General features: G+C 61.6%; 105 protein-coding genes and 1 pseudogene (2 of these 106 running past the window's edge). 57 read left to right on the top strand and 49 right to left on the bottom strand.

Annotated features, from left to right (window positions below):
• Positions 1 to 176, top strand: partial view of a nucleoside-diphosphate kinase gene (gene ndk / locus HNQ36_RS06395; protein ID WP_184083179.1) — the 3' portion only. 247 nt of this gene lie to the left of the window's left edge; the window shows 176 of its 423 coding nt (coding positions 248–423); its start codon lies beyond the left edge, outside the window; it ends in the stop codon at positions 174 to 176.
• A gap of 37 nt (positions 177 to 213) precedes the next feature.
• Complete coding sequence (locus HNQ36_RS06390) at positions 214 to 1,053, top strand: YjbE family putative metal transport protein (protein WP_184083177.1); 840 nt, start codon at positions 214 to 216, stop codon at positions 1,051 to 1,053.
• 175 nt (positions 1,054 to 1,228) lie between these two features.
• Here the strand turns inward: HNQ36_RS06390 and HNQ36_RS06385 are convergent, their stop codons facing one another.
• Complete coding sequence (locus HNQ36_RS06385; protein WP_184083175.1) at positions 1,229 to 2,314, bottom strand: autotransporter outer membrane beta-barrel domain-containing protein; 1,086 nt, start codon at positions 2,312 to 2,314, stop codon at positions 1,229 to 1,231.
• A gap of 319 nt (positions 2,315 to 2,633) precedes the next feature.
• Here HNQ36_RS06385 and HNQ36_RS06380 point away from each other — a divergent pair, with 319 nt between their 5' ends.
• Together HNQ36_RS06380 and HNQ36_RS06375 are read left to right on the top strand one after the other, a co-directional pair.
• On the top strand, positions 2,634 to 2,837 hold the full coding sequence (locus HNQ36_RS06380) for a cold-shock protein (protein WP_046826516.1): 204 nt from the start codon (positions 2,634 to 2,636) through the stop codon (positions 2,835 to 2,837).
• A gap of 162 nt (positions 2,838 to 2,999) precedes the next feature.
• On the top strand, positions 3,000 to 4,334 hold the full coding sequence (locus HNQ36_RS06375) for a PQQ-dependent sugar dehydrogenase (RefSeq protein WP_184083173.1): 1,335 nt from the start codon (positions 3,000 to 3,002) through the stop codon (positions 4,332 to 4,334).
• Here the strand turns inward: HNQ36_RS06375 and purN are convergent.
• Entirely contained in the window at positions 4,327 to 4,980 is a 654-nt protein-coding gene (gene purN / locus HNQ36_RS06370; RefSeq protein WP_184083171.1) for a phosphoribosylglycinamide formyltransferase, read from the bottom strand. The two genes, HNQ36_RS06375 and purN, sit on opposite strands and share 8 nt — an antisense overlap.
• Before the next feature lies 1 nt (position 4,981).
• The gene (gene purM, locus HNQ36_RS06365; protein ID WP_184083169.1) at positions 4,982 to 6,055 is read right to left on the bottom strand and encodes a phosphoribosylformylglycinamidine cyclo-ligase; all 1,074 of its coding nucleotides are present in this window, start codon (positions 6,053 to 6,055) and stop codon (positions 4,982 to 4,984) included.
• Positions 6,056 to 6,403: 348 nt separating this feature from the next.
• Between purM and HNQ36_RS06360 the strand changes: the two genes are divergently transcribed.
• From HNQ36_RS06360 to HNQ36_RS06330, 7 genes are all read left to right on the top strand, one after another.
• Positions 6,404 to 6,949 (top strand): CDP-alcohol phosphatidyltransferase family protein, encoded by a 546-nt coding sequence (locus HNQ36_RS06360; RefSeq protein WP_184083167.1) that lies wholly within the window; start codon positions 6,404 to 6,406, stop codon positions 6,947 to 6,949.
• Between the two features lie 39 nt (positions 6,950 to 6,988).
• On the top strand, positions 6,989 to 7,672 hold the full coding sequence (locus HNQ36_RS06355; RefSeq protein WP_184083165.1) for a P-loop NTPase family protein: 684 nt from the start codon (positions 6,989 to 6,991) through the stop codon (positions 7,670 to 7,672).
• A 545-nt stretch (positions 7,673 to 8,217) separates the two neighbouring features.
• Positions 8,218 to 10,404, top strand: a complete 2,187-nt coding sequence (locus HNQ36_RS06350) for an RNA degradosome polyphosphate kinase (RefSeq protein WP_184083163.1) — start codon at positions 8,218 to 8,220, stop codon at positions 10,402 to 10,404.
• A 19-nt stretch (positions 10,405 to 10,423) separates the two neighbouring features.
• Positions 10,424 to 11,953 (top strand): exopolyphosphatase, encoded by a 1,530-nt coding sequence (ppx, locus tag HNQ36_RS06345; RefSeq protein WP_184083161.1) that lies wholly within the window; start codon positions 10,424 to 10,426, stop codon positions 11,951 to 11,953.
• A 2-nt stretch (positions 11,954 to 11,955) separates the two neighbouring features.
• The gene (locus HNQ36_RS06340; RefSeq protein ID WP_246395296.1) at positions 11,956 to 13,551 is read left to right on the top strand and encodes a hypothetical protein; all 1,596 of its coding nucleotides are present in this window, start codon (positions 11,956 to 11,958) and stop codon (positions 13,549 to 13,551) included.
• Between the two features lie 77 nt (positions 13,552 to 13,628).
• Positions 13,629 to 14,369 carry a 2OG-Fe(II) oxygenase gene (locus HNQ36_RS06335; protein ID WP_184083159.1) on the top strand — a complete coding sequence of 247 codons (741 nt, stop codon included), beginning with the start codon at positions 13,629 to 13,631 and terminating at the stop codon, positions 14,367 to 14,369.
• Between the two features lie 126 nt (positions 14,370 to 14,495).
• Entirely contained in the window at positions 14,496 to 15,431 is a 936-nt protein-coding gene (locus HNQ36_RS06330; RefSeq protein ID WP_184083157.1) for a glutaminase, read from the top strand.
• A 125-nt stretch (positions 15,432 to 15,556) separates the two neighbouring features.
• Here the strand turns inward: HNQ36_RS06330 and HNQ36_RS06325 are convergent, their stop codons facing one another.
• Positions 15,557 to 15,733, bottom strand: coding sequence for a DUF2735 domain-containing protein (locus HNQ36_RS06325; RefSeq protein WP_081758758.1), 177 nt, complete (start codon positions 15,731 to 15,733; stop codon positions 15,557 to 15,559).
• 448 nt (positions 15,734 to 16,181) lie between these two features.
• Here HNQ36_RS06325 and HNQ36_RS06320 point away from each other — a divergent pair, with 448 nt between their 5' ends.
• Together HNQ36_RS06320 and alkB are read left to right on the top strand one after the other, a co-directional pair.
• Positions 16,182 to 17,219 carry a glutamine synthetase beta-grasp domain-containing protein gene (locus tag HNQ36_RS06320; RefSeq protein WP_184083155.1) on the top strand — a complete coding sequence of 346 codons (1,038 nt, stop codon included), beginning with the start codon at positions 16,182 to 16,184 and terminating at the stop codon, positions 17,217 to 17,219.
• Positions 17,220 to 17,426: 207 nt separating this feature from the next.
• Positions 17,427 to 18,077, top strand: coding sequence for a DNA oxidative demethylase AlkB (gene alkB, locus HNQ36_RS06315; protein ID WP_430641350.1), 651 nt, complete (start codon positions 17,427 to 17,429; stop codon positions 18,075 to 18,077).
• 135 nt (positions 18,078 to 18,212) lie between these two features.
• On the opposite strand, the gene rnd is transcribed toward alkB, so the two are convergent.
• Entirely contained in the window at positions 18,213 to 19,361 is a 1,149-nt protein-coding gene (rnd, locus tag HNQ36_RS06310; protein ID WP_184084087.1) for a ribonuclease D, read from the bottom strand.
• Between the two features lie 168 nt (positions 19,362 to 19,529).
• Between rnd and HNQ36_RS06305 the strand changes: the two genes are divergently transcribed.
• The 7 genes from HNQ36_RS06305 (at position 19,530) to HNQ36_RS06275 (ending at position 26,791) form a co-directional block, all read left to right on the top strand.
• On the top strand, positions 19,530 to 19,793 hold the full coding sequence (locus tag HNQ36_RS06305) for a hypothetical protein (protein ID WP_184083151.1): 264 nt from the start codon (positions 19,530 to 19,532) through the stop codon (positions 19,791 to 19,793).
• Between the two features lie 105 nt (positions 19,794 to 19,898).
• Positions 19,899 to 20,747: a VOC family protein gene (locus HNQ36_RS06300; RefSeq protein ID WP_184083149.1), complete on the top strand. Its 849-nt coding sequence runs from the start codon at positions 19,899 to 19,901 to the stop codon at positions 20,745 to 20,747.
• 191 nt (positions 20,748 to 20,938) lie between these two features.
• Positions 20,939 to 22,711, top strand: coding sequence for an aspartate--tRNA ligase (aspS, locus tag HNQ36_RS06295; RefSeq protein ID WP_184083147.1), 1,773 nt, complete (start codon positions 20,939 to 20,941; stop codon positions 22,709 to 22,711).
• Positions 22,712 to 22,785: 74 nt separating this feature from the next.
• Complete coding sequence (locus tag HNQ36_RS06290; RefSeq protein ID WP_184083145.1) at positions 22,786 to 23,007, top strand: hypothetical protein; 222 nt, start codon at positions 22,786 to 22,788, stop codon at positions 23,005 to 23,007.
• Positions 23,008 to 23,011: 4 nt separating this feature from the next.
• Positions 23,012 to 23,944 (top strand): Fic family protein, encoded by a 933-nt coding sequence (locus HNQ36_RS06285; protein ID WP_210311943.1) that lies wholly within the window; start codon positions 23,012 to 23,014, stop codon positions 23,942 to 23,944.
• Positions 23,945 to 23,976: 32 nt separating this feature from the next.
• Positions 23,977 to 26,286 (top strand): NADP-dependent malic enzyme, encoded by a 2,310-nt coding sequence (locus HNQ36_RS06280; protein ID WP_184083143.1) that lies wholly within the window; start codon positions 23,977 to 23,979, stop codon positions 26,284 to 26,286.
• Between the two features lie 49 nt (positions 26,287 to 26,335).
• Positions 26,336 to 26,791 carry a DoxX family protein gene (locus HNQ36_RS06275; protein WP_184083141.1) on the top strand — a complete coding sequence of 152 codons (456 nt, stop codon included), beginning with the start codon at positions 26,336 to 26,338 and terminating at the stop codon, positions 26,789 to 26,791.
• Here the strand turns inward: HNQ36_RS06275 and HNQ36_RS06270 are convergent.
• The 5 genes from HNQ36_RS06270 to HNQ36_RS06250 all read right to left on the bottom strand — a co-directional run bounded on the left by HNQ36_RS06270 (position 26,788) and on the right by HNQ36_RS06250 (position 32,299).
• Positions 26,788 to 27,333 carry a dihydrofolate reductase family protein gene (locus HNQ36_RS06270; protein ID WP_184084082.1) on the bottom strand — a complete coding sequence of 182 codons (546 nt, stop codon included), beginning with the start codon at positions 27,331 to 27,333 and terminating at the stop codon, positions 26,788 to 26,790. The genes HNQ36_RS06275 and HNQ36_RS06270 overlap by 4 nt on opposite strands.
• Positions 27,334 to 27,382: 49 nt before the next feature.
• Positions 27,383 to 28,360 carry a polysaccharide deacetylase family protein gene (locus HNQ36_RS06265; protein ID WP_184083139.1) on the bottom strand — a complete coding sequence of 326 codons (978 nt, stop codon included), beginning with the start codon at positions 28,358 to 28,360 and terminating at the stop codon, positions 27,383 to 27,385.
• Between the two features lie 150 nt (positions 28,361 to 28,510).
• Positions 28,511 to 29,083: a glutathione peroxidase gene (locus tag HNQ36_RS06260; protein ID WP_184083137.1), complete on the bottom strand. Its 573-nt coding sequence runs from the start codon at positions 29,081 to 29,083 to the stop codon at positions 28,511 to 28,513.
• Between the two features lie 76 nt (positions 29,084 to 29,159).
• A complete protein-coding gene (locus tag HNQ36_RS06255) occupies positions 29,160 to 30,812 on the bottom strand; it encodes a hypothetical protein (RefSeq protein WP_184083135.1) in 1,653 nt (550 codons plus the stop codon).
• Between the two features lie 92 nt (positions 30,813 to 30,904).
• Positions 30,905 to 32,299 (bottom strand): L,D-transpeptidase, encoded by a 1,395-nt coding sequence (locus tag HNQ36_RS06250; RefSeq protein ID WP_246395295.1) that lies wholly within the window; start codon positions 32,297 to 32,299, stop codon positions 30,905 to 30,907.
• Between the two features lie 431 nt (positions 32,300 to 32,730).
• On the opposite strand from HNQ36_RS06250, the gene HNQ36_RS06245 reads away from it, so the two are divergent.
• Positions 32,731 to 33,264, top strand: a complete 534-nt coding sequence (locus HNQ36_RS06245; RefSeq protein WP_184083131.1) for a CreA family protein — start codon at positions 32,731 to 32,733, stop codon at positions 33,262 to 33,264.
• Between the two features lie 33 nt (positions 33,265 to 33,297).
• On the opposite strand, the gene HNQ36_RS06240 is transcribed toward HNQ36_RS06245, so the two are convergent.
• Entirely contained in the window at positions 33,298 to 33,591 is a 294-nt protein-coding gene (locus HNQ36_RS06240) for a hypothetical protein (protein ID WP_184083129.1), read from the bottom strand.
• Between the two features lie 254 nt (positions 33,592 to 33,845).
• Between HNQ36_RS06240 and HNQ36_RS06235 the strand changes: the two genes are divergently transcribed.
• A complete protein-coding gene (locus HNQ36_RS06235) occupies positions 33,846 to 34,592 on the top strand; it encodes an SDR family oxidoreductase (protein WP_046826491.1) in 747 nt (248 codons plus the stop codon).
• On the opposite strand, the gene HNQ36_RS06230 is transcribed toward HNQ36_RS06235, so the two are convergent.
• From HNQ36_RS06230 to HNQ36_RS06215, 4 genes are all read right to left on the bottom strand, one after another.
• Complete coding sequence (locus HNQ36_RS06230; protein WP_184083127.1) at positions 34,589 to 34,837, bottom strand: DUF6719 family protein; 249 nt, start codon at positions 34,835 to 34,837, stop codon at positions 34,589 to 34,591. The two genes, HNQ36_RS06235 and HNQ36_RS06230, sit on opposite strands and share 4 nt — an antisense overlap.
• A 7-nt stretch (positions 34,838 to 34,844) precedes the next feature.
• The gene (locus tag HNQ36_RS06225) at positions 34,845 to 34,994 is read right to left on the bottom strand and encodes a hypothetical protein (protein WP_184083125.1); all 150 of its coding nucleotides are present in this window, start codon (positions 34,992 to 34,994) and stop codon (positions 34,845 to 34,847) included.
• An 18-nt stretch (positions 34,995 to 35,012) separates the two neighbouring features.
• Positions 35,013 to 35,342 (bottom strand): DMT family transporter, encoded by a 330-nt coding sequence (locus HNQ36_RS06220; protein WP_184083122.1) that lies wholly within the window; start codon positions 35,340 to 35,342, stop codon positions 35,013 to 35,015.
• Between the two features lie 474 nt (positions 35,343 to 35,816).
• A complete protein-coding gene (locus HNQ36_RS06215) occupies positions 35,817 to 36,146 on the bottom strand; it encodes a winged helix-turn-helix transcriptional regulator (RefSeq protein ID WP_246395328.1) in 330 nt (109 codons plus the stop codon).
• A 206-nt stretch (positions 36,147 to 36,352) separates the two neighbouring features.
• Here HNQ36_RS06215 and HNQ36_RS06210 point away from each other — a divergent pair, with 206 nt between their 5' ends.
• From HNQ36_RS06210 to HNQ36_RS06175, 8 genes are all read left to right on the top strand, one after another.
• Positions 36,353 to 36,961, top strand: a complete 609-nt coding sequence (locus HNQ36_RS06210; protein ID WP_210311941.1) for an NAD(P)-dependent oxidoreductase — start codon at positions 36,353 to 36,355, stop codon at positions 36,959 to 36,961.
• Between the two features lie 216 nt (positions 36,962 to 37,177).
• Positions 37,178 to 38,470, top strand: coding sequence for an ArgE/DapE family deacylase (locus HNQ36_RS06205; protein WP_184083118.1), 1,293 nt, complete (start codon positions 37,178 to 37,180; stop codon positions 38,468 to 38,470).
• 82 nt (positions 38,471 to 38,552) lie between these two features.
• Complete coding sequence (locus HNQ36_RS06200; protein ID WP_184083116.1) at positions 38,553 to 39,692, top strand: alpha/beta hydrolase family protein; 1,140 nt, start codon at positions 38,553 to 38,555, stop codon at positions 39,690 to 39,692.
• 96 nt (positions 39,693 to 39,788) lie between these two features.
• Positions 39,789 to 40,187 carry a hotdog fold thioesterase gene (locus HNQ36_RS06195; RefSeq protein WP_184083114.1) on the top strand — a complete coding sequence of 133 codons (399 nt, stop codon included), beginning with the start codon at positions 39,789 to 39,791 and terminating at the stop codon, positions 40,185 to 40,187.
• Positions 40,188 to 40,400: 213 nt separating this feature from the next.
• A complete protein-coding gene (locus HNQ36_RS06190; RefSeq protein ID WP_184083113.1) occupies positions 40,401 to 41,885 on the top strand; it encodes an outer membrane protein in 1,485 nt (494 codons plus the stop codon).
• Positions 41,886 to 42,202: 317 nt separating this feature from the next.
• Positions 42,203 to 45,394 carry an efflux RND transporter permease subunit gene (locus HNQ36_RS06185; protein WP_184083112.1) on the top strand — a complete coding sequence of 1,064 codons (3,192 nt, stop codon included), beginning with the start codon at positions 42,203 to 42,205 and terminating at the stop codon, positions 45,392 to 45,394.
• A complete protein-coding gene (locus HNQ36_RS06180) occupies positions 45,384 to 46,592 on the top strand; it encodes an efflux RND transporter periplasmic adaptor subunit (RefSeq protein WP_184083111.1) in 1,209 nt (402 codons plus the stop codon). The genes HNQ36_RS06185 and HNQ36_RS06180 overlap by 11 nt, the downstream gene beginning before the upstream one ends.
• Positions 46,593 to 46,640: 48 nt before the next feature.
• Positions 46,641 to 47,096 carry an MgtC/SapB family protein gene (locus HNQ36_RS06175; protein WP_184083110.1) on the top strand — a complete coding sequence of 152 codons (456 nt, stop codon included), beginning with the start codon at positions 46,641 to 46,643 and terminating at the stop codon, positions 47,094 to 47,096.
• Positions 47,097 to 47,177: 81 nt separating this feature from the next.
• Here the strand turns inward: HNQ36_RS06175 and HNQ36_RS06170 are convergent, their stop codons facing one another.
• Positions 47,178 to 47,489, bottom strand: a complete 312-nt coding sequence (locus HNQ36_RS06170; RefSeq protein ID WP_184083109.1) for a hypothetical protein — start codon at positions 47,487 to 47,489, stop codon at positions 47,178 to 47,180.
• A 189-nt stretch (positions 47,490 to 47,678) separates the two neighbouring features.
• Between HNQ36_RS06170 and HNQ36_RS06165 the strand changes: the two genes are divergently transcribed.
• Positions 47,679 to 47,930, top strand: a complete 252-nt coding sequence (locus HNQ36_RS06165; RefSeq protein ID WP_184083108.1) for a hypothetical protein — start codon at positions 47,679 to 47,681, stop codon at positions 47,928 to 47,930.
• 7 nt (positions 47,931 to 47,937) lie between these two features.
• Here HNQ36_RS06165 and HNQ36_RS06160 read toward each other — a convergent pair whose 3' ends face one another.
• From HNQ36_RS06160 to HNQ36_RS06150, 3 genes are all read right to left on the bottom strand, one after another.
• Positions 47,938 to 48,495 (bottom strand): cupin domain-containing protein, encoded by a 558-nt coding sequence (locus HNQ36_RS06160; protein WP_184083106.1) that lies wholly within the window; start codon positions 48,493 to 48,495, stop codon positions 47,938 to 47,940.
• Between the two features lie 199 nt (positions 48,496 to 48,694).
• On the bottom strand, positions 48,695 to 49,888 hold the full coding sequence (locus HNQ36_RS06155) for an ABC transporter substrate-binding protein (RefSeq protein ID WP_184083104.1): 1,194 nt from the start codon (positions 49,886 to 49,888) through the stop codon (positions 48,695 to 48,697).
• Between the two features lie 233 nt (positions 49,889 to 50,121).
• Positions 50,122 to 50,328, bottom strand: coding sequence for a KTSC domain-containing protein (locus tag HNQ36_RS06150; RefSeq protein ID WP_184083102.1), 207 nt, complete (start codon positions 50,326 to 50,328; stop codon positions 50,122 to 50,124).
• A 98-nt stretch (positions 50,329 to 50,426) separates the two neighbouring features.
• On the opposite strand from HNQ36_RS06150, the gene clpS reads away from it, so the two are divergent.
• The 3 genes from clpS to HNQ36_RS06135 all read left to right on the top strand — a co-directional run bounded on the left by clpS (position 50,427) and on the right by HNQ36_RS06135 (position 52,789).
• Positions 50,427 to 50,744, top strand: a complete 318-nt coding sequence (clpS, locus tag HNQ36_RS06145) for an ATP-dependent Clp protease adapter ClpS (RefSeq protein ID WP_184083099.1) — start codon at positions 50,427 to 50,429, stop codon at positions 50,742 to 50,744.
• 82 nt (positions 50,745 to 50,826) lie between these two features.
• The gene (locus HNQ36_RS06140; protein ID WP_184084078.1) at positions 50,827 to 51,891 is read left to right on the top strand and encodes a carboxylesterase family protein; all 1,065 of its coding nucleotides are present in this window, start codon (positions 50,827 to 50,829) and stop codon (positions 51,889 to 51,891) included.
• Between the two features lie 52 nt (positions 51,892 to 51,943).
• A complete protein-coding gene (locus tag HNQ36_RS06135; protein ID WP_184083098.1) occupies positions 51,944 to 52,789 on the top strand; it encodes a tetratricopeptide repeat protein in 846 nt (281 codons plus the stop codon).
• A 21-nt stretch (positions 52,790 to 52,810) separates the two neighbouring features.
• On the opposite strand, the gene HNQ36_RS06130 is transcribed toward HNQ36_RS06135, so the two are convergent.
• Positions 52,811 to 53,128: a hypothetical protein gene (locus HNQ36_RS06130; protein WP_184083096.1), complete on the bottom strand. Its 318-nt coding sequence runs from the start codon at positions 53,126 to 53,128 to the stop codon at positions 52,811 to 52,813.
• A gap of 246 nt (positions 53,129 to 53,374) precedes the next feature.
• Here HNQ36_RS06130 and HNQ36_RS06125 point away from each other — a divergent pair, with 246 nt between their 5' ends.
• Positions 53,375 to 53,671, top strand: a complete 297-nt coding sequence (locus tag HNQ36_RS06125) for a hypothetical protein (RefSeq protein ID WP_184083094.1) — start codon at positions 53,375 to 53,377, stop codon at positions 53,669 to 53,671.
• 17 nt (positions 53,672 to 53,688) lie between these two features.
• Here the strand turns inward: HNQ36_RS06125 and HNQ36_RS06120 are convergent, their stop codons facing one another.
• Both HNQ36_RS06120 and HNQ36_RS06115 read right to left on the bottom strand, forming a co-directional pair.
• Entirely contained in the window at positions 53,689 to 53,928 is a 240-nt protein-coding gene (locus HNQ36_RS06120; RefSeq protein ID WP_184083092.1) for a hypothetical protein, read from the bottom strand.
• A gap of 178 nt (positions 53,929 to 54,106) precedes the next feature.
• The gene (locus HNQ36_RS06115) at positions 54,107 to 54,343 is read right to left on the bottom strand and encodes a hypothetical protein (protein WP_184083090.1); all 237 of its coding nucleotides are present in this window, start codon (positions 54,341 to 54,343) and stop codon (positions 54,107 to 54,109) included.
• A 156-nt stretch (positions 54,344 to 54,499) separates the two neighbouring features.
• Between HNQ36_RS06115 and HNQ36_RS06110 the strand changes: the two genes are divergently transcribed.
• The 3 genes from HNQ36_RS06110 to HNQ36_RS06100 all read left to right on the top strand — a co-directional run bounded on the left by HNQ36_RS06110 (position 54,500) and on the right by HNQ36_RS06100 (position 56,973).
• A complete protein-coding gene (locus HNQ36_RS06110; RefSeq protein WP_184083088.1) occupies positions 54,500 to 55,090 on the top strand; it encodes an NADPH-dependent FMN reductase in 591 nt (196 codons plus the stop codon).
• 209 nt (positions 55,091 to 55,299) lie between these two features.
• A complete protein-coding gene (locus HNQ36_RS06105; protein ID WP_184083086.1) occupies positions 55,300 to 55,956 on the top strand; it encodes a VOC family protein in 657 nt (218 codons plus the stop codon).
• Positions 55,957 to 56,115: 159 nt separating this feature from the next.
• Positions 56,116 to 56,973 (top strand): 3-hydroxybutyryl-CoA dehydrogenase, encoded by an 858-nt coding sequence (locus tag HNQ36_RS06100; protein ID WP_184083084.1) that lies wholly within the window; start codon positions 56,116 to 56,118, stop codon positions 56,971 to 56,973.
• Positions 56,974 to 57,083: 110 nt separating this feature from the next.
• Here HNQ36_RS06100 and HNQ36_RS06095 read toward each other — a convergent pair whose 3' ends face one another.
• The 4 genes from HNQ36_RS06095 to HNQ36_RS06080 all read right to left on the bottom strand — a co-directional run bounded on the left by HNQ36_RS06095 (position 57,084) and on the right by HNQ36_RS06080 (position 58,984).
• Entirely contained in the window at positions 57,084 to 57,299 is a 216-nt protein-coding gene (locus tag HNQ36_RS06095) for a hypothetical protein (RefSeq protein ID WP_184083083.1), read from the bottom strand.
• A gap of 89 nt (positions 57,300 to 57,388) precedes the next feature.
• Positions 57,389 to 57,613, bottom strand: a complete 225-nt coding sequence (locus tag HNQ36_RS06090) for a hypothetical protein (RefSeq protein ID WP_184083081.1) — start codon at positions 57,611 to 57,613, stop codon at positions 57,389 to 57,391.
• Positions 57,614 to 57,673: 60 nt separating this feature from the next.
• Entirely contained in the window at positions 57,674 to 57,877 is a 204-nt protein-coding gene (locus HNQ36_RS06085; protein WP_184083079.1) for a hypothetical protein, read from the bottom strand.
• A gap of 123 nt (positions 57,878 to 58,000) precedes the next feature.
• Positions 58,001 to 58,984, bottom strand: a complete 984-nt coding sequence (locus HNQ36_RS06080; protein ID WP_184083077.1) for a DUF4344 domain-containing metallopeptidase — start codon at positions 58,982 to 58,984, stop codon at positions 58,001 to 58,003.
• A gap of 132 nt (positions 58,985 to 59,116) precedes the next feature.
• Here HNQ36_RS06080 and HNQ36_RS06075 point away from each other — a divergent pair, with 132 nt between their 5' ends.
• Positions 59,117 to 59,539 (top strand): group III truncated hemoglobin, encoded by a 423-nt coding sequence (locus HNQ36_RS06075; RefSeq protein WP_184083075.1) that lies wholly within the window; start codon positions 59,117 to 59,119, stop codon positions 59,537 to 59,539.
• Between the two features lie 61 nt (positions 59,540 to 59,600).
• On the opposite strand, the gene HNQ36_RS06070 is transcribed toward HNQ36_RS06075, so the two are convergent.
• On the bottom strand, positions 59,601 to 60,557 hold the full coding sequence (locus HNQ36_RS06070; protein ID WP_246395294.1) for a Bug family tripartite tricarboxylate transporter substrate binding protein: 957 nt from the start codon (positions 60,555 to 60,557) through the stop codon (positions 59,601 to 59,603).
• A gap of 110 nt (positions 60,558 to 60,667) precedes the next feature.
• On the opposite strand from HNQ36_RS06070, the gene HNQ36_RS06065 reads away from it, so the two are divergent.
• Positions 60,668 to 61,582 (top strand): LysR substrate-binding domain-containing protein, encoded by a 915-nt coding sequence (locus HNQ36_RS06065; protein ID WP_184083073.1) that lies wholly within the window; start codon positions 60,668 to 60,670, stop codon positions 61,580 to 61,582.
• Between the two features lie 62 nt (positions 61,583 to 61,644).
• Here HNQ36_RS06065 and HNQ36_RS06060 read toward each other — a convergent pair whose 3' ends face one another.
• Complete coding sequence (locus HNQ36_RS06060; protein ID WP_184083071.1) at positions 61,645 to 62,625, bottom strand: Bug family tripartite tricarboxylate transporter substrate binding protein; 981 nt, start codon at positions 62,623 to 62,625, stop codon at positions 61,645 to 61,647.
• 210 nt (positions 62,626 to 62,835) lie between these two features.
• Here HNQ36_RS06060 and HNQ36_RS06055 point away from each other — a divergent pair, with 210 nt between their 5' ends.
• Complete coding sequence (locus HNQ36_RS06055) at positions 62,836 to 63,534, top strand: hypothetical protein (RefSeq protein WP_184083069.1); 699 nt, start codon at positions 62,836 to 62,838, stop codon at positions 63,532 to 63,534.
• 60 nt (positions 63,535 to 63,594) lie between these two features.
• Here the strand turns inward: HNQ36_RS06055 and HNQ36_RS06050 are convergent, their stop codons facing one another.
• The 4 genes from HNQ36_RS06050 to HNQ36_RS06035 form a co-directional block, all read right to left on the bottom strand.
• On the bottom strand, positions 63,595 to 63,879 hold the full coding sequence (locus HNQ36_RS06050) for a DUF1488 family protein (RefSeq protein ID WP_184083067.1): 285 nt from the start codon (positions 63,877 to 63,879) through the stop codon (positions 63,595 to 63,597).
• A 174-nt stretch (positions 63,880 to 64,053) separates the two neighbouring features.
• A complete protein-coding gene (locus HNQ36_RS06045) occupies positions 64,054 to 65,076 on the bottom strand; it encodes an LLM class flavin-dependent oxidoreductase (protein ID WP_184083065.1) in 1,023 nt (340 codons plus the stop codon).
• A 112-nt stretch (positions 65,077 to 65,188) separates the two neighbouring features.
• Positions 65,189 to 66,433: a hypothetical protein gene (locus HNQ36_RS06040; protein WP_184083063.1), complete on the bottom strand. Its 1,245-nt coding sequence runs from the start codon at positions 66,431 to 66,433 to the stop codon at positions 65,189 to 65,191.
• 85 nt (positions 66,434 to 66,518) lie between these two features.
• A complete protein-coding gene (locus tag HNQ36_RS06035) occupies positions 66,519 to 70,268 on the bottom strand; it encodes a vitamin B12-dependent ribonucleotide reductase (protein ID WP_184083061.1) in 3,750 nt (1,249 codons plus the stop codon).
• A gap of 907 nt (positions 70,269 to 71,175) precedes the next feature.
• On the opposite strand from HNQ36_RS06035, the gene HNQ36_RS06030 reads away from it, so the two are divergent.
• The 3 genes from HNQ36_RS06030 to HNQ36_RS06020 all read left to right on the top strand — a co-directional run bounded on the left by HNQ36_RS06030 (position 71,176) and on the right by HNQ36_RS06020 (position 75,612).
• Positions 71,176 to 72,075: a DMT family transporter gene (locus HNQ36_RS06030; RefSeq protein WP_184083059.1), complete on the top strand. Its 900-nt coding sequence runs from the start codon at positions 71,176 to 71,178 to the stop codon at positions 72,073 to 72,075.
• A gap of 11 nt (positions 72,076 to 72,086) precedes the next feature.
• Complete coding sequence (locus tag HNQ36_RS06025) at positions 72,087 to 72,971, top strand: DMT family transporter (protein ID WP_184084074.1); 885 nt, start codon at positions 72,087 to 72,089, stop codon at positions 72,969 to 72,971.
• Positions 72,972 to 73,191: 220 nt separating this feature from the next.
• Positions 73,192 to 75,612, top strand: a complete 2,421-nt coding sequence (locus HNQ36_RS06020; RefSeq protein WP_184083058.1) for an autotransporter outer membrane beta-barrel domain-containing protein — start codon at positions 73,192 to 73,194, stop codon at positions 75,610 to 75,612.
• Between the two features lie 94 nt (positions 75,613 to 75,706).
• Here the strand turns inward: HNQ36_RS06020 and HNQ36_RS06015 are convergent, their stop codons facing one another.
• From HNQ36_RS06015 to HNQ36_RS06005, 3 genes and pseudogenes are all read right to left on the bottom strand, one after another.
• Positions 75,707 to 76,165: a BA14K family protein gene (locus HNQ36_RS06015; RefSeq protein ID WP_184083056.1), complete on the bottom strand. Its 459-nt coding sequence runs from the start codon at positions 76,163 to 76,165 to the stop codon at positions 75,707 to 75,709.
• A 152-nt stretch (positions 76,166 to 76,317) separates the two neighbouring features.
• Positions 76,318 to 77,001, bottom strand: a complete 684-nt coding sequence (locus tag HNQ36_RS06010) for a BA14K family protein (protein WP_184083054.1) — start codon at positions 76,999 to 77,001, stop codon at positions 76,318 to 76,320.
• A gap of 142 nt (positions 77,002 to 77,143) precedes the next feature.
• Positions 77,144 to 77,681, bottom strand: a pseudogene (locus tag HNQ36_RS06005) (mechanosensitive ion channel family protein); the annotation flags it as partial.
• 158 nt (positions 77,682 to 77,839) lie between these two features.
• Between HNQ36_RS06005 and HNQ36_RS06000 the strand changes: the two are divergent.
• Both HNQ36_RS06000 and HNQ36_RS05995 read left to right on the top strand, forming a co-directional pair.
• Positions 77,840 to 78,250, top strand: a complete 411-nt coding sequence (locus tag HNQ36_RS06000; protein WP_046826457.1) for an NADH:ubiquinone oxidoreductase subunit NDUFA12 — start codon at positions 77,840 to 77,842, stop codon at positions 78,248 to 78,250.
• A gap of 256 nt (positions 78,251 to 78,506) precedes the next feature.
• Positions 78,507 to 79,418, top strand: a complete 912-nt coding sequence (locus tag HNQ36_RS05995; RefSeq protein WP_184083052.1) for a DUF2155 domain-containing protein — start codon at positions 78,507 to 78,509, stop codon at positions 79,416 to 79,418.
• Between the two features lie 15 nt (positions 79,419 to 79,433).
• Here HNQ36_RS05995 and aat read toward each other — a convergent pair whose 3' ends face one another.
• The 9 genes from aat to HNQ36_RS05950 all read right to left on the bottom strand — a co-directional run bounded on the left by aat (position 79,434) and on the right by HNQ36_RS05950 (position 88,210).
• Positions 79,434 to 80,108 carry a leucyl/phenylalanyl-tRNA--protein transferase gene (aat, locus tag HNQ36_RS05990; protein WP_184083050.1) on the bottom strand — a complete coding sequence of 225 codons (675 nt, stop codon included), beginning with the start codon at positions 80,106 to 80,108 and terminating at the stop codon, positions 79,434 to 79,436.
• 37 nt (positions 80,109 to 80,145) lie between these two features.
• On the bottom strand, positions 80,146 to 81,237 hold the full coding sequence (locus HNQ36_RS05985; protein ID WP_184083048.1) for a sensor histidine kinase: 1,092 nt from the start codon (positions 81,235 to 81,237) through the stop codon (positions 80,146 to 80,148).
• Positions 81,234 to 81,674 (bottom strand): response regulator, encoded by a 441-nt coding sequence (locus tag HNQ36_RS05980; RefSeq protein ID WP_184083046.1) that lies wholly within the window; start codon positions 81,672 to 81,674, stop codon positions 81,234 to 81,236. The genes HNQ36_RS05985 and HNQ36_RS05980 overlap by 4 nt, the downstream gene beginning before the upstream one ends.
• Positions 81,671 to 83,209, bottom strand: a complete 1,539-nt coding sequence (locus HNQ36_RS05975) for a CHASE3 domain-containing protein (RefSeq protein WP_184083044.1) — start codon at positions 83,207 to 83,209, stop codon at positions 81,671 to 81,673. Before HNQ36_RS05975 ends, HNQ36_RS05980 begins: the two co-directional genes overlap by 4 nt.
• A 151-nt stretch (positions 83,210 to 83,360) precedes the next feature.
• Positions 83,361 to 84,716: an acetyl-CoA carboxylase biotin carboxylase subunit gene (gene accC / locus HNQ36_RS05970; protein ID WP_184083042.1), complete on the bottom strand. Its 1,356-nt coding sequence runs from the start codon at positions 84,714 to 84,716 to the stop codon at positions 83,361 to 83,363.
• 24 nt (positions 84,717 to 84,740) lie between these two features.
• On the bottom strand, positions 84,741 to 85,235 hold the full coding sequence (gene accB, locus HNQ36_RS05965) for an acetyl-CoA carboxylase biotin carboxyl carrier protein (protein ID WP_184083040.1): 495 nt from the start codon (positions 85,233 to 85,235) through the stop codon (positions 84,741 to 84,743).
• Positions 85,236 to 85,270: 35 nt separating this feature from the next.
• Positions 85,271 to 85,726, bottom strand: coding sequence for a type II 3-dehydroquinate dehydratase (gene aroQ / locus HNQ36_RS05960; RefSeq protein ID WP_184083038.1), 456 nt, complete (start codon positions 85,724 to 85,726; stop codon positions 85,271 to 85,273).
• Between the two features lie 236 nt (positions 85,727 to 85,962).
• Positions 85,963 to 86,727, bottom strand: a complete 765-nt coding sequence (locus HNQ36_RS05955) for a DsbA family protein (RefSeq protein ID WP_046826449.1) — start codon at positions 86,725 to 86,727, stop codon at positions 85,963 to 85,965.
• 40 nt (positions 86,728 to 86,767) lie between these two features.
• The gene (locus HNQ36_RS05950; RefSeq protein ID WP_184083036.1) at positions 86,768 to 88,210 is read right to left on the bottom strand and encodes a M48 family metalloprotease; all 1,443 of its coding nucleotides are present in this window, start codon (positions 88,208 to 88,210) and stop codon (positions 86,768 to 86,770) included.
• Between the two features lie 307 nt (positions 88,211 to 88,517).
• Here HNQ36_RS05950 and HNQ36_RS05945 point away from each other — a divergent pair, with 307 nt between their 5' ends.
• On the top strand, positions 88,518 to 89,708 hold the full coding sequence (locus HNQ36_RS05945; protein WP_184083034.1) for a pyridoxal phosphate-dependent aminotransferase: 1,191 nt from the start codon (positions 88,518 to 88,520) through the stop codon (positions 89,706 to 89,708).
• Positions 89,709 to 89,787: 79 nt separating this feature from the next.
• On the opposite strand, the gene HNQ36_RS05940 is transcribed toward HNQ36_RS05945, so the two are convergent.
• Complete coding sequence (locus HNQ36_RS05940) at positions 89,788 to 92,748, bottom strand: Rne/Rng family ribonuclease (protein ID WP_184083032.1); 2,961 nt, start codon at positions 92,746 to 92,748, stop codon at positions 89,788 to 89,790.
• A 673-nt stretch (positions 92,749 to 93,421) separates the two neighbouring features.
• Between HNQ36_RS05940 and HNQ36_RS05935 the strand changes: the two genes are divergently transcribed.
• The 4 genes from HNQ36_RS05935 (at position 93,422) to HNQ36_RS05920 (ending at position 99,730) form a co-directional block, all read left to right on the top strand.
• Positions 93,422 to 94,708, top strand: coding sequence for an N-acetylmuramoyl-L-alanine amidase (locus HNQ36_RS05935; RefSeq protein ID WP_184083030.1), 1,287 nt, complete (start codon positions 93,422 to 93,424; stop codon positions 94,706 to 94,708).
• A gap of 194 nt (positions 94,709 to 94,902) precedes the next feature.
• On the top strand, positions 94,903 to 97,395 hold the full coding sequence (locus HNQ36_RS05930; RefSeq protein WP_184083028.1) for a penicillin-binding protein 1A: 2,493 nt from the start codon (positions 94,903 to 94,905) through the stop codon (positions 97,393 to 97,395).
• 137 nt (positions 97,396 to 97,532) lie between these two features.
• A protein-coding gene (gene prfB, locus HNQ36_RS05925) for a peptide chain release factor 2 (RefSeq protein ID WP_184083026.1) occupies positions 97,533 to 98,664 on the top strand; the annotation gives its coding sequence in 2 pieces (ribosomal slippage) (positions 97,533 to 97,601 and positions 97,603 to 98,664; 1,131 coding nt in all).
• Between the two features lie 127 nt (positions 98,665 to 98,791).
• Positions 98,792 to 99,730, top strand: a complete 939-nt coding sequence (locus HNQ36_RS05920; RefSeq protein ID WP_184083024.1) for a DMT family transporter — start codon at positions 98,792 to 98,794, stop codon at positions 99,728 to 99,730.
• A 7-nt stretch (positions 99,731 to 99,737) separates the two neighbouring features.
• On the opposite strand, the gene HNQ36_RS05915 is transcribed toward HNQ36_RS05920, so the two are convergent.
• Entirely contained in the window at positions 99,738 to 101,084 is a 1,347-nt protein-coding gene (locus HNQ36_RS05915; RefSeq protein WP_184083022.1) for a peptidoglycan DD-metalloendopeptidase family protein, read from the bottom strand.
• Between the two features lie 160 nt (positions 101,085 to 101,244).
• Positions 101,245 to 101,994 carry a peroxiredoxin gene (locus HNQ36_RS05910; protein ID WP_184083020.1) on the bottom strand — a complete coding sequence of 250 codons (750 nt, stop codon included), beginning with the start codon at positions 101,992 to 101,994 and terminating at the stop codon, positions 101,245 to 101,247.
• Between the two features lie 286 nt (positions 101,995 to 102,280).
• Between HNQ36_RS05910 and HNQ36_RS05905 the strand changes: the two genes are divergently transcribed.
• Complete coding sequence (locus tag HNQ36_RS05905; RefSeq protein ID WP_184083018.1) at positions 102,281 to 105,901, top strand: YhdP family protein; 3,621 nt, start codon at positions 102,281 to 102,283, stop codon at positions 105,899 to 105,901.
• Positions 105,898 to 106,341, top strand: coding sequence for a PaaI family thioesterase (locus HNQ36_RS05900; protein WP_184083016.1), 444 nt, complete (start codon positions 105,898 to 105,900; stop codon positions 106,339 to 106,341). Before HNQ36_RS05905 ends, HNQ36_RS05900 begins: the two co-directional genes overlap by 4 nt.
• A 21-nt stretch (positions 106,342 to 106,362) precedes the next feature.
• Here the strand turns inward: HNQ36_RS05900 and tyrS are convergent, their stop codons facing one another.
• A complete protein-coding gene (gene tyrS, locus HNQ36_RS05895; protein WP_184083014.1) occupies positions 106,363 to 107,616 on the bottom strand; it encodes a tyrosine--tRNA ligase in 1,254 nt (417 codons plus the stop codon).
• A gap of 155 nt (positions 107,617 to 107,771) precedes the next feature.
• Between tyrS and HNQ36_RS05890 the strand changes: the two genes are divergently transcribed.
• Both HNQ36_RS05890 and HNQ36_RS05885 read left to right on the top strand, forming a co-directional pair.
• On the top strand, positions 107,772 to 108,869 hold the full coding sequence (locus HNQ36_RS05890) for an anhydro-N-acetylmuramic acid kinase (RefSeq protein ID WP_184083012.1): 1,098 nt from the start codon (positions 107,772 to 107,774) through the stop codon (positions 108,867 to 108,869).
• Between the two features lie 209 nt (positions 108,870 to 109,078).
• Positions 109,079 to 109,753, top strand: coding sequence for a glutathione S-transferase family protein (locus HNQ36_RS05885; RefSeq protein ID WP_184083009.1), 675 nt, complete (start codon positions 109,079 to 109,081; stop codon positions 109,751 to 109,753).
• A 78-nt stretch (positions 109,754 to 109,831) separates the two neighbouring features.
• Here HNQ36_RS05885 and HNQ36_RS05880 read toward each other — a convergent pair whose 3' ends face one another.
• On the bottom strand, positions 109,832 to 110,479 hold the full coding sequence (locus HNQ36_RS05880; protein WP_006020406.1) for an alpha/beta hydrolase: 648 nt from the start codon (positions 110,477 to 110,479) through the stop codon (positions 109,832 to 109,834).
• Between the two features lie 241 nt (positions 110,480 to 110,720).
• Here HNQ36_RS05880 and HNQ36_RS05875 point away from each other — a divergent pair, with 241 nt between their 5' ends.
• Positions 110,721 to 111,884 carry a cysteine desulfurase family protein gene (locus HNQ36_RS05875; RefSeq protein WP_184083007.1) on the top strand — a complete coding sequence of 388 codons (1,164 nt, stop codon included), beginning with the start codon at positions 110,721 to 110,723 and terminating at the stop codon, positions 111,882 to 111,884.
• 82 nt (positions 111,885 to 111,966) lie between these two features.
• Positions 111,967 to 113,105: the 5' portion of a Fe-S cluster assembly protein SufB gene (sufB, locus tag HNQ36_RS05870; RefSeq protein WP_184083005.1), read on the top strand. 340 nt of this gene lie beyond the right edge of the window; the window shows 1,139 of its 1,479 coding nt (coding positions 1–1,139); its start codon is at positions 111,967 to 111,969; the stop codon falls past the right edge of the window.

Raw genomic sequence — 113,105 nt, 5'->3', positions numbered from 1 at the left:
TCCTGAAGTATCGCGACGTGATGGGCGCGACCGATCCGTCGAAGGCCGCTGACGGCACCATCCGCAAGGCGCACGCCAAGTCGATCGGCGAGAACTCGGTGCATGGTTCGGACGCCACTGAGACCGCGGCGATCGAGATCGCGCAGTTCTTTGCAGGAAATGAAATCGTCGGCTGAGGAACAGCCGCACTAAATTGGCCGGGGGGCCGTTGACGTGAACTGGATTGCGCAGATCTTCGATCCCGCCTCCATCGGCGGCCTCATCACTCAGTTCGAGAGTGAGATTCAGCACCCCCAGTTCTGGGTCGCCCTGACCAAGATCATCTGGATCAACGTACTGTTGTCCGGCGACAACGCGCTGGTGATTGCGCTGGCGTGCCGCGGACTGCAACCCAGTCAGCGCGTATGGGGCATGGTGCTGGGTGCGGGTGTCGCGGTTTTCCTGCGCATCATCTTCACCTTCATCGTCGTGACGCTGATGACGATTCCGTTCCTCAAGCTGATCGGCGGACTGGCGCTGATCGTCATCGCGGCGAAACTCCTCGTGCCTGAAAAGGAAGACGAGGATGGCGTGCAGGCCGCGGCCCACCTGTGGGCGGCGGTGCGCATCGTCGCCATCGCCGACATCATCATGAGCCTCGACAATGTCATCGCGGTCGCCGCCGCCGCCAACGGCAGCATTGTGCTGATGGTGCTCGGCCTTGCGATCAGCATTCCGATGATCGTGGCCGGCGCCGCGCTGATCATGGCGCTGCTCGACCGCATGCCGGCCCTGATCTGGCTGGGCGCAGCGCTGCTGGGCTGGATCGCGGGCGAGGTGATCGCCACCGATCCCGCCGTTGTGCCCTTGCTGCACAGTGCGCTTAACGGCCACGTCGTGCTCGATCTCGATACCACCTCGACGATGTTCGGCTTCGCCAGGCATCTCAAGTTCGATGGCGAGATCGGCGAGATCGCGCTCGCACTGCTCGGTGTGATCGTGGTGCTGGCGGTGGGGTCGATCTGGCGCCGCCGCGCGTTGCGCGAACACGAAGCGGCTGCCGCGGCTGCATAGCGATTGTAACAAATTCTTGAGGTCGTCCCGGCGAAGGCCGGGACCCATCAGCCCTGTCGACGTTATCTTACGAAGATATGTTCAACACCCACGCTCAAATGAGGGGCCGGTGGTTATGGGTCCCGGCCTTCGCCGGGACGACGCTGTGGGATCGCGCCTCGCCACGCTCAGCCGCTTACCACTTCAACTCGACGCCCAGCGTCCCCTGGTGCGACTGGTATCCGTCGCGGAACCGGCCATCGTAGTTGGCATAAAGCCGCCCCGTGTTGCTGAAGATCCAGGACGCCGCAGCACCCGCGTCGGCACCGTTCCGGCTTTCGCGAATGCCTTGCACACTGATCGCGTTGTTGCCGAGGCTGACCTGAACCGCGCCGATGTTCTGCGTGAAGTTATCGACGAACTTGCCATAGACCGACACGTCGATCGCCTGCTGGCCGACGATCCAGTAATGGCCGACTTCCGCGCCAGCCAGCACACGGGCGCGCTCTCCGTGTCCGGCGGCGACCGTCACCGGATTAAAGCCGCCGACCTCCGAGAAACTATCTGTGCGCGCCGAGACGTATTCGAGCGCGACCTTGGGCACGATCCGACTCTGGCCGAAGGAGTAGGTATAGTTGAGTTCGCCGAGCACTCCGTCGATGCTGCCGCGATAGTTCGCGAGCGCGCCGCCGAGCAGCGTGGTGCGGGTCGAACTGATCCGCGCGAAACCATGGACCGCCGCCATCGCCACCGTCCACGGGCCGGTAACGTATGATGCGTTGACGCCAAGCTGCGTCATGCCGAGCGTTGCGGATTGCAGCGCGAGCGGCACATCGATCCAGGTGTGGCTCTGATCGACCGAGAAGCCGACGTTCAGGCCGGGCGCAATGGTGGTGCCGATGCCGCCGACGATCCCAAGCGTCCCGCGCTTGTCGCCGACGAAGGTGCCCTGTGCGGCCGTGCGCGCGCGGATGCCGTAGGTTTCCGCCCATGTCCGGTACAGCGGCTCGACGGTGCTTTGCGACGCGCCACCGCCGCCGGAATTATCCCGCGCTGCGTATCCGTAGGTCGCCTCACGTGCGAGACGTTGCAGAAAGCTGCTGCCGATGTCGAACTGCGCGGCGTTGACCGAGAATTGGGAGTTGTTGTCAGTGACGCCCGGGACGGTCGGTACGAATTGTGCGCTGGCGTTTGAGGCCGCGCACATCGCGGTCAGGCCGGCCACAGTTGCGTGCAGCACCTTCATGCGCCTCAAGCCCGGTCGCGATGCTGTCATTCTCATAAAAAGGGAACTCAAAATGGATTTGCTGCAACCGCGTCCCGCGATTAGCCCCGAATCCAAAGCTTGCGTCAACGTGCCGCCGCGCAGACCGGGGCCATTCGCACCCTCTGTGGTGCTCGCGCCACAGGCATTTTGTGGCTTCGTACCGTCTTGCTAAGACGAAATTTTCGTGTTGGGATTGTTGCTGCAATCGGATTTGGGTCGTTCGGCTGTGCACTTGGAAGACGCGATATCCTGCAAAACATTTGAAGCCCGCTAGCGGCGTGGCACGCGATGAGCGTGACCGCGTCTTTTTTATATCTGGACGAGGAGACGGACGTTGGCAAAAGGTACGGTGAAGTGGTTCAACCCGACCAAAGGCTATGGGTTCATCAAACCGGTGGTCGGTGACAAGGACGTGTTCGTTCACATCTCGGCGGTGGAACGCGCAGGGCTTTCCACCCTCAACGAAAACCAGACTGTCGAATACGATCTCGTGGATAATCGCGGCAAGTCATCCGCGGAAAACCTGAAAGTGTCCTGATCGCGACATAACGGGAATGCGATGCTCCCCCGGCCACCAGCCGGGGGTTTTTGTTTGTGCCTTCGAGTTCGGCGGCGCAGAGCGTGAATTCTGCGTGATCGCTGTTTCGTACCTTGAACGGTTGGCTGGCCTGTGCGTTGCCAGAGGACACTGAGGATCAATATGTACAGCAATAGCCGGACCATCCTTCTCGTCGGGGCGCTGGCCCTGACCTTGGCCGCCTGCAATGAGCAGGCGAACGTCCCCATTGAGCAGGGTTACGGCCCCAAGCCGACGTTGCCGGAGCCGAAGAGTTCGTGGATACCGACGGTCAAGATCGCCACCGCCACGGGTTGGCCATCCGGTGAAAAGCCGACGGCAGCGGACGGTTTTTCAGTGACGGCGCTCGCGTCCGGCCTCAATCATCCACGTACCTTGTTCGTGCTGCCGAACGGCGACGTTCTGGTCGCTGAAACCAATGCCCCGCCGAAGCCCGATGACGGCGGCGGGATCAAAGGGTGGGTAACCAAGAAGGTGATGGGACGTGCAGGCGCAGGTGTGCCGAGCGCGAACCGCATCACGTTGCTGCGTGACGCGGACGGCGATGGCAAGGCCGAGACGAAATCCGTGTTTATAGAGAATCTAAATTCGCCGTTCGGCATGGCGCTGGTGGGTAACGATTTCTACGTCGCCAACACCGATGCGATCATGAAGTTTACGTACCGCGACGGCGACACTAGGATCACGACGGCCGGCACCAAGGTGGCGGATTTGCCAGGCGGCCGGCGCAATCATCACTGGACCAAGGATCTGATCGCCGGTCCCGATGGGACGAAGCTCTATGCAACGGTCGGCTCCAACAGCAATGTCGGCGAAAACGGCATGGAGGCAGAGAAGGATCGCGCGGCGGTTCTCGAAATCGACATCGCGACAGGTTCGTCGCGCGTGTTCGCGTCGGGATTACGTAATCCGAACGGTCCCGCGTGGCAGCCGCAGAGCGGCGCGCTTTGGGTTGTGGTCAATGAGCGCGACGAAATCGGCAGCGATCTCGTTCCGGATTACATGACGTCGGTGAAGGACGGCGGGTTCTACGGCTGGCCTTACAGCTACTTTGGCCAGCATGTGGATGTGCGCGTCAGCCCGCCGCGTCCGGACCTCGTCGCCAAGGCGATCGTGCCGGACTATGCGCTCGGGCCGCACACCGCGTCGCTCGGACTGACGTTCTATCAGGGCGATCTGTTTCCAGAGTCGTTCAAGAATGGCGCGTTCGTCGGCCAGCACGGATCGTGGAACAGGAATCCGCGCAGCGGCTACAAGGTGATCTTCGTGCCGTTCAAGGACGGTATGCCGTCCGGCAAGCCGCAGGATATCCTCACCGGATTTCTCAACGACCAGGGCGAAGCGCGCGGCAGGCCGGTGGGCGTGGCGATCGACAAGCGGGGCGCGCTGCTGGTGGCCGACGACGTCGGCAATGTCGTGTGGCGCGTGACGCCCGCCGCGAAGTCCGCGTCTAGGTAATCGCCGGCACGATCAGCGCAGTGTCAGAACCTGCATTGCCGGTCTTGCAGGAGCCGTTCTCGAGCCGCGTGCCGCCGCTGGCGACGAGGCGCAGCGCATCCGGATAAATCCGATGCTCGACGCCGAGGACACGCAGCGCGAGCGTGTCCGGCGTATCGTCGTCATGCACCGCGACCGCGCCCTGCATGACGATCGGACCGGAGTCCATTTCCGGCACCACGAAATGAACCGTCGCGCCGTGAATTTTGACGCCGTCGGCCAGCGCCCGCTCGTGGGTATGCAGGCCGCGATAGGAGGGCAGCAGGGCCGGGTGGATGTTGAGCATCCGGCCCTCCCACTGCTTGACGAACCACGGCGTCAGCAGACGCAAAAATCCTGCAAGGCAAACCAGTTCGATGTTGTGGGCCACGAGCACGTCATGAAGCTTGCGCTCGAATGCTTCGCGGTCCTTGCCGAACGGCTTGCTTTCGACGGTCGCGATCTCGATCCCGGCGTCGCTCGCCTTCGCCAGTCCGCCGGCGCCCGCGATGTTGGAGATCACCAGAACGATCTCTGCGGGATAGTCCTTGGCCTTCGCGGCTTCGATCAGCGCGGTCATGTTCGAGCCGCGGCCCGAAATCAGAATGGCGACGCGGCGTCGTGCCATCTCAATCCGCCAGGTTGAGGTGGCCGTCGTAAATCACGCGCTCGTCGCCTGATGCTTCGACCACTTCGCCGAGATTCACGACGTTCTCGCCATTCTGCGCGAACACGTCCATCACCTCAACGAGTTGTTCGCGCTTGACGATCGCGATCATGCCGATGCCGCAGTTGAAGGTGCGCAGCAATTCGAGCTCGGCGATATTGCCTTCGCGCGCCAGCCACTTGAACACCGGCAACACCGGCACGGCGGTCAGATCGATGCGGACGCCGAGATGTTTCGGCAGCACGCGCGGAATGTTGTCGGTGAAGCCGCCGCCGGTGATGTGGGCCAGACCTTTCACAGCGCCGGTCTGCCGGATCGCCTGCAGGCAGGACTTCACATAGAGCTTGGTCGGCGTGAGCAGTGCACCGCCGAGCGTCATCACGGGCGCGAAGGGGGCCGGCGCGTCGAACGTCACGCCGGACTTCTCGACGACCTTGCGCACCAGCGAGAAGCCGTTGGAATGAACGCCGGAGGAGGCGAGGCCGATCACCGCGTCGCCGGGACCGATGTTCTTGTGCGGCAGCAGCGTGCCGCGTTCGGCCGCGCCGACCGCGAAGCCTGCGAGGTCATAGTCGCCGTCCTTGTAGAGGCCGGGCATTTCGGCGGTCTCGCCGCCGATCAGCGCACAGCCGGATTCACGGCAGCCCTCGGCGACGCCCGCCACAATCGAGGCGGTGGCCTCGGGGTCGAGTTTGCCGCAGGCGAAGTAGTCCAGAAAGAACAGCGGTTCCGCACCCTGAACCACGAGATCGTTGACCGACATCGCCACAAGGTCGATGCCGATGCCGCCGTGGATCCCGGTCTCGATGGCGATCTTGACCTTGGTGCCGACCCCATCGGTCGCCGCGACCAGCACGGGGTCCTTGAAACCCGCAGCCTTGAGGTCGAACAGCCCGCCGAATCCACCGATTTCGGCGTCGGCGCCCGGCCGTGCGGTGGCGCGCACCATGGGCTTGATGAGGTCCACCAGCCGGTTTCCGGCGTCGATATCGACGCCGGCGGAGGAGTAGGTCAGGCCGGATTTTTGATCGGTCATACTAACCACCACACCAGGTTTCCGTGAGTTAGCCGGTGGTTACGTCGGATTTTGCGCTGGCGCAATGGCTGGCGGACGGGCTGTGCATAGCTAGGAGAACGGGACTTCCGGCGGTGGGCCTTCTGGAGTGGATTTGATATTCGCACTTCGCTTCGCTGCAAGCGCGCATTGCGAATGTCAGACCCAAAACTCCTCTGAAAGCTTATATTTGCCAATGGTCCTTCGATTCTAACATTCGCAAAGGCGTCCACTGAAACGCGACGCCAAATGCCGGAATCCGACCGCTCGCCACATCCTATGCAAGGCTGTGGGGGGCCGCTAAAAGATGAAGAGCCGGGAAAAAGTCGCGTGAATCTGCCGAACATCATCACTCTTGGCCGCATCTTGCTGGTGCCGGTCATCGTCTGGGCGATAGCCTCGAACCAGATGACCATCGCCTTTGTGATCTTCGTCGTGGCGGGGGTCAGCGATGCCGTCGACGGGTTCCTCGCCAAGCGCTTCAACATGCGGACCGAAATCGGGGCTCTGCTCGATCCGGTCGCCGACAAGGCGCTGCTGGTGTCGATCTATGTCGCACTCGGAATCTCGGGGGACATTCCGCGCTGGCTGGTGATCCTGGTGGTGTCGCGCGATTTCATGATTGTGGGTGCGGTGATCATCTCGTGGATTCTCGACAATCCCGTTCCGATGAAGCCGCTGATGGTCTCCAAGCTCAACACCGTGGCGCAGGTGTCGTTCGCAGCGCTGGTTCTGGCCTCGCTTGGTTTCGGTTTCAGTACATGGCCTTACGAGATCGCGTTGATGTTGTGTGTCACGGTCTTGACGCTGCTTTCGGTGTCCTTCTATCTCGTCGAGTGGGCACGACACATGAATGCGGGCGCTCCCACGTCCTGAATGCGGTATGGCCGCGTATTGCGTACCTGGAGTGACTGCGTGGTAGTCCGCGTCCGCCCTCGTCAGTTGGCCCTTGCGTTGCCGCACGCGGAGAGCCTGACGCGCGACAATTTTCTGGAAGGTTCCGCGAACGCGCAGGCACTTGCCTTGATCAATGCGTGGCCGGATTGGCCCAACCGCGTGATGATGCTGGTGGGACCCGAGGGCAGCGGCAAAAGCCACCTCGCGTCGATCTGGGCGGATGAGGCGGGCGCGCGGTCCGTCGCAGCCCATACGCTGACGCCGGACAACGTGCCGGGCGAACTCGCGACCGGCGCGCTGGTTGTGGACGATCTTGACCCCGCGTCATTCGACGATCGCGCGCTGTTTCACCTGCTCAACCTCGCACGCGAAGACGAGGCCTACATCCTGATGACGGGGCGGGCGCAGCCGTCCTCGTTCGCGGTGACGTTGCACGATTTGCGGTCGCGGCTGCGGGCGGTGCCGGTGGTGACGCTGACGCCACCGGACGATCAGCTGTTTCGCGCGCTGATCGTCAAGTTCTGCGCCGACCGGCAGATGAGTGTGGACGAGAGCATTGTCAGCTATCTCGCGACCCGCATCGAACGCTCGTTCGCGGCGGCGCGGCGAGCGGTCGAACAGCTCGACGAAGAGGCGCTTCGGCAGCGCCGCCCGGTGACCCGCGCGCTGGCGGCGGAAGTGCTGAAAGACACTGCGGCCTGACACCCCCCTTTGTTAGGCAAGCCGGAGGCTTAGGGGGGCTCGGTGACGCGCAGATCAAGGTTGAAAGTCAAACATAAGATTGAAACAATACGCTTTCCGGCCCCGGAAGGATGCACGACTAGTACACGCATCGACAAGTCGGACACGTGCGTCGAAGCATGACGAGGTGGAAATGAGCGGGGCGATGTCGCGGCTGGGGGGACGTGCTTTACTGGGCAGGGAACATCGTCTCGTTGATACTTTTTGCCGGAGCAACATGGGTGTTAATCGACACCGGTGATCGCCGATTAGGATTTTTTATCTTTGTCTTTGCGCCTGCGATTCTGGTGTGGGTCGTCGGGCGAGCCTGTCGATACGTCCTCTCTGACCGATAACTTCGACCACTAGTCGTTCGGCGCTGCGGGTACTGCGGCCTGACCGCGCAGGGACTTGGTCATTAACCGGTCCTGGCTCATCATGTCATCGAACTGTCATGACACTGGCACATTGTCTCTGTGGAACGGGCCTAAGGTCCGGTCTGATGACACGATATGAGGTCTCGCTTTATGGACGCCGCGCAAGCTGTTGTAAAAAAAGACGAAAATGAAGAAATCGTAAGCGTGTCGTCGATTGGGTCGAGCCCCGAGCGCTTCATCAATCGCGAATTGTCGTGGCTCCATTTCAATCGCCGCGTGCTGGAAGAGTCGGTCAATCTCAATCATCCGGCGCTGGAGCGGGTCCGGTTCCTGTCGATTTCCGCCAATAACCTTGATGAGTTCTTCATGGTCCGCGTCGCGGGCCTCAAGGCGCAGGTCCGCGAAGGCATCGCCGAGCGCAGCCCCGACGGCTCGACGCCCACCGAACAGCTCGCCAAGATCAACGAGACCGTCTCGAAGCTCGCCAGCGACCAGCAGGAGATCTGGCGCGATCTACGCCATGTGCTGTCCGATGTCGGGATCGTTCTGGTCGACGGCAAGGACGTCACCAAGGCCGAAGGCAGCTGGATCGAGGATCACTTCCTTCACAACATTTTTCCGCTGCTGACGCCGCTGGCGATCGACCCGGCCCATCCGTTCCCGTTCATTCCGAGTCTCGGCTTCACCATCGCGCTGCATCTGGCGCGCGTGTCCGACGGCAAGGCGATGAATGCGCTGATCCGCATGCCGGGCAAGATCGACCGCTTCATCAAGTTGCCGGCCGGCAAGGACGGCTCGGTGCGTCTCATCACCCTTGAGCAGGCCACCGGTCTGTTCATTGGCCGCCTGTTCCCGGGTTACACCGTCAAGGGGCAGGGTGCATTCCGCATCATCCGCGACTCCGAACTGGAAATCGAGGAAGAAGCCGAGGATCTCGTTCGCTTGTTCGAGTCGGCGCTGAAGCGCCGCCGCCGCGGGTCGGTGATCCGCCTCGAAATCGAAGCGCATATGCCCGACGAACTGCGCGCCTTCGTGCAGCGCGCGCTGTCGGTGCCGGACGACGACGTATTGCTGGTCGACGGCGTGCTCGCCATGAACGAGCTGTCGCAACTGACTCGGCTGGATCGTCCCGATCTCGAATTCACGCCTTACGTGCCGCGTCACCCCGAGCGTGTCCGCGATCACGGCGGCGACATCTTTGCAGCGATCCGGCAGAAGGATCTCGTCGTCCACCATCCGTATGAATCGTTCGACGTCGTCGTGCAGTTCCTGCAGCAGGCGGCGCGCGATCCTGACGTCGTCGCCATCAAGCAGACGCTCTATCGCACCTCGCGCGATTCACCGATCGTGCGAACGCTTGTCGAAGCTGCCGAAGCCGGCAAGTCGGTGACGGCGCTGATCGAACTCAAGGCGCGGTTCGACGAAGAAGCCAACATTCGCTGGGCGCGCGATCTCGAGCGCGCGGGCGTGCAGGTGGTCTACGGGTTCCTGGAGCTCAAGACCCACGCCAAGCTGTCGCTGGTGGTACGCCGGGAAGGAGCAGGCCTCACGACTTACGTTCACGCCGGCACCGGCAACTACCATCCTGTCACGGCGCGCATCTACACGGACCTGTCGTATTTCACCTCGGACCCGGTGATCGCGCGCGATGCCGCGCGCGTGTTCAACTACATCACCGGCTACGCCGAGCCGCGCGACATCGAGAAGATGGGCGTGTCGCCGCTGACGCTGCGCAAGCGGATGATCGAGCACATTCACGCCGAGAGCAATCACGCGCGTCACGGCAAGCCGGCGGCGATCTGGCTGAAAATGAATTCGCTGGTCGATCCCGAGATCATCGACGCGCTCTATGAGGCCTCACAGGCCGGTGTGTCGATCGATCTGGTGATCCGCGGAATCTGCTGTCTGCGTCCCGGTGTTCCCGGATTGTCGGAGAACATTCGCGTCAAATCGATCATCGGCCGGTTCCTGGAACACGGACGGGTCTACTGCTTTGGTATGGGGCACGGCCTGCCGAGTGCGAAGGCGGCTGTGTATATCTCGTCAGCCGACATGATGCCGCGTAACCTCGACCGCCGCGTCGAGGTCCTGTGCCCGCTGCAAAATCCTACGGTTCATCAGCAGGTTCTCGAGCAAATCATGGTCGCGAACCTGAAAGACAACGAACAAAGCTGGCAGTTGTTGCCGGATGGGTCGTCAACGCGTATGAAGGCCGCGAAGGGCGAGGAACCTTTCAACGTGCACAATTATTTCATGACGAATCCGAGTCTGTCAGGCCGTGGAAAGTCGCTTAAAGAATCTTCGCCACGTCGTCTTACGCGCCGTTCGGAGCGTTAGCGGCACGAAGAACGAATCCGTGGCCCCCGCAGCCGTTCGCGAACGTCATCGCAACGTGCGCAAGGTTTCCAAGAGCGTCGCGGTCATCGACATCGGATCGAACTCGGTTCGTCTTGTTGTCTACGAAGATAAGACGCGCAACCTCGCGCCCATCTTCAACGAGAAAACGCTGTGCGGCCTCGGCCGCGAAGTGCAGTCCACCGGGCTGCTCGCCGCCGACGCCGTCGAGAAGGCGCTCGTTGCGCTGAAGCGCTTCAAGGCGCTCTGCAAGGTGATGAAAGTCGGCGAGGTTCATGCGATCGCGACGGCAGCCTGCCGCGATGCCACCAACGGTCCGGACTTCATCGCCAAGGCCGAACGCATCTGCGGCTGCCCCATCGACATTCTGTCCGGCGCGCGCGAAGCGAAGCTGTCCGCGCTTGGCGTGGCCTCGGGTGTCTACAAGCCGGACGGGGTGGTTGGCGACCTCGGCGGCGGCTCGCTTGAACTTATTGATGTACGCGGTCATCGCATCCGCACCGGAACGACGCTGCCGCTCGGCGGCCTCGCATTGCAGGACGCGTCGCAGAAATCGCTGAAGAAAGCGGAACGACTCGTCGCCAGTCAGTTGACCGGACTCCCGCAACTCAAGGCGGGCACAGGACGGACATTTTATGCGGTCGGCGGCACATGGCGCGCGCTGGCGCGCATCCACATCATTCAAAGCGGTTATCCGCTGCGCGTCATGCACGGCTACAGCATTCCGGCGGCCGAAGCGCTCGACTTTGCGCGGCGGCTTCGCCGTCTCGCCGCGAGCAATACGCTTGCCGACATCGAGACCGTGGCCGATGCCCGCCGTCCGCTGCTGACCTATGCGGCGCTGGTGCTGGAATATATCATTCGTGTCGCGAAGCCGAAGACCATCGTGTTCTCGACCTACGGTGTTCGCGAAGGATTGCTCTACGAGATGCTGCCCGAAAAGGAGCAGCGCAAGGACGGGTTGATCGCCACGGCGCAGACGATGAACGAGTTGCGCTCGCGTTCGCCGCGCCACGCCGACGATCTGATCATGTGGACCGACAAGCTGTTCCGGGTCGCGGGCCTGCGCGAAACCGACGACGAGAAGCGGCTGCGTCATGCGGCTTGCTGGCTGTCCGATGCAGCCTGGCGCGCCCATCCGGATCATCGCGGCGAACAATCGCTCGATTTCATCATCAACGGAAATTTCGGCGCGGTGACGCATGAGGGCAGGGTGTTTCTCGCGCTCGCGGCTTTCTATCGTTACGCCGGATTGAACCCGGAGAACGAGGCGCCGGAAGCCGTGCGCGCGCTCATTCCGCCCGCGATGGTCGAGCGCGCGCGTCTGATCGGCGCGACGTTCCGCGTTGCTTTCATGATCTCCGCGGCGCAGCGCGGCGTGCTGCCCCACACGCATTTCCGCAATCAGGGCCGCAAGCTCATCCTGGTATTCGACAAGCGGGCCACCGACCTTGCCGCCGACCGCGTCACCAATCGCTTCAAGCAGCTCGCGCGCCTGATCGGGCGCACCGGCACGATCGTAAAACAATAGGGATGCGCGCGTCTGCTGGATCTCTCGGCAGGCTCGATCCCGGTCCATTGTGGTATGCGACGGCGCTGGCGCTCGTTGCAGGCTTGGCAGCTCCGTTCTTTCTCGTCGATCTGCCTCCGGTTCTGGATTATCCGAACCACCTCGCGCGCTACTTTGTTCTCGCCCATCCGAACGATCCATTTCTTTCGCAAATGTACGCGCCGCGCTGGGGCATCCTGCCGAATGTCGGCATGGATGTTCTCGGCGTGAGCTTGCTGAAATTTGTCGAACCGCATTTTGGCGGTCGATTGATACTGGCCTTGAGCCTCTTTGTGCCGGTGTTGGGAGTTGTTGCGTATAGCCGAGTGGCTTTCGGGCGCTTCACCTATTGGCCGTTGGCCTCCGGGCTCGTCGCCTGGAACGCTGTCTTCTTTCTGGGGTTCATGAACTTCCTGCTGTCGGTGGGACTTGCCTTCGGCGCTGCCGCGCTTTGGACGATGCTGGTTCGGCGCGGTCAACGATGGAGCGCGGCCGTGCTTCTCGCGGGCGCTGTGGCTGTGATTTTCTTCTGCCATATCTTCGGTGTGTTGCTCACGGCGCTCCTGATCGGTTCATACGAACTGGCTCGCCTTCTCGATCTGAGGCGAGACGGAGCGTTGACCTTGGGTGAGGGGTTGCGAACCTGCCTTCTGATCGCGCTGACTCTGAGCCCGGCGGTCGCGCTCTATCTGGCGTCACCTTTGTCGGGCGATTCCACTCCCGGCACATGGGACGGCCTGCAAAAGGTCTTCGTGGCGTTTGCGCCTTTCACTGTCTACAGCACGGTCCTGACAGTGGCGACCGGAGTTGTTTTCTTTTCTTTTCTCGTTCTCGTCTGGCGTCATGCCGTCTTCGCGCCGGGCGCCCCGCTGGCGCTTGCGGTATTGGGATTGGTGTTCGCCGTAGCACCATCGACAATCAAGAACGGCACGTTCGTTGACGGACGGCTGGCGTTGATGTTTGCGCTGCTGATTTTCGCAGGCATGCAGCCGCGGATCACGCCACGTCAGGGCTTGCTGGCGGGTCTGGTCTTCGCGGCGTTGATCGGCATTCGCACAGGCTATGTTGCGTGGGCCTGGATCGATCATCGGCATGACGTCGCAGATGTCAGGTCTGCCATTGCAGAGGTGAAGTCAGGTTCTCGGGTGTTGGTGGCGCGAGGCCAGCCGGGGCACAAAACAGCCGGCGTCTCGCCGCCGGAGCGGGCGCTGCCGGGAATGTACAGGCTTGATGGACACCTCGGTGCGCTGCTTGTGATAGAACGGCGCGCGTTCTGGCCGCTGATGTTCGCCGATCCTGCCCAGCAGCCCTTGATGGTGAAGCCCCCCTATGACCGGATCGCCCATCCGCTCGCAGAGCCGGTGGATTGGCCTGTGTTGCATCAGGACCGGTTTACTCCGAAAGACCTCACCGCAGCGCGCTATCTGCCGGACTGGCGGGCAAACTTCGATTATGTCCTGCTGATCGATCCGCCGACGCGGTTGCAGCCTCCGCCGTCTGGTCTGATGCCTGTGGTTTCCAACGGTTACGCAGTTCTCTATCGGGTAACATCAGCGCCCGCAGCGGCTGTGAAGCGATAGAGCGCCGTTAACGTCAGAAATCGGGTGGATGGTTCATCGTTCGCAACGTAGCTCTGGGCTCCAAAGAGGAGCTTTGTATGACAGTTGTAGCTAAACCCAGGGTTACCGCGTCGTCCGATTCATCCCGCGTCGAGGCCATGGATTGGCCGGGCATCGCCACGCATCTCGACGGTAACGGCTGGGCCGTGTTGCCGCGCTTGCTGTCGCCGGAGGAATGCGGCGCAATCGCCGGGCTCTATGGCGAAGAGAGCATCTTCCGCAGCCACATCATCATGGGCCGGCATGGCTTCGGACGAGGCGAATACAAGTACTTTTCCTATCCGCTGCCGGACATCATCGCCGATCTGCGGACGGCGCTGTATCCGCAACTCGCGCCGATCGCCAACCGATGGAACGAGTCGATGGGGATCGATGTGCGCTATCCGGCCGTGCATGCCGACTTCATCAAGCGCTGCCACAAGGCCGGTCAGACGCGGCCGACGCCGCTGCTGCTCCAGTACACCGCGGGCGACTACAACTGCCTGCATCAGGATCTGTACGGCGAGCATGTGTTTCCGCTGCAGGTCGCGATCCTGCTGTCGGAGCCGGAGCGCGACTTTACCGGCGGCGAGTTCGTGCTGACCGAGCAGCGCCCGCGCATGCAGTCGCGCGCGGCGGTGGTGCCGCTGCGTCAGGGCGATGCGGTGGTGTTTGCGGTTCATCAGCGTCCGGTACAGGGCACCCGTGGGACCTACCGCGTCAATCTCCGGCACGGTGTCAGCCAGCTCCGGTCTGGCCACCGCCATACCGTCGGGATCATTTTCCACGACGCCAAATAGGAGCACGGGCGGGTTCGGGGCTCGACGTCTGGCAGGTTTGTCGCTTTGGCACATTTGTCGCGTTGGCACATTTGTCGCATAAGACGACATCGACACGTGTGCCCGCAACGAGAAGCCGAACCCGATATGAGCAATGCCACCCTGGATCGCGTCGTGAAGGAAATCACCGACGAGATGATGGAACGAAAGGATCGTGGAGAGGTCGCCACCTATATTCCGGAACTGGCTGGCGTCGACGTCAACTCGTTCGGTCTCGTCGTGGTCGATTCCAATGGACACGTCGCGGCAGGCGGGGACGCCGACACGACGTTCTCGATTCAAAGCATTTCCAAGGTGTTCACGCTGACGCTGGCGCTGGGCATGATCGGCGACAAGCTGTGGCAGAGGGTAGGGCGCGAGCCGTCGGGCAGCCCGTTCAATTCGATCGTTCAGCTCGAACGCGAACGCGGCATTCCGCGCAATCCGTTCATCAACGCCGGTGCGATTGCGGTGACCGATGCCATCCTGTCCGGGCATCAGCCCAAGGAGACGCTCGGCGAAATCCTCAGATTCATGCAATTTCTCTCCGGCGACTCGTCGATCACGATCGATGAGGCGGTCGCGGCCTCGGAGCAGCGCACCGGCTTTCGCAACATCGCGCTGGCGAACTACATGAAGTCGTTCCGCGTCGTCGAGAATGCGGCGGAGCTCACGCTCGGGGTTTATTTCCATCAATGCGCCATTGCCATGTCGTGCCGTCAGCTTGCGCTGGCGGGGCGGTTTCTCGCTCATTCCGGACGCAATCCCTCGACGGGATTCCTGGTGGTTCCGCCGGAGCGGGCGCTGCGCATCAACGCCGTGATGCTGACATGCGGGCATTACGACGGGTCCGGAGAATTCGCCTATCGGGTGGGTCTGCCGGGCAAAAGCGGCGTCGGGGGCGGCATCCTGGCCATCGCGCCGGGCAAGGCGTCCATCGCGGTCTGGTCGCCGGGCCTCGACTCGAACGGCAATTCCCGGCTTGGCCGCGACGCCCTTGAAAACCTCAGCAAGCGGATGGGATGGTCGATCTTCGGCGCGTGACGGGCGTGACGCGCTTCGCGAGCCCCCAAAGCAAAAGGGCCGAAGCTTGATGCTTCGACCCTTTTATTCGACGTCGTTATCCACCGGGCGGACCTGCCACCCGGGCGTCATGCCGGCCGGCGGCATCAATGTTCGCTGCCCCGCTTGGCGTCTTCGATGGCGGCTTCGTGGTACCAGCCGCTGCCGGAGACTGCGTAGTCGAGTGTCGGCTTGGCGGGCTCGCTTCGGCTGCTGAGCGCGGCTCGGCCGCCCACGGGGAATTGGTAGATTTTGGCCGTCGGCTGGGTCGAATTGGGTGTCATTCCGGTCTCCTCTCGGTGGGCGCGTCAGCGCTTCGAGATAATGTAAGTGGAACGCACGTCTTTTGCGCGGTTTGCCCTATAAAAAGCAGGCGTTTGCATACAATTTGCGCATCCGCGATTCTGCGCCTTCACTCAGCATGCGCTCGAAGCGTTAACGCACCCACACCTGAAGGGTTTCAGGATCGGACCAGCTTGAATCGGACCGCCGCCAAACGAGGCAGGCGGGAAAACTGATGCGAAAACGCGCACATGGCTGAGCGGTACTGGCGAATCAGTCTGGTGCAATGGATGGGACGAGGGGGACCTGACCCGCTGTGGACAGCGTCCCGCCAGGGGCCCGGTTGGCATGTTAAATGCTTATTAAGGGCCAGCCGTTTGCGGCCGGGTTCCCCGGTGGCTAAACCGGCCGGGAACTTAGCACGCAATCGTTCACTCACGAGAGATCGCAATGACAAAGTATAAGCTCGAGTACATCTGGCTCGACGGATACACCCCAACACCTAACCTCCGCGGAAAAACACAGATCAAGGAATTCGATGCGTTTCCGACGCTCGAGCAGCTCCCGCTGTGGGGCTTCGACGGAAGCTCGACCATGCAGGCCGAAGGCCACAGTTCGGATTGCGTTCTGAAGCCCGTTGCCATCTATCCCGATGCCACGCGCATCAACGGCGCTCTGGTGATGTGCGAAGTCATGATGCCGGACGGCAAGACCCCGCACGTGTCCAACAAGCGCGCCACTGTTCTCGATGACGCCGGCGCCTGGTTCGGCTTCGAGCAGGAATACTTCTTCTACCAGGACGGCCGCCCGCTCGGCTTCCCTGAGGCTGGTTATCCAGCACCGCAGGGCCCGTACTACACCGGCGTCGGCTACAGCAACGTCGGTTCGGTCGCCCGCGAGATCGTCGAAGAGCACCTCAACCTGTGTCTCGCTGCCGGCATCAACCACGAAGGCATCAACGCCGAAGTGGCGAAGGGCCAGTGGGAGTTCCAGATTTTCGGCAAGGGCTCCAAGAAGGCCGCTGACGAAATGTGGATCGCGCGTTACCTGCTTCTGCGTCTCACCGAAAAGTACGGCATCGACATCGAATTCCACTGCAAGCCGCTCGGCGACACCGACTGGAACGGCTCGGGCATGCACGCCAACTTCTCGACCGAGTATATGCGCACGGTCGGCGGCAAGGACTACTTCGAAGCGCTGATGAAGCAGTTCGACAAGAACCTCATGGACCACATCGCCGTCTACGGCCCGGACAACGACAAGCGTTTGACCGGCAAGCACGAGACCGCGCCGTGGAACAAGTTCAGCTACGGCGTTGCCGATCGCGGTGCTTCGATCCGCGTTCCGCATTCCTTCGTCAACAACGACTATAAGGGTTACCTGGAAGACCGCCGCCCGAACTCGCAGGGCGACCCCTACCAGATCGCTTCGCAGATCCTGAAGACGATCTCCGAAGTTCCGACGGGTGCCAAGAAGGCGGCGGCCTGAGGGCCTCAAGGCTAAGCTATCCAGAGATAGCTTGAGCCATGAGTTACCCCTTTTGGTTCAAGTTAGTGCCGGACGGAAGCTTACGCTTCCGCCCGGCTTTTCTTTTGCGGGCGCGGTCCCCGGAAACCGGGTGGAAGAAGCGCCGTGAATCGGTTCATGTGAGGTGAGGCAGGCGCGGCGAGGCTGCGTCGTTCACTTCGGGCCCCGATGATGCGCGACCTGTTTGACGGCGATGTTGCGGAATTGCGTGATGTGCAACTCGCGCCGGGTGCGATGCTGCTCGCAGGCTTCGCGCGGCCGCTAGAAGCGCCGCTGATTGAGGCGGTGAACGCCATCATCGCGCGCGCGCCGTTTCGTCATCTGATTACGCCCAGCGGTCACCGGATGTCGGTGGCAATGACCAATTGCGGCAGGGTGGGGTGGGTCAGCGACCGCGGCGGCTATCGCTACGACGCCATCGATCCCGAAAGCGGCAACCCGTGGCCGCAGATGCCGGACGTGTTCGCGGGACTGGCTGCACAGGCAGCCGCCAAGGCAGGCTTCGCCGATTTCCGCCCCGATGCCTGTCTCATCAATCGCTATGAGCCGGGCGCGAAGCTCTCGCTGCATCAGGACAAGGACGAACTGGATTTCAACGCGCCGATCGTGTCGGTGTCGCTGGGATTGCCCGCGACATTTCTGTTCGGCGGCTTGAACCGATCCGACAAGACGGCGCGCTATCGGCTCACGCATGGCGATGTTGTGGCGTGGGGCGGTCCAGCGCGGCTGGCTTATCACGGCGTGATGCCGCTGGCGGACGGCGAGCATCCGCTGCTCGGCAATCAGCGCATCAACCTGACGTTTCGCAAGACGCGCTAAAGCGCTTTTGCCGGAAGATGCGTTGACGCCGCAAGACACGCTCATTCCGTTCGTCCCCGCGAAGGCGGGGACCCAGGGCAAGAACTGGATTCCCGCTTGCGCGGGAATGAGCGGAGAAAGGACGAGTCGGAAGCTTTACTCCCGGTCGACCCGTACGACACGTCCCTTGTCGATGGCCAGCGCAAGGCGGCCTTTCTTCAAAGCCAGCGCTGCTTCGCCGAACAGTTCGCGACGCCAGCCGTGTAACGCACCGACATCGGCATTGTCGTCGGCTGCGATCTGTTCGAGGTCGTCTACGGTCGCGATCACCTTGCTGGCGACGGCGTGCCGTTCCGACGTCATGCGCAACAGTACCTTGAGCAGTTCAACCGTTGCTGCGCCGTTGGTGTTGCCGCGCGGCTTGTCGAGCTTGGGCAATGTCGACAGGTCGCGTGCAGTCCCGCGTTTCACCGCTGCGACGATGTCCTGTCCCCATTTCGATTTGTCGAAACCTTTCGGCAGCGAACGCAGACCTGCGAGCCGCTCGAGGCTGGTGGGCGCGTGGGTGGCAATGTCGCCGATGGCGTCGTCCTTCAGCACGCGCGAGCGCGGCACGTCGCGGCTTTGCGCTTCCTGTTCGCGCCACGCCGCGACTTCCATCAGCACGGCGAGTTCTTTCGGCTTGCGGACGCGGGTCTTGAGACGCTCCCACGCGCGCTCAGGATGGAAGTCGTAGGTCTTCGGCGAGGTGAGGATTTCCATCTCCTCGCTGACCCATTCGCTGCGGCCGCGCTTCTTGAGGTCGGCGTCGAGTGCAGCAAACACGTCGCGTAGATGGGTGACATCGGCGAGGGCGTAGGTGACCTGATCCTGCGTGAGCGGACGGTTCGACCAGTCGGTGAAGCGGTGGGTCTTGTCGGGACGATGCCCGGTGATGCGCTCGACCAGCTGATCGTAGGCAATGGAATCGCCATAGCCGAGGACCATGGCGGCGACCTGGGTGTCGAACACCGGATGCGGGATGATGCCGGCGCGATGAAAGATGATTTCGATGTCCTGCCGCGCGGCATGGAACACCTTGAGCACGTTCTCGTTGGCCATCAGGTCAAAGAACGGCTTGAGGTCGATTCCCTCGGCGAGGGTATCTACAACGACAGCCTCATCCGCACTGGCCATCTGCACGACGCAGAGGAGCGGATAGTAGGTGGTTTCGCGCAAAAACTCGGTATCGACAGTGATAACGTGGTGTTTGGCGAGGCGATTGCAGATTGCGGCGAGTTCGTCCGTGGTGGTGATCATTTCCATGCGGGGGTTATGGACGCCTTGAACGGAATTTTCCATGCGAAAATCGGCTGATCGGGCAAGCCCATAGGTCATGGCCCGGGACATCTTTTGTCCACCGCTGAACCGGGGATGCACGCCGTACGACCAATAGGTCATTGCCGCAATGCACTATTTCAGGGAGCAATTGTCATGGCCGGAAAATCTCTTGTCGGTGTGGGAGCCGCGGGCTTCCTGATCGCATCGCTGGTTCCCGTCATGGCCATGGCGAATAACCTCGCGGTCAACACCGGCACCCACATCCCGATGCGACCCCACGTCAATCTCAACGCGACGATCAATCTCGGCGTGAAGGCCCGCACGTTTCACGATCTCGACCTATCCGAAGCCTGCCGTGCCGACCAACGCATCAAGACGAAGGGCAAGCGCGAGTGGCGCTGCCGGCAGGATCGTTAGCGCAACATTCCGCAAGGTGAAATCAAGGGAGGCATGCGCAGCCGCAAGGGGGCTGCATTGCACGCGCGAGCATGATTAGGTGCGGCTCCACATGCGAGCACCATCATGATTACTGGACTTGATCACGCCGTCGTTCTGGTTCGCGACATCGAAGCGGGTGTCGCTGGTTATCAAACGCTGCTTGGCCGTGCGCCGATGTGGCGCGCGCAAAGCAATGGTGCAGCCATCGCTATTTTCGTGCTCGACAACACGTCGCTCGAACTGATGGCGCCTGCGGGTGAAGGCGAAGCCGCCGATCGCGTGCGCGCCGCGCTCGACAAGCAAGGCGAGGGGCTCGCCAGTCTTGCTTTCGGTGTCGACGACATCGCAAAGGCGCATCATCGCCTCACGCGGCTCGGCCTTGCACCGGACGACATCAGCAACGGCGCCAGCAATGATCTTGCATCCCACCGCTCGCTGGCGTGGAAGCGGACGCGCGCGTCGGCGGAGTCGACCCACGGTATCCGGCTGTTCTTTCTTGAGCGCGCGGAACGGCTGGCGCGGTCGCCAGAGACAGCCCCGGCGCCGGTCACTTCGCTCGATCATCTGGTGATAGCGACGCCCGATCCCGAGCGCACAGCGGCGCTGTACGGCGCGCGGCTCGGCCTCGACATGAAGCTGGACCGGACCATTGCCGCATTAGGTACGCGCTTTCTGTTCTTTAAAACCGGCGGTCTGGTCTTCGAGGTCATCCATCGCACCAAGGACGGCAGAGGGGACGGCCCGGACAAGATCTACGGCGTGTCCTGGCGCGTGGCAGACATTGAGGCCACCCGGGCGCGGCTTCTCGGGGCGGGGCTGGACGTCTCCGAGCCGCGAGAGGGACGCAAACCGGGCACCCGGGTCTTCACGGTGCGGACCGGCACATTCGGGGTGCCGACCATCGTGATCCAGCAGGGCCAGCGGGAGCCCTAGCGACAGTTGATGGCCCATCTGCGACCGGGGCAGCGGGTACATTGTTTTTATTAAGCTTTTTCCCGCCATACGGGAGGGTAACCGGCACCATGCGGTTGCCGCGTTCCCTTCGCTCGGGTAAACCCTGCGCGCGCACCACTAGCGCCCATATCCCCTGATTCTTGTCTCTGACGCCGTTTTCCAGGATTTCCATGCATCGTTATCGTTCCCACACCTGCGGCGCGCTCCGCGAAGCCGACATTGGTCAAGAGGTCCGGCTGTCCGGCTGGTGTCACCGCATCCGCGACCACGGTGGACTGCTGTTCATCGACCTGCGCGACCATTACGGAATGACGCAATGCGTGGTCGATCCGGATTCGAAGGCATTCGGTCTGGCCGAAAAGCTGCGCGCTGAGTGGGTGGTGAAGATTGACGGCAAAGTGCGCCGCCGCCCTGAGGGCACGGACAATGCCGACCTGCCGACCGGCATGGTCGAACTGTTCATCGCGGACATCGAAGTGCTGGGCGAGGCGGGTGAACTGCCGATGCCGGTGTTCGGCGATCAGGAGTATCCCGAGGAAATCCGCCTCAAGTACCGCTTCCTCGATCTGCGCCGCGAGAAGCTGCACCAGAACATCATGACGCGCGGCGCTATCGTCGACTCGATGCGCGCGCGGATGAAAACGGCCGGCTTCTTTGAATTCCAGACGCCGATCCTCACCGCGTCGTCACCGGAAGGCGCGCGCGACTTTCTGGTGCCGTCACGGATTCATCCCGGCAAGTTCTACGCGCTGCCGCAGGCCCCGCAGCAGTACAAGCAATTGCTGATGATGTCGGGCTTCGACCGTTACTTCCAGATCGCGCCATGCTTTCGCGACGAAGACCCGCGCGCAGACCGTCTGCCGGGCGAGTTCTATCAGCTCGACGTTGAGATGAGCTTCGTCACGCAGGACGATGTTTTCGCGGCGATGGAGCCGGTGATTACCGGTGTGTTCGAGGATTTCGCCAAGGGCAAGCCGGTCACCAAGAAGTGGCCGCGCATTCCGTTCGCCGAATCGCTGCGCAAATACGGCACCGACAAGCCGGACCTGCGCAATCCGCTGGTGATGCAGGATGTGTCCGAGCATTTCCGTGGTTCGGGCTTCAAGGTGTTCGCGCGCATGCTCGAAGACGCGACCAATCAGGTCTGGGCGATCCCCGGACCGGGCGGCGGTTCGCGCGCATTCTGCGATCGCATGAACTCGTGGGCGCAGGGTGAAGGCCAGCCGGGCCTTGGCTACATCATGTGGCGCGAAGGCGGTGAGGGGGCAGGCCCGCTCGCCAACAACATCGGCCCGGAGCGCACCGCTGCAATCCGCGAACAGCTTGGCCTCAAGGAAGGCGATGCGGCGTTCTTCGTCGCCGGCGATCCGCAGAAATTCTGGAAGTTCGCAGGTCTCGCGCGCACCAAGCTCGGCGAAGAGCTGAACCTGATCGACAAGGACCGGTTCGAACTCGCCTGGATCGTCGACTTCCCGATGTACGAATACAACGAGGAAGACAAGAAGGTCGACTTCTCGCACAACCCGTTCTCGATGCCGCAAGGTGGCATGGAAGCGTTGCAGACGCAGGATCCGCTCACGATCAATGCGTTTCAGTACGACATCGCCTGCAACGGTTACGAGATTGCGTCGGGCGGCATTCGCAACCATCGCCCAGACGCGATGGTGAAGGCGTTCGAAATCGCCGGTTATGGCGAGGAAACGGTCATTGAGCGTTTCGGCGGCATGTATCGCGCGTTCCAGTACGGCGCTCCGCCGCATGGCGGCATGGCTGCAGGTGTCGATCGTATCGTCATGCTGCTTTGCGGCACGAACAACCTGCGCGAAATTTCGCTTTTCCCGATGAACCAGCGTGCTGAAGATTTGCTCATGGGCGCGCCATCGGAAGTCGCGCTCAAGCAGTTGCGCGAGCTTCATATCAGGCTCAATCTGCCGCAAAACTGAAGTTTCTTGCAAAGCGTTAAGACTTCGCAGAAACTTTGGGTCAAAACTCGAATACCAAGAATCGAAGGTTCCCCATGACGAGCAGCCTTGAAAAGCTTATGGAATTTGCCCGAAATGTTAGGATGTCTGCAGAAGAGCAAGAGCAGCAGCGGCGAAGCTTTGCTTATGGGAGTGCGGCTATAGAAAATAGCGATGTAACTCGAGAATTCATTAGACGGGCCGCCGATGAGATTGCGGCAGGTCGAAAACAAATTGTTGATGAACGGACTGCAGCTCCTAGTCCTCTGACCAAGTAAGATTATGACCAGCAACGTGTCAGACGGTGACCGGCATAGCGAAGCTGGCGAGCCGGTTCTGATCCATGACCCTGCGGAACTGGCTCTAGCGGAAGCTCGTAATGCCTTGCGTCAATTTGACGTGGGAATGGAAATTCTCGATCAATGGCTTGCTGCAGAAAAATACAAGCTCAAGATCAGCAATCTTTTGATACTCAACCGCGTAGTCTTAGAAGGTATCAATAGATACGCTGGGACATTTAGATCCACGCCTATCAAAATAAGTGGATCGAAGCACGAGCCACCTGATCCTACGCAAGTCCCGATCTTTATCGAGGACTTTTGCGAATACATAAATGAAAATTCGCAAAAAAGTGCGGTCCATCTGGCTGCATATGCGCTATGGCGGTTGAATTGGATTCATCCTTTTGCAGATGGAAATGGAAGAACGGCGAGAATAGTGTCGTACATGTTGTTGTGCGCGAGACTGGGATATCGCGTACCAGGTACTACAACTATTCCTGAACAAATAGCAGCTAACAAACAGCCCTATTATGCAGCGCTCGAAGCTGCAGATCGTGCATTTGAGAAGGGCGAAATCAATGTCTCCGAAATGGAATCGTTGCTGAAAGAAAAGCTAGCGACGCAATTGTTGGAAGTTCATAGCGCTGCGACTTCGATTTCAAACGATAACGGTCGCGAAAAACCAAGGTCTTTGCCGGTGCCACGTCAAAGACAATCTGTGTTGGAGGCAGATGTTGAGTATATTAGGGCTGATGGAGCCTACCGACCAGTATACGTGATAACGCTTCCCCGGAACGAATTGACTGCGCAGGGTTCGAACCAAAGCAATAGCGACAAGACTTGGATAGAGCGCAATGCGGCGTTGGTTACTGCGGTAGCGACAGTGCTTTCTGCGATTATTGCGGCATCTGTGGCGCTCCTGATCCGTAGGTAGCGATCCTACTTGGGACGCGTGAGGAATTGAGTATGGCGTCTAACTTGTCTGAAGAACTTCGCCTCGCGGCGTTGGCTTACCATCGCCTTCCACGGCCCGGTAAACTCGAGATTCAGGCGACCAAGCCGCTTGCCAACCAGCGCGATCTCGCGCTGGCCTATTCGCCGGGTGTTGCCGCGGCCTGCGAGGCGATTGCCGCCGATCCGGCGATGGCTGCCGAACTTACGACCCGCTCCAATCTTGTTGCCGTCGTCAGCAACGGCACCGCCGTGCTTGGCCTCGGCAATATCGGTCCGCTCGCGTCCAAGCCCGTGATGGAAGGCAAGGCGGTCCTGTTCAAGAAATTCGCCGGCATCGATGTGTTCGACATCGAGATCGCCGCCGACACCATCGCGCGCGTGGTGGAGACGGTGGCGGCGCTGGAGCCGACGTTCGGCGGCATCAACCTTGAGGACATCAAAGGCCCGGAGTGCTTCGAGATCGAGGAGCAGCTCAAGGCGCGGATGAAAATCCCGGTCTTCCACGACGACCAGCACGGCACTGCGATCATCGTCTGCGCAGCGATCCGCAACGCGCTGATGCTGACCGGCAAGAAGATCGAAGACATCAAGATCGTCGCGTCCGGCGCGGGTGCTGCAGCGATCGCCTGCCTGAATCTGCTCGTGTCGCTCGGCGCACAGCGCAAGAACATCTGGGTCTGCGACATCGACGGCCTTGTCTATGAAGGCCGCAATACGCTGATGGACAAGTGGAAGGCGGTCTACGCGCAGAAGACCGACAAGCGCACGCTGGCCGATGTCATCGGCGGCGCGGACGTGTTCCTCGGTGTGTCGGCCGGCGGCGTGCTCAAGCCCGAGATGGTCAAGGAGATGGCGGACAAGCCGCTGGTGATGGCGCTCGCCAATCCGACGCCGGAGATCATGCCGGACGAGGCGCGCAAAGTGCGCCCCGACGCAATGATCTGCACCGGGCGTTCCGATTTTCCCAATCAGGTGAACAACGTTCTCTGCTTCCCGTTTATCTTCCGGGGCGCGCTCGATGTTGGTGCGACCGCGATCAACGAGGAGATGAAGCGTGCGGCAGTGGATGCGCTGGCGCAGCTTGCGCGCGATCCACCGTCCGATGTCGTGGTGCGGTTCGATGGCGGTGAGACGCAGGGATTCGGTCCCGGCTCGTTGATCCCGAGCCCGTTCGATCCGCGGCTGATCCTGCGCGTCGCGCCCGCGGTGGCGCAGGCGGCGATGGACTCCGGCGTCGCGACGCGGCCGATCACCGATTTCGACGCCTATATCGAACAGCTCGACCGCTTCGCGTTCCGCTCCGGTCTGGTCATGAAGCCGGTGTTCGCGAAGGCCAAGACCCAACCAGTCCGCGTGATCTACGCCGAGGGCGAGGACGAGCGCGTGTTGCGTGCTGTTCAAGTCGTGCTTGAGGAAAAGCTGGCGCGCCCCATTCTGGTCGGACGTCCGTCGGTGGTCGCAACGCGCATCAAGCGGTTCGGTCTTTCGATCAACCCCGGCAGCGATTTCGATCTGATCAATCCAGAGGACGATCCGCGTTATCGCTCCTACGTGCAAACCTACATCGATCTGGCCGGGCGGCACGGCATCACACCGGAAGCCGCACGGACGCTGGTGCGTACCAATGCGACCGTGATCGCGGCGCTTGCGGTGGCACGCGGCGAGGCCGACGCCATGCTGTGCGGCGTCGATGGCCGCTACATGAGCCATCTGCGGCGCATTCGCGAGATCATCGGGGTCACGCCGGGCCTTGCGGACTATTCGGCGCTGGCGCTGGTCATCACCAGCAAGGGCGCGTACTTCATCGCCGATACCCAGATTCGTCCCAACCCGACCGCGGAAGAACTGGCGGAAATGGCGGCGCTCGCCGCCGTGCACGTCCAGCGGTTCGGCATCAAGCCGAAGGTGGCCTTCCTGTCGCATTCGGACTTTGGCAGCTACGATTCAGCGTCGGCACAGAAGATGCGGCGCGCGACCGAGATACTGGTGAATGACCACCCCGAGATCGAAGCCGACGGCGAGATGCACGGCGATTCCGCGCTGACCGAGCTGTCGCGCAAGCTCGTGCTGCCGCATTCGCGGCTCGAAGGGTCGGCCAACATCCTGATCATGCCGAACCTGGACGCGGCCAATATCGCGTATCAGATGATCAAGATTCTCGCCGACGCACTTCCTGTCGGGCCAATCCTGATCGGACCCACGCGTCCGGCCCATATCCTGACGCCGTCGGTGACAGCGCGGGGCATTCTCAACATGACGGCGGTCGCCGCGGTCGAGGCGCAGGAGCGGGCGGGACGGCAACAGCCGACGCTGTTCGGTTGACGGTAACTCCTGTATAGTCCTGTTCGCGGGATTTCAGCAGGGGCGATAAATGCCAGCCATAGTCACAGTCGGACGTGTTCTGTTCGTCGTCCTGTTTGTGTTTTCCGGGGCCTCCAAGCTATTCGATATCGCATCGACCACGCAGGCGATCACCGAGAAGGTCGTCCTTCCGGCGATGCTGACGCAATACACCACCCAGCTTGAGGGCATCACCGGGATGGCGACCGCGCAGATGCTGGCAATTTTGGCCGGCGTCCTGGAAGTCGCCGCCGGATTGTTCATCGCGCTGAATTTCGGCACGCGGTTCTTCGCCTGGGTGCTGGTGCTGTTCGTCGCACTGGCGACGTTCTACTTCCATAATTTCTGGGATATGACCGGCGCCGATCGAATCAACAACATGATCCATGCGCTGAAGAATCTCTCAGTGATCGGCGGGCTGCTGGTGATCGCAGGGTACCCGCGTCCGGTCGCGATGGAAGACAGCGGCCGATATACGGACGTCTAGCTCCGCCGCCACGCCGTTACATCGACGCGCCGTTCCGCGTCGAGCACGCGGACCTCGTCAGCCTTGAGGCCGTGGGCGGCCAGAATGGTCTGCGGCGAACGCGACGGTATCTCGAGAAATCCGCCCATCCCGCGGGGGATCGTCACGTTGTGCGCCTGCGACAGCCAGAACGTATCGAAGCGGTCCATGAACATCTCGAACACAACGGGGCCGCCGATGATCGCCGCGGTTCCGGTCGTCACGCCGCTCTTGCGGCAGGCGTCTTCGAACGAAGCGCCGGCGGGATTCCACAACGTCGCCTTGGGATTAGCGGGATCGCGGGCGAGGTCCGGTACGGTTCGCGTCAGCACGATGCGCGTGCGGTCGGGCGAGCGCGGCTGATCCTCGAATGAGTTTCGTCCATGCACGATCAGGTCCGCCGCATCGAGGGCGGATTCGAAAAACCTTTGATCGGCCTCGAACTTCAGTTCCGGCGGCATGATACCACTGGCGTCCGCGAGCATGCCGTCGGCGGAAAGGATCACATAGCCTTCGATGCGCATGAGATGCGGTTTAGCCATTTTCGGAAAAGCCGCAAGTGCGGGTTTGCTGCTATTCCGAAATGGTCTGCACGACGCTGTTGACCGGGCGCGCGCTGACCGTCGGTAGCTTCACGTCCTTGACCAACTCCTCGTCGTATTTCGCGATGGTCTGCATCGGCGCCTTGGCCTTGACCTGTACCACCTTGTAGCCGCCTGCCTTCAGCCGCTTCATCAACTCGGGCAGCGCTTCTGCGGTATGCTTCTGGAAGTCGTGCATCAGTACGATGCCCTTGCCGTTCTTCTCGAGCTTGTTCATCACGTTCTCGATGATCTTCTCGGCCTTGCTGGCCTTGAAGTCGAACGAGTCGAGATCGCACGACCAGATCGAAATGTTGCGCTCGCCGAGATACGTCACCATCGCAGGCGGATGCTGGAGCGCGGGAAACCGGAACAGCGGTGAGGGCGCGGCTCCCAGCGCCCACTTCACGGCGCTGAACCCCTTCTCGATTTCGTCCTTGCGCTGGTCGTCGGTCAGCTTCTTGTTGGCGAGGTTGGCGTGCGACCACGTATGCGCGCCGATGGTGTGACCTTCCGCGGCGACCTGCTTGAGAATCTCGGGATAGTAGGTCGCATGCTTGCCGATCGGGAAGAAGATCGCCTTGACGCATTCGTCGGCAAGCGTCTTGAGAACCGATGGCGTGTTCACCGGCCATGGACCGTCATCGAACGTTAGCACCACTTCCTTGTCGCGCAGGAAGTCGAGCTGTTTGAAATGTTCGAAGCCGAAGCCGGGGCCACCGGTGGTGTCGATCTGCACCACGCGCGATACGCCGATGGCGTTCGGGTTAGCGCAATTGGCCTTTATCGGTGTTGGTGCAGGCGTTGGCGCGGGTGCGGTTGCAGTTGTCGCGGCCGGCGCCGGCGTTGGAGCTGTGGCTTTGGCCGGCGGTGGGGTGGTGCGCTGCGGGATGAGGGCCTGTGACCAGACGCTGGTGAAGGCGCAGACCGAGATGACACTGGCGGCGAAAACGGTTGCCTTGATGCGCATGGAAATACCCCCGAACGCAAAATCCTCGCGTCCGGCCCGGCGGACGCTGCCGTAGTCCCGGACATGAGCCTAGACCCACATCGTTTATCGCGCCAATCGATTTTCAACCGGCGCGTTGGCAGGGTTAATTCTGGAGACTTGAGAGTTCCGTCAGGCTGTCAGGGCGCGGGCAATCGCGGTCACGACGCGCGTGTCGGTCGGCTCGACGCGGGAGGAAAACGCATCGGCGATATGGCCGTCACGGCCGACGAGATACTTGTGAAAATTCCAGCCTGGCAGATCGGCCGGGCGCTCGGTCGCTGCCCATTTGTAGAACGGATGGGCGTTCGGTCCTTTCACGGAGGTCTTGGCCGTGATCGGGAAGCTGACGTGGTAGGTCTGCTCGGCGGTGTGCGTGATGTCGCTTGCGCCGCCGGGCTCCTGCGCACCGAAGTCGTTGGAGGGGACGCCGATGACAGTCAGGCCGCGGTCGCGAAACTTCGTCCAGATCTCCTGCAGTCCCGCATATTGCGGAGTGAAGCCGCAGAGCGAGGCGGTGTTGACCACCAGCAGCGGCTTGCCCGCGAAGTCGGCGAGGCGGATGTCGCCGCCCTTCAGGCTCTGGAATGAAAAGCCGTAGGCGGTCATGCGGCTCATCGCAGCCTGCGCGAAGACGGATCGCGTCGCGAGCGGGAGTGCTGCGCCAGCCGCAATGGCCGTTATCACACTTCGGCGGTCGATCATGATGCGCTCCCTGAGAGACTGTCGCTCAAGATAACGGATTGCCGCCGTCCCAAGTTTCAAGAAGCCGTGACAGTTCTCACGGACGCTTTGGCGGCTTGTCGCACCATGGCATCGGCAATTCCGGTTCGTAGTACTCGTTCCACTCGCAGATGTATTCGGGGCCGCTGCGCTTCATGACATGCTTCACTGGCTCGGCCTGGCTGATAGCCACATGGGCGACGATCAGCGCCGCGCCGATCGGATAGGCCCATTTGCTCCACCGCAGGTCGTTCAGCTTTTCCAGCAGGAGTCCGCCGGCCAGAATGATGAGCGGATCGGTCAGAATAAAGTATTCGGCCTTGAGGTTGCGCCGCACGCCAAGCGCATCGATGCCGATGGCTGACAGTAGCAGCAGCATCGCCTGGATTGCGACCTGTCGTTCGCCTTTGAGCCACGCATAAACGATGCCGGGAATGACCAGCCATGTCAGGAACACGGTCGGGCGCGGTGACGTGAACAGGACGAACGTATACCGCTTGAGTACGGAAATGACGCCGTCGAACAGCAGGCTGATGGCCGCTAGAATCTTGCCGCCTTCGGTCGCCGTGGTCGCCGGCGCGTCCGCAAATACCAGCATTTTCTCGATGGGATTGATCACCGCGACCGCGTTCTGCGGATCATACTGCAGATAGAGCGTGAGCAGTCCGAGTGACGCGCCGGCGATAACCGCGAACATCGACGTCAGCGTTTCGGTGAGGCTGATCCGCCAAATCGCTGCGTAGACGATCATGGCGAGGCCGATCCAGCAGAGCAGGGCAACCTGATACACCCCGAATTTGCCGCCGATCAGCGCGTTAAGCTGGGCAATGTCCATCGATTCCGGCTCGAGCCCCGCGGCAATCAGCGGCCACGCAAGGCTGAGCATCAAAGCCGCGACAACGGCTGCACCGAGCGTCGCGATCCATGCCCGAGCCGAGTTGTTCCAGAACGCTGTGCTGATGCTCTCCGGCGTACCGAACGGCAGCATCATCAATGGGAGTCCCGCGATCAGCAGAATGATCTGAACCTTGTTCTGCAATCCGAGCACGCACAGCGCGGCCGCGCCCGCGAGCGCGAGTGGACGCCAGGTGCTGGCGCGGCGGCTCACGGCGATCAGCAGCATCAGTGCGAGCGTGAACAAACACGCGGCGATCAGTTCGCTGCGGAGAATACGCATATGAACCGCGATGCCGCCGGAGAATGCGAACGCGAATGTGGCCAGCAGCGCGATCCGCCAGTCGCGGAAGATGCAGCGGGCGAGCGCGGCGAAGCCGAGGACGAAGATCGTTGCGGTGAGCCACGCCACCACGCGGCCGGCGCGAACCGCGCTCGTCATCGCGGCATCGAAGGCAGGGACGTTCAGCGCCGAGGGAATGGACGACAGCTTCCATGCATCGAGCAGACCCAGCGAATGCATCAGCTGGAACCACGACTTCACCGACAGGATGGTGAAGTAGGATGGGTGATCGAAGAACGCCTGCGGCTTGCCCTCGTTCAGCACGAGCGCGTTGTAGACGATCATGAAATCCATGTCGGCATTGCGCCAGTAGATAACAAAATAGCCGGCCAGGAAAAACGACAGCGCGAGGCCAATGAAAATGACAGCCATGCCGCCGGTCCAGCCGAACGGTGTCAGCCTGGCAAGCGCGTCACGCCGCGGGTCCTTGGAGGAGGGTGTTGCTGAGGTCTGGGTGTCGGGGAAGGCTGTCATGATTTGCGGGTTCTATCGCAAGGCCGCACCGAAAGCCAACCGGGTTCCATGGCAGTTTGACGCCGAAAGAAGATCCCGGTCATTCCCGCGCATTACCGCAGCGGGACGATGAAGTCCGTTCCCCGGCCAGTCTCGTCGCCAAGGCCGCGATCCGACACGGTGATCGAGCCGCCCGGCGCAAGCGCAGATGCGATCCGCTTCATGGCGTCTTCAGGGATGGTCAGGCGATCGAGTGCCTCCGTTGGCGACGACGGTGGAGCCGTCGTTGTGATGGCGGCGGCAGGCTCGCCGCGCCTGCGCCGGGGAGTTTCTTCGGCCGCGCGCACGGGCACGGGGAGCGAGACAACCGACCAGCGCAGCGCATCGGGATCGGCCTTGTCCGTGCGGACCGTGAAGACGTGCGTGCCGAGCGGGCGATCCGATGCGGCGATGGTGACCGGTGCTTCAAACCACGGTTCGAAATTCTGCCGCACGTAGATTTTGTTCTCCTTAGCGCTGACAAAGGCCGCAACATGACCGGTACGGGGTTTCACCGGACCGATAAATTCCGCCGTTCCTTCGAGCGGGACGCTGGGTGATGCTAGAGGATCAGTGGCGCGGGTCTGGTCCTTGTCGATCTTCGGGGCTTCGCCTTTCTGGTCGGCGAGTTTGTCATCGACAGGTTTATTGTCGGGCGCGTCAGTCTTGTTCGCGTCATCTTTCTTCGCGTCGTCGTTCGGGGTGACCGACGATGCGACCTTGGGAGTTTCCCGACCGGAATCTTGCGCGACGACGGTGTCCGCATCGCTCTTTTGCGGAAATTCTCCGCTGGCGTCGGCTGTGCGAATGGGCGCGCCTTCGGAAATCGATGTCAGCCTCAGTTGCGGCTTTTCGTGAGTGGCGGCATCGAGGATCGACGAGCGGTCGGACTTCAGCGTCGAGGCCTGCTTGTCCAGCGCGGGCGCGGCTGCGACCGGCCTTGTGTCCGGCTTGCGCGTGATCAGCAGCGGATGAGAGACATCGATCGGCAAGATTTCGCCGGGGGTGACGATCACGCGCGCGCCCATGCGGGTCCAGCCCCACATCCGCATCGCGAAATTCATCGGCATGCGGATGCAGCCGTGCGACGCCGGGTAACCGGGCAGTGCGCCGGCGTGCAGCGCGATGCCGGACCAGGTGAGGCGCTGCATGTAGGGCATCGGCGCGCCGCTGTAGATATTCGAGCGGTGGTATTTGTTCTTCTGGATGATGCTGAACACGCCCGTCGGCGTCGAATGGCCTTGCATGCCGGTGGACACCGGCGACTCCGCGAACAAGCCGTTCTGGTCGTAGATTTTCACCTTTTGGTTTTCGATCGAGATCGCGATGACGATCGGCCCGACCGGTTTGGCGGTGTCCTTGGGCGCATCGGGCAGCTTCTGTCGGGTGCGCGCGACGCGCGGGCGGCGCGGTTCCATTAGCGGCGGCTCGACGTAATAATCGCTGCCGGGGTCCGTCGGCCAGAACATCTGGGCGTCGGCAGGCAGTGCAAATCCGGCGGTCAGCGTTGCCGCGAGCCATGCGGTTCGTAGGCCCCCGGATCGGGCCGGACGGGAACTGATGTCACTGCCAAAAGGGGAGGTTGTGCCGATCGTTTTCTGCTGTTCGTTCGGAGAAGGTAGCCGATTGCCGTACACGCGAAATTCCTCAATTGATTCCAGTATTAGTGTCGCCAATCGGCTGAATGTTCATCGCCGTCCCGGGTCTCGGTACCGCATTCTGCGTGATTCACGGTGCTCAAATGCTAGCCGGGGAGCCTTCAAAAGCGCTTAACGGCCACTTGGTGGCGGTCACAATCCCGTGCCTTCCAACGCCGCCGACGCCACCCCACATGAGGGGTTCCCGGCGCGGGGCAGTCGTCCCGAGCCATGTTTCGAAGACCCTCCCGTGGAGCCCGCTGATGCCTTTCCGTTCGACCCGAATGACAGCCGCCGCGCTGTTGGCCACCGCTATTGTCTGGCTGGCCGCAACGCCTGTGGTGGCGGCTGACGAGCCGGACCTGATCTTCCGCCGCTCCACCGTGTTCAAGCTACTCAGCCCGGACGACAAACTCGCGACCTACGGCGTCGATGATCCGGCGGTCGAAGGCGTGGCGTGTCATTTCACGGTGCCGGAGAAGGGTGGTTACAAGGGCTGGCTCGGGCTTGCCGAGGAGGTCTCGGACATCTCGCTGGCTTGCCGTCAGATCGGACCGATCCGCTTCAAGGCCAAGGCGGCTCAAGGCGAGGACATGTTCCGGCAGCGCCGCTCGCTGTTCTTCAAGAAGATGCAGATCGTGCGCGGCTGCGACGCCAAGCGGAACGTGCTGGTCTACATGGTCTACTCCGACAGGCTGATCGAGGGCTCGCCGAAGAACTCGACGTCCTCTATTCCGATCATGCCCTGGGGCGGCAACGACACCATCCAGAAATGCAGCGATTTCATTTCTGGATAGAGCGCTGAATGACGAACGGTGCCGTTGCGAACTTTACGCCGCCGACCTGTTCTTGATCATACCGACGATTGCGGTAAGTACCGCACCGGCAACGCCGCCGCCCGCGGCCTGACCGATGATCGCGCCGATGTCCGGTGTCGCAGCCGTATTGGCCAGCATCGGAATCAGCATTCCGAGAATCTGCCCGCCCACACCGCCGCCGATAGCACCGGCGATGGTATTCCCCATGGTGCCAAGATCGATGTTCTTGGCCGCGCCGCCGACGACATTTCCGCCGATGGCGCCGCCGATGATCTGAATCAGCAGGGTAACAAGCATGCCCGACATGATTTCGCCTCCCGGTCCGGAGTCACGTTCATCACGACGGCGCCGGACTCATTCGCCGCGCTTTGCAACTGTAGGACGATGAAGCCGGCGGTCACGCTGAAAGTGCGAATTCGTACGACGAAAAGCCGGGAGATAAATCATCGAATTGCCTTGCGCGATTTCGAATCAGAAGTGACGCGCGGCGCTCTTGCGTTTGGGGGTGGTTTGATCGACCCTTGCCGGACAACAAAATGAAAATCAAAAGGGCGGATATCATGCGTCTCAAGAACAAGGTTGCGCTGGTCACAGGCGGCGCATCGGGATTTGGCGCGGCCATTGCACGGCTTTTCGTGGACGAGGGCGCCAAGGTCGTGATCCTCGATCTGAACGGCGAGGGCGCGGCGCGCGTCGCCGCGAACACCGGCGGCGCCGTCGCCGTGGCCGGCGACGTCTCGAAGCGTGACGACATCGACAGGGCCGTTGCGACAGCGGTCGAGAAATTCGGACGGCTCGACATCGTGGTCAACAACGCGGGCTGGTCGTTTCGCAACAAGCCGATTATGGACGTGACCGAAGACGAGTTCGATCGCGTGTTCGCGGTCAACGTCAAATCGATCTATCACATGACGAACGCCACCGTGCCGCTGATGCGCAAGCAGGGTGGCGGCTGCATCATCAACATCGGCTCGACCGGCGGCATCCGTCCGCGTCCGGGGCTCACCTGGTACAACGGCTCGAAGGGTGCGGTGAACCTGCTCTCCGGCGCGATGGCGGCCGAACTTGCGCCCGACAAGATACGGGTCAACTGCGTTGCGCCGGTGATGGGCGAGACTGCGCTGCTCGAAACATTCATGGGTGTGCCGGACACGCCGGAAAACCGCGCGAAGTTCATCGCGACGATTCCGCTCGGCCGTATGTCCCAGCCGGATGATATCGCCAAGGCGTGTGTCTATCTGGCGTCGGACGATGCGGACTTCATTACCGGCGTGGTGCTGCCGGTGGATGGCGGCCGAACGATCTAGCGCTTGCCCTTGCGGTCGACGCATTTGCGGGAAGCTTCGACGCCGGCTGCGGTGAGGCGAAGGCCTGACACTTCCTTGATCTGCCCCGAGGGGCAGGATCCGTCATCGACATAGATCTTCTGGCCGAGCCGCAGGTTGGTGATGTCGGCTTCACGGCCGACAATGTCGGCGCGGGCGGAGGCAGTCGCCGCAAGCGACAGGACTGCTGCGAGCAAGAGCGTTCGTGGCGACGATACTGCGTTCATTCGTAGCTCACTTGTTCTGGATCTTCAGCCCGTCGGGGCCGACGTTGATCTGCAGGCCCTGCGGCTTCTTGTTGTCCTGATAGACCTTGTAGCCCAGCACGCCGACCGCGATCACAAGTGCACCGACGACGGCGTAGAGGATGTTGCGGTTGTCCATGCGTAGCTCTCCAATGCGTCAATGCGAAACCGTTGATGAAAACAGGTTGATGGTGCCGACACCTGCGATGATCAGCGCGAGGCCGATGACGGCGGGCATGTCGAGTTTCTGGCCGAACCAGACGAGACCGACGATGGTGATCAGCACGATGCCGAGACCGGACCAGATCGCATAGGCGATCCCGACTGGCATGGTCCGCAGGACCAGCGACAGGAAATAGAACGAGGCTGCGTAGCCGAGCGCCGTCAGGATCAGCGGTTTCGGCTTGGTGAACTGCTCCGACGCCTGTAGCGCAGCGGTGCCGATCACTTCAAGAATGATTGCGATGATGAGGTAGACGAAGGTCATGCCTCATCGTAGTCGGGCGACCGTGATTCTCATAGGCAGCGGTTGAGTTGCGGCATGCGCCGACGTGGTCGGCCGGCGCATGTCCGCAAGATATGGGCGAAGGGAACCGGCACGCGCAAGTTTAGTGCTTCGCCACTGTTTCCCGTATTTCGGTACAGCACGCCGGGCATTCATAGACGAAGTCCACCCTCGCCAGGTCCCAGTGGGGCTGAACCTCCGTGATCTGCATGGGAAGGCTCAGGCAGCTTGGACACACGGTTGTGGGCGCATGAAAGATGCGATGCTGTTTGTGATGCTGTGCATAGGCTGGCATGATTGCTCTCCTTTATTCTGGGAGCTCATTCTCAATCGCCGGCGAGACGTCATCGATTGTCGCCGATGATGTACGATCCTATCGCGCAAGCCGTAAATGCCTCATCAACTCTTGCGAACGCACGAAGAACATCCGCACAAAATCGGCGTGTGTGACCTAATCTACACAGTTGGTGCCTTGGTTCGGTCATATTGTATCTGCGCTTTCGCGACATCGCTCATGTGCCGCTCCGCCCAGATCCGCAACGCATCGACGGTTTCGCTCAGCGTGCGCCCAAGCGGCGTGATCGAATACTCTACCGTTACAGGAACCGTGGGCGTCACCTTGCGCGTCACGAGCCCGTCGCGCTCAAGACCTTTCAGAGTCTGCGATGCCATCTTCTGCGTAAGCCCGCCGATCTCGCGGCGTAGCTCGTTGAAGCGCCACGATCGGTGCGAGAGCAGGATCAGCAGCAGCACGGTCCATTTGTCGGCGATGCGATCGAGCACCAGCCGCGTTGGGCAATCCTGCGCGTAGGGATTTGCCGGCCAGTTGCCCCGCGAAGCCTTGGCCGCGCGCGCGGATTTGGCGAGCGGTCTCTCGCGGGAGACCATGTCTCTGGAAAGTGCCTTCTTCACAGCGGCGCCGGCAGCGGGCATCTGATGTCCATTCGTTAGTTGGTATCGATAGGATACCACGTATCGCAAAGGACGTCATAATGAAAGTCGCATTGATCGGAGCCACCGGCCGCGCCGGTTCGCCCATCCTTCAGGAACTCGCTCGCCGCGGCCACGAGGTCACCGCCATCGTCCGCAATCCGGAGAAGGTTCAGGCGCAGGTCAACGTCACGCCGAAGAAGGGCGACGTATTCAACAAGGATGATCTCACTGGTCTTCTCAAAGGGCACGACGTGGTCATCAGCGCCGTGCATTTTCTGCAAAGCGATCCGCGCAAACTGATCGATGCCGTGAAGGCGTCGGGCGCGAAGCGCTATCTGGTGGTCGGCGGTGCCGGCAGTCTTGAAGTCGCGCCCGGTGTCACGTTGGTGTCGACGCCGGAGTTTCCGGCGATCTACAAGGATGAGGCCACCAAGGGCGGCGAGTTCCTGGGTCTGTTGCGTCAGGAGACGGAACTGGACTGGACGTTTCTTTCGCCATCGGCGCTGTTTGTCGAGGGACCGCGCACCGGCACATTCCGTCTCGGCAAGGATCAGCTTCTGACCAACGAGAAGGGCAGCAGCATCTCGTTCGAGGATTATGCCATCGCGCTCGTCGATGAAGTCGAGAAGCCAGCGCACTCAAGGCAGCGGTTTACGGTGGGGTATTAACCCGTCACGACGGCCCCCCATCGTCATTGCGAGCGAAGCCAAGCAATCCAGTCCGGAGAAAGACAGAGGCTGGATTGCTTCGTCGCTTTGCTCCTCACAATGACGGGGCTGGAACAACTTACCTCCCAAGTCATCGCCTCCCTTCCAACAGTCCCGTAAAGTTGGCTACACTCGTGCCAATAATCTGCGCGCAGACGCATGAAGGGACGAAACGCGATGGACGCCAAAACAACGACGAGCGACACCCAGCGCCGTATTATCGATGCGATCGACGATGCCTTCGACCGGCAGATCGAGACCACGAAACAGTTTTCATCCATTCCCTCGACGCGCGGCGCGGAAGGCCCGTGTCAGGACATGATGGGCGACCTGCTGCGCGCGCGCGGCTACGAGGTCGATGACTGGCATATCGACACGAAAGATCTGAAGGACCTGCGCGGCTATGGTCCGATCGAGCATGATTTCTCCAAGGCTCGCACGGTGGTCGGGACCTATCGTCCGGCGCGCGAGGCGGGCCGCTCGCTGATCCTGCAAGGCCACTGCGATGTGGTGCCGGCCGGTCCGCTCGACATGTGGGACACGCCGCCGTTCACGCCGACCGTGAAGGATGGCTGGCTGTATGGGCGCGGTGCGGGGGACATGAAGTCCGGCACCATCGCCGCGCTTTATGCGCTGGATGCGCTGCGCGCGGCGGGGCTGAGGCCGACGGCGCGGATTCATTTTCAATCCGTCATCGAAGAAGAGAGCACCGGAGTCGGCGCTCTCTCGACAGTGCAGCGCGGCTATCGTGCTGACTGCTGTTTCATCCCGGAGCCGACCAACGGCAAGCTGGTCCGTTCGCAGGTCGGCGTGATCTGGTTTCGCCTCAAGGTGCGCGGCAAGCCGGTGCATGTGTTCGAGGCGGGGGCGGGCGCCAACGCGATCAAGGCGGCGTATCACCTCGTTCAAGCACTTGAAGTGCTGGAAGAGGAATGGAACAGGCGCGCGGCAAGCGACAGACACTTCAAGGTCGTGAAACACCCGATCAACTTCAATCCGGGGATCATCAAGGGCGGCGACTGGGCCTCGTCAGTGCCGGCATGGTGTGACCTGGATTGCCGGATCGCCGTGCTGCCCGGCTGGTCGATTGCCGATCATCAGGCCGAGATCGTTGCGTGCGTCGAAGCGGCCGCGAAAAAACATCCGTTCCTGGCGAAGAACCCGCCCGCGGTGGAGTGGTCCGGCTTCCTCTCCGAAGGTTATGAGCTGACGGACGCCGGCGAACCCGAGGCGGTGCTGCGCTCGGTCCACGAGACCGTCTGCGGCGGGCCGATGAAGGAGCTGGCGTTCACTGCACTGACCGATACGCGGTTCTATGGCCTCAATGCGGGCATCCCGAGCTTGTGCTACGGGGCGACCGCGGAGGCGATGCATGGCTTCAACGAGCGGGTCGAAATCGAGTCGCTGCGCAAGACCACGCGGGCGATCGCGCTGTTCGTGGCGGGGTGGTGCGGTGTGGAGGCTGCATAGGCTGCATAGGACGCAGGATCACTTGCGCAAGCCAGCGAGCATCTCGGGGTCTGTCGAATTGCTCATGACGGGGAGAAAGTAAATGCGACGCTGTGTTTACGTTTTCGGCTTGCTCGTCTTGCTCATGACAGGCGCGGCCGCCAAGGAAACAGTGCTGCCTGGTTTGATCCGCGCTCCAATGGCCATTGCGATCGATCTGCCCGATGGACGCAAGGTAACTCTCGAAGGTCTCGTGATCCGCCCCGACAGACCCGGGCGCTTCCCGCTGGTCGTCCTGATTCATGGGACGCCTCGCGGTGATGGTCCGACTTTTTTGGCGACGATTGCCCGCCAATCGCCAGCCCGGCTTAACGGCCCGTCGGTTGCCTTCGCGCAACGAGGTTACGCGGCGGTCTCGATCATGCGCCGCGGTTTCGGACGTTCCGAGGGGCCGTATGCCGAACATATGTCAGGAACATGCGACAATCGGGACTATCTGGAGGTGGCACGTACGGCAGGCGAAGATGTTGCCGGTGCGGTAGCGGCGCTTCGGCGTGAGCCTTGGGTGGACCCCGATCATGTGTTGCTGTTGGGCTGGTCGTCAGGCGGTTTGGCTGCGACCGCGGCTGCTGCGGCCAATCCTGCGGGCGTCATCGGCGTTCTGAGTGTCGCCGGTGGCCGCGGCTCTTTCGCACCAGGCCGAATTTGCAGCGCCGGCCGGCTGGTCGAGGGCTTCGGCGTGTTCGGCAAGACAGCGCGTGTCCCTGCATTGTGGCTGTATTCCGAGAACGATCGTTACTTCAATGCGACATTGGCCCGCCAAATGTTCGATGCCTACACCACCTCGGGCGCTCCGGCGCAATTACAGATGCTACCGCCGTTCGGCACGGACGGTCACATGGTGCTGGATGCCGAGCCGATCGAAATTTGGTGGCAACCCGTTCAGACATTCCTGACCGCGTTGCATTTGCCAACGTCGGTGGTGGTGGAGTTACCTCCCTTGGCTGACCTTCCACCGCCGACGCCCATAAATGCTGCGTGCGCAGCCTTCTTCAATCGGTATTATTCCGCGCGTACCGACGTCAAGGCGTTTGCCGTCAACCCCGAAGGGCATTGCGGCTCCAGCGTTATGGCGCGATCGCGCGACGAAGCTAAGGAAGAGGCGATAACGCGATGCGCGCGGGCCTGGAAGGATTGCCGGCTCTATGCGGTCGGGCAGGAATTGGTCGAGCGCTCCAACTAGCGAGTGGCGGAGCGCCCGGCGCTTCATCCATCGCTTTAACTAATCTATTGCCTGAAGAAGATATTCATCCTTTTCCTGAATATGAGGAGCGGCAGCGTGACCCTGCTTGATATGATCCAGTCGCGGCCGATGCCGTTCGCAACCCTGATGGGCGTGGCTTTCACGCACGCCGAGAAGGACAAGGTGGTCGCGACCATGGTGGTCCGCGAGGATCTCTGCACGCTGGGTCATTCGATCCACGGCGGCGCGGTGATGGCCTTTGCCGATTCCGTCGGCGCGGCCGCAACCATCATCAACCTGCCGCCCGACGCCAAGGGCACCACCACCATCGAGAGCAAGACCAATTTCACCGGGGCGGCCAAGGCCGGGATGACCGTCACGGCGACTGCAACCGCCATCCATCTCGGGCGGCGCACCCACGTCTGGCAAACCCGGATCGAGACCGGGGAGGGGCGGCTTGTGGCCGTCGTGACCCAGACCCAGATGATCCTGTAAATGGCTTAGGCCCGCTGCACCCGGATGATGACGCGTGGAATCGGGCGCCTCCAGACGTCGAAGCGGGAGGCGTCGGAGTGGAAGATACTCGCGCGTTTCTGGAAGGTGTTGCCCTACCGCTACATCATTGGGGTTGCGTTGCCACGTAAGCTCCCCCGGTATTTTAGGCTTTTTGATACTTTGACTTTTGGGGGCTCCTTGCAAAAAATTCTTTTGTCGACCGCTGCTGTGCTGGCAACGGTGTCATTCGCCCATGCGGCCGATTTGCCCAGCCGTGTTTACACCAAGGCTCCGGCGGCGGCTCCCACGTACAGTTGGACCGGGTTCTATGTGGGTGGCGGCTTCGGCTATGGCATGGTCAATGAAGAGACCAGCGCAGCAACTACAGCCGGTTTCCTTGCGAACAACGGAGTGAACAACGCCGCGAAGGGTTGGTTCGGAACGGTCAGCGCCGGTTACGACTATCAATTCACCGACCGTATCGTCGCGGGTGTGTTCGGAAACTATGATTTTTCGGACATCAAGGGCACGTATTCGCTGGCAAACGCTGTTGGAATTCTCTCTCCATTGGGCGGTGAGGAAAAGCTCAGTTCGACATGGGCTGTCGGCGCGCGCCTCGGTTGGCTATTCGATGAAAAAACGCTGACCTATGTCAGCGGTGGTTACACTCAGGCCAGATTTGACGCGATCAACATCACTCAGCTCAACGGACTTCCGGCGTTTGGTATTGGAGTCCCGGTCGCCTTGGGTTCGCGGACCCTGGATGGCTGGTTCCTCGGCACCGGTATCGAAACGAAGCTGGATTTCCTGCCCGGAGACGGCTGGTTCGCGCGGACCGAATACCGTTATGCGCGCTACGATGGAGCCACCGCCCAGCAGTTAGCTCTGGGTGTCATTCCGTTCAATGCGCGCGTCACGATGCGTCCCGACGTGCAGACTGTACGGACGGAGTTGACGTATAAATTCAATCCGTTCGGCGCGCCGAAAACCTATGCGGCGCCTGTTCGCAGTTCCGCCTCTGCACCGATGTCGTGGACCGGCATCTACATCAGCGGTGGCGGCGGGTACGGCCTCGCGAATGTCGCGCAGTCCAACTTTGGCTTTCCTGCGTTCCCGACCCACGCCAACATGGGTGCAAAGGGTGCGTTCGGCATCATCAGTGGCGGTGTCGATTATCAGTTCAGCAACCGCATCGTTGCCGGTGTCCTTGCCAACTATGATTTCGCCAACATTCACGGTACCGCCGACACGCTCTTCTATAGAAACCCGACAGACCCGATCGGCGCTGCGACAAAGTTGAGTTCGTCCTGGGCTGTTGGCGCGCGCGCCGGCTGGCTGATCACGCCGAAGACGCTGACGTATATCAATGGCGGTTACACGGAAGCGAAATTTGACAGCTCTCTGGCTGCCAGTCTCTTAACTGGTCTGCCTGCAGTGCCGGGCGACAATGTGCCCGGCCATACCCACAAGGGCTGGTTCCTCGGAAGCGGCGTCGAAACCAAACTTGACCTTCTTCCCGGCAATGGCTGGTTCCTGCGCTCGGAGTATCGGTACGCGGGGTATGACAGCGTCAACACCGTCGCTACACTTGATGGCGCGCCCGTTGTTGCGATGTCGTTCAAGCCGACGGTCCAGACCGTCCGGACCGAGTTGAGTTACAAGTTCAATTGGGACGGGCCGGTTGCCGCGAAGTACTGAATATCTCCTCGCATCCAAAAGCCCGGCTTAGGCCGGGCTTTTTTATTGCGCTTTTGTAGGCCGGCCGCAGTCGGCCTGCGGGCGGTGGTCACCTAGGCCCAGTTGATCCTGTGATAAATTAACCCCGGGCGGCGAAATATTGCGTAATTCGCCGCCAAAACAGGCAGTTCCGCCGCCTGAACAAGTGACTGTGAGTTCTGCGGCGTTGCGCAATCGCGGCAGATTCGGATAGATCAGCCCCCAGATTTGAAGCGTGAAGAGAACAGGTCCTTCCTGCGGGCGCAGCGATGCGCTCTGCTGACCGAGAAACGTCAAATATGAATGCGCTCGTCCGGATTGCCCTAAGCCGACCTTATACTTTCGTCGTGCTGGCACTTCTGCTGCTGATTGTCGGGCCGCTCGCGGCCTTGCGCACACCGACCGATATTTTCCCCGAGATCCGAATTCCGGTGATCGGGGTGGTCTGGTCCTATACCGGCCTGCCGCCGGACCAGATGTCGGGCCGCATCGTGACGCCGTTCCAGCGCGCGCTGACCACGACCGTCAACGACATCGAGCACATCGTCGCCAATTCCTACAACGGCACCGGCGTCATCAAGATCTTCTTCCAGCCCAACGTCGATATCCGCACCGCCAACGCGCAGGTGACCGCGATCTCGCAGACGATGCTCCGGCAGTTGCCGCAGGGCGCCACGCCGCCGCTGATCCTGAATTACAATGCCTCCACGGTGCCGATCGTCCAGCTTGCGCTGGCGGGCGAAGGACTGACCGAGCAAAACCTGTTCGACTTTGCCACCAATCAGTTGCGTACGCCGCTGGTCACAGTGCCCGGCGCCGCGATCCCGTGGCCTTACGGCGGCAAGCAGCGCCAGATCCAGATCGACCTCAACCCGAGCGCGATGCAGGCGCTCGGCCTGTCGGGGCAGGACGTCGCCAACGCGCTGGCCGCGCAAAACCTGATCACCCCTGTCGGCACCCAGAAGATCGGCGACTTCGAATATAACATCCGGCTCAACAACTCTCCGCTGAAGATCGAAGAGCTTGGCAACCTGCCTATCAGGGTCGTGAACGGGGCCACCGTCTATATCCGCGACGTGGCGACGGTGCGCGACGGCAATCCGCCGCAAACCAATATCGTTCATGTCGACGGCAACCGCTCCGTGCTGATGATGGTGTTGAAGGCCGGCGCGACATCGACGCTGGACATCATCTCCGGCATCAAACAGAAAGTCGCCGATATTAAGGACTCGATGCCTGACTCGCTCAGGGTCTCGTTCATCGGCGACCAGTCGATCTTCGTGCGTGGCGCGATCGCCGGCGTCGCCTTTGAGGGCGTGCTCGCCGCGGTGCTGACCAGCATCATGATCCTGCTGTTTCTGGGAAGCTGGCGTTCGACCATCATTATCGCGGTCTCGATCCCGCTGTCGGTGCTCGGCGCGATCATCTGCCTGGCGGCGATCGGCGAGACGCTCAACATCATGACGCTCGGCGGCCTCGCGCTCGCCGTCGGTATTCTGGTCGACGATGCGACCGTGACCATCGAGAACATCAACTGGCATCTGGAGCAGGGCAAGGAGGTCGAGGAATCGATCCTCGACGGCGCGCGTCAGATCGTGACGCCCGCGTTCGTATCGCTGCTGTGTATCTGCATCGTGTTCGTGCCGATGTTCTTCCTCACCGGCGTGTCGCGCTTCCTGTTCGTGCCGATGGCGCTCTCGGTGATGTTCGCCATGGTCTGGTCGTTCATCCTGTCGCGCACGCTGGTGCCGACGATGGCGAAGTACCTGCTGCACAAGCACGCCCATGACGAGCACGGCAATGCCGCGGAAAAGCCGCCCACCCGCAATCCGCTGGTGCTGTTCCAGCGTGGTTTCGAGACCCGGTTCGAGAAATTCAGGGCGGGCTACCACGGCCTGCTCGAAATGGCGCTCGCTCACCGGCCGATATTCGTCACGGGCTTCCTCGCTTTCGTCGCGCTGTCGTTCCTGCTGGTGCCGTTCCTCGGCCGCAACTTCTTCCCGTCGGTCGATACCGGCCAAATCCTGATCCATGTCCGCAACCAGATCGGTACCCGCGTCGAAGAAACCGCGAACCGGCTGGCCGACATTCAGAAGGCGATCCGGCAGGTCATCCCGCCCGACAATATCGACACCATGGCCGATAACATCGGGATGCCGAACAGCAGCATCAACATGACCTACAACAACACCGGCGTGATCGGTCCGCAGGATGGCGATATCCAGATCAAGCTGAAGGGCGATCACCGTCCGACCGACGAGTATGTCCGCGAGCTGCGCGAGAAGCTGCCGCGCGAATTCCCCGGCGTCTCCTTCGCGTTCCTGCCCGCCGACATCGTCAGCCAGATTCTGAACTTCGGCGCGCCGGCTCCGATTGATCTTCAGGTTCGCGGCAATAACGCCGAGGGGAATTTCAAGTACGCCAACGATCTGCTGCGGCGGATCAGGCTTATTCCCGGCGTGGCGGACGCGCGGATCCAGCAGTCGCCGAACAGTCCAGGCTTCAATGTCGATGTCGACCGGACCCGCGCGCAGTATGTCGGGCTGACGGCGCGCGACGTCACCAACAGCATGGTCGTCAATCTCGCCGGCAGCTCGCAGGTGGCGCCGACGTTCTTCCTCAATCCCGAAAACGGCGTGTCGTATTCCATCGTGATGCAGACGCCGCAGTACCGGATCGACTCGCTGAACAAGCTCGAGGCGTTGCCGATTTCCGCGGCGGGGATGGCGACGCCGCCGATCCTCGGCAGCATCGCCAACATCAACCGCTCGTCCTCCAGCGCTGTGGTGTCGCAGTACGACATCCAGACCATGGTCCAGATCTATGCGACGCCGCAGGGGCGCGATCTCGGCGCGGTGGCGAAGGACATCAACAAGGTTATCGCCGACACCGCGAACGATGTTCCCAGGGGCAGCCGCGTGGTTCTGCTCGGGCAGGTGGAAACCATGAACAGCGCCTTCGCGGGGCTGCTGTTCGGCCTGCTTGGCGCCATTGTGCTGATCTACCTTCTGATCGTGGTCAACTTCCAGTCGTGGTCCGATCCGTTCGTGATCATATCGGCGCTGCCGGCGGCGCTGGCGGGCATCGTCTGGTTCCTGTTCGCGACCCACACCACGCTGTCGGTGCCAGCGCTGACCGGTGCGATCATGTGCATGGGCGTGGCGACGGCGAACTCCGTGCTGGTCATCGCCTTCGCCCGTGAGCGTTATGAGGAATTGGGCGACCCGATCGCCGCCGCGCTCGATGCCGGCTTCGTCCGGTTCCGGCCGGTGCTGATGACCGCGCTGGCGATGATCATCGGCATGACGCCGATGGCGCTGGGACTGGGCGAGGGCGGCGAGCAGAACGCGCCGCTCGGACGCGCCGTGGTCGGCGGGTTGATTTTTGCGACATTTGCCACGTTGATGTTCGTGCCAGTGCTGTTCAGTATGGTTCACAAGAAGATGCCCGCAAAACCTGCGATGGCACCGGAGATCGTTCATGCGACCTGATCAGGGCACACGCGTGTCGCCGCGCAAGCTAAGGCTCTACGGCACCGTTGCCATCGGCGTGCTGACGGCCGTGGTCGTCACCGGCATCATCACCCGCTCGAAGGGCGACGCCCAGCTCAAGGAATGGACCGATGCGCAGGCCGTGCCGTCGGTGGCGGTGACGCTGCCCGGGACCAAGCCGCTCAACGCCACGCTCGAGTTGCCGGGCCGGCTGGAAGCCTATTCCCGTGCGCCGATCTATGCGCGGGTCAGCGGCTACCTGAAAGGCTGGAAGTCCGACATCGGCGCGCAGGTCAAAGCGGGGCAGGAACTCGCTGAAATCGAGGCTCCGGATCTCGATCAGCAACTGTTGCAGGCACGCGCCGACCTGGCCAATGCACAGGCCGCCGCCAAGCTGTCGGCTGCGACGCTGGCCCGCCGCAAGACCTTGCTGGCGTCGAACTTCGTTTCGCAGCAGGAGATCGACGAGCGCTCGGCCGACCTCGCCAGCAAGGAAGCGCAGGTCAAGTCGCAGCAGGCCAACGTCGAACGCCTCGAGGCGCTCGCCGCCTACAAGCTCGTGACCGCGCCGTTCGACGGCGTCGTCACCGAACGCAATACCGACGTCGGCGCGCTGATCAGCGGCGGCACCGGTTCGGGTGCCGCGATGTTTGTCGTGTCCAACGTCAGCAAGCTGCGGCTCTACGTGAACGTGCCGCAGAGCTATCTGCCCGCCATCAAAATGGGCGCGAAGGCGACGGTCACGGTCCCGGAATATGCCAACCGCACCTTCCCGGCGACCATCGAGGCCTCCGCGCAGTCGGTGGACGTGTCATCCGGCACCACGCGGATGCAGCTAGCCATCGAAAACCCGAAGGGCGAATTGCGGCCCGGCGCCTTCGCCAACGTCAAGCTATCCCTGTCGAGCGACGTGCAGCCCCTGAGCATTCCGGCAAGCGCGCTGGTGTTCAACAGCAGCGGTCTGCGCGTGGCGACTGTCACCGCGGGTGACAAGGTACTGTTCAAGACCATCACCATCGCCCGCGATCTCGGCCGCGAGATCGAGATCGCCTCCGGCCTGTCGCCGGACGACCGGGTCATCGTGACCCCGCTCGACGGTATCGCCGACGGCGATCAGGTCCGCATTGCGGGCGCGGGCAAGGATGGTAAGGACGGCAAGCCGCGGACCAGTTCCAACAGCACCACCAAGACCGAGTAGCGCCGCGCGCGTCTCCGTGTCACGCTGCAACGATTCCTGGAGGGGTCCATGCAGTCGCTTTTGGAGATGACCGGCAGCTTTCGGATCGGGCCGCATTTAATTGCGCTCGCAGTGGCTTACGTGCTGGCGCTGCCAATCGGCTGGAACCGGGAAAAGGCGGAGCGAAGCGCCGGACTGCGGACGTTCCCGCTGGTGGCGCTGGCGACCTGCGGCATCGTGCAGGCCACTGAGCACATCCTCGAAGGGCACCCCGAGGGCACCGCGCGCATCATCGAAGGCCTGATGACCGGCATGGGCTTCATCGGCGGCGGGGCAATCTTGAAAACCGAGAATTCGGTGCGCGGCACCGCCACCGCCGCCAGCCTCTGGGCGACCGGGGCCACCGGCGCGGCGGTCGGGCTCGGCGCTTACGACGTCGCCGTGATGATCTCCCTGTTCACGTTCCTCACGCTCTGGCTGCTGGCTCCGTTCAAGCAGGAAGGCAGCGAAGAGGAAAAGAAGTAGCCGTCGAGCACACGAAGTCCTGTGCGCGATCACGCTTAAAATCGCGAAGCATTCGCGCGCGGCCGGCCACCGGGACCGTGTCTACTTTCCGACCTTGCCCGGATAACCGGGACTGGATGTGCTGTCGCCCGGCAGGCCGCTCGGGGACGCGCCGGTCCCGATCGATCCGGGCGTCGAGGTATTCGGCACGCCGGGCTGGTTGATGCCGGTATTGCGACCGGTCGTTCCGGTGGCTGGCGCCGCCGATGGAGGCGGGGTCGCGGGCGAGACGCCCGGCGAGCCGGCTGCTGAACCGCCCGGCGAAGACGGCGGAGCAACCTGGGCGGAGGCCGCCAGTGTCGATGCCGCGAGCGATGCCGCCACGAGTGTCGTCAGGAGCAGTTTACGTCGCATTAGAACCTCCGTTGCTATTGGAGGCCCAACACATCGCGGCTTGTCCCGTTCCGGAATTTGCTATGATGTGTTCGCGAAGGCGTGCCGCAAAAATATTCAGCGTGCGACTGTTCGCGTCTTGGAACCTTCACTGAAACCGAGCATTGTGTTGTCCGTCGGTGTTGTCTGCCGGCTTTTGGGATGAGCGTCATGCGTACCGTCGTCGCCGTCGCGTTTCTGTGCGGTGTGTCCGCGCCTTGCATGGCGCAGGAAATGTCACCCAACTTCTTGAAAAAAGAACCTTATTTCCTTTCGCCATGGTCCGTCGTCTATGTCGATAACGGCACCTGCGGGGTCGGTAAGGTGATGAAGGTCACGGGCGCGATCGGCGCGCTCCGCCGCAAGAAGGTCTGCGTCCCGATGGGGCCGGAGCAGGCATCGCGGACATTCGCGACGCCCTGATCGCCGGTTATCGGCGTCGTTTTCTCCAGAGTTCGACCAGCGGACCCCGTTGTCCGTACACCGGATCTGTCTCCGGCAGGGCAACTTGCGGGATCATCCGGACTGCCAGGCGATAGTTCTCGGCCGTAGGGCGCGTGACCTGCATCTGTTGACCCGGCGGATAGGCGCCGACCACGGCGAAGTCCTCGCTGGCCGACAGGCATTGATGGCCGGTACCGGCGGGCAAAATCGCAACGTCGCCCTTCCTGATCTCGAAATCCTCACCATGGTTGCCGCCGAAGCGGACTAGCGCACGGCCTCGCGTGACGCCCAGCACTTCATGGACCGTCGCGTGATAGTGCAGATAGTCGAAGATGCCGTTGCGCCAGCTTTGGCCCCAGCCGTTCGCGTTGAACGTCTCTTCCATGTTCCATTCCGGATCGCCGTTGTCGGTGACGACCGCGCCCTTGTAGAGCAGGAACGGCAGCGGGTTGTTCGGGACCAGTCCATCATCGGGGAAGATGAAGGACACGGGGCTAACCTTGAACGACGCCGTCGGTGGATCGGAGTTATAGATTGCAGGCATGGGGTCTAGTCCATGGTTCCGGTGTTGGATGGGGGATTTTGCCGGCGGCGAAGCCTGCGCGGCGGGGTGCAGGAAACAACGCGCTTGCCGCGCGGATGTTCCGTTCAGAGCGACCAGGCCGAGCCAAATGAGAAATGAAAAAGGCGCCGCGATTTTCGCGGCGCCCTGATAAGCGCAGAGGTCTGACGCGTAAGTTGCGTCAGTCGGCTCTCATGACTTCGCCGAACTGATCCCAGCTTTTGCCATTCCAGCGCTGCATCTGCATCTGTGTGTAAGCCTGGTTCACTTCAGGTGTTGTATTGACCTTGATGCCGGGCAGAACTGTCGGCAACACAAAGTCCTTGAAGCTCTTGCTTTGCTTCACGATGTTTTCGCGGGACAGATCGCTGCTGCTCTGCTTGATGAGTTGTTCAAGGATCATGCCCTGCTGGTATCCGTACATGTAGTTCTGGTCGGCGAGGTCCGCGCCGGGCAGATACTTGTTGAAGAACGCGATGAACTCCTTCACGCCCTGATCGTCCTTCCACTTCGGATCGGTCGGATCCTTCTGGAAGCCAGCCGTCACGACGCCTGTCACCTTGTCCAGGCCGACCGGCGCGAACGTATTGCCGATCGAGGCCGCGACGAAGTTAACGAGCGTGAGGGGCTTCCAGCCCATCTCGTTCATCTTGCGCAAGGCTTGCGCCGCGAACTTCGGAGTGCCTGCGATGAGGAGGGCGTCCGGAGCGCTGGCCCTCAGGTTGACGACCTGTGAATCCACTGTCGGGTCGGCAACCTCGTAGGCCATTGCCACGACCTTGGACGCGTATTCATCCTTGTAGACCGCTTTCATCGCGACAACGAAATCCTTTCCGAGGTCGTCGTTCTGATAGAGGACTCCGACTTTCGCGTTGGGCAACTGCGCGCGGAAGTACTTGGCGTAAATCTTCCCCTCGGTGTCGTAGCTTGGCAGCGCCGTCGTGGTCAGCGGGTAGTCCTTGCTGTCGGTGAATTTGGTCGCGCCGGTGGTGATGAAGGTGTCCGGAACCTTCTTGCCGGTGATGTACTTGATGGTCGCTGAATTCGACGGAGTTCCGAGCTGGCCGAACATGAACGAGACTTCGTCGCTCTCGATCAGCTTGCGCGTATGTTCCACGGCCTTCGGCGGGCTGTAGGCGTCATCGTAGGTGATCAGGTTGACCTTGCGGCCATTGATGCCGCCGCGGTCATTGACCTGATTGACATAGGCGATCAGCCCCTTGCCGGCGTTGCCGAGCGATGAGGCAGGGCCGCTGAACGGGAAGGTCGCTCCGACCTTGATTTCCGTTGCGGTGACGCCAGGGGCATCGGCGGCGACGGCAGCCGCAGTCAGCGTGAGCGATGCGGCCAGCGCGGCGAATAATATCCTCGACATAGTGGTTTCTCTCCCGTGAGCCGCCCGTCTACCCGATGCGGACTATTAGTTCGATTTTAGAACTTTAAACTAGCTTCGGCCAAATCAGGGAGCAAGTGGAAAGAATCCATATTTTAAGGAGATTTCTGCGGCATAAGCGCCGTCTCTCGTCGCGATGCGATGCTATAGTATCAATTTTGGACTATGGATTGGCCCGGCTGCCTGCGATTTGCTGCCAGCGGATGCCGTCGGCGTCAGCGATGCTCGGTGAATTCGTAGCGGTCGCGGATCAGGGTGTTGAAGAAGTCGCCCTTCGAGGGAGCCCGGCAGAACTGGAAGTAGACCTCACCGGGAACGCCGAAATAGCTGTAGGACCGGCCGCTCGTGAAAGTGACGTGAAGCTCGCGCGCGGGCGCGTTATACTCGATGCGCGAAATCACGCTTGATGCGACCTGCGGCATGCGGTCCTCGTTGCTTTCACTCGTCCCGATATGGGAAGCGAAACGTCCCGTACCAACCCTGAGATCGTCAACCTCTGCACGGCGCCGAGAGATCACAGATGAGCCCGACCACCGTCACACCGAAAACCACCACCAAGACCAAGACCAAGGTCAAGCTGCAGCGGCCACCGCTCTACAAGGTGATCCTGCTCAACGACGATTATACGCCGCGCGAATTCGTCGTCAGTGTGCTGAAGGCGGTTTTCCGGATGGGGGAGGAGACGGCGAGCCGCGTGATGTTGACGGCGCATCAGAAGGGTGCCTGCGTCATCGCGGTCTATACGCGCGACGTCGCCGAGACCAAGGCCAAGGAAGCGACTGAACTCGGCAAGGCCAAAGGCTATCCGCTGTTCTTCACGACCGAGAAGGAAGAGTAGCGGGGGGAAAACCTTCACGATCATGGCTGCCAGTCCGGCCGTCGCCTTGCCTGCACGCCGCGTCAGGCGATACCGTGCATCGATGACATCAGATCCCGCGAAGATTCTCCTGCCTTTGCTTACGTGCATCGAGACGCTTAGTCTCGTTGCGCGCCACCTGGATCCGTCGGCATTAGGCGAGGTGATGGAGGCTATCGGTACGCCGGAAGCCGCGTTGCGCGCGGCCTATTCGGATTTCAAACCGTTCGATGCATCCGACGACGTCGGAAAGCGCCTTGTCGCCGCCAGCGACGAAGCGTTCGCAGGGTTTGCTGAACTGCGCACGGCGGCCGGGCAGGGCGATATCCGCGCGGTGTTTCGCGCCTTGCGTCATCTGCCGCGTGCGCTGGAAGCGCTCTATCCACTCGCATCGATGATCCCGGCGGTGAACGCGTTCTTCTTCGATCCGTCGCTGCGAAGCGATGCCGACGCACTGGCGCTCCGCATGCAGCCGCCCCGCGAGAACGAGACCGGCGTGATGCATGTCGACAACGAGCCGCGCACGCGCGGCGGCTTCTCGCTCTACGTGCCGGAAACCTACACGCCGGATCGTGCATGGCCATTGGTGGTGGCGCTGCACGGTGGCAGCGGGCATGGCCGCAGCTTTCTCTGGAGCTGGCTGCGCGATGCGCGCTCCTTCGGTGCGATCCTTGTTGCGCCGACCTCGGCGGGAAATTCGCTCGGCTCGACATGGGCGCTGATGGGCGACGACAACGACACGCCGAACCTTGCACGTATCGTCGCAGCGGTCAGCGCGAGATGGAATGTCGATCCGAAGCGCCTGCTGCTGACCGGCATGAGTGACGGCGGCACGTTCTGCTATGTCACCGCGCTCGACGGCGGTTCACCGTTCACGCACCTCGCGCCGGTGTCCGCGACTTTCCATCCGATGCTGATCTCGATGGCAGACGCCGGGCGGATGCAGGGGCTGCCGATTTTCCTGACCCACGGCGCACTGGACTGGATGTTTCCGGTCGAGGTCGCGCGGCAGGCACAGCGCGCGCTGAGCGCGGCGGGCGCCAACGTGACCTATCGCGAGATCGACGATCTCAGTCACACCTATCCGCGCGAGATCAACGCGCCGGTGCTGGATTGGCTGAAGGCGTAGCCGGGCGGATGATTGTCGGGATATACTGATTGCAGGAAATCCCGAGATACTCATGACCTTTTCCGCAAGTTCCATTGCCGCAAGTTTAGGCATCGCCGCGTTCGCCTTGATAGCGACAACGCCCGCGCCGCTACACGCGCAATCCGCCGATCTCGTGCTGTGCGACCGGCTCGCTGCTGATCCCGCTGACCCGGACAAACCTGCGGATGCGAAGGGCGTTGCCGCTGTCGCCGCAGCCGATGTCGCAACCGCGATCAAATTCTGCAAGCAGGCGTCGGGTTCGCGCCGCGCGATGTATCAGCTCGGCCGCGCCTATGCCGCGAACCGCCAGAGCGCGGAGGCCATCGGTGCCTGGCGCAAGGCTGCCGACAAGGGCAGCACCTCGGCGATGGTCGAACTTGGCGTCGCTTACGCGACCGGCGCGGGCGTGGCCAAGGACGAAGCCGCAGCAGCCAAATTGTTCGAGCGCGCCGCGCAGGGCGGCAATCCGCGCGGCGTCAGCAATCTTGCCGCGCTCTCTGGAAAAGGCGGTGCCGCGCCCGCCGACGCGGCCCGGTCGCGCAGTCTGCTGGCGAAGACAGCCGAGACCAACGCCGAGGCGCAGTTTCAACTGGGGTTGATGTTGCAGGATGGTGTCGGCGGTCCGAAGGACGACGCGGGCGCGCGCAACCTGTTCGAGAAGGCTGCGGCGCAGGATCATCCCGGCGCGCTGGAGCGCATGGGAGCCTTCGCGAAGGACGGCCGGGGCGGCGCGCAGGATTCCGGCGCGGCGAAAACCTATTACGAGAAAGCCGCAGCGCTCGGCAACGACGAGGCCAAGGCGGCGCTCAAGCGCGCCGAATGTCCTTACGTGCTCAAGGACAAGTCCGGCAAGGTCGTGACCAACCTCTGCTTCTGATGAGGCAATGTTGGAGAATGCTCAGCCCGTCCGCCGCTCGCGGACGACCTGCGAGCTGATCGCGGTTTCCACCGCGCGATGACGCGGCCGCTCAGTGGCATCGGGACTGAAGCGGAAAATCTCGAGACTGCGCAGATGCGTCGTGGCGCGCGACGTGAAGATTGGAGTGTCGCCCGCGATCGCACGGATGGTCTCTGTACCGCAGCCGGAGCAAGCATAGGTGAACTCGAGCTTGGTCATGGCCCAGCGGACGTCCATGACGTCCATCAGGTGCTTGGCGCAGCCCGGACACACGATCACCGCCGGCCGGGCATCCCGGAGCGCAACATTTGTCAGCATCTGAACTCTCCCTCCAGACCAGGGATGACGCGACTCGCGGACAAACGCCGAAAGACCACAGGTATTTGAAGGCACTTGCGAAATCGCAATGGCCGACGAGGCGTCAGTGTACTCCTATGCGGGGGACCGCTCCCGTGAACTGTTGCGATATGCACAGGAAAGGCGGTCCTGCTAGACTACCGGAGCGTGTGGGTTGTAGGGCGAGCCGGGGAACCCGATGGCTAGCTGGAGCGGGAGAGGCGAACGATGAAACGGCTGACATTCCTTGCAGCGGCATTTGCCGTCCTGACCGGCGCGGGCACGTCGCCGGTGTCCGCGCAGAGCTTCCAGAGTTTCATCTGCGCCGACGGCGCACGCTTCGTTGCGCTTCTGGATACGAAGGTCGCGAACGTCCAGATCGACGGCAAGGCCGTGGCGCTGAGGAAGCGGTTCACCCTGACGGGTGCGCGCTACACCGGCCGGGGCGTTACGCTGACGATGAACAAGAAAGGCACCTTGCTCAGGCATGGCAAGCGAGGGCCGACTGTATGCACCAGGACATAATCTAGCGCGGCGCTATCTCAAACCGCCGCAGACGGCGGTTCTTTCGCGCCGTGCACACGCATCATCCAATGGCGATACTTGCCGGGCTCGCGGCGCTTGAGGGCGGGCCATGTCCACGACATCGCGCGCCGGGCGTTGCCATCCTTGTCCGCTAGCCAGATCCGTCCGATGCTCAGGGGGATCGGCGTTTCGTCGATGGGGTGCCAGGTCTGATAATCATCCGCCCGCGCCCGCCGAAGCCGCTTCCAGATCGCCATCGACAAACCTCGCAATCGGCTTGCAGAAAAATGCTTCTCAGAAACGAGGGCATCATGTCGCAACGGGGCCTGTTTTGAAAGCTTCGAGTGCTTCGTCGCGGCGGGTTCGTGAAGACGGGCAAGGGCATTCTGGTGTATTGCGGCACCCGGATTTCGCTCCGCGTCTTCCGGCGCCGGGCTATTGACCGCTCTCGGCCAGAGCCTTGAGACATGGCTTGCTGAGCTTGGCGCGATTTTCTTTCAGGCATCCCAAAATTGCGAAATCGTCCTCCTTCATCACCGGACGGCAATGACGGGACACATCCTTTGAACAGGCGCGCTGCTGGTCGGACGTTCCGCCGCGTCGAGAGTCTTGGGCGAAAGCGGCGGTAACGGCTGCGGACAGCACGGCGGCGATGAGGATCGTTCGAACCATTGCTCTTGCTCCTCAGTCAGGGGACAGGCCGGAGCACGGAATGATGACCGCGCCATTTCAAACCCAAAACGCGGGTTGTTGTTCCATTCTCTCCGGATTTCGCCGCGCTCCAATCCGGGCTACGCTTTCTGCCGTCCCGCAACCGGAGCCGCGCCCATGGCCGACCGCATTCTCGTCCTTTATGGCTCCTACCGTTCCGACCGGATGGGCATTCGCCTCGCGGACTTCATCGTCAAAAGTTTGCGCGAGCGCGGCGCAGATGCGGAATTGATCGACGCGAAAGCCGTCGGCCTGCCGATGCTGGACCGGATGTACAAGGAGCATCCGAAAGGCGGGGCGCCCACCGCGATGGAAGAACTCGCGCAGAAGATCATCGCCGCCGACGGCTTTGTATTCGTCACCGGCGAATATAACTGGGGCCTGCAGCCGGGCCTGAAGAATCTCACCGATCATTTTCTGGAGGAATGGTTCTGGCGCCCGGCGGCCATCGCCAGCTATTCGGCGGGACGGTTTTCCGGCGCGCGGGCGGCGCTGGCGTGGCATGGCACGCTGTCGGAGATGGGCATGGTGGTAACCTCGAGCACCATCGCGGTCGGACCGATTGGACAATCGCTCTCTGAAGCAGGAGAGCCGACCGGCGAGGGTGGCAAGGCGCTCGCAAGATCGTTCCCGCGCTTCGCCGACGACCTGATGTGGTGGGTCGAAGCCGCGAAGACGCAGCGCGCGAAAAAGAAGCCGCCGTATTGAGGGGCATAATAATCCTATCTTCCGCTCATCCCCGCGCATGCGGGGATCCAGAGGGCGACACGACATGAGGTTCTTCGCCGACGTGCGCAATTTGTTTGACGATCTGTCGCCGTAGCCCTGGGTCCCCGCTTTCGCGGGGACGAGCGGATACGCGTGTGTTCGGCGCCTATTTCTCCAGTCTCAATGGACCCGAACCCAAGGAGCCGGACATGAGCAATACTCAAGCGCGCAGCGACATGAAGCTCGAGGTCGTCGTCATCCCCGTGTCGGACGTCGATCGCGCCAAAAGCTTTTATGGCGGATTGGGTTGGCGGCTGGATGCCGACTTTGCCGCCGGTGACGACTGGCGCGTGATCCAGTTCACGCCGCCCGGTTCGCCATGCTCGGTCATATTTGGAAAGAATGTCACTGCGGCGGCTCCGGGCTCCGCGCAGGGGCTATATCTGATCGTTTCCGACATTGAGGTGGCCCGCAACGAGTTGCTCGGTCGCGGCGTCAAGGTCGGCGACGTGTTTCACGGCGTCGGAAACAAGCACACCGGCACGGACGAGCCTTTCCTGTCCGGGCGGCATCGGGTCGGCGGCCCGGCTCCCCATCGCAGCAGCTACGGCTCATACGCCTCGTTCAGCGATCCGGACGGCAACGGCTGGCTGTTCCAGGAGATCACCACGCGATTGCCCGGACGTGTGGAGGCGGGAGACACGATTTTCACCTCATCGGCTGAACTCGCGGCGGCGCTGACGCGCGCTGCGGTTGCGCACGGCGAGCACGAGAAGCGGACCGGCGGCAAACACGACGAGAACTGGCCGGACTGGTACGCCGCGTACATGGTGGCGGAGCAGGCGGGGGCACCGTTGCCGACATAAGCGGCTGGAGCGCCGGAACTCGCGCGGGATGTTAGCTGTAGCGCCGCCGGGCTGGGCGGAGTAGATACCCGACCCATGGATGAGGCGCGACCGGCCGCATGGCGAACGCATGCAGCGTGAAGGCTCGCCCCGGATTGAAGCAATGAAAGGACAAGAGACATGATCGAGACCGTTGGCATCATCGGAGCCGGCACCATGGGGAACGGCATCGCGCAGATTAGCGCGGCTGCGGGGCTTACGGTCGTGATGGTTGATATTTCCGACGCGGCCGTCGCGCGCGGTGTGGCGACCATCGGCGGGAGCCTCGATCGGCTGGTCAAGAAAGAGAAGATGACACCGGACGACCGCGATGCCGTGCTGGCGCACATTACCGCGACGACCGACAAGTCCAAACTGTCCTCATGCGATCTGGTGATCGAAGCGGCGACCGAGAACGAGGATCTGAAAATCAAGATCCTCAAGGACCTTTGCGCCAACCTGCAGCCGCGCGCGCTGGTCGCCACCAACACCTCGTCGATCTCGGTCACCCGGCTCGCTGCGGCGACGGATCGTCCGGATCGCTTCATCGGCATGCACTTCTTCAATCCGGTGCCGGTGATGCAGTTGCTCGAACTGATCCGTGGCCTGCAGACCTCCGACGACACCCACGCCAAGGCGCTCGCCTTTGCCCAGCGCGTCGGCAAGGTGGCAGTCACTGCCAAAAACAGTCCGGGCTTCGCGGTCAACCGCATCCTGTGCCCGATGATCAACGAGGCGGTGTTCGCGCTGCAGGAAGGCATCGCTTCAGCAGAGGAGATCGACGCCGGCATGAAGCTCGGATGCAATCATCCGATCGGCCCGCTCGCTCTGGCCGATATGATCGGCCTCGATACCATGCTGTCGGTGATGGAGGTGTTCTACACCGGATTCAACGATCCGAAGTACCGGCCCGCGCCGCTTCTGAAGGAGATGGTCGATGCCGGACTCCTCGGCCGCAAGACGGGGCGCGGGTTCTACGAGTACGCCAAGGCGGGCTGAGCCTGCTCGGCCCTGAAGCTTTCGAGCGAAGCGGGTACCGGTTCGCCTGAAAAAACGCGCTAAATGAAAAGCTGGAGTCCGGCTTTGATTTGATCAAAGCCGGGCAGGCTCTACGGCCGCATGAACGCGAAGTCCGCGTCGGGGTCGCAGTTGTCAGCAAGGAAGTGCAGTTCCGACTGCACGTCGGAGACACTCCTTGTCTCAAGATACTTCGTAACGATGAGACCGAGCAGCGAGCGGCAAACGCCGTCGTCATCCAATCCTGCGGCTTTTGCTTCCGCCAGAGCCGCCGCGAAGTGACGGCTTGCGATTTCGGATGCGGACATTTTGGCTTCCCTGTCTGTTGGTCCCGGCTTGTACACCGGAACCATACCCGGCCCTTGATCCGGATCAAACAGGCGTGCGCCAGCGGCGCTTATTCCGCTCCGGAATAGGGCCTCGGCGCTTCTCTCCCGGACATTTTTTCCATGGACCCCGGGCCAGTCAGCCACAAGGGTGCGCGGGCCGTTTGCCTCGGGGCGGCCTTGTCGATGATGACGGTCATCATGGTCAGCTGTGTATGAATCAGGACGGGATCGTCGGTCGCAGATGCGGCCTTGATCAGGGTGCGGAGATGTTTGAACGCCTGAGCTGACTCCATGCGGTCTCTCCTGTGTGCTCAATCTGAAGATCTAACTCGAAAGACTTAACTCCAAGGGCTTCAACTCCAAGGGCTCTCGACGGTTGGCCTGGAACGGCTGCGTTGGGCGATCCGCTCCAGCGCCTGAGCGACCTGATCGCTGTCGAGTACGGACCGCAGACTGTCGATTGTTGTTTTGCGGTCCTGTGCCCCAGAGCCGGTGTCGCGGCCGAGGATGCGACGCGCTTCCTGAACAGCCGCGATGACAGTTTCCTGATCGTCCATTGTCGTGAACCCCGCCTTCTCACACACAGCTTGAGAGTTTCAACCCGGAGGCAGCGGTTTCGTTCCAAACGGCTAAGTGCGGCCGGGGCGTGTTCCTCGCAGTCGCGAAAAATGCAATGCCCGCTACGGCTTGCCTCCGGTCCCGACGCGGTCCGGCTTGGCATCAGGTGTATCCGATGGCCGCGCGAGACGTGCGCGCCGCGCGCTGACGGTTCGTGCCCAGACCTCGTGAAATTTTTTGGCAACACGCATGTCGATATGCGGACCGATCAGTTTCGTCATCGCGAAGGTGAGGTCCTCGTATTCGTACTCGCAGCCTTCGGCGCGCTTTTTCGGCAGGAAATCCTTTTCGACGATGTCGGCAAACATCTTCTTGTCTGCGCCATAAGCGATGCACAGGACGTTGAACGCGCGCTGGGCGGGCAGGGAATGTTCGTCCGAAAACGCATTGAGCGGAACGGTGACGTGCGGTCCCTGCGGCATCTGGATGTTGTAGCCGTAGGCGGAGCCCAGGATCATCCGGCGGGCCTCGTCCTTGCCGAGCCGGAGCATGACGTAGGCAGCGAACTGATCGGCAGCGTCTTCCTCACGGCCGAGCACGGGAATCTCCAGCATATGGAAGACCGCGTGTCCGGTTTCGTGCAGGAACACATCGAGTGCCGGACCCAGCATTGTGTCCGCCCGGGAAATGCCGATGGGAAGATCCTGCTTTGGCGCGTTCTTCTGGATCTCCGCCAACAGTTCATAACAGACCGTGATGACTTCATTCTCATACCAGGCGTTGGCGACGCCATCGCAGCCAGCGACCCTCATCATCAACGGATAGGGCAGGCGCAGAGGACTGAGCAACTCCTGCAGGTTTTCGAGGGCATGGCCCTGCTTCATCTGATCGTGGATCGGCTGGTGCGCCGGATTCTTCGGCGGCACATACTCGTAGCGGATCTGATTGGGCTTGCCTCTGGGGGCTGCGTTCGCGGTGGCGATGGCGGACAGTGAAAGAACCATGACCGCTGCGGCGACAATCGCAGCCGTCGCCGCGGGCTTTGGCCGCACAGAGCTGCGCGGCTTCCCGTCCGGCGCGAATGCGCGATCCATGGGACTGGGCATGCATGTCCTCCCGCTGGCGGGCTTGGGTCTTACGGTTCGATCAAGAGCAGCAAGAATGCGCGCGTTCCGTCAACCGGAAAGTGAACGCTGTACGCGGTTGCCTCAGGCGGGGCGGCGGCTTACATCAGCCGCATGACCGACCAGACAACTCTCGCCATTCACACCTTCCATCCCGACCTGACCGAACAAAAGATCGCTCAACTCGTGGCGACATTCTACGGCCGCGCCCGCGCCGACGATGTCATCGGGCCGATCTTCAACACGGTGGTGAAAGACTGGGACCATCATATCGCGCAGATCAGCGATTTCTGGTCGTCGATGCTGCTCAAGACCGGCCGCTACGAAGGCCGCCCCATGCGCCCGCATCTGATGCTGCCGATCAAGGGCGAACACTTCGACCGCTGGCTTCAGCTATTCGAAAAGACCGCGCGCGAAATCTTCGAGGGCGACGTGGCCGAGGCCTTCATCATCCGCGCCCGCCGCATCGCCGACAGCTTCGAGATGGGCATCGCCACCACGCGCGGCGAGATCGCAAAGCCGAGGCATAGCGTGTAAGCGGGCGAGGGAGCTGATTTGCAGTCAGCTCCCTCGATCGTCGTGCCTCGGGGCGTAGCCCTCACTCTATGATTTCGATCCCGGCGGCGGAGACCATCTTGCGGTGGATGTCGAGCTGCCGCTTTACCAGCGCTCCGAGTTCTTCCGGCGTTGACGGCGTCAGCGCAAAATCCTGCTCGACCATCCGCTGCTTCACTGCGGGATCGGACATGGCTTCCTTGAATGCGGTGTTCAGCAAGACAACGATGTCGCGGGGCATGTTCGGCGGACCGAACAAGCCTAGCCATGGCTCGATCTTGAAATCCGGAAAGCCTGCTTCGGCCATGGTAGGCACATCCGGCGCGGCGGCGCTGCGCTTTTCGAGAATGGTCGCCAGTGCCAGGATCTTTCCGTCCTTCACCTGAGGAAGACCCGTGCCGGACGTCGCTACCATCGCCTGGATACGGTTGGTAATCAGATCGGTGATGGCGGGCGGCTCGCCCTTGTAGGGAACAGGCGTCACATCGAGATTGTTCGCGGCGACAACAGACGCGAAAGCCAGGCGGCCCGTGATGTTGCCCGAGCCGTAGGCGAGTTTGCCGGGATTGGCCTTGGCATAGGCAATCAACTCCAGCAGGGTTTTGGCCGGGACATCCTTGCTGACGTAAAGAAAGAAGTTGTAGCGGCCGATCTCGGTGATCGGCGTGAAATCGGCGGTCACATCGTAGGGCGGCGTCTTGCGCGTGGCCGGCACCCCGGACATCGCGCTGTTGGTCGCGAGCATGATGGTATAGCCGTCCGCCGGGCTGCGTTTCAGTTCGTTTGCCGCGATCGCGCCGTCCGCGCCGGGCTTGTTGTCGATGATGATCTGCTGGCCCAGCTTTTTCGAGATATTCTCGCCAAACGTGCGCGCGATCACGTCGGTGGAGGAACCGGCCGGGAAGTGGACGATGAGCCGGACCGGACGGGTGGGAAAGTCGGCAGCCGAGGCCTGGCCGATGCCCAGGACCATGCAAGTCGCGATCAAAATCTTCCGCAAAACGGTCTCCTCCGCAGGGGTTTCTGTGTGCTTTTGCGCCCACATAGGAAGTGGACCGTCCAATGAGTCAAATGATATATATCGCGTGGATCAATCGATGGCATCAATGAATGGTTGAGCTTCGGCACCTTCGGTATTTTCTGGAAATTGCACGCTCCGAGCACATTACGCGCGCGGCCGAAGCGCTGCATGTGACCCAGTCAACGCTGTCGCACCAGATCGGACAGCTTGAGGCGCTGCTCGGAACCCGGCTCTTTGATCGCGTCGGGCGCGGAATTCAGCTGACCGACGCGGGACGAACATTCTCGGACTACGCGCGTCGTGCGTTGGAGGAGGTCGACGAGGGACGGTTTGCGCTGGATGGTCTTCGTGACCTCGTGCGTGGCCGGGTCCGGATCGGAGTCATCCATACCTACAACACCACGCTGCTCCCCGCCGTGATCGCGGAGTTCGCGCATTCGTATCCAGGAATTCATATCTCTATCGAGGATCTGCCGGCGCCGGACATCGCGGCGCAGGTTGCGAGCGGCGCGCTTCATCTGGGTCTGTCGTTCGCAACACCGGGGCGCATGGATGTAGAAGCGGAAGCGCTGTTCTCGGAGCGCCTGATGCTCGTCGTTCGGGACGATCATCCGCTTGCGCGGCGAAAATCCGTTCCCGCGCAGATGCTGCCCGGCCTGAGACTGGCGGTTCAGACCGAACGGTTCTTGTCGCGCCGTATCATCAATGCCGAGCTTGGGAAATGGATCGAGCGCGACATATGGCTGGAGATGAGTTCGATCGATGCGATGCTTGAGACTATTCGTCTTCAGGGTCAGACGGCCGCGATCCTGTTCGAGCGGGCCATCGGCGAAGAGAGCGGACTGAGACAGATCGAGATCGTGCAGCCCGGCGTGACGAGGACAGCCGCGATCATCTGGCGCAACGGCCGTGCGCGAAGCCGCGCGGCGACCGAAATCGCCGCAGCCGTCCGGCGGCACTGCAAGGCCGCGGGACTATCGGTGAAGCGAACGGCGCGGCGCTAATGGCGCGGGCAACTGACAGTCAGCTGCCCGCGATTGACGCCGCCAACGTTAGTCGATCTTCGTTAGTCGATCTTGACGTCGGCCGCGGTGATGACCTGCTTCCAGCGCGCGACTTCCTCGCCGACGAACTTCCGGAATTCGTCCGGCGTGGTGCCCATGGCGACGATACCCTGCTGTTCAAGCTTTTTCTTGAGGTCGGGATCGGCGAGGGCTTTCTTTGCCTCGGCAGCCACGCGCTCGACGATCTCCTTGGGCACGCCCGCCGGCGCGACGATGCCAGCCCAGGTCCCGGAGGCAAAATCCTTCACGCCTTGCTCGTTCAGGGTCGGCATATCGCCGGCCGCCGGAACGCGCTCCTTCGCAGCCACGCCGAGCGCCTTGGCGTTGCCCGCGCGCACCTGCTCCATCAATGGCCCGATGATATCGAACATGACGTTGATCTGGCCGCCCACCAGATCCTGCAGCGCGCCTGCCGTGCCCTTGTAGGGCACGTGCTGAAGATTGATGCCTTCGCGGCTCTTGAGCATCTCCATGGTCAGGTGCGCCGCAGAGCCGACGCCGCTGGACGCGAAATTGAGCTGGCCCGGCTTCGCCTTGGCCAGCGCGATCAACTCCTTCATGTCTTTCGCAGGCAACGAGGGCGTCGCGATCAGGATCAGCGGCGCGACGCTCATCAGCGAGACATAGGTGAAATCCTTTTCCGTGTTGTAAGGCAGGTTTGCCTTGAGCGTCGCATTGACCGCATGGGCCGCGATCACGGTGCCGAAGGTGTAGCCGTCGGGCGCGGCCTTGGCGACCACGTCGGTGCCGATCGCGGCGTTGGCGCCCGGCTTGTTTTCGATGACGATGCTCTGCCCAAGCGCGGCCGCCATCTTCTCGGAGACAAGGCGCGCCATCATGTCGGTGTAGCCGCCCGGCGTGTAGGGCACGACCATGCGGATCGGCCGGGTCGGCCAGCTCTGGGCCGAGGACTGGGCTGATGCGTTTCCGGCGCAAGTGGAGATGACGACGAGCGCTCCCAGCGCGCGGACGAGGCATTTCATGTGGTGTTTCCTTCTGATGCGCGGCTTCCGGGCGGCGGTGTGTCGGCCGCCCAACCGCATTTTGATTATTGCTTGTTCTTCCCGCGCCGCGTGGGTGCCGCGCCGGCAGGCTTGGATGCTATATCAATTAAGAGCAGGATGGAAAGGTGGCGGCATCGCAAGCACACGCGGCGAGATCGCGCGGCCAGGTTTGGACGAAGGGACTTGCAGATGACCTTGCTGGGTCGCGCCGCCGTGGCGATGTGGTGGGACATGGCTCCCGACCGGCGCGCCGAATTCGAGGATTGGCACTCGCACGAGCATTTTCCCGAGCGAATGAGCATTCCGGGATTTCTTCGCGGATCGCGCTGGTCCGCCGCGGACGGAAGTGAGGGCTTCTTCGTCATTTACGAATTGGACGCCTACGAGACGCTCACGTCCGAGTACTATCTCGCCCGGCTGAACGATCCGACGCCGTGGTCAAAGAAGATGATGCCACATCATCGCAACATGGTGCGCAGCCAGTGCCGGGTGATCGCCAGTCACGGCGGCGGTGTCGCGAGCGTGATGGTGACGCTGCGATTGTCGCCGCAGCCGGGCAGGGAGGACGCGCTGTCCGCGTATTTGCGCGATGCCCTGGTGGCGCTGCCGTCGCGGCCCGGCGTCACGGGAGCGCACCTTCTCCAGACGGACACGCCCAAATCCGGCGTCACCACCGAGCAGCGCATTCGCGGCGGTGCTGATGCGGCGGCGGACTGGATCGTTCTTGTGTCAGGATACAGCGACGAGGCCCTGCGGCAGGTTCTGTTGTCCGAGCTTCAACCGACGGCGTTGGAAGCAGCCGGCGCGTCAGCCGGTCCATCGTCATCGGTTTTTCGACTGGCATTCTCGATGACGTGCGACGACGTGACATCGACGCGCTCGCCGTAAAGTGCGCGTAGCCTAGCGCGGGGATCGCTTCCCGTTGATGAACCGGCAGGGAAGCCGCAGTTACTTGCGCGGCGTGAGGTCGATCGAGCGCACGAGGATGCGCGACGCGCCAGCTTCCAGATTTCCGGCGAGATATTTTTTGGCGGCGCAATCGGTGATGCGGTCCTGCAGACGCGCAAACTGGTCGCCGCGCTGGCTTTCGCGGACGTTGCGCGCCTTCTCGGCGTCGTCCATCGCCGAGTCCGAGACGCCGCACTGAATTTCGGTTTCGCCGTCAGCCATGAAGAACAGGAACGTGCCGGTCTGGTAATCGTGACCCTGGGCGCGAAGGAAGGTGAGTGACATGGGGATCGTCCTTTCAGGCATGAGATGCCGTGCCCTGAAAGAGTATAGCGCACTTACGGCGCGCGCAGCGGAGTATCTTCTGCGGATGTCCTTGAATGTGTCGGGGGACGCTTTGGGGGACTTTAGCGGCGGGCGGTCGGGATCACCGGGACAAGCCCGGTGATGAGTGTTTGCTCAGCGCCAGCCGAGTGCTGGGGCAACATGCTTCAGGATCGATTCAATGACATGCGCATTGTAATCGACGCCCAACTGATTTGGCACGGTCAGCAGCAGCGTATCGGCTTCCGCGATGCCTTCATCCGACTTCAACTGTTCGATCAGCTTGTCCGGCTCGGCCGTATAGCCGCGCCCGAAAATCGCCTGCATATCCGCCTCGATGAATCCGATCTGGTCGCCGCCCTCATTGCCGTGCCCGAAATAGTCGCGGTCGCGATCGTCCATCAGGGCGAAGATGCTGCGGCTGACAGAGACGCGCGGCGTGCGCGTGTGGCCCGCTTCCTTGTAGGCTTCGCGATAGAGGCGGATCTGCTTGGCCTGCTGCACATGGAAAGGCTCGTTGGTCTCGTTCTTCTTCAGCGTCGAGCTTTGCAGGTTCATGCCGAGCTTGCCCGCCCACACGGCGGTCGCGTTGGACGCGGCACCCCACCAGATGCGGTCGCGCAGGCCTTCGGAATGCGGCTCAAGCCGCAACAGTCCCGGCGGGTTGGGAAACATCGGGCGCGGGTTCGGCTGCGCGAAACCTTTGCCCCGGATGATGTCGTAGAATACCTCGCCGTGGCGTCGGCCCATGTCGGCGTCGGTTTCACCTTCGGCAGGCTGATAGCCGAAATGGCGCCAGCCCTCGATGACCTGCTCGGGCGAACCGCGGCTGATGCCCAACTGCAAACGCCCGCCCGCGATGAGATCGGCAGCGCCCGCGTCCTCCGCCATGTAGAGCGGGTTCTCGTAGCGCATGTCGATCACGGCGGTGCCGATCTCGATCTTGCTGGTCTTGGCGCCGACGGCGGCAAGCAGCGGGAAGGGCGAGGCGAGCTGGCGCGCGAAATGGTGCACGCGGAAATACGCGCCGTCCGCGCCAAGCTCTTCGGCAGCGACGGCGAGATCGATGGATTGCAGCAGCGTGTCAGAGGCGGTTCGCGTTTGTGAATGCGAGGAGGGCGACCAGTGGCCGAAGGAGAGAAATCCGATTTTCTTCATTGAGGCGGGGGACTCGTGCGTGTGCGATCCGTCCTAGATGGGGTTGCAGGCGCGTGAGGCAAGGTCGTGAAGATGGCTAGCTGAATGTTTGGCTGGCGCTCTAACCCAAAGTTTAGCGGTTTTGGAAAGCAACAAAGAAATCTATGAGTTTTTTATGGCGATCCAACTTTGATAAGTCTAACGGCAAATCCATGAATTCTTGCAGTTCTTTAAGGTCAGAAAACTTGGCGCCGTGATTTAGACAGAAGAATATCGCTTGGCCTGCAAGTGTATCGGCTTGCAACAAAATAGCTTGTGCTTCCTTGCTGATGCCCTCGGAAGCGTGAACGCTTCCATTTCTACGTATTCGAATGTGGTTAGCGATCAAGCGGGCATCACTGGAGTCTTTGAATAATTTAACTACTCGGTTGATGAGCACATCGTATTTATCTGCACCCGTAATTTTCTCAAGCACCTGCCAGATGCCAAGCAGTGATGCATCCGATTCGTGAAGATCAAGCGCGCGGCAATATTGAATCAGCGCAGCTGACAAATCTTCTTGCAGGGGATTTCCTTGAAGTTTGCCCCACCATTTTTTAAGCGATTTTTTGTAGTCTTTCGTGTCTTTGAATTTTATGCTCGGAAGATCATGAGTCCACCGAGGCTCGTACCAAAACATTTCCATTGCGAGTGAACCGTCGGGCTGGTGGACCGTATGGTATGGCCCGCGACGAAATCTATTCACCGCGTGTGGCGGTGTTAAATCTGAAAATGGATTGATGTCATTTCCTGAATTTATCAGAAGATTTAAAAGCCCGCGCAGACGGTCCAGAGAATCGCTTGCTTGATTATGTGCGTCATGTGCGTCGTATGCAGAAACGTGAACAAGGATCGGTGTTAATTCGTTGCTATCTTCAGGAACCTTTCTAGCTCTGCGTATATTTTTTAATCCAGCGCGCGCAACTGTCGCCGCCTTCATGAATTTTCCCTTGAAACTGGGATTCCAATAAATCTTAGCGTTTCCGTCGGATATCCAATCAAATAGCTTCGGTCCTTCGTACGTTAGAGTTGAATAGAAAACGAATTTTTGCTTTTTTCGCTTAGACAGCGCGAGAAACGCAGCTTCGCATTTTTCGATGAACGTATCGAGATTGTTTAACGGAAGCGCCGCATCGTTCAGAGCTTGTTCTATGCACGAATCTTTCAGTGACGTTGCCGCCGCGTCCGCTCGTATGGCGGTATTAATTACCGGGAGCCAATAGTGGTATTCTGCGGCATTGAACGAACAGCGATTTCCATTCGTTGTTCGCGCTTTGGCGAATTTTCCCAACAGCACATTGTTGTCGAAACCACTTCTCCAACTAAAATGCTTCGGCATTGCGGTCCTCTTCCAACGGTTTAGGTAGTAAAAAGCCCCGCTTTCACGGGGCTTTTGTATTTCAACTTAATTGGAGTACGACGCCTCAAGAACACCCCGTCGTGCTGCCGCACGTGTCGCACTTCATGCACGTGCCGTTACGGACCAGCGTGAAGTTCGAGCACTCGGTGCACATGTCGCCTTCATAGCCTCGGGCTTTCGCTTCCGCGCGGCGCTCGGCCTTGGATGGTGCAGCCTGAGCTGCCGAACCTGATTTGCTCCAGTTCTGCTGCTCCAGCTTTTCCGTCGGCGAGAGTTCGCGCTCGGGCTCGGCGACCTTGAGTGCCACCGCGCCCTCGACATTGTCCTGCCCGTCGTGATGCCGTGCGGTCGCGCCGGCTGACGCAATCGACGTGACGTTGCCGGACGCCTGCGCATCGACGCCGGCATGTGCGCCCCCTTGCATGACCACGAGCTTGTCGGTGCGCGAGCGGGTGAGGCCCTTGGAGACGAACTTGTTGCCGTCCGGATTGCGGCCTTCCTCGACGCCCTTGCCGAGCGCGTCGAACTGCGTCTCGCTCGGGTCGACGTGGGCGAGATCGAAGCGCGACTGGTACGACACAGCGAGTTCGCGGAACACGTAGTCGAGGATCGAGGTCGCGAACTTGATCGAGTCGTTGCCCTGCACCGGGCCCGCAGGCTCGAAGCGGGTGAAGGTGAAGGCGTCGACATACTCTTCCAGCGGCACGCCGTATTGCAGACCGAGCGAAACGGCGATGGCGAAGTTGTTGATGAAGGAGCGCAGCGCCGCGCCTTCCTTGTGCATGTCGATGAAGATCTCGCCGAGGCGGCCGTCATCGTATTCGCCGGTGCGCAGGTAAACCTTGTGCCCGCCAACGACTGCCTTCTGGGTGTAGCCCTTGCGGCGATCCGGCATCTTCTCGCGTTCGCGCATCACGATGATGCGCTCGACCAGCTTCTCGACGATCTTCTCCGAGACCTGGGTGGTGCGCGCCGCCATCGGCTTGTCGTAGAACGCCTCGATGGCATCTTCCTCTTCGTCATCATCGCTGATGAGCTGCGAGTTCAGCGGCTGCGAAAGCTTCGAGCCGTCGCGATAGAGCGCGTTGGCCTTGAGCGCGAGCTTCCACGACAGCAGGTAAGCGGATTTGCAATCCTCCACCGTGGCGTCGTTCGGCATGTTGATGGTCTTGGAAATCGCACCCGAGATGAAAGGCTGCGACGCCGCCATCATGCGGATGTGGCTTTCCACCGAGAGATAACGCTTGCCGACCTTGCCGCAGGGGTTGGCGCAATCGAACACGTTGTAGTGCTCGGCCTTCAGATGCGGCGCGCCTTCCACGGTCATCGCACCGCAGATGTGGATGTTGGCGGCTTCGATCTCGCGCTTGCTGAAGCCCATAGCGGTGAGCAGGTCGAAGCCGGGGGCCGCGATGGCTTCCGGTTCGATCTTCAAGGTGTCGCGCAGGAAGTCTTCGCCGAAGGTCCACTTGTTGAAGGCGAACTTGATGTCGAAGGCGGTCGGCAATGCAGCCTCGGCCTTCTTCAGGGCTTCGTCGGTGAAGCCCTTGGCCTTCAGCGTCGAGGCGTTGACGCCGGGCGACTGGCCCAGCGAGCCGTGGCCGACCGCGTAGGCTTCGATCTCGGCGATCTGGTTCTCAGGATAGCCGAGCGCGCGCAGCGCTTCCGGAACGGCGCGGTTGATGATCTTCCAGTAGCCGCCGCCGGCGAGCTTCTTGAATTTCACCAGCGCGAAGTCCGGCTCGATGCCAGTGGTGTCGCAATCCATCACAAGGCCGATGGTGCCGGTCGGCGCGACCACTGTGGTCTGCGCGTTGCGGTAGCCGTGGGCTTCGCCGAGTTCGAGCGCCTGATCCCAGACGAACTTCGCGCGGGTGACGATGTCGCCCTGCGGGCAGCTCGCGTGATCGAGCGGCACGGGGTTCACAGCGAGTGCTTCATAGCCATTGGAATGGCCATGGGCGGCGCGGCGATGGTTGCGGATCACGCGCAGCATGTGCGCGGCGTTCTTCTTGTAGCCGGGGAAGGGGCCAAGCTCCTTCGCCATTTCGGCGGAGGTGGCGTAGCTGGTGCCGGTCATGACTGCGGTCAGCGCGCCGCACAGCGCGCGGCCTTCCTTGGAGTCATACGACAGACCCATGGTCATCAGCAGGCCGCCGATGTTGGCGTAGCCGAGGCCCAGCGTGCGGTACTCATAGGAGAGTTCAGCGATCGGCTTCGACGGAAACTGCGCCATCATGACGGAGATTTCCAGCACGACGGTCCACAGGCGACACAGATGCTCATAGGCTTCGATGTCGAAGCGGCGGGTCTGCGTGTCATAGAAGGTCAGCAGGTTGGCGGAGGCGAGGTTGCACGCCGTGTCGTCGAGGAACATGTATTCCGAGCACGGATTGGACGCGCGGATGTCGCCGCTGGCTTTACAGGTGTGCCAGTCGTTCATGGTGGTGTTGTAGTGCAGGCCGGGATCGGCCGACGCCCAGGCGGCGTAACCGATTTTCTCCCACAGGTCGCGGGCCTTCAGCGTCTTCATCACCTTCTTGCTGGTGCGGGCGTTGAGATTCCAGTCGCCGTCGGTTTCCACCGCGCGCAGGAAATCGTCCTTCAGCGAGACGGAGTTGTTCGAGTTCTGGCCGGCAACGGTGAGATACGCTTCCGAATCCCAGTCGGTGTCGTAGGTGTCGAACGAGATGTCGGTGTAGCCCTGCTTGGCGAACTGCATCACGCGCTTGATGAGATTGTCCTGCACCATGGCGCGGCGCGCGAACTTGATCTCACGGCGGAGCGCCGGGTTCTTCTCGGGGTCGAAGCAGTCGTCGCCTGAACCTTCGCAGTTCACGCAGGCCTTCATGATGGCCTTGAGGTGCTTCTGGTTGATCTTGGAGCCGGTGACGAGAGCGGCGACCTTCTGCTCTTCCTTCACCTTCCAGTCGATATAGGTCTCGATATCCGGATGGTCGGCATCGACCACGACCATCTTGGCCGCGCGGCGCGTGGTGCCGCCGCTCTTGATGGCGCCCGCTGCGCGGTCGCCGATCTTGAGGAAGGACATCAGGCCGCTTGAGCGGCCGCCGCCGGAAAGCTTTTCGCCTTCGCCACGCAGGCGCGAGAAGTTGGAGCCGGTACCGGAGCCGTACTTGAACAGGCGCGCTTCGCGGACCCACAGGTCCATGATGCCGCCTTCGTTGACGAGGTCGTCGTCCACGCCCTGGATGAAGCAGGCGTGCGGCTGCGGATGCTCGTAGGACGATTTGGATTTGGTTAGCTTGCCGGTCTTCCAGTCCACATAGTAGTGGCCCTGGCCCGGACCATCGACACCGTAGGCCCAGTGCAGTCCGGTATTGAACCATTGCGGCGAGTTCGGCGCGACCATCTGCTTGGCGAGCATGAAGCGCAGTTCGTCATAGAACGCGCGCGCGTCTTCTTCCGACGAGAAGTACGAGCCCTTCCAGCCCCAGTAGGTCCAGCAGCCGGCGAGGCGATCGAACACCTGCTTGGCGGAATGCTCGCCGCCGATGCGCTCGGATTCGGGGAGGGCGGCGAGGGCTTCGGTGTCCGGCACCGAGCGCCACAGCCATGAGGGAATGGTTTCTTCCTCGACTTTCTTCAGGCGCGAGGCGACGCCGGCTTTACGGAAATACTTCTGCGCCAGAACGTCGGAGGCGACCTGCGACCAGAACTCGGGGACCTCGACGTTCTCAAGGCGGAACACCACCGAGCCATCGGGGTTGCGGATCTCGCTCGTCGTCAGCCGGAAGTCGATGGCGGCGTAGGGTGACTGGTCGGCTTTGGTGTAGCGGCGTTCGATGCGCATTGTAGTGCCCCGTCCTTTGCCGGCGCTCCCGTCCCTTGACGGTAAGCCGGAGATTTCAATTTGCGAACCGGTTCGTTCGCAGTGTTTGCCGTTCACGTCGTCCCGTTTCGGGTCCGAAGCCGCGGCCTGTTAACTCTGGTGGGCGCGATCCGGTCCCCAAACCGGCCTTGCCCGAACGCCCCAAACTCGCCTTATGCGCCACGGTTTGCCGCGGTTTCGCCTTTTGCCCGGACTGCCGCCCGGCTCCGAAAAAAGAGCAGACAAATCCACGTCCCGTGGCTTTGAGCGGCCTGACGGAGTTGTCGTTTTGACCCTTTTCGGGAGGTGCCCGGCGGGACTGAAAACCCCCGCGCCGAACAGTCCCAAAGCTAGGCCGACTCCATCCGGCACGTCAAGGATTAGTGTCGAAAGTTGAATCAAATACTAAATATGGTGGAAAATGCGAATTTCCAGCGGGATGGCGCATCGCCGGGATGGTTCGCATTGCGGGAAGTATCGGTGAGTCCTTGTGGATTCGGAAGCCGAAATCTCACCTCCTTGTGAGTTCCTCCAAGGTTTGTCGCGAGCCTCCAAAATCGCGTCTTGGGTATGCGCGCATTTTGCGGATTTCGGGTGGGGCAGGTGCGCGCGCGCGGTCTTTCTCCCCGTCATCCACATGGTGTGGAATTCGAGTCGAAGGGCCAAACCTGTGGACAGCCGCACGTCGCATGAAGCGCCGATCGAAACGTCGCCGGACGAGCGAGCCATCGCGCAGTTTCGATCACGGCCTGTCGGGAATCGTTGGCGCGGCTTGAACTGCATCGACCCGGCGCCTGCACAATCGCAGGGAGGTTCTGCCGCAAAGCGGGTGGCTGAACGCGCGAATCGCGGTCATGGTGCGGACGGTTCCCTCGGACTCTTCATTCCCATGACAGCCCAGATCTATCGAAGCGCGCCGGCACGCATAGCGCCCGCAGGGCTGGTTTTCCTCGGCATCATGACGCTGGGTGCCGGCATCAACTGGCCGGTTCAGAAGATATTGCTCGGCGAATGGCCGCCATTATCGGCGCGGGGGCTGTCGGGACTGGCGGGAGCGTGTCTGCTTGCCGTGCTCGCAATCGCGGCGCGCCAGAGTCTGCGCGTGCCGGAGGGCCAGCGGCTGCGAATCTGTATCTCCGCGTTCCTCAACATCACTTCCTGGGTGGTGATGATGGGATTCGCGCTCACAATTCTTCCTGCCAGCGAAGCTGCCATTCTCGCCTACACGATGCCGGTTTGGACGGCGGTGCTGGCATGGCCTGTACTCGGAGAACGGCTGACGCCATTGCGCATCGTCGCCATGATCATGGCGTTCGCCGGGATCGTGGTTCTGATGGGCGGCAGCGGCGTCGAGGCCAGCGTTGCCAAGTTGCCGGGCATCCTGCTGGCGTTGGCCACCGCCTTTACATATGCACTCGGCACCATTTTTCTGAAGCGGTTTCCGATCTCGATGCCGCCGATGGCCTCCGCGTCCTGGCAACTGGGGATCGGCTGCCTGCCTGTTGCGGCGTTTGGCGTCGCGATCGAGCGGCCCGACATCGCGGCGCTGTCCATCGTCGGCTGGAGTTGTCTCGCCTACAACGCCATCGTGCAGCAATGTATCGGCTATGCCTGCTGGCTTGCAGCCTTGCAGCGCATGCCGGCCTCCGCCGCCGCCATCGGTACCATGTTCGTGCCGGTGATCGGCGTGCTGGTGTCCGCGTATGTCATCGGCGAGCCTCTGGGCGCCGCGCAGATTGCCGCGCTCGTGCTGACAGTCGGTAGCGTCGCGCTGGCAGTGCGATCGTGAGTACGCCAACGATGAGCAGGGCGGGCTCCAAAATCGATCCGACAGGTGTGCTGCTGTTGGTCGCAACATCGATCGGCTGGGGACTGAACTGGCCCGTCACTAAACATCTTCTGACGGAATTGCCGCCGCTGTCGGTGCGGGGCCTGTCGGGAATCGTTGGTGCGGCGTTGCTCGCGCTGCTGGCGCTGGCGTTCCGGCAATCGCTGAAGGTGCCCCGCGCGCAGTGGGCGCGGCTTGTGCTGCTGTCCGTTCTGAACGTGACGGCGTGGATGGCGCTGATGGGCCTGGCGCTGGTTTATCTCCCGGCGAGCGAAGCGGCCGTGATGGCCTATTCGATGCCGGTCTGGGCTTCGATGCTGGCGTGGCCGATTCTGGGCGAGCGCATTTCACTGCTGCGCGTGGTCGCCATGGCGATGGCCATTACGGGCCTCGTGACGCTGATGGGCGGGGGAGGCATTACCGCCAGCTACGCGAAGCTGCCGGGGATACTGCTCGCGCTGGGAGGCGCGTTCCTGTTTGCTCTGGGTACGGTGTTCGGCAAACGCTGGCCGCTGACGCTGCCGCCTCTGACATCGGCGGTCTGGCAGATCCTGATCGGCTGCCTGCCGGTCGCCGTGGTTGGGCTCTTGATCGAGCAACCGCACTTTATGAGCCTGACGCCACTCGGCTGGACACTGTTCGGCTATTCGATCGTGGTCCAGTTCTGCGTCGCCTATGCCTGCTGGTTCGCCGCGCTGCAGCGGCTACCGGCGTCGGTCGCCGCCATCGGGACGTTGCTCGTGCCAGTGATCGGGGTGCTGGCTTCGGCGGCGGCACTCGGCGAACCGCTTGGTGTCGCGCAAATCGCGGCGCTCGGGTTCACCATTGCCGGCGTCGTGCTGGCGTCACGGTCCTAATGGACGTCTCAAAGCGCGCAAAAAGCGCCTGTTAACACTTCATTATTTGGCGCTGTCGCCCAAATGCAACAGCCCTTGGAACCGCCGCCTGCTAGGTTCCCCTGCGGAACAACCACGGCTGACTTGCCGCTGGGTGTGTGGGGTTGGCGTGGCGTTGATCGTTGCGGATGTGGCGTCGAGGGTGAGCGCGTCGTGGGCGCGCGCGCTGCGATTCCTTGTGATGACCGCTTCGATCACTGCCGTCGTGACGCTGGCCTCGACCAATGCGCGCGCGCAATTCGCCTGCGTTGGAACGCTGGGCGCCAGTGACGTCACCTGTAGCAACACCGGCGCGACGGCCGTGCCGTTTCTTCAGGACCAGCTCGGCTCGTTCAATCTCACGACGACCAGTTCCGGATTCAGTAACGGAATCACCACGACAAGTGTTGACGGCAACGTTACCGCCACGAACTCCGGCATCAACGCGGATATGCTGGAAACGTCGGCCAGCGGTCTTGGCAACGCGACGTCGAACAATTCCGGGATAATCGGGACGTACATCAGCACGTTGAGCGGCGCGGGCAATGCGACGTCGATGAACTCCGGAACGGTAATTCAGGATATCACCACGATTGCGCAGGACGGCGGCAATGCGCTGACCAACAACTCCGGATACACTTCCGCGATTACCACTTCCACGGCACCTGGCTCGGCGCTGGTCAGTGGATCGGCGACGTCGATCAATTCGGGCTTCGTGGCGGGTGTGATCGCCACCACGGCGGATGGCGGCGGTAACGCCACGACCAGCAATTCTGGTGTTGCCATTGACGGAATGGCCACGCTCACAACCAATGGCGGCTTGGGTTCCGGCGCAGGCACCGCAACCAGCATCAACTCGGGCATCGTCGACACGATTTTGACTCAGACCTTCGATGGCGGCAACGCAATCACCATCAATTCCGGACGTATCGTGAATACGAGCCTTGGACCCGGAATCTTTAACGCCACCATCGATGGTGGCAACGCAACGACTGTGAACACCGGCTTCGTGAATGGCGGCATTTTCACCGGGACCGGTATGGCCGGTGGCGACGGCAACGCGATCACTGCAAACTACGGCACCGTCATAGGCCCCTTCGTGACGACTGCTGGCGTGGCTGGCGGTAATGGCAACGCGATCGCGCTGAATGCCGGCAGCATCTACGGCACGGTCGATGTCATCGCTGGTGTGGTCGGCACGGCCAGTTTTACCAATGCGGGCTTGGTCGATGGAACCTCGAGTGGTGGATTGGCTATCAATCTCGTCCAATTCGATACGGCGACGCCGACAACGTTGAATATCCTGCCTGGCTCGCGCATCGTCGGCCAGATCGTTCTCAATGGCGATATCCTCGATCCGTTCGCGGTCGGCACCAGGGTCAACATTCTCAGCGGCCACGATATCTCGTCGGTGCTGACATTCGGCGGGGGAGGGTGCGGTTGTTTATTCGGCGGCCTTACCGACACGGGCGCGATCGTCAATGTCACCGGCGGTGCGCCTTACGTCATCAACGGAGACACAGTCGCCATTCTCGATCCGACCTCGTTTGTGGCCGCGGATCGCAATGTGGTCGATGTGACACGCACGATCACCTCTCTGGTCACGAGCCGCCTTACCAATCCCGCGCCGATCGGCGGCAGCGGATCGACGGCGATCGGTTTCGCGCCGTCCGGCAACGTCGCGCGCGACATGGCCAACGATGCCTTTTCGGGCGTTCCTGCGCTGGCTTATGCGAGCAACGATCGTGTGCTCCTGAGCAATCCAAGCTTCACGGCGGCAGATGGCACAAGCATCTGGGCGCAGGGTTTCGGCGGTCAGCGCATTCAACAAGCGGATGCCCCGACGTTGCGCTCGGTGTCTAATTTCTATGGCGGCGTGCTCGGCATCGACAAGACGGTGCAGCCCGGCCTGCGTCTCGGCGGCTTCATTGGTGGCGGCGCGATCAAATCCACCATCGATCTGAATTCAGGCGACACTTCAAGCGACATCGGGTTCGGCGGTATCTACGGCCGCTACGCGATGGGGCGTGCCTTCCTGGATTTCTCATTGCTCGGCGGTTACAGCAGCAATGACGTCAAGCGCACGATAGCCAACAACCTCGTACCGGGTGGCTACGAATACGCAGCAGGAAAATACAACGGCTGGTTCATCAGTCCGGAGGTTGCTTACGGCTTCCAGCGGTCGCTCGGCTATAACCTGACCCTGACACCGTCCGCGCGCGTGCGCTACCTCGCAGCCGGCTTCGGCGGATATCAGGAAGCGGGATCCTCCACGAACCTGACCGTTGCTTCGCGCACGTCGCACAATTTCGAGGAACGCGGCGAGTTCAAGCTGACGCACACGACCAACGCGACGCCGACCGAGCAGCTTCAGTTGAGCGGCACCGTCGGATTGGTGGCCCTGCAACGTGTCGGCGACGCCAACGTGAATACCATACTGCTCGGACAGAGCCTCGCCTTCGCAACGCCGGGCAAAGCCAGCATCGTCGGCTTCTATGCGGGCGCAGGCTTCGACTGGCGCAATGCGTCGGGTTTCTCGGTGTTCGGAGCAGCCGAATTCACCGCGATGTCCGATCAGAGTCAGACCATCACGGGCAGGGGCGGCGTAAAGGTTTCGTTCTAGCGCCTTCGTTCTGCGTGATTTTCGAAACGGCCAAAAACAAACCGGCGACGCATTCGCATGCATCGCCGGATTTGAAATCAAGCTCTGTTCGAACTTACGGGCAGGGATAGCGATTGCCGTCGTAGTTCAGATACGTTCCTGAAGCCGGATCATAAGACCGATACCGCTGCATGCAGTAGGCCTCGGCGTCTCCGCCACCGTAGCCGTACCGAGGTGCGACGACGACCGGAGCAGGGGCCGGATAATAAGCCGGGCCGCCATATCCATAACCGTATCCAGGTCCGTAGTAATATGGGTTGGATCCCGCAGCGATGGCGCCGCCGATCAGCGCGCCCGCGGCAAGGCCGATCCCAAGGCCCGCAGCACCACCACCGCCGCGATAATATCGCCGCCGGTACTGAACTTGAGTTGCCAGCGAATTGTCGGCACCGATGTGCGCCGGCGACATCAACTGGCTCGGCGCCAGCGGAGCAGCATGGCTGGATGACGTCGCAGCCACCGGAAGCGCCAGCGCAACTGCTGCGACCGCACATCCATTCCTAAACGTGATCATGTCCTCACTCCAAGCCCGCATCGATCACTCTGCATCGAGAAGCCGCGCGGAATGCGCGGCCTCACTCAGAGGACAATAATGTTCGTTTGGATTCAGGCGCTTCTGGGGCGGTTCCAAACCCGGAACACGCCCCGAAGCGTTGGACCGGCAGCTTACGGGCAGGGGTGCCGCTGGCCGTCATAGCCAAGGTACGTCCCGGATGCCGGGTCGTAGGACTTGTAGCGTTGCGAGCAGTAAGCATCGTCGCCGCCCGGCACCGCCGCATACTCCTCGTAAGCCGGCGCATAGGCATACGAGTCATCGTAATAGTACGGGCTGCCGTAATAGTAAGACGAACTCAGTGCACCGAGGGCCAACCCGGCGCCGAAGCCGTAACCCGGGCGCCAATGACGATGGTGCCTGTGACCGTGGTGTCTGTGGCCACTCCATCCGCTACCAAGTTGGGCAACCGGACGTCCGCCTCCGAGCTGCGCTACGGGCCGTCCGGCGAATGCTGGGCGTGACGCAAGAGCGCCAGCTCCGGCGCCAGCGATCGCTGCGCGGCCGGCAAAGTTGCTACCGCCGCGGAATCCGCCGCCGCTCATGGCGCCGCCACGGAAACCACCGCCACCTATCGCGGCACCGCCTCCACGGAAGCCGCCACCTCCACCTATGGCAGCACCGCCGCCACCTCCGCGGAAGCCGCCGCCTCCGCCGATGGCACCGCCACCACCGCCGCCGCGAGACATGCCGCCGCCGCCTCCACCTCTACCGCCTTGCGCATCCGCGGTTGACGACGCAATCGCCGGTGCGACTGCGAGTAGCGCTGCTGCGCCGATAATCTTGAGATTGATCATTGTTCGCACTCCGAGTGAACTTGACGAAAGAACGGACAGGAAAGTCAGTCGTTCCGTTCCTTTCGAAGTTTCACGTCACGGTCCCAGACATCACTCCAATGCAGCATGAACGGATTGCGACCAAACCATGTCGCTCCATCACTTATGCGCGACGCCCCGATACCAGTGCGTGTGGCGACAGTTCAGTGTCATGCGTTGTTTCACGATGAACGAATTCCTGGCGCGTTCGAGGCAGGGCGCAGGGGTATCTTCCTGCAGGAAGGCGATCAGCTTTTCCCGTACCTCGCAGCGCAAATCCCATGCGGCAGGGGCGCTGCGCGCACTGAGCAATGCGCGCAGTTCGACCGTGTGTCCTTGGTTGCATCGCTGACCTGAAGCACCACAACGCGGTCGTCCCACAGCGGCGAGGCGCGCGCCACCTCCATCAGCTTTTCACGAACCTTCTCCACCAGTACGGTGTAGCCGACATAAAGGAACACCGAACCGATCAGCGCGGAGGTCTCGCGGGTCTAGTTCTGGAAGGGCTTCTCGATGAAGTAGATCAGCGGCACCACCATCCGCCGCCAGTCCCAGAGCTTGATGACGACATAGGTTGTCGTGATTTCCTCGATGGTGCCGTACTCGTTCTCGAGGAAAACCACGTCGTCGAGCCGGATCGGCTGAGTCACGGCGAGCATGAGGGAATCCGGCGGGTATGGATGGCGGAACGACATCAACGCACAGGCCGGGCGGAGGTTCATGCGATGCACCAAGTTGCTGTTGGTGCTGGACAATTGGCCCGCCCGGTGGCATCAAACAGCTCTTGCGCGGCCATCCGCGCCCAGTTCGGATTCGCGCCATGAAGCTGTTTTTCCTGCGTTTTTTCACGTGGTGGAGCGGGTCGACCTTCGGCACGCAGCTCTGGACTCGCCGATTTGGCGAACTGGTCGGACAGGACGAGGGCGGCAACACCTACTACCGTACGCGCGGCGGCAAGATCGACCCGACGCTGGGCTTCGAACGCCGCTGGGTGATCTACAACGGATACGCCGAAGCGACGCGCGTTCCGCCAGCATGGCACGGTTGGCTGCACCACACCGTGGACACGCCGCCAACCGAGATCGATTACAAGCCCCGCGAGTGGGAAAAGCCGCACCGCCCCAACATGACCGGGACGCCTGCAGCCTATCGCCCTTCGGGTTCGACGCTTGCCAGCGGCCGCCGGCCCAAGGCCACCGGTGACTATCAGCCATGGACTCCGGGTCAGTAACGCCCGCTCCAACGCCATAATGCATAATGCAGCGCGGACGGCCCGCCCTTTCCCCGCCGTATTCGGCGTGTTAACCGAAGACCTGCGCGAGGCCCATTATCTGTAGAATGGCGTGCAGCCGATTCGATTTAATCGCATAATGGGGCTGGATCAGCTTAAGATCATGACCGTGATCGTTCCGACAGGTGTGGAGCACGATGTTTTCCGGAAACCGCTTCGCACCTCTTGGCGTCGTGCTCTTGTAAAGTCGCGCAAGATGTTCCGAACCATCACCACATTTTCACTCGCAGCCTTGATCGCGACATCGTTGGTGTCGCTTGCGACGCCTGTTCACGCGCAGATCGGCAACATCTTTTCCGACAGACCGCGGCCGCCCGCCAATATCCAGCGCGGGGAGCCGATACAGGAGCCGGAAGAAGAGGAAGTCCCTGATCTGCCGCCGCAGGGCCGTCTGCTTCCGACGCCCAACCGTCCGCCGCCGCCGGGGCAGGGCGTACCGCCGCCCGGCAACGTTCAAACACAGCCGCTGCCACCGCCGCCAGGAACAGCCGCTGCTCCAAGACAGCCCGCAGTGCCCGGACAAGGCACGCCGAACGTCGCGACCGTGCCTCCAGCAAGTCCGTTGCCGGGTTTGCCGCCAGGGCAGAAACAGCCGCGCGGTGCGCCGCCGTCGCCTGCGACCTTGCAGCCAGGCGACGAGGTCGTGACGGAGCCGCCGGCGCAGAAGATCGTCAACAAGCAGGCGGTCTTTGCGGGGTTGGACAAGATCACCGGCCGCATCATCAAATTCGATGCCGACATGGGTGAAACCGTTCAGTTCGGCGCGCTGCGCGTCAAGCCACAGGCCTGCTACACGCGACCATCGACGGAAGCGGCCAACACCGATGCGTTCGTTGAGGTCGATGAGATCACGTTGCAGGGCGAGGTGAAGCGGATCTTTTCAGGCTGGATGTTCGCGGCCAGTCCGGGTCTGCACGGCGTCGAGCACCCGATTTACGATATCTGGCTGACCGACTGCAAAGGTCCGGCAGCAACTGTTGCTCAGCAGGAGGCGCCGAAAGCCGCGCCACCGCCGCCACCTCAGCAGCAGCCAAAGCGTCCGGCGAAGCAGCCGGCCGTGCAGCGGCCGTTGCCGCCGCCAAATCCATTCCCGCCGTTTCAGCGATAACGCCTTTCGTGCAAGCTAGGCTTGCGTCAGGCATGCCAGCGCTTCTGCGCCGGTGACCGGTCGGCTGGCGGGAAGTGCGAAGAAGTCGCCATCCCCGGTTACGGCTTCATCGAGCAGCATGCGGTAACGCCGCCGCGGAACTTCGACAGCGCCGAAGGTGCGCAGGTGGTCCGTCACGAACTGCGTATCGAGCAGCACGAAGCCTCCGGCCAGCAGGCGGGCCACGAGATGGACGAGTGCCACCTTGGATGCGTCGCGCTCGATGTGGAACATGCTTTCGCCGAAGAACGCGCGGCCAAGACTGACGCCATACAGTCCGCCAACCAGTTGATCGCCGCGCCATGCTTCGACGCTGTGACAATGACCGATCTCGTGCAGCGACGTGTAGAGATCGCGGATACGACCATTGATCCAGGTGTCATCGCGGCCCCGCTGCGGCGCGGCGCAACCGGCGATGGTTTGCTTGAAAGCAGTATTGACCGTGACGCGGAAGGTGCCGGCCCGAACGGTCCGCGCCAGGCGAGATGCGACGCGAAAGCCATCAAGCGGGATAATGCCGCGCTTCTCGGGTTCAACCCAGAAAATGGTCGGGTCGTCGGCGCTTTCCGACATCGGGAAAATGCCGCAGGCATAGGCTCGCAGCAGGACACTGGGGGTAATTTCGGAAGGTGCGGTGTCGCGCGAACTCATGCGCAACTGTAGCAAAATGTATCCGCTTCCGCGACCGTCAAGCCATCCCGGGGGCGGGCTGTCGAACGCGGGTTTGGGCCGTGTTCTTCAGGTGCAAGACGATACGTGTTCCAGGATGCGCCGGGTCGCGTTCTGCCTTGGTGTCGAGCTTGATCGCCATGGCGCTCACGATGCGCTGGCCCATGCCGGTGGACTGGGGGTTCTGCTTCACCTGCAAGCCGACGCCGTCGTCGGAAATCGACAATTCGAGGCCGCCGTCGCGCGATCGAAGCTCGACGTGAATAGGGCCGGCTCCATCCGGATAAGCGTATTTGACCGCATTCATCACCAGCTCGTTGACGATAATGCCGATCGCCACCGCGCGGTCCGGGTCGATCTCAACCGGCTCCGCCTTCAGCGTCAGCCGCGACATGCGGTTGCCTTCCGCGGAACGGCGCAGATCTTCGAGCAATGCCTCGAGATACTGATTGAGCATGACCGTCTTTAGATCCTGCGACGTGTAAAGGCGGCGATGTACCTGTGCGACGGCAGCGACGCGGCCCATTGCGTTGGTTAGCGCAGCCTTCACGTCTTCGTCGGTACTTGAATTCGCTTGAAGATGCAGCAACGACGCGATGATCTGCAAACTGTTGCCGACGCGGTGGTTCACCTCGCGCAGTAGGACTTCGCGTTCCGCCGCCAGCGCAGCGTAGCGATCACGCGAGGCATGAACTTCCGCTTCGGCATCGTCGCGTGCTTTGCGGACCAGGGCCTGCTCCATTGCACCCTTGGCAGCGACGTCGAGCAGTGCGAGAAATTCTCCCTGTGTATCCTTCACCAGATAGTCCGAAGCGCCGGCCTTCAACGCAGTGATCGCAATCTTGCTATCCTGTGATGCGGTTACAAAAATGACCGGCGGTGCATCGGGAATCTTCTGGATTTCAGCGAGTGTCTCGAGCCCGTCGAGGCCGGGCATGTGCTGATCGAGTGCGACTACATCGATCCCGCCTTGCCTAATCCGTGCAAGACCGCACGTACCATCTGAGGCGTGCTCCACGGCATATCCTTGCCGCTTCAATCCGCGCTCGACCAGCCGCGCGAGATCGGCGTCATCGTCGATGTACAGGAGGAGTGGTGTTTCCGGTTTCATGTTTTGACGGGTGGAACCTTGATGACTGAAAAGAACAGGCCCAACTGCCGGATGGCATTGGCGAAGCTCTCATAGTTCACCGGCTTGGTGATGTAGACGTTACAGCCGAGCTCGTAGCAGCGCTTGATTTCCTGCTCGTCGTCCGTTGTCGTCAGCACCACAACCGGCGCGCATTTGATGTGACTGTTTTCCTTGATGCGCTTCAGTATGTCGATCCCGGTCATATCCGGCAGGTTCAAATCGAGAAGGATCAGCAGCGCCTGATCCTTATGCTCGGCGCCTGAACCATCCCGGCCGAACAGATACTTCACCGCATCCGTACCGTTGGCGAACGGCAGGATTTCGTTGTTGACGCCCGAGCGGCGAATGTTGCGTTCGATCAGACGGGCGTGACCTTCGTCATCCTCGATCATGATGATTTTGACTGGCAGACTCATACTTCTTTTCCTTGAGTTCCGTAATTCCATCGCGCGGGCAAGGTGACTGTGAACGTGCTTCCCGTGTGAAGTTCTGACGAGACGTTGATGGTGCCGCCCATTCGTCGCACCAGGGCACGGACGTGAGCGAGGCCGATGCCCTGACCTTGACGATCCTGAAGTCCCGCGCGGCGAAACAGGTCGAAAATCCGCGTGTGGTCTTTTGGATCGATACCGCGGCCGTTATCGGTGATTTCGAAGATGACGAAACCGAGCTTGGGGCGGCCCTTGATCAGGATGTCGCCCGGCACGCCCGGCTTGAGGTATTTGAGAGCATTATCAATCAAGTTGGAGAAGATTTGTTCCAGTGCAAGGCGGTCGCTGACGATATTCGGCAGCGGTTCGACGCGTATTTGGGCATTGGCTTCAGAGGCTTGGTGAGCCACTGAAGAGATAATTGCTTCAATCAATTCGCGTGTATCGATCTCCACGGGATGGAAATCGCGTCGGCCTTCACGGGTCAGATTGAGAATGGCCGAGATGAGGCGGTCCATCTTGCCGATCGATGACTTGATGAAGCCGAGTGCTTCTGAGAAATCCTGAGACAGCTGCTTGTCTTCGGCCTGAAGCTCCGGCGCTTCGGCTGGATTGGAATCTCCGATCGGTACCGGAACGGAGGAGGCTGCTTCGGCGGCACGGCTGTATTTTGCGATCCGGGTGAAGATGTCGGTGCGAAGCTCTTCCAGTTCGCTCGTGAAGCCCATGATGTTGACGAGCGGAGACCGCAGGTCGTGGCTTACGATGTAAGCGAAGCGCTGTATCTCTTCATTGGCTTCGCGAAGATCTGCGGTTCGTGTCTCAACAGTGGCTTCGAGGTTGAGATTGTTGTCGCGCAATTGCTGTTCGGCTTCGTCGCGAGCCCGCGTCGACCGCCGCACCAGGAAGATCGAAGCTCCGGCCAGGATGAGCACGAGCCCTGAACCGGCGGTGGTAACGACGGCCGCGAGCGTCTGGCTACGATCGGCCGCGCGCGTTCGCATCTGAAAGAGACGATCTTCCTCCGCGCGCATTGTGGACGCAATTTCTCCGATGCGCTGAACAGCAGCGCCGCTGCCGTCTCGCAACATTTCGATGCCGCCGGGGATATCGTTTCGCTTTACGAAGTCGATGGCCATCGTAAATTCGTCCAGCCGGGACTTTGCTGCCGCGCGCAGCTGTTTGCTGTTCTCGATCTGAACGGGGCTGTCGGTCGTCTGACTGGCGAGCTTGTCTATGTTAGGCAGGATGCGCTGGGCTGCGGCCTCATGCTCTGCCAGAAATTTAGCTTGCGAGGTCAGCAGGTAGCCGCGGGCAGCGCTTTCCGCGCGGCGGATATCCAGCAGCACGGTCGATATCTGATTTTCAACCTCGACGGTGTGAACCACCCAGCGGCTGTCATCGCGCGCCTTGTTGACCAGCACAATTGAAACAACGCTGATCGCGACCAGCACCAGAAAGCCTGCGGAGAGCAGGGCAATCTGCCAGAGCGTGCGCCGACGGGCCGCGTCCTGTGTCACGCGGGTCCTGCGCAGTTGTCGGGAAAGAGAAATCTCTGAAAATTCAAATCGCTACCCTTGAACCCCAAGAACATAACTGAGGCGCAGGATAACGTGCAAATAGGAATTTAGTTCCATCGCTGGAACGGAAGAAGATAGAGCAGTGGGAAGCCTACGACGACTTGGTGTCGCCTGCTGCGAGATAATGCTCGAGCCAGTGGATGTGGTAGTCGCCGTCGATGATGCTGGGTTCGCGCACCAGCCCGCGGAACAGCGGCAGCGTGGTTTCGACGCCGTCCACCACCATCTCGTCCAGCGCGCGCCGCAGCCGCATCAGGCATTCGCCGCGGGTTTTACCGTGGACGATGAGCTTGCCCACCAGCGAGTCGTAATAGGGCGGAATGACATAGCCCTGATACACCGCTGAATCGATCCGCACGCCCAATCCACCGGGCGGATGGTATTGCAGTATCTTGCCCGGCGAAGGCCGGAAGGATACCGGGTTCTCGGCGTTGACCCGGCATTCGATCGCATGGCCGTTGATGACGATCTCGTCCTGCGTGCAGGGCAGATCGCCGCCGGCGGCAACGCGGATCTGCTCAATCACAAGGTCGATGCCGGTGATCATCTCGGTTACGGGATGCTCGACCTGGATGCGCGTGTTCATTTCGATGAAATAGAACTCGCCGTCTTCGTAGAGGAATTCGATGGTGCCGACGCCGAGATACTGCATCTCGCGCATCGCCTTGGCGCAGGTCTCGCCGATCTTGGCGCGCGCGGCTGCGGTCAGGATCGGTGAGGGGCCTTCTTCCCACACCTTCTGGTGACGGCGCTGGAGAGAACAATCGCGCTCGCCGAGATGGATCGCGCCGCCGCGCCCGTCGCCGAGAATCTGAATCTCGATATGGCGTGGCTTGCCGAGATATTTTTCCAGATAGACCGATCCGTCGCCGAACGCGGCCTTGGCTTCGTTGCTGGCGGTTGATAGCGCGAGCAACAGATCAGCTTCGGTCGGAGCGACCTTCATGCCGCGTCCACCGCCGCCAGCCGCAGCCTTCACCAGCACGGGAAACCCGATTTTCTTGGCGATGGCCATGGCATCGTCACCAGGACCGACACCACCGTCAGAGCCAGGCACCACGGGAATGCCGAGGCGTTGCGCGGTTTTCTTGGCTTCGATCTTGTCGCCCATCAGGCGGATGTGTTCGGCCTTTGGGCCGATGAAATGCAAATTGTGGTCGGCCAGGATTTCAGCGAAGCGGGCGTTTTCCGACAGGAAGCCGTAGCCCGGATGAACCGCATCGGCGCCGGTGATTTCGCACGCTGCGAGCAGCGCCGGCACGTTCAGATAGCTGTCCTTGGCGGGCGGCGGTCCGATGCAGACGCTCTCGTCAGCAAGCCGGACATGCATGGCGTTTGCATCCGCGGTCGAATGCACGGCAACAGTCGCGATACCGAGTTCCTTGCACGCGCGCAGCACGCGCAAGGCAATCTCGCCGCGATTGGCAATCAGGATCTTGTCGAACATCGCAGCGCCTGACGGTGAGAACGATTATTCAATGATGACGAGCGGTTCGCCGAATTCGACGGGCTGGCCGTCTTCGACGAGGATTTGCGTGACGGTGCCGGCGCGCGTCGACGGGATCTGGTTCATCGTCTTCATCGCTTCGATGATGATGAGCGTATCGCCAACCTTGACCTTGCTGCCGACGTCGATGAACGGCTTCGCGCCGGGTTCGGACGCAAGATAGGCGGTGCCGACCATCGGCGAGGGGACCGCACCGGGATGCTTCGAGATGTCGGCAGACGTCGCCGCCGCAACAGGTGCGGATGCCGGAGCCGCCGCGGCGGGGGCGGGGTGATAGGAGACAGGTGCGGCTGCCGCGATGCTGATGTTACGTGCAACCCGCAGGCGCAATCCGGCACGCTCGATCTCGATTTCCGTGAGATTGGTTTCGTCGAGCAGCATTGCCAGCTCGCGAATGAGCTCGCGCTCGTCGGCTGGCTTTTCTTTAGGAGCAGATGGTTCTTTCGGCGAAGCGGCCATGTGAAATCCGGAGCTTTCTTAACTGACAAACAGGATCAGGCTTTTGCCTTGGCGCCGATCTTGGCGGCGAGGCCGCTGATAGCGAGGCGATAGCCGTCAATTCCGAAGCCGCACAGCGTTGCCACGGCTGCCGATGCGACGAAGGAGTGGTGACGAAAGGGTTCGCGCGCGTAGATGTTTGATACGTGAACTTCAATCGTCGGGAGTTTAACCGCGACCAAGGCGTCGTGGAGCGCGATCGAGGTGTGGGAATATCCGCCTGCATTAACGATAATGCCGGCAGCCTTTTTTGCCCCCGCCTCATGAACGAAATCGATCAGCTCGCCCTCGCGGTTTGATTGGCGGCAGTCCGCCGTGAGGCCGTAAAGGGCGGCGCTGTCGTGGCAGAGCTTTTCCACGTCGGCCAGTGTGTGATGGCCATAGATCTCCGGCTCGCGGGTGCCGAGCAGATTGAGGTTCGGCCCGTTGAGCACGTAGATCGTCTTTGCCATCCGAAAACCAAACCCAGCAATGTCGGCGAAATGATGCGGCGCGCGCGGCTTCGGCCGGTTTATAGGCAACATGAGGCCGGGAGGGAAGCCTGATCGGCTTCGCCGTCCCCTGCCAAATGGTTCAGAAATCACCCGAAAAGCCTGATAGAAGGCCCTGAAATCGTTGGTTAACCAATATTAACGGATGTTCCCGGCGGTCTTCGGATACCCCCAAGACCTCCGGGACGGTTCCGGGCCTAGCAGGTCGCTTTGCCGCAACGAGCCTCCGAGATTTTCTTGGCCAGGCCTGCCGCGCCGACCGCGCCGACCACGACGTCCTTTCCGATCACGTAGCTCGGCGTCCCGTTGAGACCCATCTCTTCTGCGAGCTTGAAGTTCTCATTCAGGGTCGCGCTGATTTCGGGGCTGGTCATGTCCTTTTCGAGCTTGGCCATGTCGGCGCCGGCGTCCTTGGCCGCTGCCATGGCGCGGGCCTTGTCAGCCTGTCCGCGTCCGTTCAGCAGCTTCTGGTGGAAATCGAGGTACTTCTTGCCGGTCGGATCCTGCATGCGGACCGCGATCCCGACCTGCGCGGCTTCGACTGAACTTGGCCCGAGCACCGGGAACTCCTTCAGCACGACGCGCAGTTTCGGATCCGATTTCATCAGAGCGAGCATGTCGACCATGGCGTGTTTGCAGTAGCCGCAATTGTAGTCGAAAAATTCGACGAAATTCACGTCGCCATCGCGGTTGCCGACAACAACACCACGCGGCGACTTGAAAATCGTGTCCGCATTTTTCTGGACGGCGGCGCGATGCTTTTCGGCTTCTGCCACAGCCTGTCGCTTCTGCAACTCGGCGGACATCTCCTCAAGCAGTTCGGGATTGGCGACGAGATAGTCCTTGATGATTTTTTGAATCTCGCTGCGCTGAGCGTCGTTGAATGACTGCGCATGCGACGCGGCAGGCAAACCCAGCACCAGTGCGAAGGCGAGGGGAGCAAGAGAGCGGAGCGAGAACATGAGTATCCCTTCGGACGGTTTGGACCGGCAACGCCGGAGTTCAATTCTTTATCGGCTTCGTATTAACGATATCGTCGGCCTTGACCCAACCGGGCGTGCCGATGGCGAACCTCGTCTTCGCGCGCGAGGCGAGGTCTCGCGCCGTTTTCTGGTCTCCGCGCAGAAAGGCTGCCTGTGCCGAGGCGAGATCGGCTTCCGCGTAGTCACCCTTGCGGCCGTAAGCCATTGCGAGCTGCGTATATCCAAGCGCTGCTTCCGGTTCCCGTATCAGCGCGGCGCGCAGAATCTTGATGGCCTCCTCAGCGTAGGCCTTATTCTCGGATGCCACGAAGGCCTGGCCAAGTAACATCTCGATGAGCGGTGCGTTGTTGGACAGTTGCACCGCCTTGCGCAGGGGGGCGATGGCCTCGACCGGCTTGCCGCCTTCGAGCAGAGCCTGACCCTTCAGCTCATAAAAGTAAGGATTGTTGGGCTGCACGCGGATCAAGGCGTCGATCTGGGACTGGGCGCTGCGCAGATCCCCGTGACGATAGGTGGCGATGGCGCGGGCATAGCGCGCGGGCAGGCTGTCGTTCGAGGCCGGGTAGCGACGATTTACGGTGTCCGCGCGTTCCATGAAGCCGGATACCTTGGCGCGCATCATGTCGTGACGAAGCTGCAGAGCCGCATCGTCTTTCTTATCCCAATACGGACTCGACTTTGCCAGTTCCTCCAGTGCCCTGACGCGTTCGGCGGGCATCGGGTGAGACATGTTGTAGGGATCGGCGCCGCGGGACGCGTACAGACTTTGCTCCGAGAAGCGTTTGAATGTCTCATACATGCCCTTGGCCGACTGGCCGGTGGCGTTGAGAAATTTCACGCCCGCCTTGTCGGCGTTTTCTTCCTGCTGCCTTTGATAGGACAGCATGGTGCGCATGATGGCGGCCTGGGGGGCTGCGACCGCCGCCGCGCCAGCGCTTCCGGCCCCCGAACGCGCGCCAGCCACCGCTGCACCCAGACCGAGCAGCATGGCGATGATCATCTGTGTTTGTGCGCGGGAAATCTGCTCGCGCAGCTTTGAGAGATGTCCGCCGGCCAGATGCCCCGTTTCGTGCGCAAGCACGCCGATGATCTGGTTGGGCGTATCGGACTCGCGCAATGCACCGTAGTTGACGAAAATCCGGCGACCGTCGGCAACAAACGCGTTGAACGACGACTCGTTGATGATGACGACCTGAATGTTGTGCTTCTCGAGCCCTGCCGCGCGCAGGATAGGGCGGGTGTAGTCGCGCAGGAGTTGCTCGGTTTCGGCGTCGCGCAGCAGCGGAAGGCCTCCGCCGGCTCTCTGTTGCGCATGAACCGGCCATGACGCGACGAGCAATGCCGCCGTCGTGACGATCGCGGTCGCGCGCCGCGCGAACGATTGTCCGAGACGGAACCATCCGGTGACGGGTACGCGGACGGACGAGCGTTCGCCTGGCATGGTCAAGGGGACATTTGTCATGGCTTGGTCAGCGAGCTTGGCAATGGAGCGGCAGCCTGTAGGGTGCTAAAATCAAAGTCTAACAAGCCGCCGAATGCGGCGGTAGAACGGCACGGCGCCGCATGCTTCCTCGCATGTCGCCATCCCGGGGAACAGCAGATTTCATGCTAGTGTGGTGGTTCGTAAGTCCGCATCCTTTCGGCGGCACGCACACTTGCGGACTTGCGAACCAAAACCACACTAGAATTGTAATTTTCCAGTGTCCTTTTGAATCCGAAGTTCGCTATGGAGAGTGCTGCAAAATGAGGCGAACTTCGGATTCAGGACAATGGTTGTGACACTCAGAGACAAGGCAAAAGGCCTTTTGAAGCCCTCCAGCCGCGGCAATGTTCCGCCGTTCATGGTGATGGACGTGATGGCGGCCGCGGCCAAAATCGAGGCCGAGGGCGGCAATGTGATTCACATGGAGGTCGGGCAGCCGGCAGCGCCTGCGCCGCAGACGGCCATTGCCGCCGCGCAGGCAGCACTCGATGTCGGCAAAATCGACTACACCTCTGCCATCGGTATCCCTTCATTGCGCCGGCGGATCTCGCGCCACTACCGCGAAACCTACGCGCAGGATGTCGATCCCGCCCGTATAGTGATCACCACAGGCTCCTCGGGCGCCTTCGTTCTCGCGTTCCTGTCTGCGTTCGAGCCGGGCGACAGGGTCGCCATCACGTCGCCGGGCTATCCGCCATATCGTCATATTCTGCGTGCGCTTGGATGCGAACCGGTCTTGATCGAAACCACCAGCGCCACGCGGCACGCACTCACCGGCGAGATGTTGCTGGAGGCTCATCGGAAGACACCTCTCAAAGGCGTGCTGGTTGCCAGCCCCGCCAATCCGACCGGCACCATGATGACGCGCGAGGCGATGACCGATCTGATTGCCGCGGCGGACAGCGCGGATATCCGGTTCATTTCGGACGAAATCTATCACGGCCTCGACTACGCATTCCCGGCGGTGACGGCTGCGCAACTGTCGTCCGAGGCGATCATCATCAATTCGTTCTCGAAGTACTTCTGCATGACCGGCTGGCGTGTGGGCTGGATCGTCGTACCCGAGGGATTGGTGCGTTCCGTTGAAACGCTGCAGCAAAACCTGTCGATTTCGGTGCCGACATTGTCGCAGATCGCGGCCGAAGCCGCGTTCGACGGCTGCGCCGAAATGGATGTGATCAAGCACGGCTATGAAGAGAACCGCCGTATCCTGATCGATGGTCTGCCGAAAGTCGGCCTGACGGAATTCTTGCCGGTGGACGGTGCGTTCTATCTTTACGCGGATGTGTCGAAGTTCAATTCCGACAGTTTCGAATTCGCCAAGGCGATGTTGCAGCAGGCGCATGTGGCGGCGACGCCGGGTGTGGATTTCGATCCGTTCCACGGAAAGTCGTTCGTGCGCTTTTCCTACTCGCGCTCGACGCAGGAGATCACGGAAGCGGTGGCGCGGATTACGCGCTGGCTGGCCAAGGGCTGATCGGCGGTCGTGGCAAGGCCGCAATAAATAACCGCCCGCTGTGAAGCGGGCGGTTTCATTTTTGACGATAGTCTGGGTGCTACTCGCCGCGCCGTGACCACCAGCCCGCGCGGCGCGGTTGGGCAGGCTCGCTCGGCTGTTCAGAAGGCGCTGGCTCGCTCGAAGAAGCTGGTGTCTGAACCGGGGTTGGCTCCGGCTCGGCTTTCGGCGTCTCTCCGAAGAAGAAGCTCACCTTCTCGCGGACGGTCGATCGTTTGCGCGGAGCAGCCTCGACATCTTCAGGCGTCGAGATGTGGTGTGACACGGGCTCAGCTTGCGGAGCGGGAGCCGGAGGTTCGTCGCGGACCGGCTCTGCCGGCGCCGACAGATCGGCGACAGCTTCGGCGGATTCGGATTCAGGCAACGGTCCGAAGTCGTCGGCAATCGTCGAGACGATTCCCTCGCCGGGCTGAGCACCTTCGCCGGCTTCGTTGCCTCCACGGCGGCGGCGGCCACCGCGACGGCCACGGCGGCGCGGACGGCGCTCGCCGTTTGCCTGGTCGGCGCGCTGTTCGCCGCTCTGGTCTTCCTGCTCGTCGTCACCTTCTTCGCTATCGTCGTCCGTGGCCTCAGCCTGCGTTGCAGATCCCTGAGCGGCGTTCTGATCAGCGGGAGCAGCACCTTCACGCCCCTCGCCACGGCCACGCCGACGGCGGCGGCGCTTGCGGCGCTGACCTTCTTCGCCTTCCGCCACAGCACCCGTGTCAGCGGATTGAGCTTCCGCGCCTTCGGCTTCATCGTCGCCTTCGAGCTCGGCTTCGGCTTCAAACGTTTCGTCGTCTTCGTAGTCGTAAGTATCCTCGACCGCAGCTGGAGAAGCGGCGAGCTGCGCGGCAAGGATTGCCTTGGCGGCCTCGAGCGTATGGACGGCTTCGCCACGATCGATCACGAAGGACTGCTGGCCGCTGATTGTCCCGTCGGCGATGACTGCCAGCGTAACCTTGAAGCTGCTTTCCAGATCGCGCAGGTGACCGCGCTTGTGATTGAGGACATAGAGCGCCACGTCGGTACGCGTGCGCACCGTGAGGTTGTGGGTCGGACCCTTCATCAGGGTTTCTTCGAGGCCGCGCAGCAATTGCAGCGCGACGGACGAAACCGAACGGACGTGGCCGCTGCCGCCGCAATGTGGGCACGGTTCGGTCGAGCTTTCCAGCACGCTGGCGCGGATGCGCTGGCGCGACATTTCGAGCAAGCCAAAATGGGAGATGCGGCCAACCTGAATGCGAGCGCGGTCCTGCCGCAGGCAGTCGCTGAGCTTGCGCTCGACGGAGCGGTTGTTCCGCTTCTCGTCCATGTCGATGAAGTCGATGACGATCAGTCCCGCGAGATCGCGCAACCGGAGCTGCCGTGCGACTTCCTCGGCGGCTTCAAGATTTGTCTTGAGCGCGGTGTCCTCGATATGGTGCTCGCGGGTGGAACGGCCCGAGTTCACGTCAATCGAGACCAGTGCTTCGGTCTGGTTGATGACGATGTAACCGCCAGACCGCAAAGTGACCGTCGGCGAGAACATCGCGTCGAGCTGGCTCTCGACGCCCATGCGCGAGAACAGCGGTTGGCCGTCGCGATATTGCTTCACCGACCTCACATTGGTCGGCATCAGCATTTTCATGAAATCGCGCGCCTCGGTGAAGCCGGACTCGCCGGCGACGAGGACTTCGTCGATTTCCTTGTTGTAGAGGTCGCGCAGCGAGCGCTTGATCAGCGAACCTTCCTCGTAGACGAGGGTGGGGGCCTGTGATTTCAGCGTGGTGTCGCGGACGGTTTCCCACATCCGGATCAGGTATTCGAAGTCGCGCTTGATCTCGGGCTTGGTGCGCGACGCGCCGGCGGTGCGCAGAATGATCCCCATGCCCTCAGGCACGTCGAGATCCTGCACCACGTCCTTCAGGCGATTGCGATCCTGCGCCGAGGTAATCTTGCGGCTGATGCCGCCGCCGCGTGCGGTGTTGGGCATCAGGACGGCGTAGCGGCCTGCGAGCGAGAGATAGGTCGTTAGCGCCGCGCCCTTGTTGCCGCGCTCTTCCTTTACGACCTGAACCAGCATCACCTGGCGGCGCTTGATGACTTCCTGAATCTTGTACTGACGGCGCGGGCGGAAGGCGCGCTCCGGCACTTCTTCCAGCACGTCGTCGCCACCGACCGACTCGACGACTTCCTCTTCGGCGTCGTCACCGTCTTCGTCGTCATCCGCATCGTCGGCATGGTCGTCCTGATGATCATCGCCGCGGGGAGCGGATTCGGCGTCACGGGAGTCGTCGTGCGCATGACGCTCATGCGGTTGGTCGTCATGTGCATCGTCGTCGTGCGAATGATCGTGAGCCGCTTCAGCTTGTTCGCTCGCAGATGTGCTCGGCGTGTCTTGAGCGACGGGCGCAGCAGCTTGTTCAGTCTCATGTGGATGATCGTCATGGACGTGTGCAGCGTGATCGTCATCGGCGCGATCGCCATGGCTGTGCTGATCACGGCTGTGCTCGCCATGCTCATGTTCGCCGTGATCGTGTTCATGATGCGCAGCCTCCGCATCGTGCGGATGGTCAGGCGCGTGATCGCCGACTTGCGCCGAAGCCGGCTGCGTCAGGCCCTCGGTCTCGGAGCTTGCGCCCTCGACAATCTCGCTTTGCACGCGCTCGCCGCTGTTACGGCGTCGCGAACTGCGATGACGCGACCGGCGGCGGTTGGACCGGTTTTCCGTTTCTTCCTCGGCTTCGCGGTGCGCGCGCTCGTCGGCCTCGATCAGGGCCTGACGATCGGCAACAGGGATCTGGTAATAGTCGGGGTGGATTTCGCTGAAGGCAAGAAAGCCGTGACGATTGCCGCCGTACTCGATGAAGGCGGCCTGCAGCGACGGCTCTACCCGCGTAACCTTGGCGAGATAGATATTACCGCGCAGTTGCTTGCGCTGGGCAGACTCGAAATCAAATTCCTCGACGCGATTGCCGCGGACCACGACCACCCGGGTCTCTTCCGGATGGGTGGCATCGATCAACATTTTGTTGGGCATTTTTGAGCTCTTGACGGCGAACGGCACGTTCGGCGGGCAGCGCTAGGCGCGTAGCCGGGTCACGTAACGGTTCACCTGATTCGGGGGTGAGGGGAAGGCCAAAACGCCGCCCGAAGCACCGTGCCGACTGCAACGTCAGCGAAACGCGACGCGGAAAAGATTCGCGTCGTATCGATGCTGGCATTGATGGGATTTTATTACAGATCCCGTTCGGCAATAGAGTCTGGCGCATCAAGCGTCGGCCCGTCTAATTCAATGGGCGGCAAAGGTGCCGCCGTATCCTGCCGCCGACGTCGCCAGCGGATTGCGCTGGTTCTGGATGTCCGCTGCCTTGCAGCAGCGGTTGCCGGTTATGAGGGTAGCCGCTCGGGCTGGTAACCGCCGCTCCGTGTCAGCCGCGCACTGCGCTGGCTGTGGAGGGTCGGAAGGTACGCTGGAACCTCTGATTGAATTGTGAGGAACTGGCGCTGCACCGGGAAGCTGAACGCGACACAACCGTAAGTTTAAACCGTCAGCCCCTCATACATACGTCGAACAGTGGTTTCTGGCAAGCGAAGCGTCACAACGCTGCAACACAGCGCCTTAATCGTTCTTTGCCCGGTAAGCCGTCGTTAACTGTGCGGTTCTATTGCGGTATGAGGTGTCCGGAGCTGCGGATTTGGTGACAAGCCACATGAAATATCGCGCATTGTTGGTGGCTGCCTTTGTGTGCGCCGCAGCATTGTCGTGCCTGGCGATTCCCGCCGCCAAGGCCGTCGAATCTCAGTCACCACAGCCGACGGTTGCGCCAGCCTTTCCAGTCGCCTCCGGCGTGCGCGTGGCGGGCGATAACAAGCAGACCCGATTCATTCTTGATCTCGATCGGAAGATCGATGTGCGGGCATTCGTCCTCGGCGATCCGTATCGCGTCGTGGTGGATATTCCTCAGGTCACCTTCGACTTTCCTGCCGGCACCGGAGCGACAGGGCGCGGACTGATCAGGGCATTCCGTTATGGTCTCGTGATGCCAGGCGGGTCTCGGGTGGTATTCGACCTGACAGGCCCGGCGAAAATCGAGAAGGCCTACGTCATTGATGCTGCGAACGGGCAGCCGCCGCGACTCGTTGTCGAACTGGCCTCCGTGGAGCGCTCTGCCTTCAAGGTTTCGCACGCGAGCGACGAAAAACTCCAACTGCGTCCGGCGATTGTCGCCGATGCCTCGGGCTCCACGGTTGAAATGACCGGTGCGACTGGACCCGGCAAAGCCGCCGATCCCCGCCCGGTCATCGTGATCGATCCCGGTCACGGTGGCGTCGATAACGGAACTCAAGCCGCGACCGGCGAGGCTGAAAAGACACTCGTGCTGGATTTCGCCAAGGCACTACGAGACAGGATCGAAAAGGGCGGCAAATTCCGTGTCGTCATGACACGCGATGACGACACCTTCATCCCGCTCGGCGAGCGCGTGAAGATCGCCCGTACCAACATGGCGTCGCTGTTCGTCTCGATCCATGCCGACGCGCTGCCCAAGCGGGAAGGCGACGCGCAAGGCGCAACCGTCTACACGCTCTCGGATCGCGCCTCCGACGCGGAAGCCGAGAAGCTGGCCGAGGCGGAGAACAAGGCGGACGCCATCGCGGGCATCAATCTGACCGAAGAGCCCGCGGAAGTGGCGGACATCCTGATCGAGCTCACCCAGCGCGAGACACGAGCGTTTTCAAACCGATTTGCGCGGACCCTCGTCAACGAGATGAAGACCGTCGCCCGGATGCACAAGCATCCGCTGAAGTCGGCCGGCTTCAAGGTCCTCAAGGCGCATGACGTTCCGTCGGTGCTGGTCGAGCTCGGCTACGTGTCCAACAAGGACGATCTCCAGCATCTGGTCTCTGAAAGCTGGCGGTCGCGTACGGTCGGTTCTGTCGCGCAGGCCGTCGACGCGTTTCTGGGAAAGCGTGTGATTTCCGCAGGGTCTTCGAAATAAGCGCCTTCGGCTTGAATTCGCAGGGCAATTGTCGCCGAGGCCCTAGTTTGGCCACAGCGGCGGCTCTATAGAAATCTGGGTTGGGAAGAGACAGAATCGATCCACGCGCGAATGGCGAATGGTATAGTTCGGTTCGGAAGCCCGGTCGTTTACCGCGGGTGATCGCGCCAGACGCTTAAGGACGGATACTGACGATGCGCTTGCTCTTGCGGTTCATGGGCTTTCTGTTCGCGGCTGGAACGATCGTGTTCCTTGTCGGCGTCGCCGCCGCGGCGGGATTGATCTGGCACTTTTCAAAGGACCTGCCTGACTATTCCCAGTTGCAGGACTATGAGCCGGCAGTAATGACGCGCGTTCATGCTGCGGACGGATCGCTGCTTGGCGAATACTCCAAGGAGCGCCGACTTTATCTGCCGATTCAGGCGATCCCGAAGCCGGTCATCAACGCGTTCCTCGCGGCGGAAGACAAGAATTTCTACGAACATGGCGGCATCGATTTCATGGGCATGGCCCGTGCCGCAGTGCTCTACGCGCAGAACTACGGCTCCAACCGCCGCCCGCAGGGCGCATCTACGATCACCCAGCAGGTCGCGAAAAACTTCCTTCTGACCAACGAAGTCTCCTTCGATCGCAAGATCAAGGAAGCGCTGTTGGCGATGCGCATCGAGCGCACCTACACCAAGGACAAGATTCTCGAACTTTATCTCAATGAAATCTATCTCGGCTTGAGCGCTTACGGCATTGCTGCTGCGTCGCTGGTCTATTTCGACAAGTCAGTGAACGAACTCACCATCGCGGAAGCGGCGTATCTGGCGGCGTTGCCGAAGGCGCCGTCGAGCCTTCATCCGGTCCGCAATCGTGATCGCGCCATCGAGCGCCGAAACTACGTCATCGACCGGTTGGTTGAGAACGGCTGGATCAAGCAGGCCGACGCTGTCGCTGCCCGCAAGGAGCCAATGATCGTGACGTCGCGCTCCAACGCGGCACACATTTTCGCTGGCGAGTATTTCGCGGAAGAAGTCCGCCGCGACATCTTCGAGCGTTACGGCGAGAAGAAGCTCTATGAAGGTGGCCTTTCGGTGCGCACCTCGCTCGATCCCAAGCTTCAGATCATGGCGCGCAAGTCGATGGTGGCCGGACTGGTCAAATTCGACGAGGCCCAGGGCTGGCGGGGAGCGCCGCACAAGATTGATCTAGGCGGCGATTGGGGCGTGAAACTTGCCGAGGTTAAATCGCTCTCCGATATCTCGCCGTGGCGGATGGCGGTGGTGCTCGAGACCAGCGACCAGTCGGCGCGTGTCGGCTTTCAGCCCGGGCGTGAGCTTGGCGGCGCGGTTTCCAAGACGCGCGAAACCGGTTTGATTTCGCTGGACGGCGTGCGGTGGGCGAAGGCGGCGGCAGGTCCGACACGTTTCAAGACGCCGACAGCCGTGACGCAGGTGCTGTCGCCCGGCGACGTGATCTACGTCGATCCGCTGCTGGATAAGGACGGCAACAAGGTCGAGGGGCAGTATCGGCTCCGTCAGACGCCGGAAGTTTCGGGCGCGATGGTCGCGATGGATCCGTGGACCGGCCGCGTCGTCGCCATGGTCGGTGGATTCTCGTTCGACCAGAGTCAGTTCAACCGCGCGACGCAGGCCTATCGTCAGCCGGGTTCGTCCTTCAAGCCGATCGTGTACTCGACCGCGATGGACAACGGTTACACGCCTTCAACGGTTGTCGTGGACGCGCCGATCGAAATCGATCAGGGGCAGGGAGCCGGTGTCTGGCGTCCGGAAAACTACTCGACCGGCAAGTATTACGGACCGACCACGCTGCGGAACGCGCTGATCAGGTCGCTGAATACGGTGACGGTGCGCCTCGCGCAGGACGTCGGCATGCCGCTGATCGGCGAGTATGCCAAGCGCTTCGGCATCTATGACGAGTTGCCGAACTATCTCTCCTACGCGCTCGGCGCGGGCGAGACGACCGTGATGCGGATGGTCACCGCCTATTCGATGTTCGCCAACGGCGGCAAGCGGGTGAAGCCGACCCTGATCGATCGTATTCAGGACCGCTACGGTCACACCATTTTCAAGCACGATCAGCGCGAGTGCCGGGGCTGCGATGCAGGTGAGGGTTGGAAGAACCAGCCGGAACCGTCACTGGTCGACCGCCGCGAGCAGGTGCTGGATTCCATGACCGCCTATCAGATCACGTCGATGATGGAAGGCGTCGTTCAAAGCGGCACGGCAACCATCTTGCGTGAGGTCGGCAAGCCGATTGCTGGCAAGACCGGCACGACCAACGACGAAAAGGACGCCTGGTTCATCGGCTTCTCGCCGGATCTCGTGGTTGGCGTCTACATCGGCTACGACAAGCCAAGGAACCTCGGCAGAGGCGGTACCGGCGGTCATCTGGCCGCGCCGGTTGTCAAAGACTTCATGAAGCTCGCGCTTGCCGACAAGCAGGCGGTTCCGTTCCGCGTGCCCGCCGGAATCAAGCTGATCCGCGTGGATGCCAAGTCCGGCATGCGCGCTGGACCAGGCGACGGCGGCAGGACCATCCTCGAGGCCTTCAAGCCCGGCACGGCACCGCCCGACAACTACTCGGTGATCGGCGTGGCTGATGCGGACGGGCGCTCGCCGGGGATTTCTCCGGACGCGGACCGCGCGATCTTCCGGCCGGGGACCGGCGGTCTCTATTAGCGCGATGCGTATTCCGCAAAAGTGGGTACCGGTTTTGCGATCAGAATACGCGATCCTATAAAGTTGCGCTGGCCGCCGTCAGCCGTTACATCCCTCACGTCCTTTGAATCGCGGCTCAGCCGCAAGCTGGAATTGTCATGCGCCCCGAAATCGAACGGTTAGTCGAAGAGATCAAGCAGTCAGTCGGGCTGCTGAGGAGGCATCTTTGACGTCGATGCTGCAACGGCGCGCCTCGCCGAACTGAACGCCCTCGCCGAAGACCCCAATCTCTGGAACGACCCGCAGAAAGCCCAGAAGCTGATGCAGGAGCGGACTGCGCTTGAGGGGCAGCTCACCGGTATCGGCAAGATCGAGCGCGAGCTCGAAGACCAGATCGGCATGATCGAGCTTGGCGAGTCCGAGAATGACGACGGCGTCGTTCTCGAAGCGGAGAATGCGCTCAACGCTCTGAAGAAGGACGTTGCGCGTCAGGAGCTGGAAGCCCTGCTGTCGGGCGAAGCGGACAAATTCAATTCCTATCTTGAAGTCCATGCCGGTGCGGGTGGTACGGAGAGCCAGGACTGGGCCTCGATGCTGCTGCGCATGTATACGCGCTGGGCGGAAAAGCGCGGCTTCAAGGTCGAGTATCTGGAAGAAACACAGGGCGAAGAAGCCGGCATCAAGTCCGCGACGGTCCAGATCAGCGGCCACAATGCCTATGGCTGGCTGAAGACGGAGGCGGGTGTGCACCGGCTGGTGCGGATATCGCCTTACGATTCGAACGCGCGTCGGCACACGTCATTTTCGAGTGTGGCGATTTTTCCGGTGGTCGATAATTCGATTAAAATCGATATCGCGGAGTCCGATGTTCGCGTCGACACCATGCGTTCAGGTGGCGCCGGCGGCCAGCACGTCAACAAGACCGAATCCGCGGTGCGTTTGACGCATATTCCGACCGGCGTGGCCGTGGTCTGTCAGGCGGGCCGTTCACAACATAAGAACAAGGCGCAAGCCTGGGACATGTTGCGCGCGCGCCTCTACGAAATTGAATTGAAGAAGCGCGAAGAGAAAGCCGCAGCCGATCAGGCTGCCAAGACCGACATCGGCTGGGGGCATCAGATCAGGTCCTACGTGTTGCAGCCGTATCAGATGGTGAAGGATCTGCGCACCGGTGTGCAGACGTCCGATACGTCGGGCGTGCTCGACGGCGATCTCGATGATTTCATGGCGGCGACATTGGCGCAGAAGGCATTCGGCACCACGCCGGGTGCGATCGAGGACGTCGACTAGAGTCCTTGATGCGTCGCGTTTTCTTTACGCGAACCCGTGCTATTTCGCCTGAAAATACTCCAGACGCGGAACCGGGTTGTCGGGAAGCGGGTGGTTTTGCACTGGGGCGCCGCGTATTCCTTGCGCCATGACGATCGCGCAAGAGAGATTTCCTGACACTGAACTGCGGATGGATGAGCGCGATTGGTCGCGGCTTGTTCTGCTGTCGGTTCTCTGGGGCGGCACGTTCTTCTTTACCGGCGTGGCGCTGAAGGAATTGCCGCCGCTGACACTGGTGTTCCTGCGGCTGTCGATTGCGACGTTGATCCTGCTGCCGCTGCTCTGGGTCAATGGAATCCGGCTTCCGGCTGGTGTCGCGGGATGGCGCCCCTTTGCGGTGATGGCGCTAATCAACAATGTGATCCCCTTTTCACTGCTCGTCATGGCGCAGACCTACATTCCGAGCGGGATGGCATCGGTTCTGAACGCAACGACGCCGGTTTTCACCGTTCTGGTCGCGGCGACGTTCGGTGAAGAGAGATTGATCTTTCGGCGCGTCGCCGGAGTGCTCCTCGGCTTGTGCGGGGTCATCATCCTGAAGGGATATGATTTCGATATCAGTTCAAATCAGAGCATCGGCATCGCGCTCTGCCTTGGGGCCACGATCAGTTTCGGGTTCTCCGCGCTGTGGGCAACGCGGAAGCTGGCCGGTACTCCGCCGATCGGGACTGCGACGTTTCAACTGATCTCGGCGAGTCTGATGATGGCGGTTCTGGCCAGCATCTTCGATCGCCCCTGGCAGTTGCAGATGCCGGGGTTGGTTACATGGCTGGCCATACTCGGTATTGCGTCACTCTCCACCGCGCTGGCGTTTATTCTTTTCTTTCAGATCGTCACGCGCTCCGGCGCGAGCAACGTGATGCTGGTGACGCTTCTTGTTCCCGTCAGCGCGATTCTGCTCGGCTATTTCTTCCTGGGCGAGAGGATTGAAGCTCGTGAAATCGTTGGCGCACTCGTTATCGCGAGCGCGCTGCTGGTGATGGACGGGCGTGTCTTTCGCCTGTTCCGCCGGTCGGGAATTGCCTGAACTGAAACTAACCCTGAGTCAGGCGAACGCCCGCGCGAAGAAATTTCTGCGGGTCCACCGCATCGCCGTCGATACGCGTTTCATAATGAAGGTGAGGGCCCGTTGACCGGCCCGTCGAGCCGACCGCGCCGATCACATGGCCGATCGTGACATGCTGGCCGACTTTGACGTTGATCTCCGACAGATGCCCATAGCGCGTCGAGAGGCCGTTGCCGTGATCGATCTCCACCAGGCGGCCGTAGCCGCCGCTCCACGCCGCAGTGACGATTTTGCCGCTCGCGGTGGCGCGCACCGGATCGCCGGTTGAGCCACGGAAATCGAGGCCGGTGTGCATAGCCGGGCGGCCGAGGAATGGATCGCTGCGCACGCCAAAGCCGGACGAGAATTCGACATTGCCCACCACCGGCTTCCGGTAGGGCACCAGCGACAACGTGCGCGTCAGCTTGTCCACCTGCGCGCGCGTGAGGTTGATGCGGTAGAGCTGCCGCTCGAATGCGCCGGCATCCGACCCGGGCTTTGCGGGTACGAATGGTCCGCCCACGCCGCCTTTCGGGGTAGCGGCTTCCAACTGCGCCATGTCGAGGCCGAGATCGGTGATCACGCCGCGCATCCGGCGCATCCGCGACTCGTAACTACCTTCGACGGAACTGAGTGTGGCCGTCTGGCGGCCCTCGACCTTGTCGAGCGCTGTCTGCAGGTTCGACAACACGCTATCGACGCCCTGAGCGTTCGCGAATTCCGTGCGCGGCTGGGCGACTGCTGGCGTCCGCGATTCAAGCCGGGCCTCACGATCCGGCGGCGTGACGAAGATCACGGTGTCGTTGATCGGTGACGGCTTGGGCATTCCTGTCGTCGCGCTGGCGTCGGTCGACTGTGGCCCGCGCGCGGTCGGCTTGACCGAGCCGGTCGGGGCGGTATCAGGCATGGCGTTGAGTGCCGCGGCGCGCGATTCAAGCAGCGCCTGCCGCCGCATGATCTGGTTGAGCTTCTGATCGTATTGCTCCTGATCGAGCAACTGGCGGCTGGTGGTGCGATCGACGCGCGCGCGAAGTTCCGCGATGCGGTCTTCGTAGGCGTACTGCATCTCGGCCTGGCGTGCGATCAGCCGCGTCAGTACGTCGTCACGGAAAGCGAAGTAGGTCGCCGTCGCCGCGGACCACGCGCCCATGACGACGATCGATCCCGCGACGATCCAGAATACCACCGGCCCGAATCGCACCGCCTTGCCGTGATGGACGATCGTGTAGCCGTTGCGATCTGGGCGATGGTGCGCCGGGCGTCGCTGCGGCGCCCTTGCATGCTCATGGGCGTGATGTTTGGGGTGATCAGAATAGTGGGCGGAACGGTTCGACATCAGCACTCCCGCGCCGGTCGGAACGGCTCCGGACGGCTCATTTACAGAGGCTGATTTGAACCTTTCATGGTTAATTTTCGGAAAACGGTACTTAGTTGCGGTGCCAAAATCTGGAGTCGCGTGGGGAGGTTAGGTAGCGAACGTCGACGCGCCAGTCCCGCTAGGCGACTCGCGCCGCGGCCAGCACCTCATCGGCATGGCCATCGACCCTGACGTTGCGCCAGACTTTTGCGACTTTGCCGCTAGCGTCGAGCAGAACCGTTGTCCGAATAATCCCCATGAACGTCTTGCCGTACATCGATTTTTCGCCCCATACGCCATAGGCCTTCAGCATCCCGAGCGTCTCATCCGACACAAGGGGGACGGTCAGTTCGTGCTTGTCGCGAAACGCTTCCTGCGCGGTTACCGGGTCTGCCGAAACTCCGAGAACAGCAGTCTGGGCCGCTGCGAAGGCATCGGCCAGGCGACTGAAGGCGACGGCTTCGAGGGTGCACCCCGGTGTGTCCGCGCGGGGATAGAAGAAGATCACCAGCTTGCGCCCGGCATAGGTCGCCAGCGACACGAGTTGCCCGCCATCGCGCGGCAAGGAGAACGCAGGCGCGGGTTTGCCCTCTGTAAGCGTTCCCACCATCCGGACCGGTGCGGTCGCCGGTTTGCCCTTTGTTGCGGATGCTGCAGGCTTTATGGCCGATGCGGTCTTCGCGCCGGCGCGTTTTGATGTGCTGGCTGCAGATGTTCTTTTTGTTGCCGCAGCTTTCGTCGCCCCCCGTTTGGCCGTGGTTTTTCTGCCAGATTTACCAGCGGCGGATGAGGCCGCTGCTCTGGTGGCAACCCGCTCGGAGCTCTTGGTTTTTCCGCTCCCCGCCGTCGGGCTCGATTTGGACGATTTCTTACGCGTTTTCTTGGACATACGCCTTCCTTTCGTCGCTTTCAGCGGGGTATTTTGGGATTCGCGAGAACCGCGACCAGACCACTAATGCCAACTTCTTCGGCTGGGCAAATTTGACGTCCCCGGGGTATGGTGGATAGCCATTTTATTGAATTTTCGACTCTCTCAGGCCACCGGTCGAACGACGGACAATACAATAAACTAAGACTGGACCTTTAGTCTGGCAGTACTCCGACGGAGCGAGTCTCCAATTTGACGCTTTGACGCCCGGCGGCGCGACCAGGCTGACTATCAATACCGAGAGGCAATGCCGAGATCAGAGCCCCAGAAAGCCTTTGCGAAGGCTGCAGACGAGCACCGGCATTGGGATGATTCCGGATGGAATCACCATGACGCTGCGGCGTGTGACAGGGCGGTCAAACTTCTCAATCGGCCAAGCATCGGAATTCATCGGGTCACAGACTGGTTTCGCGGGGTGCGCCGAGGGATCGCGCGCAGTCGATGGGCCGGGCGGACCGCGATTGTTCTGATGTCGGTGAGTCTTATCTTTGCCGCGGCGTTCGGAGCGCTATGGCTGCGGCTTGGTGCCGGCCCGGTAAATCTCGACGTGATGACGCCCTGGCTGGCATCGGCGATCGAAGAGAATCTTGGACACAATCACACCGTTGAAGTTGGAGGCACGCAGATCGAACGTGCCGGCCGGATCAGGATTGCGGTGCGGTTGCGCGACATCGTTGTACGGGATCACGACCGCAATATCGTTGCGAGCGCGCCGAAAGCGGAAGTGCGGCTTTCCGGGATGGCGCTCTTCACCGGGCGGCTTCGCGCTGAAACGCTTCGGCTCGTGGGCGCCGAACTTGCGGTGCGGATCACGCCCGACGGCCGCGTAATTGTTTCGACGGGACAAAGCAACAGCCCGCTCGCGACCGGCAAGGTTCCCGTTAAACCCGCACCGCCGGCCGCTTCCGGCCCGACACCATTGCCGTTTCAGGCATCGCCCGCGCCACCGGCAGTGCCTGCGACATCGGCCGCAGCGTCGAACGGTACGGGAGGGCTGCTTGCTGCGCTTGATTGGCTCGACAGTCTCAGCGCCAACGGTCTTGATGGCCAGAGCCTCAACGAAATCGGATTGCGCAATGGTGTGCTGACGGTCGAGGATCAGCGCAACGGCGGAGTCCTCAACTTCTCGAACATCAGCCTGAGCTTGCGCCGTCCGTTGGGCGGCGGTGTTGCGCTTAGCGTCGGCGAAGAAGGCAAGAACGGCTGGGAGCTCAAGGTCGCGGTCGGTGCGCCGTCCAACGGCGTGCGATCGATCGAAATCAGCGCTAACAAGGTTCCGACCAACAACCTGCTGCTTGCGGCCCGCTTGAAGGATTTCACCTACGCGGCGGACATGCCCCTCAGCGGCGAGTTCAAGGGCGAGATCGGCCGCGATGGGCTGCCCACCTATTTCCGGGGCGAAATTGTTGCGGGCAAGGGCACCATCGTCGATCTCAACGTGCCCGACTATCCAATGGTGATCGACCACGCCGATGCGCGCGTCGAGTGGGATGCAGGCCGCCGCGTCATGGTGGCGCCGTTTCATGTTTACGCAGGCGCCAACCGTATCACGCTGCTGGCACATCTCGAGCCACCCAATGACAGCATCCCGAACTGGCAACTCGGACTCAGCGGCGGAACAATTCTGCTGGCCGGTGAAGCGGGAGAAGCCCCCTCGATCTTCAACCGCATCGCCATTCGCCTTCGGTTCGATACCGAAAACCGGCGCGTACTTTTGACTCAATGCGACATCAGCAACGGCGAGATCGGTGTCGCGGGTTCCGGAAGCCTCGACTATTCCGGCGAAGCGCGGTTGACGCTCGGCATGGCGGCGACGCCGATGCCGGTGACGGTGCTGAAGCGCATCTGGCCCGTTCTCATTGCGCCCGAAGTCCGCGAGTGGGTCACCGAGCGGGTCGATCGTGGAATGGTCCAGCGGCTCGATGTTGCCGTGAATGCGCCGGTCCATACGCTGGTCCGCGGCGGTCCGCCGATTCCTGACGATGGCCTGTCGGTGAATTTCCTGGCGAGCGGCCTGACCATCAAGCCAGTCGATGACATGCCGCTGGTTCGCGATGCCGACATGAAGGGCCGTGTCAGCGGACGCACGGTCAACATCAACGTCGGGCAAGGTGCGGTCGATACGCCGGCCGGCAGACGGTTGAATATTTCCGACCTGACGTTCGAGGTGCCGGATCTTGCGCCGAAACCTGCCCCGACCAAGGTGCGCTTCCGGATTGATGGTCCGGTTCCGGCGGCTGCCGAAGTTCTGCAATCAGAGCGGCTGCGCGAAGCCGGCGATACGGCAATCGATCCCAATTCGAGCAAAGGAACGGTTTCCGCGATTGTCACGCTGGCGATGCCTCTGAAGAATGCGTTGACCAAGGCGGATACGACTTACTCCATCAACCTCGATCTTGGCGCGCTGGCCGTCGACAAGCTCGCAATGAACCAGAAGCTTGAGGCAAACTCGCTGAAGGTCGTCGCCGATAATCAGGGGTATCGGGTGAAGGGCGACGTCAAGATCGGCGGGCAACCAGCGGCACTCGACTATCGCAAGAACAACGAGGGGGACGCCGACGTGCGCGTTTCGGCGACCCTTGACGATGCGGCCCGCGCGCGCCTTGGCGTTGATCTGGGATCGAGCCTGAGCGGCGCCATTCCCATCAAGCTGACCGGCAAGATCGCCGGCGGCGAGGGCGACAACCGCGACAATCGCTTTGGCGTCGAGGCGGACCTCACCGCCGCGCGCATCGACAACCTGCTGCCCGGCTGGACCAAGGTTGCGGGCAAGACGACCAAGATGACCTTCAACGTCGTGCAGAAGCCTCAAGGGACGCGCTTCGAGGATATCGTCGTCGAAGGCAGTGGGACGCTGATCAAGGGTTCGCTGGAGGTCGACGACAAGAACGATCTCGTCAGTGTGTCCTTCCCGACGTTTTCGCCGTCGGAAGGCGACAAGGCAAACCTGAAGGCCGAGCGGCTGCCGGACGGAATGCTCAAGGTTACGATGCGGGGCGAGGTGTTCGACGGCCGCGGCTTCATCAAGAGCGCGATGTCAGGCAGGGACCAGAACACCAAGGAAAAATCCAAGAATTTCGACATCGATATCGACGCCAAGCTCGGCGCGCTGGCGGGTTTCTATGGCGAAGCGGTCCGCAGCATAGATCTGAAACTCACGCGTCGCGGCGGTGCGATCAGATCGTTCTCGCTCAGCGGCAAGCTGGGGCGCGATACGCCGGTGATCGGGGACCTGCGTGGGCGTGCGCAGGGACGTGACGTGATGTATCTCGAGACCAGCGACGCAGGCGCGTTCTTCCGTTTCACCGACACGTACGCGAAGATGAATGGCGGCAAGATGTGGCTGGCTGTCGATCCGCCGACGTCGGATACGGCGCCCCAGGAGGGACTGCTGAACGTTCGCGACTTTGTTATCAAAGGCGAGGCCGCGCTTGACCGGGCTGTCGCCAATGCACCGGGCGCAAATTCGCAGGGCGTTGGTTTTTCCGGCATGCGCGCAGAGTTTACGCGCCAGAGCGGCCAGCTACGGGTCAAGGACGGCGTGCTTCGCGGCCCGACGATCGGAGCGACGATCGAAGGTTTCATCGACTATCCCGTCAATCAGGTGAAGATGAGCGGCACCTTCGTTCCGCTCTATGGTCTGAACAACATGTTCGGGCAGATTCCGATCGTCGGCCTGTTCCTCGGCGGCGGCAGCAATGAAGGCCTGATCGGCATTACATATGAAGTGGTCGGAACACCCGGCGCGCCTGTTTTGCGGGTCAATCCGATTTCGGCCATGGCGCCCGGCGTATTCCGCAAGATCTTCGACTTCAACACCGGCAGACAAAACGCCCCAGCGGATTTTGCGACTCCCAACCAGCAATGAGCGCATTTCAGATTCAGGATCCCGACTACGAAGCGCGGGTGCGAAGGACGTTCGCGGGTCAAATGGCTTTGGCCACGCTTGGAGTAACGCTGACCAGGATCGAGCCGGGAACGCTTGAACTGAAGATGCCGTACGATGTGAAGTTCTCGCAGCAGAACGGCTTCCTGCACGGCGGCATCGTCTCGGCTGGACTGGATACCGCGTGCGGGCTGGCGTCTTACACGCTGATGCCCGCGCAAGCGGATATCCTCACAGTCGAGTTCAAGATCAACCTGCTGGCGCCTGCCAAAGGCCAGACGTTCCGTTTCGTTGGCAGTGTTGTGAAACCGGGCCGCACGCTTGTCATCGCGGAAGGCCGCGCCTTCGCCAGCGACGATGGCCGCGAAAAATTGGTGGCCACGATGTCGGCGACCATGATGACCATGCGCCGCCAAGGCTAGCCAAGGTTCGCGACGCGCTTCCTACACTGGTTTCAGAAGTACGTGCTTCTTGCGTCCCATCGAGAGCTTCACCACGCCTTCCGACGTCAGATCCTTCGGCGTCAGGCTCATCTTTTCATCGGTGACCGGAGCGTCATTGACACGCAGGCCGCCGCCCTTGATCTGACGCCGCGCTTCGCCATTCGATGCCACGAGGCCGGCCTTGACGAACAGCCCCAAAGCGGGGGCGCCGGCGTCGAGTTCGGCGCGGGAGATTTCCAGCGTCGGCAGGTCACCCGCGATGGTGCCTTCCTCGAACGTCTTTCGCGCTGTCTCCGATGCCGCATCCGCAGCTTCGCGGCCGCGAATGAGCGCCGTCGCTTCGGTCGCGAGGATCTTCTTCGCCTCGTTGATGTCCTGTCCCTTGAGTGCCGCGAGTTTCGCGATCTCATCCATCGGCAGGAGGGTGAACAGCTTCAGGAAGCGCTCGACGTCCGCGTCCTCGGTGTTGCGCCAGAACTGCCAGTAGTCGTAGTTGCTGAGCAGGTCTGCATTCAGCCAGACTGCGCCCGCAGCGGTCTTGCCCATTTTCGCGCCCGACGAGGTCGTCAGCAGAGGACACGTCAACGCGTAGAGCTGGCGCGTTCCCATGCGGCGGCCGAGATCGATGCCGTTGACGATGTTGCCCCATTGGTCGGAGCCGCCCATCTGCAGGTTGCAGCCGTAGCGCCGCGATAGTTCTACGTAATCGTAGGACTGCAGGATCATGTAGTTGAATTCGATAAACGACAGCTCCTGCTCGCGCTCGAGCCGCATCTTTACCGAGTCCATGGTCAGCATACGATTGATCGAGAAGTGCCGGCCAACGTCACGAAGCATCTCGATGTAGTTGAGCGCCGTCAGCCACTCTGCATTGTCGGCCATCGCGGCGTCGGTTTTACCCGCGCCGAACCGGATCAGCTTCGTGAAGGTTCCCTTGATGCTTTCCTTGTTGGCATCGATCTGCTCGTAAGTCAGCAGCTTGCGCGTCTCGTCGCGGCCGGACGGATCGCCGACCCGGGTGGTGCCGCCGCCCATGAGCACGATCGGCTTATTGCCGGTCTGCTGGAGCCAGTGCAGCATCATGATCGATAGCAGGTGCCCGACATGCAGGGACGAGGCCGTGCAGTCGTATCCGATGTAGGCTGTCACATCGCCCTTGTCGGCAAGGACATCGAGACCGGCGGCGTCCGACATCTGGTGGATGAAGCCGCGGCTCTGAAGGACATTGAGGAAATCGGACTTGTAGGCGCTCATGGAGGCACTCTTTGACGATTGAGCTATTTAGCGTTTTGTTTGGGCCTGTGGTGTATCAGGTCCGGCGTCGGATTCAACCAAGCGCGTATTCGGCCTTTGCGGCCAGAATGCGCACAAAACGATGAATGCGGGCATTTTGGCTGAAGGAGAGGCTCTTGCTGAAGGCGATTGGGCTGATGAGCGGGACGTCTCTCGATGGCGTCGATGTCGCGCTGATCGATACGGACGGCGAGCGTATCGGGACGTTCGGGCCGACCTCCTATCGCGCCTATAGCGATAGCGAACGCGCTTTGCTGAGGCAGGCGCTTGCCGATGCAGCGTCGATCACGGAACGCGATGCACGTCCGGGTGCTCTCGCGGATGCGGAGTCGCTGGTTACACGTGCCCATGCAGAAGCAATCGAGAGTTTTTTGAAAGCTCACAATCTCTCTCGCGACGCCATCGATGTCGTCGGCTTTCACGGCCAGACGGTCCTGCATCGTCCGGATCAGAAACTGACGGTGCAGATCGGCGACGGTCATGCGCTGGCCAAGGCACTATGTATGCCGGTGGTGTTCGATCTGCGCGCCGCCGACGTCGCTGCAGGCGGGCAGGGCGCGCCTTTGGTGCCGGTATATCATCGCGCGCTGGTACGACTATTGAACCGCGCAGGACCAGTGATGGTCGTGAACATCGGCGGCGTTGCCAACATCACCTACATCGACAGTGAAACATTGATCGCCTGCGACACAGGACCCGGCAATGCGCTGCTCGACGATTTCATGCTGCGCAGGACAGGCGAGGCGGTGGATCGCGATGGGCGCACGGCGGCCAGAGGACGTGCCGATCAGGACTGGATCTCGCGCGCATTGAGCCGCCCCTTCTTTACAGCGCCACCACCGAAATCACTCGATCGCAATGATTTCGCAGCGCTGAGTGTTGACGGCATGAGCACGGAGGATGGCGCGGCTACCCTGACGGCATTTACGGCAGCTTCGATCGCGATGGTTGCGCCTGCATTGCCGAAGCTACCCGCGAACTGGATTGCCGTGGGCGGAGGCGCCAGCAATCCGACCTTGATGCAGATGCTGGGCGAGCGCGTGGCGCCCGCGTCCGTGATGCGTGGCGCCGATCTTGGCTGGACGGGGGACGCGGTCGAGGCCCAGGCCTTTGCCTACATGGCCGTCCGCAGCCTCAAAGGCTTGCCGCTGACATTTCCGGGAACCACAGGCGTCGTCGCGCCACTGACAGGTGGCGTCCTCGCGAAACCGTGATTTCATGCACCTGCATGGATCTTGACAGGTTTCATGCGCTCGCATTAACTTGCATGCAGGTGCATGGAAGGAATCCCGATGCTTGTCGCCGAACTAATTTTCGCAGTTCAGATCATTCGCGACGGCGTGTGGCGCTATGTGCGTCAGACGGCGTCCAATGTTGAAAGCGATCGCCCGCCGCCGTGCTCGCATCAGTGGAGGAAAGCGCCATGAGCGAGACACTCAAGCTCATCAGCCACAAGCTCTGCCCTTATGTGCAGCGCGCGGTGATCTCCTTGACGGAGAAAGGCGTGCCGTTCGAGCGGATCGACATCGATCTCGACAACAAGCCCGATTGGTTCCTGAAGATTTCGCCGCTCGGCAAGGTGCCGGTGCTTCAGGTTGGCGACAAGGTTGTTTTCGAATCCGCGGTCATTCTCGAATATCTCGAGGAAACCCAGCCCAAGCCGCTGCATTCGAAAGATCCGCTGACCCGCGCCGAACATCGCGCGTGGATGGAGTTCGGCTCCGCCGTGCTGGCGGACATCTGGGGACTGGAAACGGCCACCGACGAGGCAGCGTTCAACGTCAAGGTGAAGCAGGCGACTGAAAAGTTTGCGCGGCTTGAAACGCGACTCGTCGCGGCGCCATGGTTTGACGGTGAATCCTTCTCGCTGGTCGATGCAGTGTTCGCGCCGGTGTTTCGCTATTTCGATACGTTCGATGAAATTGGCGATTTCGGCATCCTTGCCGATAAGCCGAAGATCGCACGCTGGCGCAAAAGCCTGCGCGAGCGGCCGTCAGTGGTCTTGGCTGTGAGCGCCGAATATCCCGCGCTGCTGCGGGCTTTCCTGAAGAAGCACAAGTCGTATCTTTCCCAACTGGATCAGCGTGCTGCTGCTTAAAGGCGCAGGTTCAGTAAAATGAAAATGGCGCGGACGATGTTTCGTCCGCGCCATTTTCGTTTGGAAAAGATCGTTTCGTTAGCGGACGTTGGCCAACCGCATGTCGAGATAGGACGTCACCGATTCCATCAGCGGCTCCATCTTGTCGACGAAAAAGTGGTTGGCGCCGGGAATGACCTGCTGGTCGATCACGATTCCCTTTTGCGTCTTGAGCTTCTCGACCAGCGTCGTGACGTCCTTCGCAGGCGCGACGATGTCCTTGTCGCCATGAACAATCAGGCCGGACGAGGGGCAAGGCGCGAGGAACGAGAAGTCGTAACGGTTGGGCTCAGGCGCGATCGAGATGAAGCCTTCGACCTCGGGACGGCGCATCAGAAGCTGCATGCCGATCCACGCGCCGAACGAGAAGCCGGCAACCCAGCAGGCGCGTGCTTCGGGATTGATGGTCTGTGCCCAGTCGAGTGCCGATGCCGCATCCGACAGTTCGCCGGTGCCGTGGTCGAATTGTCCCTGGCTGCGGCCGACGCCGCGGAAGTTGAAGCGCAGCACCGAGAAGCCGCGCGCCACGAACGCGTAATAGACCTGATACACGATCGGGTGGTTCATGTTGCCTTGGAACTGCGGATGCGGGTGCAGCACCATCGCAATCGGCGCATTCTTCTGCTTCGCCGGGTGGTATCGGCCTTCAAGACGGCCGGCAGGGCCGGTGAAAATAACCTCAGGCATCAATGTTCCTTTGGAGCATCGTTGTGCAAGCCGACTGGCCGGTGCAAACGGGATGTCTCTCGCGTGTTGTCAGCCGCGCAGAGCGGCGCGATGAACGGGTGCCGCGTTCTAGCATGGGGCAAGGGGCAAAAAGCAAGCATATTGAGCCCGCAGGGAGTATCTAGGAGACCCGGATTGCTGATTATTTTCATGCAATTGTCGGGTAAAGCGCCCTGCGGATCGGACTGGATTGTCAGACATCATGCGTGACCGTGTCTATCTCGACTGGAATGCGACGACGCCGCTGCGGCCGGAAGCCCGCGCGGCGATGGCGGCTGCGTTTGACGTCAGCGGCAATCCATCGTCCGTGCACAGCGAGGGACGCGCCGCCCGAAGGCTTGTCGAGGACGCGAGAGCGGCCGTGGCTGAAGCTGTCGGCGCCGATCTCCGGAACGTCATTTTCACCTCGGGAGGTACGGAGGCGAACGCGCTGGCGCTGACGCCGGCGTTGCACCGAAGCGGCGGGGAACCGGTGCAGCGGCTTATCGTCTCGGCCATCGAGCATCCGTCGGTGCTCGCGGGCGGTCGATTCGCGCAGGGCGCGGTCGAGATCGCGCCGGTGCTGCCCTCGGGCGTGATCGACCTGGAGAGCCTCGCCGCGTTGCTGGCAAGCGGACCTCCGGCGCTGGTCTCGATCATGCTGGCGAACAACGAGACCGGGGCGATCCAACCAGTCTCCGAGGTGGCTGCGCTGGTTCATGAGGCCGGAAGCCTGCTGCATGTGGATGCGGTTCAGGCGCTTTCTAAAATACCGATCAATATCAAGGCGCTCGGGGCGGATATTCTCACGATTTCTGCGCATAAGGTCGGCGGTCCCAAGGGGATCGGAGCAGTCGCTGTCGCCGCCGGGCTCGAAGGCCTGCATGCGCAGGTCAGGGGCGGCGGTCAGGAGCAGGGCCGCCGGGCCGGAACCGAGAATGTCGCCGGAATCGCGGGCTTTGGAGCCGCGGTGAGGGCCGCCGTCGCGTCCATGGACGCCGATGCGCCTCGAATGAGATCCCTTCAGGCGCGGCTTGAAACCGGCCTCAGGAACCATCCCGGAACCGTCATCTTCTCGGACTCGGTTGCGCGGTTGCCCAACACCACGCTGGTTTCGACCCCTGGCCTGAAGGCAGAAACCGCTGTGATCGGCTTCGATCTGGAGGGCATTGCGGTATCGTCGGGATCTGCCTGTTCCTCGGGCAAGGTCCAGCCCTCCCATGTCCTGCAGGCGATGGAGGCCGATCCGGCGCTCCTGCAGGGAGCTATTCGCCTCAGTCTGGGCTGGGACACCACCGAAGCAGACATAGATAGGTGTCTTGAGGCTTGGATAAAGCTCTCAGGTGTATTACGTAAAGCCACAGCAATCGGGCTTGAACAGTTCTAACCTTCACGTATTGCGTGTGTTCTTGCTTGATACAACTTAAGCGGTCCACCGCGGTCCTTGAAACCGCGAGCGGAGGATTCAAATGCCGGCCGTACAAGAGACGGTTGATCGGGTTCGCCAGATCGACGTCGACCAATACCGTTATGGATTCGAGACCATCATTGAATCCGAGAAGGCCCCGAAAGGGCTTTCCGAAGACACCGTCCGATTCATCTCCGCGAAGAAGAACGAACCGGAATGGATGCTGGAATGGCGTCTTGAAGCGTATCGCCGCTGGCTGACGATGGAAGAGCCGACCTGGGCTCGTGTCGACTATCCGAAGATCGATTATCAGGATCTCTATTATTATTCCGCGCCGAAGAAGAACGCGCTGGCCTCGCTCGACGAGGTCGATCCGGAAATTCTGAAGACCTACGAGAAGCTCGGCATTCCACTGCGCGAGCAGGAAATGCTGGCCGGCGTTGTGCGCCCTGAAGGCGAGCGCCGCGTGGCCGTTGATGCCGTGTTCGATTCGGTGTCGGTCGCAACTACGTTCCAGGCCGAGCTGAAGGCAGCCGGCGTGATCTTCATGCCGATCTCGGAAGCAATCCGCGAGCATCCCGATCTGGTGAAGAAATATCTCGGCACCGTGGTGCCGACCTCCGACAACTATTTCGCGACGCTCAACTCGGCTGTGTTCTCCGACGGCTCGTTCGTTTACGTGCCGCCGGGCGTGAAATGCCCGATGGAGCTGTCGACCTACTTCCGCATCAACGAGCGCAACACCGGCCAGTTCGAGCGCACGCTGATCATCGCCGACAAGGGCTCATACGTCAGCTATCTCGAAGGTTGCACCGCGCCGCAGCGCGACGAGAACCAGTTGCACGCCGCCGTAGTTGAACTCGTCACCCACGATGACGCCGAGATCAAATACTCGACGGTTCAGAACTGGTATCCGGGCAACTCGGAAGGCAAGGGCGGCATCTACAACTTCGTCACCAAGCGTGGTGACTGCCGCGGCAAGAATTCCAAGATTTCGTGGACGCAGGTCGAGACCGGCTCCGCGATTACCTGGAAGTATCCGAGCTGCATCCTGCGTGGCGACAACTCGCGTGGCGAGTTCTATTCGATCGCGATTTCGAACGGTTATCAGCAGGTCGATTCCGGCACCAAGATGATTCATCTGGGCAAGAACACGACCAGCCGCATCATCTCGAAGGGTATCGCCGCCGGCGTCTCGCA

Origin of the sequence: Afipia massiliensis (genome assembly GCF_014203115.1) — a bacterium.
GTDB classification, from domain to species: Bacteria; Pseudomonadota; Alphaproteobacteria; order Rhizobiales; family Xanthobacteraceae; genus Afipia; species Afipia massiliensis.
Note: the sequence above shows the minus strand (reverse complement) of the source record. Positions and strands in the feature narration are given on the sequence as shown.

Excerpts from the sequence above, each read along its gene's own strand:
- HNQ36_RS05995 (WP_184083052.1), top strand. The coding sequence starts at position 78,507 with ATGTTCCGAACCATCACCACATTTTCACTCGCAGCCTTGATCGCGACA.
- HNQ36_RS06125 (WP_184083094.1), top strand. The coding sequence starts at position 53,375 with ATGAAACGGCTGACATTCCTTGCAGCGGCATTTGCCGTCCTGACCGGC.
- HNQ36_RS05885 (WP_184083009.1), top strand. The coding sequence starts at position 109,079 with ATGAGCGAGACACTCAAGCTCATCAGCCACAAGCTCTGCCCTTATGTG.
- aroQ (WP_184083038.1), bottom strand. The coding sequence starts at position 85,726 with ATGGCAAAGACGATCTACGTGCTCAACGGGCCGAACCTCAATCTGCTC.
- accB (WP_184083040.1), bottom strand. The coding sequence starts at position 85,235 with ATGGCCGCTTCGCCGAAAGAACCATCTGCTCCTAAAGAAAAGCCAGCC.
- HNQ36_RS06290 (WP_184083145.1), top strand. The coding sequence starts at position 22,786 with ATGACGAGCAGCCTTGAAAAGCTTATGGAATTTGCCCGAAATGTTAGG.
- HNQ36_RS06300 (WP_184083149.1), top strand. The coding sequence starts at position 19,899 with ATGATTACTGGACTTGATCACGCCGTCGTTCTGGTTCGCGACATCGAA.
- HNQ36_RS06050 (WP_184083067.1), bottom strand. The coding sequence starts at position 63,879 with ATGTCACTCACCTTCCTTCGCGCCCAGGGTCACGATTACCAGACCGGC.
- HNQ36_RS06160 (WP_184083106.1), bottom strand. The coding sequence starts at position 48,495 with ATGCCTGCAATCTATAACTCCGATCCACCGACGGCGTCGTTCAAGGTT.
- HNQ36_RS06095 (WP_184083083.1), bottom strand. The coding sequence starts at position 57,299 with ATGTCCGCATCCGAAATCGCAAGCCGTCACTTCGCGGCGGCTCTGGCG.
- HNQ36_RS06245 (WP_184083131.1), top strand. The coding sequence starts at position 32,731 with ATGCCTTTCCGTTCGACCCGAATGACAGCCGCCGCGCTGTTGGCCACC.
- HNQ36_RS05955 (WP_046826449.1), bottom strand. The coding sequence starts at position 86,727 with ATGTTCTCGCTCCGCTCTCTTGCTCCCCTCGCCTTCGCACTGGTGCTG.
- HNQ36_RS06115 (WP_184083090.1), bottom strand. The coding sequence starts at position 54,343 with ATGGTTCGAACGATCCTCATCGCCGCCGTGCTGTCCGCAGCCGTTACC.
- HNQ36_RS06010 (WP_184083054.1), bottom strand. The coding sequence starts at position 77,001 with ATGATCAATCTCAAGATTATCGGCGCAGCAGCGCTACTCGCAGTCGCA.
- purM (WP_184083169.1), bottom strand. The coding sequence starts at position 6,055 with ATGACCGATCAAAAATCCGGCCTGACCTACTCCTCCGCCGGCGTCGAT.
- HNQ36_RS06035 (WP_184083061.1), bottom strand. The coding sequence starts at position 70,268 with ATGCGCATCGAACGCCGCTACACCAAAGCCGACCAGTCACCCTACGCC.
- HNQ36_RS06285 (WP_210311943.1), top strand. The coding sequence starts at position 23,012 with ATGACCAGCAACGTGTCAGACGGTGACCGGCATAGCGAAGCTGGCGAG.
- HNQ36_RS06340 (WP_246395296.1), top strand. The coding sequence starts at position 11,956 with ATGCGCGCGTCTGCTGGATCTCTCGGCAGGCTCGATCCCGGTCCATTG.
- HNQ36_RS06045 (WP_184083065.1), bottom strand. The coding sequence starts at position 65,076 with ATGAAGAAAATCGGATTTCTCTCCTTCGGCCACTGGTCGCCCTCCTCG.
- HNQ36_RS06335 (WP_184083159.1), top strand. The coding sequence starts at position 13,629 with ATGACAGTTGTAGCTAAACCCAGGGTTACCGCGTCGTCCGATTCATCC.
- HNQ36_RS06275 (WP_184083141.1), top strand. The coding sequence starts at position 26,336 with ATGCCAGCCATAGTCACAGTCGGACGTGTTCTGTTCGTCGTCCTGTTT.
- HNQ36_RS06080 (WP_184083077.1), bottom strand. The coding sequence starts at position 58,984 with ATGCCCAGTCCCATGGATCGCGCATTCGCGCCGGACGGGAAGCCGCGC.
- HNQ36_RS06110 (WP_184083088.1), top strand. The coding sequence starts at position 54,500 with ATGGCCGACCGCATTCTCGTCCTTTATGGCTCCTACCGTTCCGACCGG.
- HNQ36_RS06175 (WP_184083110.1), top strand. The coding sequence starts at position 46,641 with ATGCAGTCGCTTTTGGAGATGACCGGCAGCTTTCGGATCGGGCCGCAT.
- HNQ36_RS05910 (WP_184083020.1), bottom strand. The coding sequence starts at position 101,994 with ATGTCCAAGAAAACGCGTAAGAAATCGTCCAAATCGAGCCCGACGGCG.
- HNQ36_RS06255 (WP_184083135.1), bottom strand. The coding sequence starts at position 30,812 with ATGACAGCCTTCCCCGACACCCAGACCTCAGCAACACCCTCCTCCAAG.
- HNQ36_RS06330 (WP_184083157.1), top strand. The coding sequence starts at position 14,496 with ATGAGCAATGCCACCCTGGATCGCGTCGTGAAGGAAATCACCGACGAG.
- HNQ36_RS06260 (WP_184083137.1), bottom strand. The coding sequence starts at position 29,083 with ATGATCGACCGCCGAAGTGTGATAACGGCCATTGCGGCTGGCGCAGCA.
- HNQ36_RS06085 (WP_184083079.1), bottom strand. The coding sequence starts at position 57,877 with ATGGACGATCAGGAAACTGTCATCGCGGCTGTTCAGGAAGCGCGTCGC.
- HNQ36_RS05935 (WP_184083030.1), top strand. The coding sequence starts at position 93,422 with ATGAAATATCGCGCATTGTTGGTGGCTGCCTTTGTGTGCGCCGCAGCA.
- HNQ36_RS05905 (WP_184083018.1), top strand. The coding sequence starts at position 102,281 with ATGCCGAGATCAGAGCCCCAGAAAGCCTTTGCGAAGGCTGCAGACGAG.
- HNQ36_RS05950 (WP_184083036.1), bottom strand. The coding sequence starts at position 88,210 with ATGACAAATGTCCCCTTGACCATGCCAGGCGAACGCTCGTCCGTCCGC.
- HNQ36_RS06240 (WP_184083129.1), bottom strand. The coding sequence starts at position 33,591 with ATGTCGGGCATGCTTGTTACCCTGCTGATTCAGATCATCGGCGGCGCC.
- HNQ36_RS06030 (WP_184083059.1), top strand. The coding sequence starts at position 71,176 with ATGACAGCCCAGATCTATCGAAGCGCGCCGGCACGCATAGCGCCCGCA.
- HNQ36_RS06075 (WP_184083075.1), top strand. The coding sequence starts at position 59,117 with ATGACCGACCAGACAACTCTCGCCATTCACACCTTCCATCCCGACCTG.
- HNQ36_RS06200 (WP_184083116.1), top strand. The coding sequence starts at position 38,553 with ATGCGACGCTGTGTTTACGTTTTCGGCTTGCTCGTCTTGCTCATGACA.
- HNQ36_RS06065 (WP_184083073.1), top strand. The coding sequence starts at position 60,668 with ATGGTTGAGCTTCGGCACCTTCGGTATTTTCTGGAAATTGCACGCTCC.
- HNQ36_RS06265 (WP_184083139.1), bottom strand. The coding sequence starts at position 28,360 with ATGCGCATCAAGGCAACCGTTTTCGCCGCCAGTGTCATCTCGGTCTGC.
- HNQ36_RS06325 (WP_081758758.1), bottom strand. The coding sequence starts at position 15,733 with ATGACACCCAATTCGACCCAGCCGACGGCCAAAATCTACCAATTCCCC.
- HNQ36_RS06000 (WP_046826457.1), top strand. The coding sequence starts at position 77,840 with ATGAAGCTGTTTTTCCTGCGTTTTTTCACGTGGTGGAGCGGGTCGACC.
- HNQ36_RS06025 (WP_184084074.1), top strand. The coding sequence starts at position 72,087 with ATGAGCAGGGCGGGCTCCAAAATCGATCCGACAGGTGTGCTGCTGTTG.
- HNQ36_RS06180 (WP_184083111.1), top strand. The coding sequence starts at position 45,384 with ATGCGACCTGATCAGGGCACACGCGTGTCGCCGCGCAAGCTAAGGCTC.
- HNQ36_RS06100 (WP_184083084.1), top strand. The coding sequence starts at position 56,116 with ATGATCGAGACCGTTGGCATCATCGGAGCCGGCACCATGGGGAACGGC.
- HNQ36_RS05945 (WP_184083034.1), top strand. The coding sequence starts at position 88,518 with ATGGTTGTGACACTCAGAGACAAGGCAAAAGGCCTTTTGAAGCCCTCC.
- HNQ36_RS06320 (WP_184083155.1), top strand. The coding sequence starts at position 16,182 with ATGACAAAGTATAAGCTCGAGTACATCTGGCTCGACGGATACACCCCA.
- HNQ36_RS05940 (WP_184083032.1), bottom strand. The coding sequence starts at position 92,748 with ATGCCCAACAAAATGTTGATCGATGCCACCCATCCGGAAGAGACCCGG.
- HNQ36_RS06020 (WP_184083058.1), top strand. The coding sequence starts at position 73,192 with ATGACCGCTTCGATCACTGCCGTCGTGACGCTGGCCTCGACCAATGCG.
- HNQ36_RS06015 (WP_184083056.1), bottom strand. The coding sequence starts at position 76,165 with ATGATCACGTTTAGGAATGGATGTGCGGTCGCAGCAGTTGCGCTGGCG.
- alkB (WP_430641350.1), top strand. The coding sequence starts at position 17,427 with ATGATGCGCGACCTGTTTGACGGCGATGTTGCGGAATTGCGTGATGTG.
- accC (WP_184083042.1), bottom strand. The coding sequence starts at position 84,716 with ATGTTCGACAAGATCCTGATTGCCAATCGCGGCGAGATTGCCTTGCGC.
- HNQ36_RS06220 (WP_184083122.1), bottom strand. The coding sequence starts at position 35,342 with ATGACCTTCGTCTACCTCATCATCGCAATCATTCTTGAAGTGATCGGC.
- HNQ36_RS06150 (WP_184083102.1), bottom strand. The coding sequence starts at position 50,328 with ATGCCGCAGGTCGCATCAAGCGTGATTTCGCGCATCGAGTATAACGCG.
- HNQ36_RS06230 (WP_184083127.1), bottom strand. The coding sequence starts at position 34,837 with ATGAACGCAGTATCGTCGCCACGAACGCTCTTGCTCGCAGCAGTCCTG.
- HNQ36_RS06155 (WP_184083104.1), bottom strand. The coding sequence starts at position 49,888 with ATGTCGAGGATATTATTCGCCGCGCTGGCCGCATCGCTCACGCTGACT.
- HNQ36_RS05915 (WP_184083022.1), bottom strand. The coding sequence starts at position 101,084 with ATGTCGAACCGTTCCGCCCACTATTCTGATCACCCCAAACATCACGCC.
- HNQ36_RS05920 (WP_184083024.1), top strand. The coding sequence starts at position 98,792 with ATGACGATCGCGCAAGAGAGATTTCCTGACACTGAACTGCGGATGGAT.
- HNQ36_RS05985 (WP_184083048.1), bottom strand. The coding sequence starts at position 81,237 with ATGAAACCGGAAACACCACTCCTCCTGTACATCGACGATGACGCCGAT.
- aat (WP_184083050.1), bottom strand. The coding sequence starts at position 80,108 with ATGAGTTCGCGCGACACCGCACCTTCCGAAATTACCCCCAGTGTCCTG.
- HNQ36_RS06350 (WP_184083163.1), top strand. The coding sequence starts at position 8,218 with ATGGACGCCGCGCAAGCTGTTGTAAAAAAAGACGAAAATGAAGAAATC.
- HNQ36_RS05930 (WP_184083028.1), top strand. The coding sequence starts at position 94,903 with ATGCGCTTGCTCTTGCGGTTCATGGGCTTTCTGTTCGCGGCTGGAACG.
- HNQ36_RS06040 (WP_184083063.1), bottom strand. The coding sequence starts at position 66,433 with ATGCCGAAGCATTTTAGTTGGAGAAGTGGTTTCGACAACAATGTGCTG.
- HNQ36_RS06250 (WP_246395295.1), bottom strand. The coding sequence starts at position 32,299 with ATGTTCTGGCCGACGGACCCCGGCAGCGATTATTACGTCGAGCCGCCG.
- HNQ36_RS06060 (WP_184083071.1), bottom strand. The coding sequence starts at position 62,625 with ATGAAATGCCTCGTCCGCGCGCTGGGAGCGCTCGTCGTCATCTCCACT.
- aspS (WP_184083147.1), top strand. The coding sequence starts at position 20,939 with ATGCATCGTTATCGTTCCCACACCTGCGGCGCGCTCCGCGAAGCCGAC.
- HNQ36_RS06235 (WP_046826491.1), top strand. The coding sequence starts at position 33,846 with ATGCGTCTCAAGAACAAGGTTGCGCTGGTCACAGGCGGCGCATCGGGA.
- HNQ36_RS06270 (WP_184084082.1), bottom strand. The coding sequence starts at position 27,333 with ATGCGCATCGAAGGCTATGTGATCCTTTCCGCCGACGGCATGCTCGCG.
- HNQ36_RS05880 (WP_006020406.1), bottom strand. The coding sequence starts at position 110,479 with ATGCCTGAGGTTATTTTCACCGGCCCTGCCGGCCGTCTTGAAGGCCGA.
- HNQ36_RS06105 (WP_184083086.1), top strand. The coding sequence starts at position 55,300 with ATGAGCAATACTCAAGCGCGCAGCGACATGAAGCTCGAGGTCGTCGTC.
- HNQ36_RS06205 (WP_184083118.1), top strand. The coding sequence starts at position 37,178 with ATGGACGCCAAAACAACGACGAGCGACACCCAGCGCCGTATTATCGAT.
- HNQ36_RS06385 (WP_184083175.1), bottom strand. The coding sequence starts at position 2,314 with ATGAGAATGACAGCATCGCGACCGGGCTTGAGGCGCATGAAGGTGCTG.
- HNQ36_RS06140 (WP_184084078.1), top strand. The coding sequence starts at position 50,827 with ATGACATCAGATCCCGCGAAGATTCTCCTGCCTTTGCTTACGTGCATC.
- HNQ36_RS06165 (WP_184083108.1), top strand. The coding sequence starts at position 47,679 with ATGCGTACCGTCGTCGCCGTCGCGTTTCTGTGCGGTGTGTCCGCGCCT.
- HNQ36_RS06210 (WP_210311941.1), top strand. The coding sequence starts at position 36,353 with ATGAAAGTCGCATTGATCGGAGCCACCGGCCGCGCCGGTTCGCCCATC.
- HNQ36_RS06305 (WP_184083151.1), top strand. The coding sequence starts at position 19,530 with ATGGCCGGAAAATCTCTTGTCGGTGTGGGAGCCGCGGGCTTCCTGATC.
- HNQ36_RS06090 (WP_184083081.1), bottom strand. The coding sequence starts at position 57,613 with ATGGAGTCAGCTCAGGCGTTCAAACATCTCCGCACCCTGATCAAGGCC.
- tyrS (WP_184083014.1), bottom strand. The coding sequence starts at position 107,616 with ATGAGCGCCTACAAGTCCGATTTCCTCAATGTCCTTCAGAGCCGCGGC.
- HNQ36_RS06130 (WP_184083096.1), bottom strand. The coding sequence starts at position 53,128 with ATGCTGACAAATGTTGCGCTCCGGGATGCCCGGCCGGCGGTGATCGTG.
- purN (WP_184083171.1), bottom strand. The coding sequence starts at position 4,980 with ATGGCACGACGCCGCGTCGCCATTCTGATTTCGGGCCGCGGCTCGAAC.
- HNQ36_RS06135 (WP_184083098.1), top strand. The coding sequence starts at position 51,944 with ATGACCTTTTCCGCAAGTTCCATTGCCGCAAGTTTAGGCATCGCCGCG.
- HNQ36_RS05875 (WP_184083007.1), top strand. The coding sequence starts at position 110,721 with ATGCGTGACCGTGTCTATCTCGACTGGAATGCGACGACGCCGCTGCGG.
- HNQ36_RS06185 (WP_184083112.1), top strand. The coding sequence starts at position 42,203 with ATGAATGCGCTCGTCCGGATTGCCCTAAGCCGACCTTATACTTTCGTC.
- HNQ36_RS06375 (WP_184083173.1), top strand. The coding sequence starts at position 3,000 with ATGTACAGCAATAGCCGGACCATCCTTCTCGTCGGGGCGCTGGCCCTG.
- HNQ36_RS06225 (WP_184083125.1), bottom strand. The coding sequence starts at position 34,994 with ATGGACAACCGCAACATCCTCTACGCCGTCGTCGGTGCACTTGTGATC.
- HNQ36_RS06280 (WP_184083143.1), top strand. The coding sequence starts at position 23,977 with ATGGCGTCTAACTTGTCTGAAGAACTTCGCCTCGCGGCGTTGGCTTAC.
- HNQ36_RS06120 (WP_184083092.1), bottom strand. The coding sequence starts at position 53,928 with ATGGCGATCTGGAAGCGGCTTCGGCGGGCGCGGGCGGATGATTATCAG.
- clpS (WP_184083099.1), top strand. The coding sequence starts at position 50,427 with ATGAGCCCGACCACCGTCACACCGAAAACCACCACCAAGACCAAGACC.
- HNQ36_RS06055 (WP_184083069.1), top strand. The coding sequence starts at position 62,836 with ATGACCTTGCTGGGTCGCGCCGCCGTGGCGATGTGGTGGGACATGGCT.
- rnd (WP_184084087.1), bottom strand. The coding sequence starts at position 19,361 with ATGGAAATGATCACCACCACGGACGAACTCGCCGCAATCTGCAATCGC.
- HNQ36_RS05900 (WP_184083016.1), top strand. The coding sequence starts at position 105,898 with ATGAGCGCATTTCAGATTCAGGATCCCGACTACGAAGCGCGGGTGCGA.
- HNQ36_RS05980 (WP_184083046.1), bottom strand. The coding sequence starts at position 81,674 with ATGAGTCTGCCAGTCAAAATCATCATGATCGAGGATGACGAAGGTCAC.
- HNQ36_RS06170 (WP_184083109.1), bottom strand. The coding sequence starts at position 47,489 with ATGCGACGTAAACTGCTCCTGACGACACTCGTGGCGGCATCGCTCGCG.